The sequence below is a fragment of the Niabella aquatica genome, from assembly GCF_054779315.1.
This window is the reverse complement of the sequence record NZ_BAAGYM010000020.1, coordinates 1-115343: the sequence shown is the minus strand read 5'-3', so window position 1 is coordinate 115343 and position 115343 is coordinate 1. Positions and strand designations below refer to the sequence as shown.

97 protein-coding genes (1 of these 97 running past the window's edge) are annotated in these 115343 nt (G+C 42.4%); 64 read left to right on the top strand and 33 right to left on the bottom strand.

What is annotated here, in order from left to right; translation table 11 throughout:
* Positions 1–358, top strand: the 3' portion of a protein-coding gene (locus tag ACYVBM_RS15880) for an START-like domain-containing protein (protein WP_460686671.1). The gene continues 20 nt to the left of window position 1, outside the view; 358 of the gene's 378 nt are visible here — the last part of the coding sequence; the start codon falls outside the window, past its left edge; the stop codon is at positions 356–358.
* Positions 359–393: 35 nt separating this feature from the next.
* Here ACYVBM_RS15880 and ACYVBM_RS15875 read toward each other — a convergent pair whose 3' ends face one another.
* Entirely contained in the window at positions 394–1005 is a 612-nt protein-coding gene (locus ACYVBM_RS15875; protein ID WP_460686670.1) for a hypothetical protein, read from the bottom strand.
* Between the two features lie 25 nt (positions 1006–1030).
* Here ACYVBM_RS15875 and ACYVBM_RS15870 point away from each other — a divergent pair, with 25 nt between their 5' ends.
* From ACYVBM_RS15870 to metH, 23 genes are all read left to right on the top strand, one after another.
* Positions 1031–2818: an LptF/LptG family permease gene (locus ACYVBM_RS15870; RefSeq protein WP_460686669.1), complete on the top strand. Its 1788-nt coding sequence runs from the start codon at positions 1031–1033 to the stop codon at positions 2816–2818.
* Between the two features lie 28 nt (positions 2819–2846).
* Positions 2847–3851: a cation diffusion facilitator family transporter gene (locus tag ACYVBM_RS15865; protein WP_460686668.1), complete on the top strand. Its 1005-nt coding sequence runs from the start codon at positions 2847–2849 to the stop codon at positions 3849–3851.
* A gap of 22 nt (positions 3852–3873) precedes the next feature.
* Positions 3874–4281, top strand: coding sequence for an RrF2 family transcriptional regulator (locus tag ACYVBM_RS15860; protein ID WP_460686667.1), 408 nt, complete (start codon positions 3874–3876; stop codon positions 4279–4281).
* A 278-nt stretch (positions 4282–4559) separates the two neighbouring features.
* The gene (locus tag ACYVBM_RS15855; protein ID WP_460686666.1) at positions 4560–5195 is read left to right on the top strand and encodes a peroxiredoxin; all 636 of its coding nucleotides are present in this window, start codon (positions 4560–4562) and stop codon (positions 5193–5195) included.
* Between the two features lie 43 nt (positions 5196–5238).
* Positions 5239–5964, top strand: a complete 726-nt coding sequence (locus ACYVBM_RS15850) for a phosphoadenylyl-sulfate reductase (RefSeq protein WP_460686665.1) — start codon at positions 5239–5241, stop codon at positions 5962–5964.
* 42 nt (positions 5965–6006) lie between these two features.
* A complete protein-coding gene (gene cysD / locus ACYVBM_RS15845; RefSeq protein ID WP_460686664.1) occupies positions 6007–6915 on the top strand; it encodes a sulfate adenylyltransferase subunit CysD in 909 nt (302 codons plus the stop codon).
* A gap of 280 nt (positions 6916–7195) precedes the next feature.
* Positions 7196–7540: a four helix bundle protein gene (locus ACYVBM_RS15840; RefSeq protein WP_460686663.1), complete on the top strand. Its 345-nt coding sequence runs from the start codon at positions 7196–7198 to the stop codon at positions 7538–7540.
* Between the two features lie 61 nt (positions 7541–7601).
* A complete protein-coding gene (locus ACYVBM_RS15835; protein WP_460686662.1) occupies positions 7602–8843 on the top strand; it encodes a sulfate adenylyltransferase subunit 1 in 1242 nt (413 codons plus the stop codon).
* 37 nt (positions 8844–8880) lie between these two features.
* Positions 8881–9762, top strand: coding sequence for a uroporphyrinogen-III C-methyltransferase (gene cobA / locus ACYVBM_RS15830; RefSeq protein WP_460686661.1), 882 nt, complete (start codon positions 8881–8883; stop codon positions 9760–9762).
* Positions 9752–11464: a diflavin oxidoreductase gene (locus tag ACYVBM_RS15825; protein WP_460686660.1), complete on the top strand. Its 1713-nt coding sequence runs from the start codon at positions 9752–9754 to the stop codon at positions 11462–11464. Before cobA ends, ACYVBM_RS15825 begins: the two co-directional genes overlap by 11 nt.
* Before the next feature lie 99 nt (positions 11465–11563).
* Positions 11564–13231 carry an NADPH-dependent assimilatory sulfite reductase hemoprotein subunit gene (locus ACYVBM_RS15820; protein WP_460686659.1) on the top strand — a complete coding sequence of 556 codons (1668 nt, stop codon included), beginning with the start codon at positions 11564–11566 and terminating at the stop codon, positions 13229–13231.
* 60 nt (positions 13232–13291) lie between these two features.
* Positions 13292–14137 carry a serine O-acetyltransferase gene (locus ACYVBM_RS15815; RefSeq protein ID WP_460686658.1) on the top strand — a complete coding sequence of 282 codons (846 nt, stop codon included), beginning with the start codon at positions 13292–13294 and terminating at the stop codon, positions 14135–14137.
* Positions 14138–14253: 116 nt separating this feature from the next.
* On the top strand, positions 14254–15855 hold the full coding sequence (locus tag ACYVBM_RS15810) for a TSUP family transporter (RefSeq protein ID WP_460686657.1): 1602 nt from the start codon (positions 14254–14256) through the stop codon (positions 15853–15855).
* A 234-nt stretch (positions 15856–16089) separates the two neighbouring features.
* Positions 16090–16464: a hypothetical protein gene (locus ACYVBM_RS15805; protein ID WP_460686656.1), complete on the top strand. Its 375-nt coding sequence runs from the start codon at positions 16090–16092 to the stop codon at positions 16462–16464.
* Positions 16465–16723: 259 nt separating this feature from the next.
* Complete coding sequence (locus ACYVBM_RS15800; protein ID WP_460686655.1) at positions 16724–17806, top strand: efflux RND transporter periplasmic adaptor subunit; 1083 nt, start codon at positions 16724–16726, stop codon at positions 17804–17806.
* 19 nt (positions 17807–17825) lie between these two features.
* The gene (locus ACYVBM_RS15795; protein ID WP_460686654.1) at positions 17826–20993 is read left to right on the top strand and encodes an efflux RND transporter permease subunit; all 3168 of its coding nucleotides are present in this window, start codon (positions 17826–17828) and stop codon (positions 20991–20993) included.
* On the top strand, positions 20983–22416 hold the full coding sequence (locus tag ACYVBM_RS15790; RefSeq protein ID WP_460686653.1) for a TolC family protein: 1434 nt from the start codon (positions 20983–20985) through the stop codon (positions 22414–22416). Before ACYVBM_RS15795 ends, ACYVBM_RS15790 begins: the two co-directional genes overlap by 11 nt.
* Positions 22417–22933: 517 nt before the next feature.
* Complete coding sequence (locus ACYVBM_RS15785; RefSeq protein ID WP_460686652.1) at positions 22934–25504, top strand: TonB-dependent receptor; 2571 nt, start codon at positions 22934–22936, stop codon at positions 25502–25504.
* Between the two features lie 186 nt (positions 25505–25690).
* Positions 25691–26935 carry a 6-bladed beta-propeller gene (locus ACYVBM_RS15780; protein ID WP_460686651.1) on the top strand — a complete coding sequence of 415 codons (1245 nt, stop codon included), beginning with the start codon at positions 25691–25693 and terminating at the stop codon, positions 26933–26935.
* Positions 26935–29874, top strand: a complete 2940-nt coding sequence (locus ACYVBM_RS15775; protein WP_460686650.1) for an outer membrane beta-barrel protein — start codon at positions 26935–26937, stop codon at positions 29872–29874. The genes ACYVBM_RS15780 and ACYVBM_RS15775 overlap by 1 nt, the downstream gene beginning before the upstream one ends.
* Before the next feature lie 323 nt (positions 29875–30197).
* Positions 30198–31244 (top strand): homocysteine S-methyltransferase family protein, encoded by a 1047-nt coding sequence (locus ACYVBM_RS15770; protein ID WP_460686649.1) that lies wholly within the window; start codon positions 30198–30200, stop codon positions 31242–31244.
* A gap of 46 nt (positions 31245–31290) precedes the next feature.
* Positions 31291–31491, top strand: coding sequence for a GxxExxY protein (locus ACYVBM_RS15765; RefSeq protein ID WP_460686648.1), 201 nt, complete (start codon positions 31291–31293; stop codon positions 31489–31491).
* A gap of 54 nt (positions 31492–31545) precedes the next feature.
* Positions 31546–34317 carry a methionine synthase gene (gene metH / locus ACYVBM_RS15760; protein WP_460686647.1) on the top strand — a complete coding sequence of 924 codons (2772 nt, stop codon included), beginning with the start codon at positions 31546–31548 and terminating at the stop codon, positions 34315–34317.
* Positions 34318–34477: 160 nt separating this feature from the next.
* On the opposite strand, the gene ACYVBM_RS15755 is transcribed toward metH, so the two are convergent.
* The 6 genes from ACYVBM_RS15755 to ACYVBM_RS15730 all read right to left on the bottom strand — a co-directional run bounded on the left by ACYVBM_RS15755 (position 34478) and on the right by ACYVBM_RS15730 (position 40926).
* Positions 34478–34954 carry a YqgE/AlgH family protein gene (locus tag ACYVBM_RS15755; protein WP_460686646.1) on the bottom strand — a complete coding sequence of 159 codons (477 nt, stop codon included), beginning with the start codon at positions 34952–34954 and terminating at the stop codon, positions 34478–34480.
* A gap of 4 nt (positions 34955–34958) precedes the next feature.
* Positions 34959–35327 (bottom strand): septal ring lytic transglycosylase RlpA family protein, encoded by a 369-nt coding sequence (locus tag ACYVBM_RS15750; RefSeq protein WP_460686645.1) that lies wholly within the window; start codon positions 35325–35327, stop codon positions 34959–34961.
* Positions 35328–35462: 135 nt separating this feature from the next.
* A complete protein-coding gene (locus tag ACYVBM_RS15745; RefSeq protein ID WP_460686644.1) occupies positions 35463–36005 on the bottom strand; it encodes a hypothetical protein in 543 nt (180 codons plus the stop codon).
* A gap of 35 nt (positions 36006–36040) precedes the next feature.
* Positions 36041–37099 (bottom strand): hypothetical protein, encoded by a 1059-nt coding sequence (locus ACYVBM_RS15740; protein WP_460686643.1) that lies wholly within the window; start codon positions 37097–37099, stop codon positions 36041–36043.
* Between the two features lie 79 nt (positions 37100–37178).
* A complete protein-coding gene (locus tag ACYVBM_RS15735; protein ID WP_460686642.1) occupies positions 37179–37811 on the bottom strand; it encodes a response regulator in 633 nt (210 codons plus the stop codon).
* 61 nt (positions 37812–37872) lie between these two features.
* On the bottom strand, positions 37873–40926 hold the full coding sequence (locus ACYVBM_RS15730) for a ligand-binding sensor domain-containing protein (protein WP_460686641.1): 3054 nt from the start codon (positions 40924–40926) through the stop codon (positions 37873–37875).
* A 214-nt stretch (positions 40927–41140) separates the two neighbouring features.
* Between ACYVBM_RS15730 and ACYVBM_RS15725 the strand changes: the two genes are divergently transcribed.
* Complete coding sequence (locus tag ACYVBM_RS15725; RefSeq protein ID WP_460686640.1) at positions 41141–41398, top strand: SemiSWEET family sugar transporter; 258 nt, start codon at positions 41141–41143, stop codon at positions 41396–41398.
* A gap of 6 nt (positions 41399–41404) precedes the next feature.
* Here ACYVBM_RS15725 and ACYVBM_RS15720 read toward each other — a convergent pair whose 3' ends face one another.
* Positions 41405–43873, bottom strand: a complete 2469-nt coding sequence (locus ACYVBM_RS15720; protein WP_460686639.1) for a DUF5686 and carboxypeptidase-like regulatory domain-containing protein — start codon at positions 43871–43873, stop codon at positions 41405–41407.
* Between the two features lie 94 nt (positions 43874–43967).
* Here ACYVBM_RS15720 and ACYVBM_RS15715 point away from each other — a divergent pair, with 94 nt between their 5' ends.
* The 3 genes from ACYVBM_RS15715 (at position 43968) to purH (ending at position 48520) form a co-directional block, all read left to right on the top strand.
* Complete coding sequence (locus ACYVBM_RS15715; protein ID WP_460686638.1) at positions 43968–44612, top strand: MBL fold metallo-hydrolase; 645 nt, start codon at positions 43968–43970, stop codon at positions 44610–44612.
* Positions 44613–44864: 252 nt separating this feature from the next.
* Positions 44865–46940, top strand: a complete 2076-nt coding sequence (locus ACYVBM_RS15710) for a ComEC/Rec2 family competence protein (RefSeq protein ID WP_460686637.1) — start codon at positions 44865–44867, stop codon at positions 46938–46940.
* Between the two features lie 29 nt (positions 46941–46969).
* Positions 46970–48520 (top strand): bifunctional phosphoribosylaminoimidazolecarboxamide formyltransferase/IMP cyclohydrolase, encoded by a 1551-nt coding sequence (gene purH / locus ACYVBM_RS15705; RefSeq protein ID WP_460686636.1) that lies wholly within the window; start codon positions 46970–46972, stop codon positions 48518–48520.
* A gap of 202 nt (positions 48521–48722) precedes the next feature.
* On the opposite strand, the gene ACYVBM_RS15700 is transcribed toward purH, so the two are convergent.
* Positions 48723–49217 carry a GNAT family N-acetyltransferase gene (locus ACYVBM_RS15700; RefSeq protein WP_460686635.1) on the bottom strand — a complete coding sequence of 165 codons (495 nt, stop codon included), beginning with the start codon at positions 49215–49217 and terminating at the stop codon, positions 48723–48725.
* Positions 49218–49379: 162 nt separating this feature from the next.
* Between ACYVBM_RS15700 and ACYVBM_RS15695 the strand changes: the two genes are divergently transcribed.
* The 5 genes from ACYVBM_RS15695 to ACYVBM_RS15675 all read left to right on the top strand — a co-directional run bounded on the left by ACYVBM_RS15695 (position 49380) and on the right by ACYVBM_RS15675 (position 54340).
* Positions 49380–49607 (top strand): UPF0175 family protein, encoded by a 228-nt coding sequence (locus ACYVBM_RS15695; protein ID WP_460686634.1) that lies wholly within the window; start codon positions 49380–49382, stop codon positions 49605–49607.
* 267 nt (positions 49608–49874) lie between these two features.
* On the top strand, positions 49875–50069 hold the full coding sequence (locus ACYVBM_RS15690; RefSeq protein WP_460686633.1) for a DUF3368 domain-containing protein: 195 nt from the start codon (positions 49875–49877) through the stop codon (positions 50067–50069).
* Between the two features lie 386 nt (positions 50070–50455).
* Positions 50456–51430, top strand: a complete 975-nt coding sequence (locus ACYVBM_RS15685; protein ID WP_460686632.1) for a ribonucleotide-diphosphate reductase subunit beta — start codon at positions 50456–50458, stop codon at positions 51428–51430.
* Between the two features lie 100 nt (positions 51431–51530).
* Positions 51531–53216 carry a ribonucleoside-diphosphate reductase subunit alpha gene (locus tag ACYVBM_RS15680; RefSeq protein WP_460686631.1) on the top strand — a complete coding sequence of 562 codons (1686 nt, stop codon included), beginning with the start codon at positions 51531–51533 and terminating at the stop codon, positions 53214–53216.
* Between the two features lie 74 nt (positions 53217–53290).
* A complete protein-coding gene (locus ACYVBM_RS15675; RefSeq protein ID WP_460686630.1) occupies positions 53291–54340 on the top strand; it encodes an AlbA family DNA-binding domain-containing protein in 1050 nt (349 codons plus the stop codon).
* Positions 54341–54358: 18 nt separating this feature from the next.
* On the opposite strand, the gene ACYVBM_RS15670 is transcribed toward ACYVBM_RS15675, so the two are convergent.
* The 5 genes from ACYVBM_RS15670 to ACYVBM_RS15650 all read right to left on the bottom strand — a co-directional run bounded on the left by ACYVBM_RS15670 (position 54359) and on the right by ACYVBM_RS15650 (position 58785).
* Positions 54359–54751 (bottom strand): PIN domain-containing protein, encoded by a 393-nt coding sequence (locus ACYVBM_RS15670; RefSeq protein WP_460686629.1) that lies wholly within the window; start codon positions 54749–54751, stop codon positions 54359–54361.
* Positions 54738–54977, bottom strand: a complete 240-nt coding sequence (locus tag ACYVBM_RS15665) for a hypothetical protein (protein ID WP_460686628.1) — start codon at positions 54975–54977, stop codon at positions 54738–54740. The genes ACYVBM_RS15670 and ACYVBM_RS15665 overlap by 14 nt, the downstream gene beginning before the upstream one ends.
* Positions 54978–55816: 839 nt before the next feature.
* Positions 55817–57136, bottom strand: a complete 1320-nt coding sequence (locus tag ACYVBM_RS15660; protein ID WP_460686627.1) for a gluconate:H+ symporter — start codon at positions 57134–57136, stop codon at positions 55817–55819.
* Between the two features lie 21 nt (positions 57137–57157).
* Positions 57158–57661 (bottom strand): gluconokinase, encoded by a 504-nt coding sequence (locus ACYVBM_RS15655; protein WP_460686626.1) that lies wholly within the window; start codon positions 57659–57661, stop codon positions 57158–57160.
* A gap of 527 nt (positions 57662–58188) precedes the next feature.
* Positions 58189–58785: an RNA polymerase sigma factor gene (locus tag ACYVBM_RS15650; protein ID WP_460686625.1), complete on the bottom strand. Its 597-nt coding sequence runs from the start codon at positions 58783–58785 to the stop codon at positions 58189–58191.
* Positions 58786–59203: 418 nt separating this feature from the next.
* Between ACYVBM_RS15650 and ACYVBM_RS15645 the strand changes: the two genes are divergently transcribed.
* The 3 genes from ACYVBM_RS15645 (at position 59204) to ACYVBM_RS15635 (ending at position 62224) form a co-directional block, all read left to right on the top strand.
* Entirely contained in the window at positions 59204–59452 is a 249-nt protein-coding gene (locus ACYVBM_RS15645; protein ID WP_460686624.1) for a hypothetical protein, read from the top strand.
* Between the two features lie 177 nt (positions 59453–59629).
* A complete protein-coding gene (locus ACYVBM_RS15640) occupies positions 59630–61276 on the top strand; it encodes an SdrD B-like domain-containing protein (RefSeq protein WP_460686623.1) in 1647 nt (548 codons plus the stop codon).
* Positions 61277–61480: 204 nt separating this feature from the next.
* Positions 61481–62224 carry a YoaK family protein gene (locus ACYVBM_RS15635; protein WP_460686622.1) on the top strand — a complete coding sequence of 248 codons (744 nt, stop codon included), beginning with the start codon at positions 61481–61483 and terminating at the stop codon, positions 62222–62224.
* 77 nt (positions 62225–62301) lie between these two features.
* Here ACYVBM_RS15635 and ACYVBM_RS15630 read toward each other — a convergent pair whose 3' ends face one another.
* A complete protein-coding gene (locus tag ACYVBM_RS15630) occupies positions 62302–64074 on the bottom strand; it encodes an ABC transporter ATP-binding protein (protein ID WP_460686621.1) in 1773 nt (590 codons plus the stop codon).
* A gap of 36 nt (positions 64075–64110) precedes the next feature.
* Complete coding sequence (locus ACYVBM_RS15625; RefSeq protein WP_460686620.1) at positions 64111–66300, bottom strand: hypothetical protein; 2190 nt, start codon at positions 66298–66300, stop codon at positions 64111–64113.
* Positions 66301–66770: 470 nt separating this feature from the next.
* Here ACYVBM_RS15625 and ffh point away from each other — a divergent pair, with 470 nt between their 5' ends.
* On the top strand, positions 66771–68114 hold the full coding sequence (gene ffh / locus ACYVBM_RS15620) for a signal recognition particle protein (protein WP_460686619.1): 1344 nt from the start codon (positions 66771–66773) through the stop codon (positions 68112–68114).
* A 339-nt stretch (positions 68115–68453) separates the two neighbouring features.
* Here the strand turns inward: ffh and ACYVBM_RS15615 are convergent, their stop codons facing one another.
* The gene (locus ACYVBM_RS15615; protein WP_460686618.1) at positions 68454–69170 is read right to left on the bottom strand and encodes a DNA alkylation repair protein; all 717 of its coding nucleotides are present in this window, start codon (positions 69168–69170) and stop codon (positions 68454–68456) included.
* A gap of 153 nt (positions 69171–69323) precedes the next feature.
* Here ACYVBM_RS15615 and rlmN point away from each other — a divergent pair, with 153 nt between their 5' ends.
* Positions 69324–70367, top strand: a complete 1044-nt coding sequence (gene rlmN, locus ACYVBM_RS15610; RefSeq protein WP_460686617.1) for a dual-specificity RNA methyltransferase RlmN — start codon at positions 69324–69326, stop codon at positions 70365–70367.
* 241 nt (positions 70368–70608) lie between these two features.
* Here rlmN and ACYVBM_RS15605 read toward each other — a convergent pair whose 3' ends face one another.
* A complete protein-coding gene (locus ACYVBM_RS15605) occupies positions 70609–71655 on the bottom strand; it encodes a sensor histidine kinase (RefSeq protein WP_460686616.1) in 1047 nt (348 codons plus the stop codon).
* A gap of 105 nt (positions 71656–71760) precedes the next feature.
* A complete protein-coding gene (locus ACYVBM_RS15600) occupies positions 71761–72435 on the bottom strand; it encodes a response regulator (RefSeq protein ID WP_460686615.1) in 675 nt (224 codons plus the stop codon).
* A gap of 198 nt (positions 72436–72633) precedes the next feature.
* On the opposite strand from ACYVBM_RS15600, the gene ACYVBM_RS15595 reads away from it, so the two are divergent.
* Positions 72634–74898, top strand: a complete 2265-nt coding sequence (locus ACYVBM_RS15595) for a hypothetical protein (RefSeq protein ID WP_460686614.1) — start codon at positions 72634–72636, stop codon at positions 74896–74898.
* A gap of 155 nt (positions 74899–75053) precedes the next feature.
* Here ACYVBM_RS15595 and ACYVBM_RS15590 read toward each other — a convergent pair whose 3' ends face one another.
* The 4 genes from ACYVBM_RS15590 to ACYVBM_RS15575 form a co-directional block, all read right to left on the bottom strand.
* Positions 75054–76031 (bottom strand): transglutaminase family protein, encoded by a 978-nt coding sequence (locus ACYVBM_RS15590; RefSeq protein ID WP_460686613.1) that lies wholly within the window; start codon positions 76029–76031, stop codon positions 75054–75056.
* Positions 76032–76096: 65 nt separating this feature from the next.
* Complete coding sequence (locus ACYVBM_RS15585) at positions 76097–77032, bottom strand: alpha-E domain-containing protein (RefSeq protein ID WP_460686612.1); 936 nt, start codon at positions 77030–77032, stop codon at positions 76097–76099.
* 64 nt (positions 77033–77096) lie between these two features.
* Positions 77097–78539, bottom strand: coding sequence for a circularly permuted type 2 ATP-grasp protein (locus ACYVBM_RS15580; RefSeq protein ID WP_460686611.1), 1443 nt, complete (start codon positions 78537–78539; stop codon positions 77097–77099).
* A gap of 539 nt (positions 78540–79078) precedes the next feature.
* Positions 79079–79255: a hypothetical protein gene (locus ACYVBM_RS15575; protein ID WP_460686610.1), complete on the bottom strand. Its 177-nt coding sequence runs from the start codon at positions 79253–79255 to the stop codon at positions 79079–79081.
* Positions 79256–79268: 13 nt separating this feature from the next.
* Here ACYVBM_RS15575 and ACYVBM_RS15570 point away from each other — a divergent pair, with 13 nt between their 5' ends.
* Positions 79269–80570, top strand: coding sequence for a phenylacetate--CoA ligase family protein (locus ACYVBM_RS15570; protein WP_460686609.1), 1302 nt, complete (start codon positions 79269–79271; stop codon positions 80568–80570).
* On the opposite strand, the gene ACYVBM_RS15565 is transcribed toward ACYVBM_RS15570, so the two are convergent.
* Entirely contained in the window at positions 80567–81025 is a 459-nt protein-coding gene (locus tag ACYVBM_RS15565; RefSeq protein ID WP_460686608.1) for a hypothetical protein, read from the bottom strand. The genes ACYVBM_RS15570 and ACYVBM_RS15565 overlap by 4 nt on opposite strands.
* 171 nt (positions 81026–81196) lie before the next feature.
* Here ACYVBM_RS15565 and ACYVBM_RS15560 point away from each other — a divergent pair, with 171 nt between their 5' ends.
* From ACYVBM_RS15560 to ACYVBM_RS15550, 3 genes are read left to right on the top strand one after another with little or no spacing between them, the layout of a single operon-like run.
* On the top strand, positions 81197–83239 hold the full coding sequence (locus ACYVBM_RS15560; protein WP_460686607.1) for a TonB-dependent receptor plug domain-containing protein: 2043 nt from the start codon (positions 81197–81199) through the stop codon (positions 83237–83239).
* 18 nt (positions 83240–83257) lie between these two features.
* Positions 83258–84358, top strand: coding sequence for an HmuY family protein (locus ACYVBM_RS15555; protein WP_460686606.1), 1101 nt, complete (start codon positions 83258–83260; stop codon positions 84356–84358).
* 31 nt (positions 84359–84389) lie between these two features.
* A complete protein-coding gene (locus ACYVBM_RS15550; RefSeq protein WP_460686605.1) occupies positions 84390–85292 on the top strand; it encodes a DUF6607 family protein in 903 nt (300 codons plus the stop codon).
* A gap of 140 nt (positions 85293–85432) precedes the next feature.
* On the opposite strand, the gene ACYVBM_RS15545 is transcribed toward ACYVBM_RS15550, so the two are convergent.
* Complete coding sequence (locus ACYVBM_RS15545) at positions 85433–85639, bottom strand: glycoside hydrolase family 78 protein (protein WP_460686763.1); 207 nt, start codon at positions 85637–85639, stop codon at positions 85433–85435.
* A 258-nt stretch (positions 85640–85897) separates the two neighbouring features.
* Here ACYVBM_RS15545 and ileS point away from each other — a divergent pair, with 258 nt between their 5' ends.
* From ileS to ACYVBM_RS15530, 3 genes are all read left to right on the top strand, one after another.
* Positions 85898–89353: an isoleucine--tRNA ligase gene (gene ileS / locus ACYVBM_RS15540; protein ID WP_460686604.1), complete on the top strand. Its 3456-nt coding sequence runs from the start codon at positions 85898–85900 to the stop codon at positions 89351–89353.
* A gap of 5 nt (positions 89354–89358) precedes the next feature.
* Positions 89359–90285: a TraR/DksA family transcriptional regulator gene (locus tag ACYVBM_RS15535; RefSeq protein WP_460686603.1), complete on the top strand. Its 927-nt coding sequence runs from the start codon at positions 89359–89361 to the stop codon at positions 90283–90285.
* Positions 90286–90436: 151 nt separating this feature from the next.
* The gene (locus ACYVBM_RS15530; RefSeq protein WP_460686602.1) at positions 90437–90907 is read left to right on the top strand and encodes a YcxB family protein; all 471 of its coding nucleotides are present in this window, start codon (positions 90437–90439) and stop codon (positions 90905–90907) included.
* Positions 90908–90917: 10 nt separating this feature from the next.
* Here the strand turns inward: ACYVBM_RS15530 and ACYVBM_RS15525 are convergent, their stop codons facing one another.
* Positions 90918–91343 carry a GNAT family N-acetyltransferase gene (locus ACYVBM_RS15525; protein WP_460686601.1) on the bottom strand — a complete coding sequence of 142 codons (426 nt, stop codon included), beginning with the start codon at positions 91341–91343 and terminating at the stop codon, positions 90918–90920.
* A 175-nt stretch (positions 91344–91518) separates the two neighbouring features.
* Here ACYVBM_RS15525 and ACYVBM_RS15520 point away from each other — a divergent pair, with 175 nt between their 5' ends.
* From ACYVBM_RS15520 to ACYVBM_RS15495, 6 genes are all read left to right on the top strand, one after another.
* The gene (locus ACYVBM_RS15520) at positions 91519–91755 is read left to right on the top strand and encodes an acyl carrier protein (RefSeq protein ID WP_114792255.1); all 237 of its coding nucleotides are present in this window, start codon (positions 91519–91521) and stop codon (positions 91753–91755) included.
* Positions 91756–91880: 125 nt separating this feature from the next.
* Positions 91881–93131, top strand: a complete 1251-nt coding sequence (fabF, locus tag ACYVBM_RS15515) for a beta-ketoacyl-ACP synthase II (protein ID WP_460686600.1) — start codon at positions 91881–91883, stop codon at positions 93129–93131.
* 3 nt (positions 93132–93134) lie between these two features.
* Positions 93135–93860: a ribonuclease III gene (gene rnc / locus ACYVBM_RS15510; protein WP_460686599.1), complete on the top strand. Its 726-nt coding sequence runs from the start codon at positions 93135–93137 to the stop codon at positions 93858–93860.
* Positions 93861–93933: 73 nt separating this feature from the next.
* A complete protein-coding gene (locus ACYVBM_RS15505; RefSeq protein ID WP_460686598.1) occupies positions 93934–95100 on the top strand; it encodes a cysteine desulfurase family protein in 1167 nt (388 codons plus the stop codon).
* A gap of 137 nt (positions 95101–95237) precedes the next feature.
* Positions 95238–96602, top strand: a complete 1365-nt coding sequence (locus ACYVBM_RS15500; RefSeq protein ID WP_460686597.1) for a dipeptidase — start codon at positions 95238–95240, stop codon at positions 96600–96602.
* A 269-nt stretch (positions 96603–96871) separates the two neighbouring features.
* The gene (locus ACYVBM_RS15495; protein ID WP_460686596.1) at positions 96872–97249 is read left to right on the top strand and encodes a GxxExxY protein; all 378 of its coding nucleotides are present in this window, start codon (positions 96872–96874) and stop codon (positions 97247–97249) included.
* Between the two features lie 125 nt (positions 97250–97374).
* Here the strand turns inward: ACYVBM_RS15495 and ACYVBM_RS15490 are convergent, their stop codons facing one another.
* The 4 genes from ACYVBM_RS15490 to ACYVBM_RS15475 are packed head-to-tail and all read right to left on the bottom strand — an operon-like array spanning position 97375 to position 104303.
* Positions 97375–98514, bottom strand: coding sequence for a cytochrome-c peroxidase (locus ACYVBM_RS15490; RefSeq protein ID WP_460686595.1), 1140 nt, complete (start codon positions 98512–98514; stop codon positions 97375–97377).
* Between the two features lie 4 nt (positions 98515–98518).
* A complete protein-coding gene (locus ACYVBM_RS15485) occupies positions 98519–100168 on the bottom strand; it encodes a DUF6850 family outer membrane beta-barrel protein (protein ID WP_460686594.1) in 1650 nt (549 codons plus the stop codon).
* Positions 100169–100173: 5 nt separating this feature from the next.
* Positions 100174–101490, bottom strand: a complete 1317-nt coding sequence (locus tag ACYVBM_RS15480) for a DUF4876 domain-containing protein (protein ID WP_460686593.1) — start codon at positions 101488–101490, stop codon at positions 100174–100176.
* 23 nt (positions 101491–101513) lie between these two features.
* Positions 101514–104303 (bottom strand): TonB-dependent receptor plug domain-containing protein, encoded by a 2790-nt coding sequence (locus ACYVBM_RS15475; RefSeq protein ID WP_460686592.1) that lies wholly within the window; start codon positions 104301–104303, stop codon positions 101514–101516.
* 120 nt (positions 104304–104423) lie between these two features.
* On the opposite strand from ACYVBM_RS15475, the gene ACYVBM_RS15470 reads away from it, so the two are divergent.
* From ACYVBM_RS15470 to ACYVBM_RS15445, 6 genes are all read left to right on the top strand, one after another.
* Positions 104424–104555, top strand: a complete 132-nt coding sequence (locus ACYVBM_RS15470) for a hypothetical protein (RefSeq protein ID WP_460686591.1) — start codon at positions 104424–104426, stop codon at positions 104553–104555.
* A complete protein-coding gene (locus ACYVBM_RS15465; RefSeq protein ID WP_460686590.1) occupies positions 104555–104944 on the top strand; it encodes an RNA-binding S4 domain-containing protein in 390 nt (129 codons plus the stop codon). The genes ACYVBM_RS15470 and ACYVBM_RS15465 overlap by 1 nt, the downstream gene beginning before the upstream one ends.
* A gap of 16 nt (positions 104945–104960) precedes the next feature.
* Complete coding sequence (locus ACYVBM_RS15460; protein ID WP_460686589.1) at positions 104961–105164, top strand: hypothetical protein; 204 nt, start codon at positions 104961–104963, stop codon at positions 105162–105164.
* A 293-nt stretch (positions 105165–105457) separates the two neighbouring features.
* Entirely contained in the window at positions 105458–106135 is a 678-nt protein-coding gene (trmD, locus tag ACYVBM_RS15455; protein WP_460686588.1) for a tRNA (guanosine(37)-N1)-methyltransferase TrmD, read from the top strand.
* 101 nt (positions 106136–106236) lie between these two features.
* Positions 106237–107496: a PAS domain-containing sensor histidine kinase gene (locus ACYVBM_RS15450; protein ID WP_460686587.1), complete on the top strand. Its 1260-nt coding sequence runs from the start codon at positions 106237–106239 to the stop codon at positions 107494–107496.
* 14 nt (positions 107497–107510) lie between these two features.
* Positions 107511–108584 carry a response regulator gene (locus ACYVBM_RS15445; protein WP_460686586.1) on the top strand — a complete coding sequence of 358 codons (1074 nt, stop codon included), beginning with the start codon at positions 107511–107513 and terminating at the stop codon, positions 108582–108584.
* A gap of 9 nt (positions 108585–108593) precedes the next feature.
* Here the strand turns inward: ACYVBM_RS15445 and ACYVBM_RS15440 are convergent, their stop codons facing one another.
* Together ACYVBM_RS15440 and ACYVBM_RS15435 are read right to left on the bottom strand one after the other, a co-directional pair.
* The gene (locus tag ACYVBM_RS15440; protein WP_460686585.1) at positions 108594–108944 is read right to left on the bottom strand and encodes a hypothetical protein; all 351 of its coding nucleotides are present in this window, start codon (positions 108942–108944) and stop codon (positions 108594–108596) included.
* 106 nt (positions 108945–109050) lie between these two features.
* Positions 109051–109815 (bottom strand): DUF4846 domain-containing protein, encoded by a 765-nt coding sequence (locus tag ACYVBM_RS15435; protein ID WP_460686584.1) that lies wholly within the window; start codon positions 109813–109815, stop codon positions 109051–109053.
* 91 nt (positions 109816–109906) lie between these two features.
* Between ACYVBM_RS15435 and ACYVBM_RS15430 the strand changes: the two genes are divergently transcribed.
* The 5 genes from ACYVBM_RS15430 to ACYVBM_RS15410 all read left to right on the top strand — a co-directional run bounded on the left by ACYVBM_RS15430 (position 109907) and on the right by ACYVBM_RS15410 (position 113840).
* Positions 109907–110404, top strand: coding sequence for a deoxycytidylate deaminase (locus ACYVBM_RS15430; RefSeq protein WP_460686583.1), 498 nt, complete (start codon positions 109907–109909; stop codon positions 110402–110404).
* A 414-nt stretch (positions 110405–110818) separates the two neighbouring features.
* Positions 110819–111274 (top strand): low molecular weight protein-tyrosine-phosphatase, encoded by a 456-nt coding sequence (locus tag ACYVBM_RS15425; protein WP_460686582.1) that lies wholly within the window; start codon positions 110819–110821, stop codon positions 111272–111274.
* A 75-nt stretch (positions 111275–111349) separates the two neighbouring features.
* Positions 111350–112714 carry a histidine--tRNA ligase gene (gene hisS / locus ACYVBM_RS15420; RefSeq protein ID WP_460686581.1) on the top strand — a complete coding sequence of 455 codons (1365 nt, stop codon included), beginning with the start codon at positions 111350–111352 and terminating at the stop codon, positions 112712–112714.
* Between the two features lie 225 nt (positions 112715–112939).
* Positions 112940–113512, top strand: a complete 573-nt coding sequence (locus ACYVBM_RS15415; RefSeq protein WP_460686580.1) for an RNA polymerase sigma factor — start codon at positions 112940–112942, stop codon at positions 113510–113512.
* Between the two features lie 10 nt (positions 113513–113522).
* Positions 113523–113840 (top strand): hypothetical protein, encoded by a 318-nt coding sequence (locus tag ACYVBM_RS15410; RefSeq protein WP_460686579.1) that lies wholly within the window; start codon positions 113523–113525, stop codon positions 113838–113840.
* A 159-nt stretch (positions 113841–113999) separates the two neighbouring features.
* On the opposite strand, the gene rpiA is transcribed toward ACYVBM_RS15410, so the two are convergent.
* Positions 114000–114674 (bottom strand): ribose-5-phosphate isomerase RpiA, encoded by a 675-nt coding sequence (rpiA, locus tag ACYVBM_RS15405; RefSeq protein ID WP_460686578.1) that lies wholly within the window; start codon positions 114672–114674, stop codon positions 114000–114002.
* A gap of 298 nt (positions 114675–114972) precedes the next feature.
* Between rpiA and ACYVBM_RS15400 the strand changes: the two genes are divergently transcribed.
* A partial coding sequence (locus tag ACYVBM_RS15400; RefSeq protein ID WP_460686577.1) for a glycoside hydrolase family 97 N-terminal domain-containing protein occupies positions 114973–115343 on the top strand: 371 nt, incomplete at its 3' end.

The window sequence follows — 115343 nt, the reverse complement described above, 5'->3', positions numbered from 1 at the left end:
CCTGGAGTACCCCGTTCGCTGCTCCCCTACTATATTGTATGAGTTTTTAGCTACCTCTAACGGGTTGGGTGAGTGGTTTGCCGAGCATGTTGATGAACGTGACGGTAAGTTCTATTTTGGCTGGAACGGAAGTTATGAAGAGGCTGAAGTGCTGGACCAGGAAGAAGAAAAGTTTATCCGTTTTCATTGGGAAGGTGCGCCCGGTAATGAATATTTTGAGTTCAGGATAGATAAATCGGAAATAACTAACCAAACCATCCTGGTAATTACTGATTTTGCTGAGAAAAAAGACATTAAGGATCAGAGTCAGCTTTGGGATTATCAGGTAAAGGACCTGTTTCACCGCCTGGGCAACTAAGCGCTAAACGCATAAAGGGTCATAATATGATTCTTTTATGTATTTGCTTTGAGAATTTTTATTAAAAACCGGAACTGTTCCATCAGGATCTCAATGGCATTCTCAATATTATTAATATCTGTACAGGCGGCAATTTTTACAAAAGGCGCTTCTGCCAGCATTTTCTCAAATTCTTTTTGCGAGAGGGTATGAACAGGTATATAAGATGTGCTGGTAACATCATGTACCCACTCATCTCCGCCGCAGCATATATACAGGTTGTTCCGGCTCAGGAAGGTGAACGCTGCAGCTAATTTTGTTGTTGCCCATTGCTGCCATTTACCCGATACATGCAGCGTGGTGCTGAAAAACCGCCCCCACCAGAACATAGTGCGTATAGCAAAAATATGATGACGCACAAAACAACGCGGGTTGTCCAATACCAGCCACGGCAGTCCCAGGTAGTTTTCTCCCCGTGATATTTTTCCGCCCGGGATTAAGAGCTCTGCCGGTAATGTAGCGGGTGCAAGCACCGATAATTGCTCTGTATACAGCATTTCAAAAGCGGTTTTAATGTGCTGAATGATTTCATTCTTTGTTAAAATCCATGCTGCATTGGTAACAAGCTTTATATGCTGCGGCGAAAGATGTATTTTTGCTGATTGCATGCGGTAAAGATATACTATTACGAAGGTGAAGAAATTAGATAAACTAATCATAAAAGCTTTTATTGGGCCATTTGTGGCCACTTTTTTCATTACCCTGTTTGTACTGATCATGCAGTTTTTCTGGCTGTGGATAGATGATTTTGTAGGCAAGGGATTAGATGCAGGTACTATTTTAAAGTTTATCTGGTACCAAAGCGCCGTATTGATCCCGCTGGCATTACCGCTTTCGGTGCTGCTATCCTCGCTTATGACATTTGGTAACCTGGGCGAAAGCTTTGAACTGGTCGCTATTAAATCAGCCGGCATTTCTTTAATGCGGTTTATGAGGCCTTTGTTTGTAGTAGCAGGTTTCATCAGCCTGGGAGCGTTTCTTTTTTCAAACTATGTAATACCGGTAGCCAATCTTAAATCGCGTACTTTACTGGCTGATATTGTATTGGCCAAGCCAGCTTTTGCCATAAAAGAGGGCGTATTTTTTGACGGCATAGATAAGTTTGCCATTAAAATTGGTAAAAAGGAACCTAATGATAGCGTTATCAGGGACATCATTGTATATCAGGACGGTGGTAGCAGCCTGCAGGATAATTTTTTGATTGCCAGGGATGGGGTGATGAAGCCATCTGCTGATAAGCGTTTTCTGGATATTGTATTTAAGAATGGATGGCAATACCAGGAGCGTGGGAACAAGGGCGATTCTGTAACGGATTATATAAGGCTGGGCTTTAAGGAATATAAAATGCAGATGGACATCAGCTCGTTCCAGTTTAAAAAATCTGACGACAGCGCTAATGTAAATAATGAGAAGATGTACAATATGCGTCAGCTCGATGTGGCCATCGACTCAATGTCCAGGTTCAATAAAGAAATATCGAAGAATTTTGAAAGCAACATGTTTGTCAACCTTGCGATTTTAAACTACAGGGATAGTATAACAAAAGGGATCACCATTCCTGATTCCATCCTCAACTTTCAGGGCAATATTGTGGCGTATATGGGTGTTAAAAAGGCAAAGGATTCGGTTCAGGCAAAAGCAGATTCTGTAAAGCTGAAAGCCCGGGCCGACTCTATAAGGCGGCAGGTGAGAAAAGACTCGGTCCTGCTAAAAGCCCGGACAGATGCCGCCAGGAAAAAGGCCAGAAGAGATTCGCTGAAGCAGGCACGTAATAAACCGGTATTTTATATTGATACTTTAAGCAGTATGAAAGCCCTGGCAGGCAGGGATTCTACTACCCGCTCAGTGAGGGACACGGCTAAAACACCCGCAGACAGTATTAAAAAAGACAGTACTAAAAAAGCGGCTGTGCCGGTAAAAAAGATTAAAAAAGATCCAAATAGTTTTGACGCGCTTATCCCGGATAGTGCAAGGCAAATGGTAAGAGACCGGGCCTTGAATAGCCTGGAAGGTGTGGCCAGCAATCTTGAGATGAATGCCGGCAATATCCTGGAGCAGGAAAAAACCCTTCAGAAGTATAAGATAGAATGGCATAAAAAAATAGCACTCGCAATGGCCTGTATGGTGTTATTTATGATAGGTGCTCCTTTGGGTTCTATTATACGAAAAGGCGGCCTTGGAACACCTATGATATTTGCTATTATCTTTTTTATGGTTTTCTATTTTGTGTCCACGCGTGGAGAAAAGCTGGCTAAGGAAATGGAGATGAGCGCTTTCTCAGGTTTATGGCTTTCTACTTTTGTATTAGTACCTATAGGTGTTTTTCTTATTTATAAAGCCATGCACGACTCGAACCTGTTTAACAAGGAATTTTATACGAGGCTTAAACGCAGGATATTAAAACGCCTAAGAAAAAGTTAGCCGGCGCTAAATACTTAATAATAAGATAATGCAATCAATATCTCCCCAGGCTCAGAACCTAAAAGTTCAGAAGTGGGTCGCGCTGGTGTCGGCTGTTTTATTGGCCGTAAAATTTATTGCCTACTTCTATACTTCCTCGGTCGCCATCTTAACAGATGCAATGGAAAGCATTGTAAATGTTATTGCCGGCCTTGTGGGTTTGTACAGCCTGTATGTAGCAGCGCAGCCGCGTGATTTTAACCACCCTTACGGGCATGGAAAAGCCGAGTTCCTGTCGGCAGCTATTGAAGGCGTATTGATAGGTCTGGCAGGCATTTTTATTTTATACGAAGCCATACAAAAGCTCATTGTTCCGGAGGGAGTTAAAAAAATTGACCTGGGAATTATGCTGATAGCAGCTACAGCCATTATCAACTATGCGATGGGGTGGATATGTGTGGCCTATGGCCGGCGAAATAAATCGCTGGCCCTGCAGGCAAGCGGCAAACATCTGCAAACCGATACTTACTCTACCCTTGCAGTAATCATCGGGCTGGTATTGCTGCACTTTACCAACCTTGGCTGGCTCGATTCTGCCGTGGCCATCCTGCTTTCGCTGTTTATTTTGTATACTTCCTACAATATCACCCGGCAATCGATTGCTGGGATTATGGATGAAGCGGATGAAAAGCTGCTGACAGATATGGTAGCCCTGGTAAACACACACCGGCGCCATAACTGGGTAGACCTGCACAACCTCCGGGTGATACAGTTCGGAGGTATTTTGCATGTGGATGCGCATTTGACAGTGCCCTGGTATTTCACGGTAAAGGAAGCGCACGTGGAAGTGGATATCTTATCCGATCTCATCAGGAACAAATACGGCCAGTCGCTGGAGCTGTTCATCCATTCGGATGATTGCATTGCCGGCCCCCAATGCCCCATTTGCATAAAGTCCGATTGTACTGTAAGAAAGCAGGCTTTTGACAAAAAAATCGAGTGGACACTCGAAAATGTAGTGAAAAATAAAAAGCATAATACTCAAAATAGTTGAGTAACTTTGTAGACTGGTTGTTATGCTTACGAAAAAATCTCAATACGCGTTTAAGGCACTTACCTATTTGGCCGAAAAGCAAAAGGATGGGCCTGTACTGATCTCGGAAATTTCAGAAAAGAAGAAGATACCGTTAAAGTTCCTGGAAAATATTTTGCTGGAATTGAAAAAAGCCGATATCCTGGATAGTAAAAAAGGTAAAGGTGGCGGCTACTTTTTTAAAGTAGATCCGGCATCGGTTCAAATGACCCGGATCATCCGATTGATTGATGGCCCTATTGCCATGCTGCCATGTGTAAGCCTTAATTTTTACGAACGATGTAATAATTGCGACGAAAAGCATTGTGGCCTGCACGATGTAATGAAGCAGGTGCGTGATGCTACTTTAGCGATACTTGAAAACAGGACACTGGCGGATTTAAAAGATTAACGGGCGTACCGCAAAGTGCTGCAATAGCAACAAGCGCTACCGGAATACCATTATTTCGTTTTAGCACTATGGATGTCTTACCTCCAAGGCTTAGCTCCTTATTATCAGAGAATAACAGGTTTACCCGGTAAAGCAGATTTACAGGAAGAGGGGTTTAAAAAAATCCATAAGTCTATTAAAAAAATATACTATCTTGCGGGCCCGATTTTTTTTGGGCTAATAGTCTACTTGCTTGGTAGGTTTTAGAATTTGATTTTTTAACGTATAAAATTTTAAACATGTCATTAAGATTAGGCGATATCGCACCCGATTTTACGGCGCAATCCACCGAAGGTGAAGTTAAACTTCACGAGTTTTTAGGAGATGGCTGGGGAATATTATTCTCTCACCCTGCTGATTATACACCTGTTTGTACTACAGAGTTAGGTAAAACGGCTTTGTTGAAAGAGGAATTTGCAAAACGCAATACCAAAGTACTGGCTGTTAGCGTAGATCCACTGGATAGTCATTTGGGCTGGAAAAATGATATTAATGAAACACAGAGTTGTTCTGTTGAGTTTCCCATCCTGGCAGACCCCAACAGGGAAATCGCTACATTATATGATATGATCCACCCCAATGCTTCTGAAAAAGCTACCGTGCGTTCATTATTCATCATAGGTCCTGATAAAAAGATCAAACTAATCATTACTTACCCCGCTTCTACCGGCAGAAATTTCAATGAAGTGCTTCGTGTATTAGATTCTTTACAGCTAACCGCTTACGAAAGCGTAGCTACGCCGGCCGATTGGCAGCATGGTGAAGATGTGATCGTAGTACCTTCTATTTCTACCGAAGATGCCATCAAAAAATTCCCTAAAGGTGTAAAAGAGGTAAAACCTTATCTGCGTTATACACCGCAACCTAATTTATAGTTCATAGCATCTGGTTCATAGTTCATTGATAACAGGATGAACTATGAACCATGAACTATTTGCATTACAGATGTTTACGGAACAACAAATACTCGATCTCGAAAACGCATCGCTGGAAGAAGCCCTTACTTCTGTAATACAGGCTTTTCCGGAAGGAGTGGTATTTTCTACATCGCTCGGTCAGGAAGACCAGGTGCTTACACATGTAATTGCCCGTAATAACCTTCCTGTAAAAATTTTTACGCTTGATACAGGGCGTCTTTTTTACGAGCATTATGATTTACTCGAGAAAACCAATGCACGTTACAAAACCAACATACAGGTGTATTTTCCTGAAGCGGATGATGTTGAAAGGTTTGTAAATGAAAAAGGGGTAAATGCTTTTTACGAATCGGTGGAGAACCGTAAAGAGTGCTGCTTTATAAGGAAGGTGAAACCACTGAACCGGGCATTGCAAGGTGCAAAGGTGTGGATAACGGGGTTACGTGCAGAGCAATCAGATAACCGCAAGGAAATGAGCATACTGGAATGGGATGAGGCCCGCCAGCTATACAAATTCAATCCGCTTATTCACTGGTCTTATGACCAGATGATCGGTTTTATAAAAGACAATAATGTACCCTACAACCCCTTGCATGACAAGGGTTTTGTCAGTATTGGCTGTGCGCCCTGTACCCGTGCTATTGAGCCGGGTGAAGATGCACGTGCCGGCCGCTGGTGGTGGGAAGTATCGCATAAGGAGTGCGGGCTCCATGTAAATAAAGCGTAAGACAAAATACTTTAACCTTATGCGTTTAGCATTCAGCATACAATGAAACAATACGAATTAGATTATTTAGAGCAATTAGAGGCAGAAGGAATTTTTATTATGCGCGAAGTAGCGGCGCAGTTTGAAAAGCCTGCTTTACTTTTTAGCGGGGGAAAAGATTCTATCACGCTGGTGCAACTGGCTAAAAAGGCATTTGCCCCGGGTAAAATTCCTTTTCCTTTGGTTCATATAGATACCGGCCACAATTTTCCTGAAGCGCTGGCGTACCGCGATAACCTGGCTAAAGAACTGGGAGCAGAGCTGATCGTTCGGAAAGTAGAAGATACCATCCGTGAAAAAAAACTGACAGAACCGAAAGGAAAATTTGCCAGCCGCAACTGGCTGCAAACACATACGCTGCTTGATACCATTGAAGAATTTAAGTTCGACGCCTGCATTGGCGGTGCCCGCAGGGATGAGGAAAAAGCGCGCGCCAAAGAAAGAATTTTTTCTGTACGCGATGAATTCGGGCAATGGGATCCTAAGCTACAAAGGCCCGAGCTTTGGAATATATACAATGGCCGCATTCATAAAGGCGAAAATGTGCGGGTGTTCCCCATCAGCAACTGGACAGAGCTGGATGTATGGAGCTATATCAAAAAAGAAAATGTTCAGTTACCATCTATATACTTTGCGCACGACCGTGATGTGCTGGTGCACGAGGGGCAGCTAATAGCTGTTTCAGATTTTATAACAATAGAGGAAGGCGATGTGATTGTGAATAAGCGCGTACGTTACCGCACTGTTGGCGATATGACCTGTACGGCTGCGGTTGAGTCTGCTGCAATTACTTTAGATGAAGTGGTGAATGAAATTATGGCTACACGTATTTCTGAACGTGGTGAAACCCGTATCGACGACCGGGTAACAGAAGCAGCCATGGAAGACAGGAAAAAAGGGGGGTATTTTTAGTTGATAAGTTGAAAGGTTGATAAGTTAATAGGGAAAAGTTCAGAAATGGAAAAAAAGATATAGAAAACGAATTAAAGAAAAGCATTTGCTTGAAGCGGATATTTCAGAAAGGCTTAAAAAAATTGCAGGAAGTTTACCGCTGCCCGATGATTTTGATGATAAGCAAGTTTTGAGTGAGTATTACTCAAAGAAATATAAGTCATGAGATGTAGCGTTACAGAAGAATGCGCAATATCCCCTTTTCAACTTTTAAACATGTTAACTTATAAAACCCAGGAAAATGGCTTATCAGAGTTTTGAGGATTTGGAAGTTTGGAAAAGAGCCAGAATTGTGAAGAAGGAAGTATCAGCTCTTGTTAAAAGCTTTCCCGAAGAAGAAAAATTTCGACTAACCGATCAATTAAAACGGAGCACGAGATCGGTAGGTACTCAAATATCAGAAGGGCATGGCAGGCAAACTTATCCCGATAGAATAAGATTTTGCGTTATAGCAAGAGGTTCTTTAAGCGAAACATTGAATCATTTGATTGATGCACTTGACGAGGAATATATAACAGAAGATCAACTAAATTATTTCAGAAATAAAATAACAGAGGTTGTTAAACGGGTACATCTCATATCTTGAACGGAAATTGAAAGAGCGATGACCTTGTCAACCTTTCAACGTATAAACTTTTTAACTTAAAATGGACATTTTACGTTTTATAACAGCAGGCAGTGTGGATGATGGTAAAAGCACGTTGATCGGCCGTTTGCTGTACGACAGCAAGAGCATTCTGGTAGATCAGCTGGAAGCATTGGAAAAGCAATCTAAAAATAAAAATGCCGATGGTATTGACCTGGCTTTGCTAACAGACGGGCTGCGGGCCGAACGGGAACAGGGCATTACTATTGATGTAGCGTATCGCTATTTCAATACTCCTAAAAGAAAGTTTATTATAGCCGACGCCCCGGGCCATGTGCAGTACACCCGCAATATGATCACGGGGGCCTCTAATTCAAGCCTCATCATTATTTTAATTGATGCGCGTGCCGGCGTTATTGAACAAACACGCCGCCATTCTATCATTGCGTCTTTATTAAAGATGCCGCACGTGGTAGTGGCTATCAATAAAATGGACCTGGCAGATTTTTCTGAAGCCCGTTACAATGAAATAAAAGCGGACTACGAAAAAGTAGCTGCCCAGCTGGGCTTAAGCAATGTTACCTATATCCCTATTGCAGCCTTACATGGCGACAATATTGTAGCGCCTTCTGCAAACATGCCATGGTACACCGGCAGTCCTTTGCTGCAGTTCCTGGAAGAAGTAGAAGTGTCAGATGACATCAATCATACCGACCCCCGTTTCCAGGTGCAATATGTTATCCGTCCGCAAACCAAAGAATTACATGATTACAGGGGCTATGCCGGGCAGGTAGTAAGTGGTGTGTATAAAAAGGGCGATAAGATAACCGTACTGCCCGCAGGCATTGAAACCACGCTTTCTAAAATAGAAATCGCCGGGGAAGAGGTGGAAGAAGCTTTTGCACCACAGGCCGTGGTATTACATCTGGCAGATGACATCGATATCAGCCGCGGCGACACTTTCGTTCGCAGCGATAACCAGCCAAAAATAGAAAGCGAAATAGAAGTGCTGCTTTGCTGGCTGGATAATAAACCACTGGTGCAGGGCAATAAATACTTTCTGCAGCACAAAGGCAAATTATTAAGAACAATCATAAAAGAAATAGCATATAAGCTGGATGTAAATACGCTGGAGCATACAGCAATTATCGATAATGTAAAGCTGAATGAAGTGGTAAAAGCAAAGATAAAAACAGCCCAGCCACTGGTTTACGATCCGTTCGATAAAATAAGCGATTACGGCAACGCAATATTGGTTGATGAAACCAGCAACAGCACAGTGGCCGCGGTATTGTTATCCTGATGGTTGATGGAACATTACTGATTATGAAAACTATAAAATGATCATTCCTCATTATACAAAAAATATTTCTGATCAAGGTCCCACGGGAGCGGGTTTGGTAATAATAGCTGCTGCAGGTCCCGGCGATCCTGACCTGATAACAGTGAAAGCTGCCAATGCTTTGAGGGAAGCAGATGTAGTGCTGATAGACCGCCTGGTAAGTGAAGTGATCCTGCACCGTTATGTTGCACCAAGCGCCGAGATCGTGCGTGTGGGAAAAGAATGTAAAAGCAATGTTTCCACACCGCAGCAGGTCATCAACCAGCTGATTGTAAAATACGCTTTGCAGGGGAAAAGGGTGGTTCGCTTAAAAGGCGGTGATGTTTCTCTCTTTTCTAATGTTTTAGATGAGCTGCAAACGTTGATCGAGAATAAGATTCCTTACGAGATCATACCTGGCGTAACAGCCGCTTTAGGTGCTGCTGCTTATGCGGGAATGCCTTTAACAGCGCGTGGCTATGCAACTTCTGTCCGGTTTTTAACTTATTATAAGTCTGATGTGGTAACCGATGCCCATTGGCAGGAACTTGCCGGAACCAACGATACGCTGGTGTTTTATATGTCTTCTTCCACTTTGCCTGATGTGGTACAAAAGCTGATACAATTTGGTATAAGCAAAGAAGTGCATTTAGCGGTGGCAGAACAGGCAACTACCTGTTATCAGCGTATTCACGAATGTAATATTTATGATTATGAGGCCCGGCTGGCAGGTAAAGCATTTTCTTCTCCGTCGCTGGTTATTATTGGGAAAGTAGTAACGCTGCACCGGCAGTTCAAATGGCTGAAAAACAGCGATCATGAAGAGCAATACTTTACATCAGTAGGAGCGGGTATTCAAAATATAAACGAACTTAATAAACCAATAAAGCATGTTATCTGAAGATAAGCTGCAAAAGATAAAAGAATTTACAACCACACTTTCTCGCGAAGAGCTCATTTGGCTGAATGGCTATATTGCAGGCCAGGCCGGTGCGCTGCAGGGGGCTGTTCCTGCAGGCGCAGTACCTGCTGCCATCAATAAAAAAATTACGCTTGTTTACGGCACTGAAACGGGTAATTCTAAAAAACTGGCTACACAACTGGCCGGTATCGCCAAGAAAAAAGGCATTACCGTAAAACTGGCCGGGCTTGATCAGTACCGGTTTACCGATCTCCCGAAAGAAGAGTATTTTTTTGTGGTGATCAGTACACAGGGTGAGGGAGAGCCTCCGATCCTGGCAAAAAAATTCTACGATCACATCCATGAAGCGCACGTAGATCTAAAGAAAATGAAATTTGGCGTGCTGGCTTTAGGCGATACGTCTTATGCCCAGTTCTGTAAAACAGGGGAAGACGTGGATGCAAGGCTGGAAGCTTTGGGCGCGCACCGCATTTTGCCGCTCAAGAGATGTGATGTAGACTATGAGGAAGATGCTTTGCACTGGATTGACAATGTTGCCGCTGCCTTGCAAACCAATGTAGGGAGCGTGCCCGCTATTTCCCGTGCCGCTGCTGTTGAGGATAAAAAACCTGCCGGCAAAAAGCACTATAAGGGAACCGTTGTCACAAGCATCAATTTGAACGATCGTGGCAGCAATAAAGAAACCTATCACATAGAGATCAGTACCGATGAGGACCTGGACTATTTACCCGGCGATGCATTGGGTATCATACCTCCTAACTGCGATGCCGCAGTGCAGGAGATTCTGCAGCTTACCGGTATTAATGCAAATAAAGAAATACAAACCGCTAAAATAACGGCATCTGTAGAGGAGCTTTTAAAGAAGCATTTGAATATTCTTTACCCGCTTAAGTCAACCATAAAACAATATGGGGCTATTGCAGGTCATACCATACCCGAAGAATTGAGGCTAAGCCTGCCGGATCTTTTAAAGAAGTACCCGGTTAAGGATGCCGTTATGTTTGAGGAGGTATTAAAAATATTAACGGCACAGGCGCCAAGGATGTATTCTATCTCGTCCTCTCCCGCGAGCCACGGCTTAAATGAAATTCATATCACGGTTAGTAAAGATGAATTTTATGTAGCGGATGAAAAACGTACCGGTGTTTGCAGTGAATATTTCTCAACATTGCCCCTGGATACAGAATTTGAATTCTTTATCCAAAAGCAAAAACATTTTAGGTTACCCACGCAGGAAAAAGACGTGATTATGATTGGCCCCGGAACCGGTATTGCTCCTTTTCGCTCGTTCATTGCCGAAAGGGATGCTTCGGGCGCAAGCGGGCGCAACTGGCTGTTCTTTGGCGAACAGCATTTTGTTACCGACTTTTTATACCAGACCGAATTGCAGGATTATCTGCAAACAGGGGCACTGGTCAATTTGGATCTCGCCTTTTCCCGCGATCAGCAAGAGAAAATATATGTGCAGCACCGGATGAAGGAGAAGGGTGCCGAACTGTATGACTGGCTGCAAAATGGCGCGTATATGTATATCAGCGGTAAGCGCGAGCCTACCAGTAAAGACGTGGAAAAAACACTGGTAGAAATATTTAAAGAGCACGGCAATAAATCGGAAGAAGAAGCGGAAAAATATTTGCACCAGCTGGTGGAAGAAGGGCGTTGGGAAAAAGATGTATATTAAGAAAAGTTAACAGGTTAATAGGTTGAAAAGTTGAGAGGGAAAACTGTACAATTCCTTGTCAACTTATCAACTTTTAAACATATCAACATTAAGAAATAAATGAGCGAACTACCTAATTTATCATCAACAGAAAAAATTAAAATTGCCAGCAATGGCCTGCGGGGTACTTTAAAAGAGAGCTTGCTGGATAACTATACCGGCGCTGTACGGGAAGACGATACCAGCCTGACCAAGTTTCATGGTATGTACCAGCAGGATGATCGGGACCGCCGTGAGGAGCGGAGTACGAAAAAGCTGGAATGGCTGTATTCTTTTATGCTTCGCCTGCGCCTGCCCGGCGGATTATTAAAACCCCAACAATGGCTTACACTGCACCATGTAGCGGGCGAGCATACAACAGGAGTGATCAAAATTACCACCCGGCAAACCATACAGCTACATGGTGTTTTAAAGTCGCACATAAAGCCTACCATGCAATCGTTTAATCTTGCCGGATTAGATTCAATTGCAACCTGTGGTGATGTGAACCGTAATGTATGCTGTACCTCCAATCCTGCAGAGTCACCGGTATATGACGAAGTATTTCAGTACGCCGCTAAAATAAGCGAAATGGCTAAGCCTAAAACCCGTGCCTGGTACGAGATATGGCTGGATGAAGAAAGACTGAGCGGGAAAACAGAAGAAGATCCGCTGTATAAGGATAAATACCTGCCGCGCAAGCTGAAAGTAGGAATCGCTATTCCGCCTAATAATGATGTGGATATTTTAATAAACGATGTAGTATTAATAGCCATCATTGAAAATGATCAGCTGCTTGGATTTAATATAGGCGCTGGCGGTGGCCTGGGAAGTACGCATGGCAATCCTAATACTTATGCGCGCTTGGCATCGGTGATGGGTTTTGTTGAAAACGATGAGCAGAAAATACTAAAAGCGGTCTATGAGATCATTACGGTACAAAGGGATTTTGGGAACCGCAGTGACAGAAAGCAGGCACGCTTAAAATATACCATTGATAAGCTGGGAATAGATAAATACCGCGAGGAAGTGGAAAAGCGCTGCGGTTTTAAACTGGAGCCGGCAAGGCCATTTGAATTTACGGAGCGGCAGGACCGGTATGGCTGGCTGCAGGATTATAAAGGCAACTGGCATTATACGGTGTTTGTAGAGAATGGCCGGGTGTTGGACGATGAGCACATAAGGCTTAAAGAAGGCCTGTATAAAATTGCAGAGCTAGAGAAATGCAATTTCCATTTTACGAGCAACCAGAACGTAATTCTGTCTGATATTAAAAACGAGGATAAGCCTGCTGTAGAAGCGTTGCTGAACGAATATGGCATTATAGCGCATACCGAAAACGCAGGTGCTTTACGGAAAAATGCAATTGCCTGCGTGGCGTTTAATACCTGTGGCCTGGCGCTGGCAGAAGCACAGCGTTACCTGCCCACGCTCATTTCAAAAATAGAGCCATTGCTGGAGAAGCATCATATGCAGGATGATGATATCGTGTTGCGCATGACAGGCTGCCCCAATGGCTGTGGCCGATCTCCCAACGCAGAAATAGGTTTTGTGGGCACTGCCTATGGAAGATATAACCTGCATATTGGCGGCGACCGGTTAGGGTTAAGATTAAACACAAAATATAAGGACAGCCTTGACGAAGGGCAGATACTGGAAACGCTGGATGAATTATTTGGTGTATACCAGCAGGAAAAAAAGGAGAATGAAACCTTCGGCGATTTTTCCTATCGCAAATGGATTTTATAAATGCTAACTCGCTCTCCTCTCTTTAGAGAGGGGCTGGGGGTGAGGCTCAACTATTAAATAATGAGCAATAAAACTTTTATCAAATTATTACTGCAAAACAATGCTAAGCTGGGTAACCTGCCCGATAAAGATCTTGCACACCAGTTTATTGATGATGTGTTCCGTTTCTTATTCATTCCTAAAACAGGCGTGAACCAAAAGGAAAGCGATTTGGAGAAGGGATTGTATGCATTAAAAAGCCACCTGGCCACTTTAATATATGATGTGGTAAATGATGGTGCAAAGTCTCAGGTCGCTGCAGATAGCTTCTTTGAAGCGCTGCCCGATGTGTATGTAGCTTTGCAAAAGGATGCCGCAGCATTTATTGCTAACGATCCCGCGGCGCTGAATATCAGCGAGGTGTTGCAGGCTTACCCCGGCTTTTATGCTATTGCGGTATATCGTATATCCAACCAGTTATGGAAGCAGGGCATACGCAACCTGCCCAGGATTTTTACAGAATATGCGCATAGTAAAACCGGTGTGGATATTCATCCAGGGGCTACTATAGGCGGTAACTTTTTTGTAGATCATGGAACGGGGGTAGTTATTGGCGAAACCACCATTATTGGTAATAATGTGAAAGTGTACCAGGGTGTAACAATCGGTGCTTTAAATTCTGCAAAGAGCAAAAAAAATGCCCGGCGCCACCCTGTTATTGAAGATAATGTGATTCTTTATTCCGGGGCTACCATTGTTGGCGGGGAAACTATAATCGGGCGTGACAGTATCATTGGAGGTAACGCATGGGTTACTTTTAGTGTACCGGAAAACTCGCTGGTGTATAACAAAAGTGAGGTAGCTGATAAAGCCAGCTTTTCGCATAAAGATTCGGTAAATAAAATTTTAAAAGCGTCAAAGAAATAGTTTTATGATATCAGCTGCAGATCCTGCTATCATCAATCTTGCATCGCGCGCTTTTATTTACAGCGTAGATATCATCAGTTATACTCATATACCCAACAGGGTACTCCGTACATCAATTGAACAATGATACCCAATATACAGGTGCTGCTTTCTCTCTACCACCAGAGAGGCAACCACAGGATGCGGGTAATAACCTGTTCCCCGTTTTTGTAAAGCTGGAGCAACTGAAGCTGCTGATCATAGGCGGGGGGAATATTGGTCTTGAAAAATTGCAGGCGGTTATTAATAATGCACCGGCAACGCAAATAAAACTGGTAGCGATTGAAATAAGCGATGCTGTTAAAGCCTTTGCCGCCTCTTATCCGAATATTGCTTTGGAGCAAAGGGCTTATCAAAAAGAGGATATAGCCAATGCAAACCTGGTCATTGCTGCTGTAAATGATTTAAAGGTAGCAGAGGAAGTAAAACAAGACGCCGAGGCTTGTGAGAAATTAGTGAACGTGGCGGATAAGCCCGAGTTTTGCGATTTCTATTTAGGATCAGTTGTAAAAAAAGGGAATTTAAAAATCGCCATTTCCACAAACGGCAAATCTCCCACTATCGCCAAACGCTTAAAGGAACTGCTCAATGAAACAATCCCCGAAGATATCGACACGCTGCTGAACAATATGCAGGCCTTGCGTAACCGGCTTTCCGGCGACATGGAGCACAAAGTAAAAGTGCTGAATAATGTTACGCGCACTATGGTGGAGAAACCTGATGAAGCTTTAAAAGAGTTTGAAACGGGTAATGAGTCTTCCGCTGAAATCGTTGACTCTGCTGATGTTGTAGCCAAAGCGCAAAAAAGTGCTAACTGGTATTTAATTATTTTAGGCATTGTGTTACTGGTAGGATTAAGTATATATGCTTTGTATGCCTTTGGCCTGGTAAATGATATTCTGTACGCCCTGAATAAAGACCATCACCTGTTTTACTGGATGCTGCTAACTGGCTTCCTGGCAGAGATTGTTGCCGGTTCTATGGGAATGGGATATGGTGTAATTTGCACCACTATCCTGTTAATGTTAAATGTGGCGCCTCCTGTTGTAAGCGCCAGCATCCATTCTGCAGAATCTTTTACAACGGCTGCAGGCAGCATCAGCCATTATAAGCTGGGTAATGTAAATAAAAAGCTGATCAAGGTTCTGGCATTGCCTGCTGTTATTGGCGCTGTTATCGGCGCTTTATTGCTTACTTATGTAGGCGAGCGCTATGCAAAGATCACCAAGCCATTTATAGCTGCCTATACATTGTACCTGGGTGTGAGGATTTTGATGAATGTATTTAAGAAGAAGAATCATACAAAGATCAAAAGGAAGAAAACAAATATTCCGCTGTTAGGCTTTGTGGGTGGGTTTATTGATTCTTTCGGCGGAGGCGGATGGGGACCCCTGGTAACAGGCACGTTTATTAAAAACGGCAGAACGCCGCGATATGTTGTAGGGAGCTCTACCGTTGCAAAGTTCATACTCACTATAACAAGTGCTGTTACTTTCATATTCACTATTGGCATCCAGCATTGGAATATTGTGGCCGGGCTTTTAATAGGGGGCATTATAACGGCCCCGTTCTCGGCCATGCTCACATCAAAGCTTCCCGTAAAAAAGATGTTTTTTCTTGTAGGTGTTCTGGTAATTGCTATGAGCATTATAACTATTTATAAAGCGCTTTTTTTATAGGAAATTCCAGCCGGCGCCTGTATAGAATATAATTGCGCTCTTGTAAAACCTGTTAATCGATTTTACATCTACTTTTATAAAGGCGGTATCAAAATATTTACTTGGTGCATTTTACTTTCAGCTTTTATATAGTAAGGGTCTCTCAGTATAAAAAATTTAACCATTTTTTTACTTTCTGCTTAGGCGGGATCAATCTGATCTTTATTTACTTTTGATACTGCAATCAATTTTTCAATGAGGGTAGCTGTTTTTATTCTTTGCCTCTTTTCACTGCTGGTTACATCAGGCGCAAGCGGCTGCAGCAAAATACATACAGGCAATGTAAAGTTTGCTGCCTCAACCAGGTATGAAGTTTCCAGTTCCTGCTTTTCCCGGTTTGTTACAGAGCATATTACCACCAGTAGTATTATTTCTGCTGTTGGAGAGCAGGAAGAAGACGACAGTCATGATGATACCGCGAAGGTACCTGTTACTACTGTAAATAACTGCTTACTATCTGCCTGGTACTGCAGTGATTCTTGTTCTTTACACAACAGGGATGTTTTTCGCCGCTGCCAGTTTAAGTTAACCTGTAAAGCATATATACACCTGCGGGCCTTGCGCATATAGCGTTTTCCGGATATGGTTTTATCCCGGGCCGCTCATCGCAGAATGATTAAATAAATTACTGCCGTGATTTATTTCATAGCCAGTAACCAGGCTATCCAATATTTTAACTGATAATTTTTCCCTTTTGCAGGATCTTTCCATCCTGCAAAGTTTAATAAGCCGGAAGGCTATTACGATGTACGGCTCATACAGGCGCCGGCGGCAAATCGTTGATTCTACCGGCAATGATCATACTATTAAAATTACAAAAAAGTAACTGATGAAAATTGTTGTAATGCTTGCAGGCTTTTTAGCCTTGCTAAGCCAAACCAGCTGCAAATCTAAAGCAGAAGAAAAAGAAGCAGAAGTAAGATACATTGTAACAAGCCCGTTACAGGCAGATACTTCCGTTAGTAAAGAATATGTATCGCAAATAAGATCGGTACGTAATATAGAAGTAAGGGCGCAGGAAAAAGGTTTTCTGCAAAAAATTTATGTAGATGAAGGGCAGTATGTTAAGGCCGGGCAGCTGATGTTTCGTATTATGCCACAGGTGTACGAAGCCGAACTATTGAAAGCCCGCGCCGAAGCAAATGCTGCCGAAATAGAACTTGAAAATGCAAAAATGCTGGCAGATAAAAACATCGTATCAAAGAATGAGCAGCGGCTGGCCCAGGCAAAGCTCGACGAGGCAAGAGCAGAAATGAGGCTGGCCCAGGTAAACTTATCTTTTACAGAAATAAGGGCACCTTTTAGCGGTACTATCAATCGCATCCCGTTAAAGTTGGGAAGTCTTATTGATGAAGGTGCACTGCTTACCAATCTCTCTGATAACAGCGAGGTGTTTGCGTATTTCAACGTATCGGAGCCAGAGTACTTAAATTACCAGGCTAACCGTAAAAAGAACGGGTTGCAAATGGTGGATCTGATCCTTGCAAACGGAGAACCGCTGGGAGTACCTGGCAAAATAGAAACGGTCGAAAGCGAATTCAACAATGAAACAGGCAATATTGCATTCCGGGCAAGATTTTCTAATCCAGAAGGCTTATTAAAGAACGGAGAAACCGGCAAAGTAAAAATGACGGTTCCATTAAAAAATGCGCTGCTTATTCCTCAAAAAGCTACTTACGAGCTGCAGGACAGGATCTATGTTTTTGTGGTCGATAAAAACAATATCGTTAAATCGCGCAACATTACCATTGACGCAGAAATGCCCGATGTGTATGTAGTAAGCACCGGCTTATCGGCCGGGGATAAGATATTGCTGGAAGGTGTGCAAACGGCAAAAGAAGATCAGAAAATACAGTACGATTATAAGCAGCCGGGCGAAGTAATGAGAAGCTTGAAATTAAAGGCAGAGTAAATTATTAAAAGAAAATTCTATGTTTGGAACATTCATAAAAAGGCCCGTTCTTTCCATTGTTATATCACTCATTATTGTTTTTCTAGGAATACTGGCATTAACCGGGCTGCCCGTAACGCAATTCCCTTCTGTATCTCCGCCCAAAGTAAACATCACTGCAGAATATCCCGGGGCTAATAACGAGCTGTTGATTAAATCAGTGGTCATTCCGCTCGAAAGGGCGCTGAACGGGGTGCCCGGCATGAAGTACATAGCTTCTGATGCAGGTAACGATGGCGAAGCCACGATACAGGTAGTGTTTAACCTGGGTACCGATCCTAACCAGGCATCATTGAATGTGCAAAACCGGGTGGCAGCTGTAACCAACAAATTGCCTCCGCTGGTAATACGCGAAGGTGTAAAGATCAGCCGTGAGGAATCGAATATGCTGATGTACATTAACCTTTATACAAAGGATACTTCGATGGGTGAAAACTTTTTGTACAACTATGCCGACATCAATTTGCTGGCCGAATTAAAACGGGTAGATGGTGTAGGCTTTGCTGATATTTTAGGGAACCGCGAGTACGCTATGCGTATATGGTTAAAGCCCGACAGGATGCTGGCGTATAAGATATCGGCCGATGAAGTGATGGAGGCATTGAATGAGCAAAGCCTCGAAGCCTCGCCTGGCAAAACAGGCGAAAGTTCGGGCAAAAGATCGCAGTCATTCGAATATGTATTAAAGTACCCCGGCAGGTTTAGCACAAAAGACGGATATGAAAATATTGTGGTAAGATCCAGTCCCGAAGGAGCGCTGCTTCGCTTAAAAGATGTGGCCGATATAGAGTTTGGAAGCTCTATGTACGACCTGTATTCTCATCTTAATGGAAAGCCATCGGCAGCTATTGTTTTAAAGCAGTCTTACGGAAGCAACGCCAGCCAGGTAATTGCAGATGTAAAAGCAAAAATGAAAGAGCTGAAGGAGAACTTTCCCAAAGGCATGGACTACGAAATAAGCTATGATGTATCCAGGTTTTTAGATGCTTCAATTGAAAAAGTAATTCATACTCTGGTGGAAGCATTCATTTTGGTGGGAATTGTAGTATTTGTTTTTTTAGGTGATTGGCGCTCTACAATCATCCCTATTATTGCAGTACCTGTATCGTTAATCGGCACATTTGTGTTCATGCAATTCTTTGGTATAACGCTTAATCTGATTACATTATTTGCGCTGGTGCTGGCTATTGGTGTGGTGGTGGATGATGCAATAGTGGTGATAGAAGCGGTACATGCCAAAATGGAAAAGAGTAATATATCGCCATTGAAGGCCACGCAACAGGCTATGAAGGAAATAAGCGGGGCTATTGTTGCCATTACGTTTTTAATGGCATCGGTGTTTATACCCGTTGCATTCATGTCAGGACCGGTAGGTATTTTTTACAGGCAGTTCTCTATTACAATGGCTACGGGCATCATTCTATCCGGGCTTGTAGCCCTTACACTTACGCCTGCGCTTTGCGCTATCATACTTAAAAATCATCATGGAAAGCACACCAGGAAAACGATTATTGACCTGTTTATCGATGGTTTCAATAAGCGGTTCAATCTTTTATCCAACAGGTATATGCGGCTTCTGAATAAAGTGATAAGCCGGCGCGTTATTACTTTTGGTTTGCTGATCGTTTTTTGTGTGGGCATATGGCTGTTCAGCGGCAGTGTTCCCTCAGGCTTTATACCCAACGAAGACCAGGGAATGATCTATGCTATTATACTAACGCCTCCCGGCTCATCGCTCGAAAGAACCAATGAAGTGTCGGAAAGGCTGCAGCAGCTGGCAGGGCATATAGATGGGGTATCATCGGTATCGTCACTTGCCGGTTACGAAGTGCTTACAGAGGGTACAGGCTCCAACTCCGGTACCTGTTTAATCAACCTAAAAGACTGGAAGGAACGTAAGCATTCTGCCCTCGAAATTATAAAAGAGCTCGAAGAAAGAGCTAAAAATATTCCCGGTGCTGCCATCGAATTTTTTCAGCCGCCGGCTGTACCGGGGTATGGCGCTGCGGGAGGATTTGAGCTGCGCCTGCTGGATAAAGCCGGCAGCGGCGATTATAAGCTGATGGAAAAAGTAAGCAGAGATTTTGTAAAAGAGCTTAACAAACATAAAGAGCTATCCTCGGTATTTACATTTTACAGTGCCAGTTTCCCGCAGTATATGTTAAGAATTGACAACGATCTGGCACAGCAAAAAGGGGTTACTATCGATAACGCAATGAATACACTTTCCACTTTAATAGGCAGTAATTATGAAACCAGCTTTATCCGGTTCGACAGGCAGTATAAAGTGATTGTACAGGCCTTGCCGCAATACAGGGCATTGCCTGACGATATTTTAAAGTTATACGTAAAAAATAACCGGGATGAAATGGTGCCATTTTCCGCTTTTATGAAGATGGAAAAAGTATATGGCCTTTCGGAAATAACAAGGCACAATATGTACAATGCATCAGAAATAAGTGGTGCTGCGGCGCCGGGATACAGCAGCGGTGAAGCTATTGCAACAATTAACGAAGTAGCTAAAAAAACGCTGCCACGGGGCTTTGGTATAGATTGGGCAGGCATTTCAAAGGATGAAGTATCGCGCGGTAACGAAGCTGTTTACATTTTTCTTATTTGCCTTGGCTTTGTGTATTTAATTCTTTCTGCCCAGTATGAAAGCTTTATTCTTCCGCTTGCGGTGATACTCTCTTTGCCTGCCGGTATTTTTGGCGCTTTTCTTTTCTTGCAATTATTCGGACTGGAAAACAATATCTATGCCCAGATAGCAATGGTAATGCTGATCGGATTGCTGGGAAAAAATGCAGTATTGATAGTAGAGTTTGCTGCGCAAAAACACAGCACCGGTATTTCTGTTTTAAGCTCGGCCATGGAGGCTGCCAAGATTAGGTTCAGACCTATCTTAATGACATCATTTGCTTTTATTGCCGGGTTAATACCTCTCGTATTTGCAACGGGCCCTGGTAAAATAGGCAACAGAACTATTGGCGCTGCGGCTGCGGGTGGAATGATAATAGGAACCTTATGCGGTGTTGTGCTGATACCCGGGTTGTATTATGTTTTTGGCTCAATAGCCGCCAGGCGCAAACTGATAAAAATAGAAGATGAGAATCCTTTAACAGAAGAAATTGAGCATCATGATAAATAACAAACGTTATCAATGGACGGGGATCATTGCAGCCTTCATCCTATACACAGGATGTGGTATCCCGAATGTGGTTCGGAAAACAGAGAATAAGGCCGTGCCGCAGGTATATAACAGCTATACAGATACAGCGAACACAGCGCTGGTAAGCTGGCGCGATTTTTTTACCGATCCTAACCTGGTGAACCTGATTGATACAGCATTAAAAAATAACCAGGAGTTAAACATCGTATTACAGGAAATTGAAATAGCCCGCAACGAGGTAAAGGCTAAAAAGGGCGAGCTATTGCCTGCAGTAAATTACAGGGCAGGTATAGGTGTAGATAAGGCCGGGCGATATACCAGCCAGGGCGCGGGCGATGCGTCTACCGATATTACTCCCGGTAAAAAAGTACCTGATTATTTAGGAGACTTTAGTATTGGCCTGAATGCGAACTGGGAGGTTGACATCTGGAACAGGTTGCATAACGCAAGGGATGCAGAAATAGAAAGATACCTTGCCACAGTAGAAGGGAAAAATTTTGTGTACACCAACCTGATCGCCGAAGTAGCTAACAGCTACTACGAGCTGCTATCGCTCGATTATCAATGGAATATTGTAAAACAAAATATAGCATTGCAGAAGAATGCGCTGGAAATTGTGAAAATACAGAAGCAGGCAGCCAGAACTAACGAACTGGCAGTACAAAAATTTGAAGCAGAGGTGAAAAGCACCGAAAGCCGGGAGTACGAAATTCGGCAGAATATTCAGGAAACAGAAAACAGGATCAATTTTTTACTGGCCAGGTACCCGGCGCCAATCATACGTACCCACACCGATTTTATGAACCTTTCGTTGTCGCCTGTAAGTGTAGGTATACCATCGCAGTTGCTGGCGAACAGGCCCGATATAAGGCAGGCTGAGCTGGAACTTGCTGCATCTAAGCTGGATGTAAAAGTGGCCCGGGCGCAGTTCTATCCTTCCTTCGATATATCGGCTATTATAGGTTTCCAGGCTTTTAATCCCGGGTACCTGGTCAGGTTTCCCGAATCAGTTGTAACCTCGCTGGTGGGTGACCTTGCGGGCCCCCTAATTAATAAAAATGCCATCAAAGCGCAATACCTGACGGCCAATGCAAAACAGCTGCAGGCCGTGTACAGCTATGAACGTTCTATATTGAACGGGTATATCGAAGTGGCTAATCAGCTTTCAAATATCAGCAATCTGCAAAAGGCATATGATAAAAAAATAACGCAGGTAGCTGCCTTAACCCGATCGATAGAAGTTTCAAATGATTTATTTAAAGCAGCAAGAGCTGATTACCTGGAGGTATTAATGACCCAGCGTGATGCGCTGGAAGCCAAGCTGGATTTAGTGGAAACGAAGAAAAACCAGCTTTGCGGTGTAGTAAACATATATAAGAGCCTGGGAGGTGGCTGGCAATAGATTTGCCGTACTGACCCAAAAGTAATGTCAGCCTGATATTACAGTGCGCTTGTCGGGCTGCTACCAACAGCTGGCGGTACACATGTCTTATTGTACGTCATGCCGGATGGTTATCGGGAGCAATACGCTAATCAAGCAGCCTTTGGTGCCAGACCCTGCGCCGCTTTCAACAGTATACTATGGTAAGCATTCGTTGCGGCAATCCTTCTTACTGCCGCCTATTTTGGTATCAAAGGAAGGTAATTGTGTCATTTGGAAAAACTTGTAAAATAATACTCTACTTTTTTTGTGGACTAATTGTCTTGTTCTATATTTGCGATCTGATTTAAAATTTATGTACACAAAAAATCATTACTGTTCGTGTTGTTGCTGTAATACATAACCGGTGCTATTCTGCATGGGTAACCGAAGCGCTTTTTTTTTAACTAATTAGTCTATAATGTTTATAGACTAATGGGTTTTCTATTGCTACTAATCAAAAATCTTTATCAATCACATCTCGTTAAAATACTGAATAATGAATAAAAAACGTTCCTATCAGTCAATGCTTATCCTGCTTATCCTTCACTTTTTTCCTGCTTTTTTATATGCACAACTTGTGGGTCGTGTGGTAAATGAAAGCAATGATGCCTTAGCCGGGGCCAGTGTAATAATCAAAGGCACTACACAGGGCAGCAGCACCGATGCAACGGGTATTTTTACATTATCGCCTGTTCCGGGCATTCCTTTTACTCTTACTGTTTCTTCGGTGAATTATGCAACCAGGAATGTAGTAGTGAGAAACACCGATGATACGCTTCTCATAAAACTGCAGGTGCTCTATCACACCGATACGGTAGTAATCACTTCCCGCAGAAGACGGGAACTTTCGCAGGATGTACCTATCGCCGTATCTGTAATAGGTGGCAGCCAGATAGCAGAGGCAGGAGCTTTTAATGTGAACCGTGTTAAAGAGCTGGTGCCATCGCTTCAGCTCTATACCTCAAATCCCAGAAATACAGGCATTAATATACGGGGACTGGGTTCTCCCTTTGGTTTAACCAATGATGGTCTTGATCCTGGTGTGGGTTATTATGTAGATGGCGTTTACTATGCAAGGCCCGCTGCGGCAACCCTTGATTTTATTGATATTGAAAGATTCGAGGTGTTAAGAGGCCCGCAGGGCACCTTATTTGGCAAAAACACAACCGCTGGTGCTATTAACATTACAACACGCAAGCCATCTTTTGTTCCTGGCGGTACGCTCGAAGTAAGTTATGGCAATTATGGCTATATACAGGCCAAAGCATCTGTAACCGGACCGCTTACACAAAAACTGGCTGCGCGCGTATCCTTTTCCGGAACGCAGCGCGATGGGGTTATAAAAAATATCCGTACCGATAAATATACCAATGATATCAACAACCTGGGTTTAAGAACACAGTTGCTGTATAATGTTTCAGATAATACGCAGGTTACACTTTCTGGTGATTATAATAAGCAGAAGCCCGATGGATATGCACAGGTGGTTGCAGGCGTGGTTACCACGAAGAGGCCTGCGTACCGGCAGTTCAATGCCATTATTGCCGACCTGAATTATACCTTGCCAAGCACTAATGCTTTTGACAGGATCATAGACCACGATACACCGTGGAATTCGGGTAATGAAATTGGTGGAGTTTCTTTGAACTTCGACAGTAAAATCGGCCCGGGTACGCTTACCGCCACTTCTGCCTACCGGTACTGGATCTGGGAACCTTCCAACGACAGGGATTTTACAGGTTTGCAGGCCCTCGCAAAATCCCAGAATCCGGCAAAGCATAAAAATTTCTCACAGGAAATAAGGTATGCCGGTGATATCAGCGACAGGTTAAGTGGTGTGATCGGTGTTTATTATATCGGGCAGGAGGTAAAAGTTACCGGTACCGAAGAGTCTGGAAAAGATCAGTGGCGCTTTTCACAAAGCTCTGCCAGTGAGTTATGGAAAACGCCCGGCCTTTTTGAAGGTTATGGAATAAGAACCAATTCTTCCATAAGATCCAAAAGCGCTGCATTATTCGCCAATGCAGACTGGGAGGTTTTTAACCATTTTCATATACAACCGGGCGTACGGTTAAACTACGATGAAAAAGTGGTTGTTTATGATCGCGTTGCTTACGGGGGCCTGGAAACCACCGACCCTGCATTAGTAGCATTAAAAAAAGGTGTTTACAGCAGCCAGTTTTATAACGCAGATGCTTATGAAAGAAATGCAACTTATCATATAACATTAGCTTACCGGCCCTCAAGAAAAATAAATACCTATGGTACATTCTCTACAAGCTACAAACCTGTGGGAGTAAACGTGGCGGGCCTGCCAACGGTTAACGGAGCTCCGGCAACAGACCTTGCTGTAATAAGGCCCGAGTATACCAAACATTATGAGCTGGGTATAAAAACCACTTTAACCGAAGATCTTACGTTCAATTTGTCTTTATTCAATGATGACATTAAAGATTATCAAACTAATGTACAATCTGCGGAGCTTGGTGTGAACCGTGGCTATATTGCCAATGCCGATAAGGTAAGGGTAAGAGGTGCTGAAGCAGAAGCCAATTACCGGCTGAACCATCATTTTAATTTTTACGGCGCACTTAGCTATACCGAAGGGAAATATATAAAGTTCGCAAATGCACCCTTACCCCTGGAAGAAACCGGCAATACCGTAGATGGTGTACAGGTAGCATTTAAAGATATTTCCGGTGGCGATTTGCCGGGCATTTCTAAATGGGCGGGTTCAGCAGGTGGTGAATATTCAACTCCTTCCTCGTTATTTGGCAGGGCTAACCGGTTTTTTATAGCGGCTGACCTTTTTGCCCGATCGGGATTTTCCTCAAGCCCTTCACCATCTGCATACCTGAATGTGGCAGGTTATGGATTGCTTAATGCAAGACTGGGTTTTAAAGCTGCGAAAGGTTTCTCAGCATTTATATGGGGGCGTAACCTTTTAGATAAAAATTACTACGAGCAATTATTACCTGCAGGTGGTAATGCCGGTCATTATGCCGGCGTGCTTGGAGATCCGCGCACTTTTGGTATAACGCTTAGCTATTCATTTAATGGTAAATAATAACAGACGTGTAAGATCTTAAAAGGTTTAATAGCGCTGTCATAAATTTTGGCAATCAATAAAAGACCTGCTGTTTTTACAGCGGGTCTTTTACGTTTTATAGCGGATATGTAGAAAAATACGATGATACAGACGTTTTTCTTAAATTTTTTGCAGGAAAATACTTTTTAAAGCGTCAAAGGGTTTATGAGAAAATGGGTAACGATCTTTTGCTTTATGGTGCACTACACTGCTTCCGCTCAGGATAGCCGGGATCTGTATTTTCAGCCTGCCTATGCTACAGGTGCGCCTGCGTCAAAGATATTTGAGGAGATAAATTATATACCCCTGCAAACTACAAAAAAAAGCATTTTCGGAAGGATCAGGCAACTGCTGGTATCTGATGAATATTTTATTATCTGGGATGCCGATACCAACTTTATATATTTCTTTGATAAGAAGGGAAAGTTTGTAAAGAAATACAGGCCACCGAATTGTACCGTCAAGACTATTCAGTTAGATAAAGGCAGAAATGCCCTGTTTATTTCAGGAAGTAATAAAAACTTCAGCTTTTCGCCTGCCGAAGTTGAGAAAATGATGGAAGACCCTACCAACAGGTCATTTGCCAGGTTTACCTGGTCGGCCTGGTACGATCTGTCCGATATTCATAAAGAGAAAATACAGCGGCTCAAAGATTTCAGCCTGGCATTGGTATCACCCACAATCTTCAATAACTGGTGGGCATATAGCTACGTTTTTGCTAACAGGAAGTTTAATGATAATACAGGCTATGAACTGAAAGTATATGATGGCGAGAAAAATATCCGCGAAGATTTTTCCTATAACAAAAGGAGCGAAGCTTTTTACTACAAGCCGGAGCAGGTGTCTTTCTTTCCAACCAGTGATAAGGAGCGCCTGTTATTTACACGGCCTTACAATTATAGTATTTACCAGTTAACAAAAGATAGCGTGTCTTTACTGTACACGTTGATTTTGCCACTTGAAAATTCTTTGCCCAAGGCTTTTTTTACGCATCCTTTCCGTTCAAAGAATGACCTGGATCTATACCGCACGCAAAACGGAAGTTTTGTGTGGAAGCTTGACTATGTTTACAGGATGCAGCATTACCTGTTCTTTTCGCTGGATTATAACAAGAGCCCACGGGAACGGAATTTTATGTTTGACGAAGCTACCCGCCGCTTCTATAATACCGGTAAAATAAATACGGACAGCGCGAACGCTTATCTGCCGCTGCTGCAGGCAGGCATTCAATATGCAGACGACAGCTACCTGTATAGCAGCGCTTCTTCTTCTTCTATGTTTCAATCTAACGAAAATAATAAACCAAGAGATCCCCAATACACACCTGTGATAAAACAATATTTTGAAAAAGGTACCCGTACTGATAATCCGGTTATCATTCAGCTGAAACTTAAAAACAAAATTGGATAATGCGGATACTCATCGCTGTGCTGATTGCAATAATACCCTCATTATTATCTGCTCAAAAAGATACCATCCGCTATAATAAAGGGAGTATTACCGGTATCGTGAAGGACTCTGCAGATGATTATGCGTTGCAATCTGTAACCATTACATTGTACAAAAAATCAGACTCTACGTTATTGAATTATTACATAACAGGCGAAGACGGTACTTTTGGCTTTTCTGATATTCCTTTTTTTACACCCGTAAATGTCAACTTTTCCTTTACAGGGTATAATCCTTTTTCTAAGACCATCACTCTCGACACACTTGCTCCCCATTATAATTTTAAAACACTCTTTATGTCTAAAGCACAGGGAGTGATGGATGAAGTAGTAATAAAAGCCGTTGTGCCTGTTACGATGAATGGTGATACGCTTGAGATCAATCCGGCGGCATTTAAGCTGGATTCCAATGCGGTGGTGGAGGATATGTTACGGCGGGTGCCTGGTGTAACAATGTGGGGTGACGGCACTATTACCGTTAACGGGAAAACGGTAAACAACGTATATGTGGATGGGAAGCCGTTTTTTGGCAGCGACCCTGCATTGGCCACACAAAACCTGCCTAAGAATGCCATTGAAAAAATTCAGGTGTACCGGGAAACAGATTACTCTAAGGATAATATAGATGATAATCCGGCCGACTCTTTACTGACGATGAATATCCGGTTGAGGGAGGATAAAAAGTTCGGGTATTTTGGTAAAGCCGGTGCCGGCATTGGTACCGACAGGCGGTACGAGGCAGATGTCTCGGGATTGGGATATAACAAAAAGTTCCGGGGAGGCGTTGCGGCCAGTATGAACAACATTAATAAAACAGCCAGCCTGCAGGAAATGTTCCGGCAGGGTTCTTACCGAAACTATAATCCCAGTAACAGGTATGTGGCCAATTTCGGAAGCTCCGGTGTAAATAAAGTAATGTTTATTGGAGGTAATATGCAGTATGATTTTTCTGAGAGCAATAACAGCCGGTTTAATAACCAGCTAAGGGTTAACTATGATGTCAGGAATACCGATAACTATGTTTCCTCTACAACCGATTCAAGAAACAGTGTCACAGACAGGATTCTGCTGCAGGATTCAGAGCAGGAAACCAGTTCGGCAAATAACAGCCATAGTGGCGGTATAAGTTATAACAAACGGGATCAGGACAAAGATTTTTCGGTGAATGCCAATATGAACTCCTCGAATAATACCAGGTCTTCTAATAGTTTTTCTACCAAAACGGTCGAGGGAGGAAACCCGTTAAGTGAAAGTTCCAACAGGTCATCCACCCAAAGTAAAAACAATAGTATGAGCTTTTCCACTTCTTTCAGAAATAAAGATGATGATGAAAGAAACCTCAAAGGCTTTGGTCTCAACTATAATCTTTCATACAATAACAGCGAAAGTAAAAGTAATGCTATCACTGATTTTATTTCTTATGAAGATGAAAGCCAGAACCAGCATTTCAACCGGTTGAACAGTAATGAATCGTCAGGCTTTAGTAATAACCTGGGAATGAATTATAATGCCCTGAAGCGTTTACTGTTTGGTAACTTTAGTTTATGGAACATCAACCTGGTGCTGAATAATAACGTGAGTGTAACACGGTCTGATGCTAATATAAAGGTGAGCGATTATGACTCTTTAACCGGAGCTTATATAAGAAACGATTCCCTGACACATAATAACAGGGTAACAAGAATAGAAGACCGGCCTTCATTAAGGTTGTCGAAAAATTTTTCAAAGCGTTTGTCAGACAGATTTAACCGGTATATTAATATTACAGCTAATATGCAGGGACAGTTTTTATCAGAAAAAAATGAATCAAGTTTTGATTTCCGCAATATGGACAGATCGTTTAACTTCTTTACTCCTTCGGTTTCTGTAAGTTATAATTATGAAAAGTTTAGCCGTTACAATATTGAAATGAACGTAGCGGGAAACAGGTCGCCTTCTATTCCTTCTGTAGATCAGCTAAGGCCTATTATAGATACCAGCGTGAACGCCTATAATATTAATTTGGGAAATGCTAACCTGCAGCCTTCTGTTACCAGCGCGCTTAACTTCAACTTCAATTACAGGCGTCAGCAACCTGCTAAAAAAGCAGATTATAACTTCGGTATTTCTGCAAGTGTGAGCGATGTAAATGATGCTATTGTGGACAGCAGCTTTTATGACAGGCTAAGCGGCAGGCGTACTACCTACCTGATCAATATGAATGGCAGGCGCATTTATAACGCAGGCTTTAATTCGGGATTGTCTTTCAAGATGAAAAACAACAAAGTATTACAGTTCAATTATTCACTCAGCCTGTCAAATACCACCTCTCCCAACTTTGTGGATGCTATTTATACGGTAACCAGGGCTAATAATATTAATAATAACCTGGGCGTATTTTATACGTTGGGCGATTTCGGAACTGTACAGGTATCGCAAAGCATTAATACGAATAGCAGCACTCAAAGCGGGGGAAGCCTTAAATCATTAAAAGCTGTTAACTATATCACCCAGGGTAATCTGAATATAAACCCTGCAAGAGATCTTACCATTAGCAATACCTTTAATTATGTAACCAATAATACAACCGGGCAGTCATCGGCATTATGGAATGCTTTTGCTACCTACAGGTTCCTGAAAACAAAACAGGCTGAAGTAAAGCTTTCCGCTATGGATATTTTGAAGCAGAATAAGAATATCTCCACTTCTGCCAGTATCAATAACCTCAGCACTACGGTATCCAACGGCCTGCAACAGTTTTTTATGGTTACTTTGTCGTATTACCCGCGCAGGTTTGGCGGTGGAAGGCAGGTTCGGGGCGGTGGAAAAGGTGAAGGGGGAGAGCGTCGCTCCGAAGGTAAATTTGAAAGAAGATCGGCTGGTGGCAGTGGAAACTTTGGTGGAGGCATGCGTAATCGCTAACCCGGAAAGCCCGTTTTACAAGTAATAGAGAAATATATCAGTTAGTAGATTGAAAAACAGATCATTTTAGTATTTAATACTACGAAATAACATCTTAGTAGTAACTTGTTCTATAAATTGAGATTTAACCGAAACATTTAACTTTTGTGCTAAATTCGCGCCTGGCAGGCGGATTTGTTTATTGTTCATCCTGCGTCATTAAAATAGAACTAATAAACGGAATGAGCATTCTTTCATGTTCCCCACGTTTATTATAACATTTAGCGAAGCCGTATCAAAAATAAATTTCACTTATTTGATACGTCTTTCCAAAAAGGATCACTATGAGTTCAATCAGACAATTATTAAGCAAACGCATTTTAGTGCTGGATGGTGCTATGGGCACCATGATCCAGCGGTATAAGCTTACTGAGGAAGATTACAGGGGAGTGCGCTTTAAGGATTGGCATACAGATGTAAAAGGGAATAACGATCTTTTAAGCATTACCCGGCCTGATGTTATTAGAGCTATTCATAAAGAATACCTGAATGCCGGGTCTGATATTATCGAAACCAATACTTTCAGCAGCACATCTATAGCCCAGGCAGATTATGATATGCAGGAGCTGGCGTATGAACTAAACATTGCATCAGTACAATGCGCGCGTGAGGCTATTGATGAATTTATAAACGATATGCCCGGTCTGAACGAAAATCAGAAATCAGAAATCAGAAACCAGAAATTCATAGCGGGTGCTATCGGGCCGCTGAATAAGACATTAAGCCTTTCGCCCGATGTAAATAATCCTGGTTACCGTGCCGTAACCTTTGATGAAGTGGTAGCGGCCTATACAGAACAGATGCGCGGACTAATAGATGCCGGAGCAGATATACTTTTGATCGAAACTATTTTTGACACACTTAATGCCAAGGCGGCCATTTTTGCTGCCAAGAAATACTTCCGCGAACATCCGGGTACAGAACGCGATATCATGATCAGCGGCACTATTACCGATGCTTCCGGGCGAACGCTAAGCGGTCAAACGCTGGAAGCTTTTTATATTTCCGTATCCCATGCCAATCCTTTAAGCATTGGCCTGAACTGTGCGCTTGGAGCAAAAGATATGCGTGCCCACGTGGAAGAGCTTTCCCAGATCGCTTCCTGCTACGTATCGGCTTACCCTAATGCCGGCCTGCCGAATGCAATGGGAGAGTACGATGAGCAGCCGTCAGAAACGGCCGCTTTTCTGGATGATTGGGCAAAGCAGGGTTTTGTAAATATTGTAGGAGGTTGTTGCGGTACTACCCCCGATCATATAAGAGAAATTGCAAGAGCGGTAAAAGGTGTTGCGCCACGGACTTTACCATTGGAAGAAGCAGTCAATTCATAACTTTAAATTACAGAGTACAACAGGGTTGCACGAAGTTAAATGAGCGTTGAGCAGGTTAAAATTGGATATTGATCATCAGGTTGATTTATTTATAGAACAAGAAGTAATTGTAGAAATAAAAACTGTAGAAGCATTGAACGATGTGCATACTGGCCAGGTAGTAACATATTTAAAGCTATCCGGATGCAAAGCGGGGTTGTTTCTTAATTTTTATACAAGTAATTTGAAAAATGGGATTAAAAGATGAATGCTCTAACGCTGTGAAAAAACTTAGTGCATCTCCGTGGTAAAATAAAAGAACATGTCAGTTATCAAACCTTATCTCCGACTTTCAGGTTTAGAGCCGTTAATTGTACGGCCCGAAACGAATTTTATCAATATAGGTGAAAGAACCAATGTAACGGGTTCCAAAAAATTTGCACGCCTTATCCGCGAGAATAAATATGAAGAAGCGTTAAGTGTAGCCCGCCAGCAGGTAGAGAATGGCGCCCAGGTCATCGATATCAATATGGACGATGCCTTGCTGGATGGAGTGCAGGCCATGACTACATTTGTCAACCTGCTTCAAAGCGAACCGGATATTTGTAAAGTGCCGTTGATGATCGACTCATCAAAATTTGAGATCATTGAAGCCGGGTTGAAATGTGTGCAGGGAAAATGTATTGTGAACTCTATCTCTTTAAAAGAAGGAGAAGAAAAGTTTATTGAGCAGGCAATAATCTGCCAGGGCTACGGGGCTGCGGTAATTGTAATGGCTTTTGATGAAAAAGGCCAGGCTGATACCGAAGATAGAAAAGTGGAAATATGCCATCGTGCGTATAAAGTACTAACAGAGCAGGTAGGGTTTAAAGGACAGGACATTATCTTCGACCCCAACATTTTTGCCATCGCTACAGGACTTGAGGAGCATAATAATTATGGGGTAGATTTCATTAATGCCACCCGCCGTATTAAGCAGCTGATGCCTTTGGCTGGTATAAGCGGCGGGGTGAGTAATCTTTCTTTTTCCTTTAGAGGTAACGAGCCGGTGCGTGAGGCCATGCACTCCGTGTTCCTGTATTATGCTATTAAAGCAGGGATGAATATGGGTATCGTAAATGCCGGTCAGCTGGTGGTTTACGATGAAATAGAGCCGCAGCTAAGAGATTTATGTGAAGATGTGATCCTGAACAGAAATAATGAAAACAATGAAGCTACGGAAAAGCTGCTCGCTTTTGCTGAAACTGTAAAATCGGAAGGTAAGGTTCAGAAAAAAGATGATACCTGGAGGCAGGCCCCTGTTGAGGAAAGGTTGAAACATGCGCTGGTAAACGGTATTACAGAATACATTGATGAAGACACCGAAGAGGCCAGGTTAAAATATTCCCGTCCCCTTGAAGTAATTGAAGGTCCCTTAATGGCAGGTATGGATGTAGTAGGAGATCTTTTTGGTGCGGGAAAAATGTTTTTACCCCAGGTGGTAAAAAGTGCCCGGGTGATGAAAAAGTCCGTGGCATGGCTATTCCCTTTTATTGAACAGGAAAAGCTGGACAATCCTGCCGCAGCAACCGGGGGCGCCGGTAAAGTACTTATGGCCACTGTAAAAGGCGATGTGCACGATATCGGCAAAAATATCGTAGGCGTTGTGCTGGGCTGTAATGGCTATGATGTAATTGACCTGGGCGTAATGGTTCCTGCCGATAAGATCCTGGATACAGCGGAAAAGGAGGAAGTGGATATTATCGGGTTAAGCGGGTTGATCACCCCATCACTGGATGAAATGGTACATGTAGCGCGTGAAATGAAACGCCGCAATATGAAACAGCCTTTGCTGATTGGCGGTGCTACCACTTCGCGCATGCACACCGCAGTAAAAATTGCGCCACAGTACAATAATGGAGTGTTGCACGTATTGGATGCATCCAGAAGCGTAACAGCGGTGAGCACGTTGCTGGGAAAAGAGAAAGAGGTGTTGCTGAAAAAAACCGATACGGAGTACGAAAGCCTGCGCCAGCAGTTTGCCAATAAAAATAAAAAAGAACTGATCCCTTATCAGGATGCGATAGCGAATAAAGAAGAGCTCGATTGGGAGCATTATATACCCACGAAGCCTGCTGTTGAAGGAGTGACTGTTTTTAAGGATTTTGATTTAGGTGAAATAGCTAAATATTTAGACTGGAGTCCGTTTTTTATAGCCTGGGAAATGCCCGGCAGGTATCCGGAAGTGCTTAGTGATGATAAGTTTGGTGAAGAGGCAAGAAAGCTTTTAGCTGACGCAGAGAAAATGGTAGCCACCATTGTTGCCGAAAAATGGTTTAAGGCGGATGGCGTGGTTGGTTTTTGGCCGGCTAACAGCAATAATGCAGATACTATTACGGTATATACTGTTGAAGGAGAAGTACGGCTGGAAAGCCTGCGTCAGCAATCCAAGAAAGCAGCCGGACATTACAATTTTTCGCTGGCTGATTTTGTGAGGCCGGTCGCATCCGGCCCATCCGGAGAAGAGGAGTTAGATGCTTTAAACGACCCGCAAAGCGTAAAGGATATTGCCGACATAAGTGCTCCCTCCGGGGGGCAGGAGGCTGGCACAGATTATATAGGAGCCTTTGCAGTTACTATTCATGGGGCTATGGATAAAGTGAAACAGTTTGCTGAAGAGCTTGATGATTATAACAAAATATTGGTACAGGTTTTAGGAGATCGTTTTGTAGAAGCTTTTGCAGAATGTTTACACGAGAAAACCCGTAAAGAACTGTGGGGTTATGCAAAAGATGAAGATCTTACCAACAAAGATCTGATCTGGGAAAAATACCAGGGTATCCGCCCTGCACCTGGTTACCCTGCCTGCCCCGATCATACCGAAAAAGTAAAGCTGTTTAACATGCTGCAGGTAACAGAGAACATTGGTATAACACTTACCGAAAGCCTGGCTATGGATCCGCCGGCTTCTGTTTGCGGCTGGTATTTTGCACATCCTCAAAGCCATTATTTTGGTTTGGGAAAAATAAACCGCGACCAGCTGGAAAATTACGCAGCACGCAAAGGAATGAGTGTGGAAGAGGCTGAGAAATGGTTAAGTCCGGTTTTGCAGTAAGGATATAATGTAAAAGTCATTTTAAAAAGGTTTCAGCGGCGTATACGGTTCAATGAATGTCGGATTGTCATTTTTAAGAGCAGTTACTGTTGAACATTTGTTATATGAGATCTTTCTATTAGCCCAACACTATTTTTACAATCTTTTATTGTCAGGCGTATTATTCAGGCCGGCGAAAGGTATGGGCGAAAATACTATCCTCGTTACAATCGCTCACCATCCAGCTTCTTTCCTCAATTTCCGCTTCAAGCTCTCCCTTATCCCAGCCGCAGTAGCCAATGAATATTTTGATATCTGATGTAGTAAGTGTTTTACTGTTGATATGTGCCACAGCCTTTTTAAAATCTCCTCCGTAGTATATATGCTCAGTAACCCGAACGCCACCAGGTATAAGATCAGCGCGTTTATGAATAAAATAAAGATGGTCCTTATCCACCGGGCCTCCTTCAGATAATGGAAAAGCAGGACTGCTGCTGAATTCCACCAGCTCATTCAGGGCCTTGTCAAAAATTTTGTTAATTACAAAACCTAAAGCACCGTCTTTGTTATGTTCAACAATAAGAATAACCGATTCCTGGAAAACGGCATCCTCCATTGAAGGAGCGCTGACAAGTATTTTACCTGATAGATCATCCATAAGATTATCGTTGAGGCTTTTTATATTTTATTGCTACTTTCACTACCCCGGCATTCACCATATCCAGCCGTCTGGCTGCTTTTTTGGTGAGATCAATGATCCGGCCTTCTACAAAAGGCCCCCTGTCATTGATACGTACTTTTACTTTTTTGCCATTAGACAGGTTAGTGACTTTTACTTTGGTACCAAAGGGTAAGGTTTTGTGGGCTGCCGTCATCCTGTTTTGCCGGAATACAGAACCGTTGGCTGTTTTCCGGCCAATAAATTTATCTGCGTAAAACGAAGCGCTGCCCGATTCAACGATCTTTTTGCTGCAGCCGTGAAGTAAAAAGACGGACATTATTATAACGATACTTAAAAATCTGATCTTCATGTTTGATAATCCTGATTGACGCTTGTCAAAAATATAAGATTAGGATTAAACTTGTACATAAAAAACAAAACCCCCTAAAGGGAGTTCTGAATGATGTATTCCGAGCATTAGCAGTGTCGGGAGCAATAAATATTTTTAAAACTTACCTGAAAATTTCCCGTTACTTAAAGTTATGTTGGTATTGCTGGTTTGATTGATACAATATGCATCAAAGGTTCCTTCTATTTCAGAGTCGGTTAGTTTCGTAATATTGAAGTTGCCTGTACTTGAAGCATAAGACTCCTGGTTGCTACCTGCATTAGAGATGCCAATACTTAATACAGCTCCTGTATTTGCCGAGCTGCTGCTTTCAAACTTGCCGCTGATGGTGCCGGTATGATTTAAAGGTACGTGTATAGCCAGTTGCGCTGTACCTATTTGTGTGCCGTTTGTTTGAATGGCGGTAATGGTTATCTGCGTGCGGTTCACAGTATTTGATTTATTGGCGAAAGCCCCCGCAACAGTGTTGGATTTAAACTCATTTTTACCTCCAAACGATTTGTTGGTTGAGAACTGAATGGATGCTTTCCCAACGCCAGTGTCACTTCCGGAGCTTCCTTTTTTGCAGGAAGTAAAACTAAATGCAGTTAGAATAGCTGCAGCCGTCAGGCATCTTAAAGAAGCTTTGATTTTGATCATGGTATTTTTTTTAATTTGAAGAGAGAAGTATTGTATTATTTAATTTCTTTTAAAAATTCGGCGGTATGATATTCAATAAATTTTTTACCTGCCATATAAGCGCCTTCGGTATATTTTTTTTCATCTACGGGAATCACTGTGGTGTTTTTAGATACTACATTATCTGGATTATACCAGGTGCCGTAGGTGGTAGCAACCCCTACAAAATCCCTGCGGCTACCGGCAAAGCTCTGAAGCTTTTTGTCTTCGATAACGCCTTCTATATCAAGTGGGCTTTTGAGCCCCCCGATATAGCTACTGTTTACACCAAGGCCTGTCGGCACTTTTCCATGGTAAAAGCCGGCCTGGCTGGTGGCAGCCACTGCTTTGTTTTGGCCTTTCAGCTTTAATTTTGCGTCGCTTTTCATAATAATGGCTTCTGTATCCGCAAGCCTGAGCGAAGTTTTCACCTTTATGTTAGCTCCGGCAAGATCTAAAGCATCTTTATCTTTTACAAAAAGTATGAACAGGTCCACATCTGCAATGATAGCGTCGTTTAACTGGTTAGACAGTTTCCCGTATATGGTGTTTGTATTGCCCAGGAACCCGCCCGATTTTTCTTTACCTGACGCAGAGATATTTTTTACATAGTATTCAAAGCCCGTAGGTGTGGTAGCTAGTGTACCCGGGAACTGCGCTTCGTTAATCTTACCACCTGTTACTTTGGTATAACCGCTGTAAGTGCCGGTTTTCCCGGCTTCTTCGGCAGGTACAATCTCGAGTCCTTTTGCTTTTAGCATGGAGGTGAAATCCCCGAACAGCCTGTCGGTAACTTCCTGGATACCGGCTTCGGTAATATTTTCCAACCCCACAGATAAAGAAGCCAGCGCATCTCCTTTATATCCTCCGCCCAGCATGCGTCCTCCTTGCTTAAAATCTTCTTTTTCATTATATACCTGGTAGTTTACCGTAAAGGATGCGATGTATATACGATTGGCGTTTTTTACTTTATTCAGTCCGTAAGACTGGTCTTTGGGTTTAAAATCCCCAAGGGTTTGTGCAACACAATTAGCAGCAGTAAAAGCTATTAAAAAAAAGGGCGCTACAAATTTCATATATGTAAAAATTATTTCCATAAAATTAACCGGAAGATATATGGCGGCAAATGTGAAAAAAGTAGTAGGTAGTATAGCGCTAGTTGTTAAACTTTGAGATGGCTTCTGAACGGCTTTTTACCTGGAGCTTTTCGTAAATATTCCTGATATGTGTACGTACGGTTTCAATGCTGATGAATAGCTGAACGGCAATTTCCTTATATCTGAATCCCTTGGTAAGCAGTGATAATATTTCGTTTTCCCTGCGTGATAAAATTTCTGAATAGGTTTTCTCGGTTCTGCTGGCGGCAAAGTCCATTACAACCAATCTTGCGATCTGGCTGCTCATAGGCGAACCGCCGTTATGAATATCCTGTATGGCTTCAACAAGCTTTTTAGGATCTGTATTCTTCAGGATATAACCTGTTGCACCGGCCTTTAAAGCGTTAAAAGCATTTTCTGCATCGTCATAGCTGGTTAAAGCCATGCATTGCATGGCAGGATGGATCACTTTGAGTTTTGCTACTACATCAATACCTGATATACCTGGCAGGTTAATGTCGAAAAGCAACACATCGACCGGTTTTTTTTCCAGGTATCCTAAAGCGGTTTCCCCATCTTCAAAAGCATCTGCCACGTCCAGCTCTTCCTGCATATATAATAAAGCAAGCAGGGAAGTCCGTATGATTTCCTCGTCCTCAATTAATGCGATTTTAATTTTAGAAGCAGGCATAATATTTAAAATATAAAGTTAAACACCCTGAATGTTTATACTTTAAGTAAAAAAGTAGTATTTAAATGCTGATACCATAGCTCACTTCTGTACCGGTACCTTTACTGGTGGTCAGCCGAAGGCTCCCGTTAATACTCTCCATGCGGGCCTTAATATTACCGAGCCCGTTGCGTTTACCGTTTTTAGGGTGTATGATGCTATCTGCATCAAAACCTTTTCCATTGTCTTTTAAGGAAAATACAATCTGCCGGTCATCTGCAAAAAGCGAAAAAGTGATTTTTGTAGCCTCTGCATATTTTAAAGCGTTATTAAGCGCTTCTTTTGTTACCAGCATTAATTGCTGGCGGTGCCGGTGCCCCAGTGATATATCGGGGATGATTGCCGGAAAATTAAATGCCACTTCTATAGATAATGGTTCAGTGGTTTCAGAAATATATTCATTCAGGTAAGCTGCGAGGTTTCCTAATGTATCGTTATGGGGGTTTAATGTCCATATAATCTCCCCCATTTTATCTGCCAGCCCACGTGATGTAGCGCTTATTTCATTGATTATTTTACTACCACCCTCCTGCGTCCCGGAATTTTTACCCAGTTCGGAAAGCAGGGCGATTTTACTGAGGCCGGTTCCTAACTCATCGTGCATATCTCTTGAAATACGCAGCCGTTCATTGTTAACAGCGAGCTGCTTTTCTATAATGCGCCGTTGCTTTTCCAACCTTCTTTTTAAATAGTATTTGAAACCTGATAATACAAGACCAGACAATAATACTATTGCAATAATTTTGAACCACCAGGTACGCCAGAAAGGAGGGGTAATAGTAATGGTAAGAAGTGGTTGGGAGGCAGACCATATGCCTTCACTGTTCGCTGATTTTATTTCAAAGATATACCTGCCGGGTGGGATTTTACTATACCTGGCTTCGGGAATATTGTAAGCGGTGATCCACCTGTCCTCATAACCTTTTAAGCGGTACAGGTACTGGTTTACATTAGGCGCCGTGTAATCTAACGTTGCAAATTTTATAAAGATATTGTTGTCGTCATAATTAAGCTTTATCTTTTTAAGGAAGTTGATGGCTGTATCGGTTTTAAATGGTTTTTCATTAATGAGCAGATCTGTTATATACGACCTGGACACAAAGGTCCTTTTAAAAAATTTTCGCTCATCAAACCAGTTAATACCGGTAACGCCCCCAAAGAAAATAGTATGGCCATCCTTAAAATAGGCCCCTGTATTGAATTCATTGGATTGTAACCCGTGCTGTATGCCATATTGCTCCACTTCACTTACCGTTATTGCCGTATCTTTTTTCAGGGTCACCTTGTTCAGGCCTTTGTTGGTGCTGATCCAGAACCTGTGATCATCTTCAGGGACGATCGCGTAAATGAAATCATTACTTAAGCCGTCTTTTTCATCAATAACCTGTAGCGCGTCAGAACTATCCCGCTTAATAATAATCCCAACATTAGTAGCATACCAAAATGCCTTCCTTAAATTATCTCTGCGTACCTGTTTAATGGTTAAGCCATTAAGGCCCTGTTCTATAATACGGGCATTATTTGTTTCATCTACACGCACCGTTAAATATCCTTTTCCTTCACCTTTGCCGACGATGATATCCCCATTGTCCTTCACAAAAAGGCTTTGTATATCATCTTCAAATTGCTTATTAATAAGGCCCAGGTCTGTTACCGATAGCTTCCCGTTAGCCTCATCTATAATATAGGTGCTTTGGAAGGTGCCTGCCATATATTTATGGGGGCTTATCTGGGCAAAACATTGAAGAATGTTTTGGGATTTGCCTTTTCGCATATATGCTATACGGGTACTGGTCGTAAACTTTGCGTTATCAATGTCTGTTATACCTATTTCGTCGCCTATGTTCATCCATACCCGTCCTTTATCATCTTCTTTTATAAAATAGATGCCATGAAAGGCAATACCGGGCGTTTTTGCCGGATCGAAAATTAATTGATGCTCCCCGCTAAATCGGTTGATCCTGTATAGTCCCCTGGAATACGTGCCCACATATATTTCCCCGTTTTTATGATAGATGCTTTTTACCATAAGCAGCGAACTTTCTCTGTTTGCAATAGCTTCAGCGGGAAACGCGTTAAAAAGATTGGGCTTTAGGTTTAAAATGCTTATCCCTCCTCCTTCTGTACCTAACCAAAGATTGTTTACATGATCGATAACAGAAGTATAGATGAGGTTGGAGGAAAGACTTAAAGGATCGTTTTCAATATTTGTATAGTGATGAAAGGTTCCGCTGGCACTATCGATAAGCACAACGCCTCGATCGGGCGCTAGCGCAATAATGCTGCCTTTTGAAGCCGCGGTTTTGCCAAGAGGAGTCAGTTGCCTGTGAAATCTTTTATCATTAGGTGTTTTATAAGCGGCTGTTACTTGGCCGGTAGACAGGTTAAACTCCCGGATCTCATTTTCTAAAGCAAAAAGGATACTTGAATTATTATATACAATGGGTGCTGACAATTTTTTGCTGCCTGTGCTTAAAAGAAAATCAACTGCTTTGCTTTTAATATGATATGTATACAAGCCATTGTCTTTCTGGAAAAGAAGATAAAGATCTGATGGATCAGGAGTGTATATTCCAAAAACATTAGATATATCTATTCTCTTAGCGGCGGATGTGTTTACATTAATGATAACGATGCTGCCTGGTATGCTAACAATGATCTCGTTTTTAAAAAGCCCCAGGATCCTGCCTTCCAGGTCGCGGCCTATTTTTCTTATCACAGAGAAGGTTTCAGTAACAAGGTTCATCTTTACAATCTGCCCGTCTACGATCATCCATAAGTTTTGCTGGTGATCCTGAATGATTTTCCCATTTATTATTTTCCCCGGAAACCGTTTGGCCGTTTTGTCGCGAAAGCTTTCCCTGTGTTTTTTTATTTGCCTGCCATCGTACCTGTTCAGCCCATCACCGGTACCTATCCATATAAACCCCTGCTCGTCCTGGAAAATTTCTCTTACTGAATTTTGGCTGAGGCCGTCATTTACACCCAGGCGCCTAAAGTTTTGATCATTCTGGCAAAATGATACAGAAGCGGCGGCACAGGTGAATAAAAACAGCAATGGTTTAAAAATGCTCATAAACAACAACAGGCTTACTGTCAAATATAAAACTAATAGCAATTGAATATCTGTAATACACCTATATAATTAGTAAACGGCTATCATCCTGATAATTATCGGGAAATATTATACAGGATACCAACAGGGCTGCCAGTATGGTGTAAATAATCCTTTGGTTTCGTATTGCCTGCCATAAATTTGTGTGATATATTAACAGCATTAAAACAGAACAATGAATGCCGTCGAAATGTTAGGCTATACAGCAGGCGCTCTTACAACGCTTACTTTTTTGCCCCAGGTAATTAAAACAGTTAAAGAAAAATCAGCAAAAGATGTATCGCTGAATATGTTTTTGATTGCCGCGGCTAACCAGGTTTTATGGATTATTTATGGTGCATTACAACAGGATAAGGTAATTATTCTCACAAACGTGCTGATACTGGTGCTGTCTCTGACAATGATTTTTTTAAAATTGAAATTCGGCAGGTGATCGGTATTAAAAATTAAAACGCAGGCTGCCGAATATACCAAAGCTTTTGCTATTGGGAATTGATGGTTTTTCAGGTAAAGCCCGCCATATCAGATCTATTCTTAATACACGAAAAATATTATCTATTCCCGTACCTAATTCAAGATAAGTTTTTCCGTCCAGCGAAAGGAAATGGCTCCCGGGTTTAAAGTTGAGGGCTTTGTTGGCATCAGATAATGAACCCCACAATGCTTTTACGGTATAGAACTGTCTGAACTTTAGCCGGGGCGCTATCTTAAATATGCCGTTACCGATATTATGCTCGTAATTAATACCGGCAAACCGGTCATGCACGTATTGATACCGTAACATTGTATTAAAAGCATATTTATTATAATAGTAGAGCTCATTTCCCGGAGCTACATCTAAAAAGGTATAGGGAAGGGTGCCAAAGGTTTTCCCCGCGTAAACCTGGAAGCTGATATTGCCGAAAGGCGGAGTTTTGATATAATCCGATACGGCAAATAAAAGCTTGGAGTAATTATACCGGCTGTTAAGGATACCTGAAATACCTTTGGTATAACTGGCTTCTGCAATAGGATAGGGGCTGCCCAGGCTGGCCCTGTAGAAAGTGTTTTCAATAAACTTTTCCAGGAAGGCAAAGCGCAGCCTTACCGAAAACTCTGTAGAAGTGAATCGCTTCATGTCTGTTCTGAACGAGTCTGCAGGTAACAGGTTGGCAAGCGGCGTATAGGATTTATTACTTATGGTAGCCTTTACTGAGAAACCAACAGGCAGCTCATTAAAGAACTCAAAGCTGCTTTCTTCAAGATTGATGAATTTCATCGGAACACCAGGCTTGCGTATAGCAAAAGAGAAGATGTTATCTGATGATATTTCGCCGTAATACCGCTGTCCGAAATCAAGATCATTTTTATAGGTAAGCGACCAGTACTGCCGGGGATCCTTTTTAGGCAGGTAAAACAGCTCTGCCATACCTTTCATTTTCTGATCGGTAAAACCATAAGCCAGGTAAGAATGGTACATGAACTTCTTATTAAAATGCTTATTGCTGGCTACATCGAACCTTGTTCTGAAGCCCTCCCATGCATTTCCCGAAAACCAGTTGTAGGCAGAACCTAAACGCACATTACCTACATCAAAATAGCCAGAGCCTGCAAACTCCAGCTGTTTGGTAAGTTTTTGGTATACCGGTGCATTTATAATTGTGTCAATCATTTTAATAATATTCTTTTCGGTTTTACTTAGCTCTTCATGTCTTGCTCCATCCCAATAGGCATTGTCCTTTTCCTGGGCCTTAGGTAACGTAATGACCTCTTCCTGTGTTTTATTCAGCATTAGTCTTTTTACAACCGAGCTGTCATTTACTACAATATTCCTGTATGTGCTTGTTTTTCGCCCAATGATACCTGGCGTTTTATTGCCCACGGGCGCCACATCTACTACAAGTTTTTCACGGCTAACAAACCAGTTGCTATCTGGCAGTCTGGTATACTCCTGTATATAACTAAGCCGTTCCATAAAATTGATATCAGCGCTTTTGTCCAGCGAAAGGTTCATTTTTTGGATAGCATAGCTGCCGGAATGTACCCAGCAGTCACCTTCAAAGGTGTTCATCCCTTTTCGCCTGGGCCGGAAAATAAGATGGAAATATCTCTCTCCGCCCAGGTACTGTGTATCGGCAATTGTGTATTTATAATAAAAATCGCCATTGTCGCTCACCGGGCTCACAAACTCTTTATTAAATACGTTAATAAAATTGTTGTACACATTAATTACCTGGTCCATGCCTCCCAGGAACTTTACCATACTTTCATTCTTGACACCATTGGTGTTGGCGCCTATGATCTCTTCCCGGCGTTTGAGTGGTTTTTTCTGGTAATAATAGTTGCTTATGGCTTCTGTAAGATACGCCGGTAAAATATGGATGCCTTCGGAGCTGTCTACATTTTGATTAATAAGTTCATGAATGGGCCTGAGCGGCCTGATTCTGGTTATTTTTTGAAGGCTCCTGAAATTTTTGAGATCTACCTCCAGTTTGTTGTAAAGTTCATAGGAAAAATTATTGAACTTATAGCGGTTATTTTCGGGCTTATGCGCTACTATTTTTTTCCAGAGCCAAAGGCCTTTATCAATTTTTGATTTTACAATGACAATATCTCCCATCGCTCTTTCCATAGGAATAATAACATCCAATGCGCTTTTATCATTTTCCAGTTTCAAAAAAAAGGTTTCGTAACCCACATAGCTGATGGTTACTGTGTCAGAAGGCCAGTAGTTTACCGAAAAAGCAAAGCGGCCGGCCGAGTCGGTAATGGTACCTATGTTTGTATTCTTAAAAGTAACGGTAGCAAAGGGAATCGCTTCCTCATTATAGGCGTCTGTCACTAAGCCCCTTAATGTTTTTTGAGGGAAAGCTACCAACCCCGATACCAGGAAAGCCAGCAGAAAGAAGATCTTCAAAGGACGGTTCATCGAACGCAAATCTACGATTGTTTTGATTTGCAAGAGGTCATCGGCACAGTATTAGTTGCAACTGTTACATTTGCATATAAAAAATTTTACAGCAATGCTTTTGGTGCAGAAATTTACATTCAATCCTATTCAGGAAAATACATATGTCCTTTACGCCGAAAATGGCGATTGTTGCATTATAGACCCCGGATGTTATTTTGAAGATGAACGCGAAGCGCTGCGCCGGTTCATCGAATCAAAAAAGCTCAGACCGGTTTATTTATTGAATACACATTGCCATTTGGATCATGTTTTTGGTAACAAATTTGTGAGTGAAACCTGGAGATTGCCGCTATATCTGCATGAAGCTGAAAAGGCGGTTTTGAGTTTTGCACCCAAATCTGCCGAAATGTATGGGTTGCCCTTTGATCATTACGAAGGAGCAATGAACCAGCTAACCCCAGGAGACATTATTAAAATAGGAACCGGTAAATTAAAAATTTTATTTACGCCAGGGCATTCTCCGGGGAGCGTAAGCTTTTACAACGGGAATGATGGTTATGTGATTAGTGGCGACGTGTTGTTTAGCGGCAGCATTGGAAGAACAGATCTGCCGGGTGGAAATTTTGAGGTACTAAAACAGTCTATCAAAACAGAATTGTATACTTTGCCGGATAGCACGAACGTTTACCCCGGTCATGGTGGAGGAACCAGTATCGGCTTTGAAAAGAAGAACAATCCTTTCGTGAGAGAAGATTAAGCGTGTATATCGCTTTAAACAGTGTTTATACCAGGTTATGCGAGCACTGAGCTTTTTGAAAGTACCGGTATGTCCCTTCAGGCGGATGCGCAGCGTATAATGAATACTTTGTTGCTTGGCCTTAAGCCTCAATGTAAGATACGTTTGTGCTGTTTTATGCCCGCAGTGGCTCGGATGATTGATTTTTTGCCTTAACTTAGTTATGCTATAACCTGGTTGTGTAACCTATAAATACCAAGTTTCGGGAATATCATGTTCTTAAGGTGTAATCCTGTAATAAGATTGTTGCTGCCTTTTTGTGCGGGCATTCTCATTCAATGGTATGTGCAGCCCCCATCTTTCATCAGCATATACGCTTTTACCTGTTGCATTATTATTTACATATTTATGAGAAGATGGAGCGATTTCAGTAAGCTGAAATACGCTGCATTACAGGGGGGTGTACTTATACTGGCTGCTATTGCCTGTGGCATGTGGCTCGCCTATAATAAAGATGTGCGCCACAAAAGAAGCTGGTTGGGTAATATCTGCCACCAGGAACAAGTACTTATTGCCACAGTGAAAGAGCCGCTGGTTGCTAAAGATAAAACTTATAAAACAGAGGCTTCCGTTACTTGTGCTATAAATAGTAGGGGAAAGCGGCCTTTATCGGGTAATATAATCATCTACTTTAAAAAAGACAGCAGCGTCCAAAATCTTAAAGCCGGGGTTCAGCTACTTCTTAAAAAACCTTTACAGCAGATACGGAACACCGGTAATCCGGGTAGCTTCGATTTTCGGCGATACGCCTTGTTTAACGGTATTACACACCAGGTGTATTTAACTGAAAGGGACTATACCATACTGCCCCGGAAAAACATTGCAATGTGGGAAAAGCTACTGCTGAAAACCAGGGAATATGTTTTAAGTACCATCCAAAATAATATCAAAGGGAAAAAAGAGCAGGGACTGGCCGAAGCCATGCTAATAGGCTATAGGGGTGATTTGGATAAAAGCCTTTTACGATCATATACAAATACAGGTGTTGTGCATGTGATTGCCGTATCGGGTATGCACCTTAGCTTACTTTACTGGCTCATCAATTTGTTGTTACACTCCCTGCTGCAAAAGCGATCAGGCAGGTGGCTCCATACGGCACTGGTATTGGTTATTTTATGGGGCTTTTCGTTTATAGCCGGCGGGGCGGCATCAGTAGTGCGGGCGGCAGTAATGTTCAGCTTTATTACCATTGGTAAGCAAATCAACAGGAGCGCCTCTATATATAACATCCTGGCTGCCTCCGCATTTTGCCAGCTGGTTTATGATCCTTACTGGCTTTGGGATGTAGGTTTCCAATTGTCATATATTGCTGTATTGAGTATTGTTATTTTTTATAAACCAGTGTACAGTTGGCTCTATATCAAAAATACAATGCTCGATAAAGTATGGCAGCTGGCCGCCGTAAGCATAGCTGCACAAGTATTGACCACTCCGTTGTGTATGTACTATTTTAACCAGTTCCCCGTTTATTTTTTATTGGCCAATATGGTAGTGGTACCTGTGTCTGCCCTTGTGCTGATAGGAACGCTGATGCTCGTTATAGTGGCACCTGTAAAAATACTCGCTGCATTTACCGGCGCGCTGCTGAATGCTGTGATCTGGTGGTTGAATACTTTTATAGAACGTATGGAAACCTTTCCTTTTGCTTTATGGGAGGGCCTGCAAATAAATATACTTCAGGTCATATTGCTGCTGATGATTATTTCAGGGCTGGGTTTTTGGCTGATGGAAAAATATAAAGCCGGTTTATGGGTTGCTCTCACGGGGCTGTTAATGTTTTGTTCCATAAGGTCGTATTCTTTTGTCATAGCCGGGAAGCAGCAAAAACTGATAGTATATAATGCCAGTAATTATGCAGCCGCAGATCTTATCTCGGGCAGGCAATATTTCTATATTGGCTCTGAAGAATTGGCAGCAAACGAAATGCTATCGGGTTATGTATTGAAACCTTCCCGCACTTTACACCGGGTGACCGGAGCCGGTAGCAGGCTAGCTGGGTATAAAAACGGGAACGCCATTCTCTTTAGAAATAAGAAGCTCTTTTTTATTAACAGTAATTTTAAAAATGCAGGACATCAAAATAAGCTGGATACAGATGTGGTTATACTATCAGGTAATCCGAGGCTGTATATATCAGATCTTTTGGCCTTGATAAATCCGCGACAAATAGTAATAGACGGGTCTGTGCCTGCTGCGAAAGCCCGTTACTGGGTAAAAGATTGCGATTCTTTAAAAATTCCCTGCCATAATGTAGGCACCGAAGGGGCTTTTGTAATGAACTTTGATTAGCTTACTTTTGCGGCTCATTTTCATCAGCTATGAACAAGAAAATACAATCAGCACTCATTTCGGTTTTTTATAAAGATGGCCTGGAGCCTATTGTAAAAGAACTGGCGCGCCTCGGTATTACTATTTATTCTACCGGCGGTACCCAAAAGTTTATTGAAGACCTGGGCATTACCGTGGTTCCGGTAGAAAACCTTACTACTTATCCTTCTATCCTGGGCGGGCGTGTGAAAACCCTGCACCCTTCAGTATTTGGTGGTATTTTAGGCAGAAGAGACCTGGAAACCGATATGCAGGAGATGCAGCAGTATAAAATTCCCGAAATAGATTTAGTAATTGTAGATCTATATCCTTTTGAGGAAACAGTTGCAGCTACTACCGATGAAAAATCAATTATTGAAAAAATAGATATTGGCGGCCCTTCTATGATCCGTGCTGCGGCTAAAAACTTTAAGGATGTGCTGGTGGTAGCTGCAAAAAAAGAGTATGCATCGGTTACAGCACTGCTGCAGTCACAAAATGGAGAAACCACGCTTGAACAGCGGCGCTCTTTTGCTGCAAAAGCTTTTGAAATTGTGGGTCATTATGATGTGGCCATTGCTCAATATTTCAATACCACCAATGCAGATGTGGAATATTTCTTCCATTCCGAAACGCATCCGAAAATTATGCGTTATGGCGAAAACCCGCATCAGCAGGGTATTTTCTACGGCAATCTGGAACACATATTTAACCAGCTGAATGGTAAGGAACTTTCCTACAACAACCTGGTGGATGTAGATGCCGCGGTGCAGCTGATCCAGGAATTCTCCGAAGGGACCTCTCCTTCGGAAAAGAAAGAGGGTGAAGTTGTTTTTGCGATCATCAAGCATACCAATGTGTGTGGTGTGGCATCGCGTAAAACGATTGCTGATGCCTGGGGCGCGGCGCTTTTGGGCGATCCCGAAAGTGCCTTTGGAGGAGTATTGGTTACAAATGGCACCGTTGATGAAACTACCGCAAACGCTATTAATGAATTGTTTTTTGAAGTACTGATTGCTCCTGCTTTTGATGAAGGGGCATTGGGTATCCTGAAAAGTAAAAAGAACAGGATATTGCTGCAGCTTAAATCTTTTCCGAAAGAAAAAAATCAGTTTGCGTCTGTATTGAACGGTGTATTGGTACAGGCCAACGATGAAGGTAACTATGCAGAATGGACAGAAAGCGGCGGACGTGAAACTACCCCGGCGGAAAAGGAAGACCTGGTATTTGCCAATATAATCTGCAAGCATTTAAAATCTAACGCCATTGCTTTAGTAAAAGGAAAGCAGCTGGTAGGTAAAGGTTGTGGGCAAACCAGCCGCATCGATTCTTTGCGTCATGCTATTGAAAAAGCCGGCCAGTTTGATTTCGACCTGAAAGGTGCGGTTTTGGCCAGCGATGCTTTCTTCCCTTTTGATGATTGTGTGAGGATGAGCCACGCTGCAGGCATTGAGGCCTTTATCCAGCCCGGGGGCTCTATCCGTGATAAAGATTCCATCGAATACTGCAAGCAAAATGGCCTGGCGATGGTGCTTACGGGCCTCAGGCATTTCAGGCATTAATGTTCCGGGAGGGGAATAACTTTTTTTCAGGCGAGTCTATGGAGGGCTCGCCGTTTTTATTTCGAATAGTTGGGTTTCTGCTTGCAGGACTCGACGTCCTGGTTAATGCTGACTTCATACCTACGCGCATGCCCCATCTTGAGCGTCAGCTAAATGACCAGCGCCAGGTACCTTCCACGAGACCGGCTGGAAAATAAATGGTTCAAATCATTCCATGCTCAGATAACTCCTTCACCATCCACACATTGCATGAAGTGTGGCCCGACTGTCCCAGCGGGCGATCGATAGCTGTATAACCCTGTTTTTCATAAATACGGATGGCTGCAGCAAACTGCGGCAGGCTTTCAAGATACAATTGCGTATACCCCATTTCGACAGCCGATTGTGTGCACTGTTCCATCAAAGCTCGGCCAACACCCAGCCCGCGCGCTTCTTTACTTAAATAAAATTTTACCAGCTCGGCACAACCATCCGGCAGGCCTTTGGTGGGATAAATACCGCAGCTGCCCACCAGCCTGCCATGCACGTCGGCCACCCATAAAACCGATTTCGGGTTTTTAAACAATCCAAACAGGTCATCAGTAGTTGGATCAGTATACACTGTACCTTGCCGGGACGCATCGTGCTCTTCAAAAACACGCCGTATAACAGCCGCCAAAACGGTGTTGTCGGTCTCCTGTATTTTTCTTATTGTCATATTTTGGAAGCTGCAATTTAATATATTAGGATAATTATGCCTTTTTGTTGTTTATTCTTTTCTTGTGCAAACACCCCTGCCTGTACATTCCTGTTACTTCACTTCATCTCTTGTAATTATTTTAAATATTTTTTCTTTAATTTAATACTTAATTTTGTATGAATGAATACAATAACACTGCATATACCTGATAGCTTTGAACTTGATGAAAAAACAACCCTACGTTTTTTAGCAGCTAAATTATATGAATCAGGTAAACTTTCATTGGGACAAGCCGCGGAGATGGCAGGTTTGTCTAAATCTACTTTTGCCGAACTACTCGCAGACTTCAATGTTCCTTTCATTAACTATCAATTTGAAGATGTTCTAACCGATGCAGCAAGAATATAGTACTGTTATTGCGGACACCAGTTGTTTTATCTTGTTAGACACAATTAATATGTTGCCTGTTCTTCAAAAAATATTTGGGGCAATCGCCACAACTCCTGAAGTAGCAGCTGAGTATGGTAAACCACTGCCTCCCTGGATAAATATAAATATAAGAAAAGTGCAAGATCCAACTTTCAAAAAGCAATTGCTTCAGAAGTAGATAAAGGAGAAGCGAGTGCCATTTCATTGGCAATAGAATTACAGCCTTCGCTTTTGATTATTGATGATATGAAGGGCAGAAAACTTGCCAGCCGTCTTAGTCTCAATTTTACTGGCACACTGGGAGTACTCTTAAAAGCCAAACAAAAAGGCATTATCTTACATTTGCGTCCTATTTTCGAAAAGATACAATCCACTAATTTTCGAATCGCCCCCAAACTCTATGTTGCAATACTCCAAGAAGTCGGAGAATGGGTAGCATGAGAAATATTCGGATTAAGTTCATTTTATCCACCATTTTTTGCACAGGCCCCTGTAAGCCGCATGGCACCTGCACATTAAAAAATCCAACCAAAGTTTCTCACATCCTGTGTATAACAACTTTAGAAAATCTGTTTTTTATACGATTAATTTGTAGGCACGTTTGGGGGGCGGTGCTTAACAATTCCTTAAACGCTAAAGAGAGAAAGATACAGTGTGATGGGGCAAAAGCCAATGAGAAGGGACCCGAATCTGATTTTTTAAACAATATATTTTTATAAAAAGAGAGGCTGAAAGGCCTGGTAGCCAGTAATAAGACCGTGTATGGCTAATGGTATTTCGTCGCTCTTAAATTTTGAAAATAGCTGGAAGGCTTAAACTTTTTTAGTATGGGAATATTTGATAAACGCGTAAACTACAAACCTTTCGAGTATCCGGAGGTATTGCAATTTACCAGCGCCATCAACAAATCGTTCTGGGTACATTCCGAAGTGGATTTCACTGCCGATACGCAGGATTTTCATTCGCACCTGACCCCGGCAGAGCGGAACGCTGTAAAGCGCGCCCTGCTGGCTATTGCACAGATCGAAGTGGCTGTAAAATCTTTCTGGGGCAATTTATATAACCACCTGCCCAAACCCGAGCTGAATGGGTTAGGCAGCACCTTTGCCGAATGCGAATTCCGCCACAGCGAAGCTTACTCGAGGCTGGTGGAAGTGCTGGGCTACAATGACGAATTTGAAAAGCTGATCGAAGTGCCGGTTATCAAACAGCGTATTGAGTATTTGTCGAATGTTTTAAAGAACACTAAATCAAACGATAAGCAGGAGTACAGCATGGCGCTCATCCTGTTCACTATCTTAATTGAGAATGTATCCCTGTTCAGCCAGTTTGCCATCATCCTTTCTTTTACCCGCTTTAAGGGATGGATGAAGAATGTAAGCAACATCATTGCCTGGACATCGGTAGACGAGCAGATACATGCCAACGCCGGTATTTACCTGATCAATAAAATAAAAGAAGAATACCCCGAAGTGCTGAACGAAGAAACCCTTTCTCGCATTACGGATATGGTGAAGGAATCTATCGAAATTGAGGAGCAGATACTGGACTGGATATTTGAAGAAGGCGATGTGGATATTTTAAATAAAAAAGACCTGAGCAACTTTATCAAATTCCGCGTGGACGAAAGCCTGAATAAAATTGGCCTGCCTTCCCAGTATTTTATCAGCGCCGAGCAGTATCGCCCGATGCGCTGGTTTGAAGAAGAGGTATTTGCCAACAGCCTGGACGACTTTTTCGCAAAACGCCCGGTGGATTATACCAAGCACGATAAGAGCATTACGGCGGATGATCTCTTTTAGCTGGCAGAGAACAGTTCTCAGCTATAACCGTCAACAATGAACTCCGAAACAATACAGCCCCTAAACAATAATTACTAAAACCTGTTAAAAACTTAGAAATATGGAAGTAATGGACCCAATGATACAAAAGAACCCGGTTACGGAGAAAATGTGGTGGAAAAACGATGAAAGCGAACAGATACTGAATCGCGGTTATTTATTGAAAGGCGAATCGGTAGAAGGTGCTATTGAACGCGTGTGCGCTGCAGCTGCGCAACGCCTGTATAAGCCGGAGCTGAAAGAAGCGTTCATGGAAATGGTAGAGCGTGGCTGGATGAGCCTTAGCTCTCCTATCTGGGCCAATATGGGCACCGAAAGAGGCCTGCCTATTTCCTGCTTTAATGTGCACGTGCCAGACCATATTGAAGGCATTACCCACAAGCTGGGCGAGGTAATTATGCAAACCAAAATCGGTGGCGGCACCTCTGCTTACTTTGGCGACCTGCGCGGCCGCGGCAGCTCGGTTACCGACAATGGTAAGAGCAGCGGTGCGGTAAGCTTTATGCGCCTGTTCGATACCGCGATGGATACTATTTCCCAGGGCGGTGTGCGCCGGGGAGCATTTGCTGCTTACCTGGATATCGACCACCCGGATATTGAAGAGTTTCTGCAGATCAAAAATATCGGGCACCCTATTCAAAACCTGTTCTTTGGTGTCTGCGTACCCGATTACTGGATGCAGGACATGATTGAAGGCGATAAGCAAAAACGCGATATATGGGCTAAATTGCTGGAAAGCCGCCAGCAAAAAGGGTTACCTTATATTTTCTTTACCGATAATGTAAACCGCAACAAACCACAGGTATATAAGGATCAGAACTACATGATCAATGCAAGTAATCTTTGCTCAGAGATCATGCTGCCTTCTACCAACGATGAATCGTTCATTTGCTGCTTATCATCTATGAACCTTGAGTTGTATGATGAGTGGAAAGATACCGATGCAGTGCGTTTGGCCATCTTCTTCCTGGATGCAGTATTGCAGGAGTTTATTAATAAAACAGAAGGTAACCATTACCTGGCAAGTGCCAATAAATTCGCCAAACGTCACCGTGCTTTAGGCCTGGGCGTATTGGGTTGGCATTCGTACCTGCAGCGCAATATGATTCCGTTTGAAGGTTTAAGAGCGAAACAACTGACTTCTAAAATATTTGCCGATATTAAGGAAAAGGCCGACAAAGCCACTATCGACCTGGCCCGTATTTACGGCGAGCCAGAAGTATTGAAAGGCTACGGCCGCCGCAATACCACTACTTTGGCTATTGCGCCCACTACTTCCTCTTCGGCTATATTGGGACAAACCTCTCCGGGTATTGAGCCATTCAGCAGCAATTATTATAAAGCGGGTTTGGCCAAAGGAAACTTTATGCGCCAGAACAAATACCTGAAGCAATTGCTGGAGCACAAAGGCATTGATAATGAAGATACCTGGCGCAACATTATGCTGAACCACGGCAGCGTGCAAAACGTTCCTGAATTAACTAAGGAAGAGAAAGATGTATTTAAAACCTTTAAAGAAATAAGCCAGTTAGAAATTATACAGCAGGCCGCCATTCGCCAGCAGTATGTAGACCAGGCGCAGAGCCTGAACCTGAACATACCCAGCAACCTGCCGGTGAAGGATGTAAACAAGCTGATGATTGAAGCATGGCAGCTGGGTGTAAAAACCCTGTACTACCAGCGTAGCCAGAGCGTGAGTAAAGAACTGGTAACGAGTTTGGTTACCTGTGTGAGCTGCGAAGCGTAAAGAACAACAAACATATTGAACCCGGATCATTGCAAAGTGGTTCGGGTTTTTTTATTAAATGAAAATATATATCAGTGACCACAGAAATATTTGAAGAATTGCTGAAACAACCTGAATCAGCAATTCTTGATTTCAAGAAAGTTCAATATGATTTCGACAATGACTCAGACAGTCGAAAGCTTTCTAATTTTATTAAAGACGTGATTGCCTTTTCTAATACAGTTAGAACGGAGGCCGCTTATATTGTAATAGGTGTAAAGGATAAAGGAAATGGTGAAAAAGAATTGTTTGGTCTGGATCGTGTCATTGATGACTCAATTTTTCAAGAGAAAATAAAAGATAAAGTTTATCCTATACCTTCTTTTTTGTATTTCCCATTTGTATACAATGGATTGATATTTGGAATAATTAAATTCCCTATTACCAAATATTCACAACCGATTAGCTCCACAGTCAAACTCAAAGGACTAGAGCCCGGTAAATTTTATTTTAGAAGAGGGTCTATGAATTCAGAAGCCTTAGGTAATGAATGTGTGAACATGTATAAATGGTTTGAAAGCTTGCCAGGATTCGAAGGACGGCAGCCTTTAGATGAGGAAGTCTTTTCCATAATTAATGAAACAACAAAAAAAGAGATTTCACTTTCAACCTGCGTGTCTGAAGCCTTAAAAGTTTCTAGAAAATATGATCTAATAGATTTGGAGACATTCTGTAAAAATGAACTTGCTGGGTGGAATGGCAAGCAATCAAGTGAAGATATTCGCTGTCAATATTCTTATAGGGTAATTGAAATTCTTTACACCTCAGGGGATCTACAAATGCCTGAATATTCTTCTTGGGATTCTTCGAGGATGATGGAGGAAATGCGAAAAATAGAAGGGATATATTCCGCTAAAATGTTTTTTAATCATCCTTTGATGGAGATAGAGGAAATTCTTGAAAGATTATCGCAGCCAAGACAAGCGCTGTTCACATTTGTATTGCCAAATGATAATTTTCCTAAAGCTCAAAACCTTGAGAAGCTAAAAATATCTGGTTACGCAAGCAGGGATGACATTGGAAATTTATATAAAAATATCAGGCAAAAATTTATTGATAGTCTTATAAGTTGCCAACGGAAATAGTGAGCCAAAATAGTTGACTTACCAAGCCTCTATTTTAAGCTTTTCTATTTCGCTAAAGTGTTTGTCCTTTGTCACTAAAACAAGGTTATGCTGCATTGCGGTAGCCGCAATCCAGATATCATTAGTTGGAATAGGCTTTCCTTTTTTATAAAGATTAGCAACAATAATTCCATTGTGTTCGGCTGTTGCAGTGTCAATGGATAATATGGTACATAGCTCAAAAAATGCATTCAATTTCTTAAGATGCTTAGCTTTATTTCGTACCCGGTTAATACCTACTAAAAGCTCACCTGCTATAACAGAAGAAATAAAAATTTCGGGCAGATCGTTTAAGTTGCCTGCAATGGTTTTATTACCCTCAAAAATGTCGATAATAATATTGGTGTCCAGCAAATATTTACTTCCAGTCATCAGGATGTATTGTTTCGCTGGTTTCGGCAATTACGTTTCTCATAGTATTTGCTTCTTTTTTGCTTAGGAAGCCTACAAAATCAGAGATGCCTGATTGTGTTTTTTTATGAAGTATTTTTGTTCTGGCACTTTTCAATACAGCCTCCAAAGCCTTTAAAGTATCTTCATTATCCACTTTTAGCACTTCTTCAATTACCGATATTTTTCTTGTATCTGTAGTATACATAACAGCATTTTTAATGCTATTCAAATTTACATTAATTTCAGAAAACTTTTGCAAAGTCCTTTTTATTTAGTCATTTCGACCGAGCGTAACATGGTGGAGCGAGCGGAGAAATCTCGTCGTATAAGATCCCTCCGCTCCGCTGCGTTATGGTCGGGATGACGGTATTCCGTTATCACCCTGAGCGTTAAAGGGATTGATGATAGAATCCACACGCTGACAGGAAACCTTATCAGGCGTAAGCAAATATTCATAGTTCATTTGCCAAGTAGACCGTTCAATAGTTATTCCCTCGCCAATCGCCCTGGCAACCGATTGGCGGTGCCCTTTCCTGCCTGCCGGCAAGGCAGGTTTGCTCCACTTTTTTGGGCAAGCAAAAAACGTGGAAAAAAATAAAGATCATTTAATCTACAATTAGATCCCTCCGCTCCACTGCGTTATGGTCGGGATGACGGTATTCCGTTATCACCCTGAGCGTTAAAGGGATTGATGATAGAATCCACACGCTGACAGGAAACCTTATCAGGCGTAAGCAAATATTAATGGCTCATTTGCCAGGCAAACCGTTCAATAGTTATTCCCCTGCCAATCGCCCTGGCAACCCCTGCCCGTCCGGTCAGCGGGGATTGGCGGTACCCTTTTGGGGGCAAACAAAAAACATGGAAAGAAAAATTATTTAAAATTGCTGAAGCATTGAGGATGGAAGTTTGCGAGCTGCTGGTAACGGGGAAGATGAGTTAAAACCATTAAGAAGTTCCTTCTCAGCTGTGTCTTCCAAAAAGGACCCGGCGTTATATTGCTCCAGGTTTCCTGTATAGGGCCAGGAGAGAAAGTAAAGACATCTATACCAGCGCGCTCAGCAGCAGCACGCCCGCCAGGCCGGCCACACCTATAACAGATTCCATCACGGTCCAGGTTTTAAAAGTATCGGGCAGGCTTAACCCCAGGTATTCTTTGAACATCCAGAAGCCGGTATCGTTTACATGCGAGCACATCAGGCTGCCGGCTCCTATGGATAGTACCATCAGCTCGGGACTTACATGCATGGTTGCCACCAGCGGCTGCACTATGCCCGCTGCGGTTAGCCCGGCTACGGTAGCCGATCCCAGCGCAATTCTTAACACGGTTGCTACCAGCCAGCCCAGCAACAGGGGCGGCATAGAACTGCCGGTAAAATAAGCCGCAATAGCATCGCCGGTGCCGCTTTCTACCAGCACCTGCTTCAACGCTCCGCCTGCAGCAGTTATAAAAATAATGGAAGCAATGGCATTCAGGGCCAGGCCCGATTTACTCATTAAATCACTTACTTTTACCTTTCGCATTACTCCCAAAAATAATAAGGCCATTATCACGGCTATCACCAGCGACATACCGGGATCGCCGATAAAAACAAGCAAATCTTTCAAAGCGCCATCTGCCGGTTTTACTATTTGCAGCGTTAATGTAGATACCACCAGCAGCAGTACTGGAAATAAAGCAATCAGCAGGCTGATCATAAAACCGGGCCTGGCCTTTGCCGGATCTTCTTCACTAAACAATTCTTTAGGCGGCCTGGCTTTTATCTTCTTTATTGTTTCCGGGAAAAGCAGCCCGGCTAATATTAGAACCGGAATTGCAATTGTCAGTCCGTACAACAGCGTAAGGCCCATGTTGGCACTAAAAATATGGGCTATAACAGCCGGCCCAGGGTGAGGAGGCAGAAAGCCGTGGGTGATGGAAAGCGGCGCTGCCATGGCTATGCCCAAGTACACAACCGGTAATCCGGTTTTATGGGCCACAGCAAATACCAAAGGGATCAGCACTACAAAACCGGCATTGTAAAATAACGCAAGGCCCACACAAAAGCTGGTGATACAAATGGCCAATTTGGCTCTTTTTGCGCCAAAGATCTTCAGTAATTGATCACTTATTTGCCTGGTAGCGCCGGTTTCGGTTAAAATGCTGCCCAGCATTACACCAAAGCCCAGCACTGTAATAACCGACCCCAGTATATCTCCCACTCCTTTTGAAATAGCGGCCACTACCTGCGGAGCCGCCATGCCATTGCTAAATCCTATAAATAAAGCGGTAAGGATAAGCGCTGTAAAAGCATTCAGCCTTGCAGCCGATACCAGCAGCAGGAGCAGTACAATTCCAATGACAAGTATTACAACCGGCGACATGCAATATTTCGTTTTAAAAAATTAATCAAGGACCTGTAAGGCGGTAACAGCAGTTTGTTCAGCGCCGTCCAATACGGAAACGGTAACAACATCTTTCTCGTCTGCACCGGGCTCTTCCAGTGTATCGAACTGGCTTTTTAACAAATTCAGCGGCATAAAATGACTGGTGCGGGCAGCCATTTGTCGGTACACTTTTTCGTAAGAAGCCTTTAAAAATACGAAGGAGATATTTTGGATTCCCGCTCTTAAAGTATCCCTGTATTTTCTTTTTAAGGCAGAACAGGCGATTACGCAAGTGTTGCCGCCGGCAGCGATCGTACCTGCAGTTTGAATAATCTGCTTCAACCAGCCCTTTCTGTCTTCATCGTTCAGCGGCAAACCCGATTGCATTTTTTGGATATTGGCCTGCGGGTGCAGGTCGTCTCCATCCATAAAAACAAAACCTTTTACATTGGCAATTATCTTTCCAGTAGTTGTTTTACCGCTTCCCGAAACACCCATCACAATAATAACCTTTGAGTGCATAAAATAGTATTTTGTTTTACACCTGGTCTTCAAACCCAGGTGCTTTCGTTATTTGATTCATTTTTAGCCGGGTTGCAAGGCATTCCCCCTCGCAAATGGTTCTTCAGGCGCTCTATAAAAATGCTGCCGATCCTATTTCAATACTAATGTGCAACGTATCTGTAAGCGGTATAAAAATACTTAATTTAAAGCGGTACATCTCCAATAAGTTCATATTACTCCAGGTTGCTAAGTAAAGGCATGCAAGGTTACATTAAATATTATCGTTCAAAAAAAGCACATGCAGATGACGTTCTTCTTTAACGGTATAATGAAAACCATTTTCCCCTCAGTTAACCGCGCATTCTTCAGTATGATTTTTAAACCGGATAGGATTTTTTCCGGGAAGGGTGACGTTGTGCCCCATTAATTCTTTATGCACCGAGAAATTGACAATATTTCTCGGGCATTGTCTCTTATATTTTTCCGATGTATTGACAGATGATTTTCCCGGCGCTCCGCTGAATGTTTTGCAGGTTGCTTTCGCATCATATCTTCATTGTTAAAACAACCTTACCCACATCTGCTTTCCTTTTTTTCCTGGTCAGTGATTTTAGAAAGTAAATACTGTCATTGAGCTGTTTTGCTATACGCTGGCTGGAAACATTATAATGCAGCGCTATTGCTTTACAGGAAAGGCCACGGCGGAAATAAAGCGTAACAATATTTCTTTTTTTGGGTGGTAAAAGTGAGAGCGCCTTATACAACAGGTGGAGCTGTTCTTTATCGTTGTTGTATAATTTGTTTTCAGAAAATTTATCGGCAAAGGCTTCGTCTATATCATTGCGGTAAACCAGTCTTTCTTTTATCTGCTTTTGGCGGTAGGAAAGGCAGCCTTGTTTTAAGTGAAGCTGTAGCACACAGTATAAATGCGCCGGGCACCGGATCAGGTGTCTCAGGTTCCAGGTATTAATAAAGGCGTCATGCACAATTTCTTCAATAGCAGCGCCGTTCTTAATATAACGCCGCGCAAAACGGGATAGCGGTGAACAATAAGAATTATAGAAAAAGGTAAAGCCTTCTTCTTTGCCCATTTTAAAGTACCGGAAATGGGTATGCGCATTAAGATCAGGTTCTGTAAACATTAAACATTAAGCATTTGCTTTTGCGGGTAAAAGCGCTGTAACGGTGGGTTAAATAACACGAACATCGCAGGAGCTACTATGCTGCCAGGCCGGGTTGCTTTTTATATAGTTCGTAAGTCTTAAGTAACATTAGCTCTGAGAACTTTTCAGAAAACAGAAATGCAGCTCTTCTTTGGCCGGCGCCGTTGCTAAACAGGACTTTTAGGGTAGCGGGCATATATAGAAACAGCCTTGGCCCTGTAATTAACTACCGGAAGAAAAGATATATTATTTCGTGTCTTACTATTCATGCCGAATGTAGCGCTAGGTAAGCCCTTAGGCGAATGGCCTGATTTTATTAGAAATTATCTTACTAAAATATAGTTTTGGTCGAATTAGACCAAATATTTTTTAAGGTGTTTGCCAACTTTAATTTGAAATGGCAAACGAGGAAGTATTAAGAATAAGGAAAGAGTTCGGGGCTTATTTAAAAAAGCATCGTGAAGAAATTCTGAAGGAAAGAAATCTGCTTGCCTTTTCCTATAATTCAGAACTGGATAACAGCAAACTTGGTAAGATCGAAAAAGGGGAGGTCGATATTCAGTTCAGTACTTTAATTGAAATCGCCAGAACGTACAGGTTACCTTCAAAAGCGATCTTTGGTTTTAAATGCATCATCACAGAGTAGCGCATACGCATACGCAACAGGAGTTCTCCCATTCATAACTCATTCATTCCACCACTAAACCTCAGATGGCTTCCGGGGTTTAATGAGCTGCTCATGTTTTTAAAGCGAAAAGTATATCAAATAATAAAAAAATATTATGTTTGCGGTATTTGATTAATTAAATATGGAAATTCACGTATGGCCAAACAAAACTTTTTTATTGCCCTGTTTAGTTTGTTTTTTTTACAAAACATTTTAGCGCAGCGAATAACAGGTATATATACGGATTTTAACTATCAAAACAATGGCTACTGGTATGCAAATGGCTCTTTAGATGAAAGTTCCAGCCAGCCTGCTACATCGGACCAGCCGAGCAATAGCCATCACCTGCTGGCTTTTACATGGAATGGAATTACCTATACTACAGGTGTAAATGATGGCTTGCTCGATAGCAAAATAGCAAGTAATGGTTTTACGAAAAAGTCGTTCAGGGCTTTCCCGGTGGCCTCTTTACCTTCGCCGGTCAGCAGCACTTATGTGGGTGTTGGTTATAATTACGGTGGTGCCGGCGACGTGGTTCTGGCAAATAATAGCATGGAGTATTACCTTACGGATGGTATAAGGGGGTTCGATTTGGGCACTGGGATCTATAATCTGCCTAAAACAGGCGGTACATCCGGTAATCAGCCCAGTAAATACACTATAGCAAAAATAGAAACAGCTGATTATACCCAACCCGTTGTGGTTATTTCACAAATGGGCCAGCCCGGCGGACCCGCCGCTGAAGACGTATTCTACTTTGTGAATGAACACGGAGCAGTAGTTGGAAGTAAAAAATCTGTAAAGTTTTCTGATATAAAGGGCGTGGGATGGGGCTATTTTAAATTTTATACCATTAATGCTAACGGACTCAACTATACTACTAGTCCAAGTGGTTCGCGCGTGTTACGCTTTATCGCCTATTCGCTGGCAGATTTTGGTATAAACGCCTCCAATATAGGCCAGATAAAACAGTTCTGGCAGGAGCTTTCCGGCAGCAGCGACCAGGCGTTTATAGGATCTTATAACACGGAGACGATGGAAATAGCCCAATCGGTAAGCGGGTATATTTATAAAGACGGAGCTACAACACCTAACAGCCCGGGCTACCAGGGTGCTGTTGTTAAACTGTTTAAAGCGGACGGAACTACACAAGTAGCCGTAAGCACTACCAACGCAGCAGGATATTATTTGTTTGGAGATATTCCTAAAGGAAATTATATCATAAGGGTGACGGTTCCCGGTGGACAAAAAATTGAAACAGCATCCGATAGTAATAATGATACCGATATACCGATCGTTGTTGATGAGGAGCCGGTTACGAATACTTTCTTCTCCATAAATCAGGTGCTGCCCGTAGATTTTGGTTCGATCTTCGCTAAAGTATCCGGGGGAAGACTTTTGATAGATTGGTCTACGCTAAGCGAAACAGGTAACAGCCATTTTGAAATTGAATTTTCGAACAATGGTAAAGCATTTGTAAAGATCGGAACAGTAAATAGTAAAGCAAAGGACGGTAATTCTGATGTTTCTATAAATTACCGTTTTGCTGCCGGACCAGATAGTGCAACAGGTTTATTGGGTCTTTCTCTTCTCTCTATTGCTTTGATAGCACTGTTCATTAGCAGGAAAAATAAAATGTTATATGTAACAGCTATATTAGTCGGAATGAACCTTATAGGTGCCTCCTGCTCTAAAAACAACATGGATATGGAGGCTGATAGCAATGGTTTTATCCGCATAAAACAAGTGGATAAAGATGGCACTTATCAATACAGTAAAGTGATAAAAGTGATAAAAGAGTAGTCTTTCACTATACCTGCTCTTACTTTTTCAGTATGCAGCAGCCACTGCTATGCAATCAGTGAAATTCCGGTTTGGTTCACGGCATTTCTTTTTAACAGGTGCGCTATGCGGTATTCAGGTTGTCTTCAAAGTTAGATATTTACAGAACGATCCATAGTTAGTTGTACTTTTGTGCCTGCTGCATGAAGAAATTGGCAATTCAAAATGTTTAGACACAGCGGTAAAACCAGAACATTAAGTCATAATAAGAAAATCGCTTCTTTGTTATCTTTTGTAGCAGGGCTCGTAAATGTAGCCGGCTTTATATCTGTGCAGCGGCTTACTACAAATGTAACGGGTCATTTTGCATTTTTTGTGGATGAGATTTTTAAACTCCAGTTTGCAGAAAGTATCGTTTATTTCTTTTTTATCTTCTTTTTCTTTTTAGGGGCTTTTGTTTCCAGTTTATTGGTGGAAACCATGATGAGAAGAAACGACCGGTTTATTTATATCATCCCGGGGGTTTTAGAGAGTGCCATCCTGCTTATGGTAGCATTTTTCGGGAATAAGCTGGTGATAAACAATGCCAACCTCATTGCATACAGCCTGCTTTTTGCAATGGGGCTGCAAAATTCACTGGTAACAAGAATTTCAGATGCGATGGTGCGGACAACGCATTTAACAGGGCTTTTTACAGACCTGGGTATTGAACTATCGCAATTATTTTTTTACAAAAGGAAAGAGCAAAAAGAGCGGCTCATTTCAACCATCAGGCTCAGGTGGAGAATTATTTCATTTTTCTTTTTGGGAGGAATAGCCGGTGGCATATTATACACCTACCTGGACTTTTACTCCTTAAGTATTGCTGCTATGATACTTTTGATGGGATTGTATTATGATGGCGTAAAACACAAATTGATCAAGTGGAAACGGCGGCATGATACGAAAGAAGGACGCATAACCAGTTGAGGGATGACAGCGTCTGTTATCCGATAATATGGGTAGATAATTATTCATTTTATCCGGTGTAAGTTATTCAGCAAACGCTATGTAGCTATTTCTTTTTCAAATTGCATTTGATGAAGCCTGGCATAAAAACCGCCTTTGGCGAGCAGCTCAGCATGTGTTCCGGTTTCCACCAGCGTACCCTTGTCCAGTACCAGTATTTTATCTGCTTTCCGGATGGTGCTGAGGCGATGCGCTATAACGATGGAAGTGCGGCCCTGTATCAGCTTATCGGTAGCTTTTTGTATCAGCAGTTCACTTTCCGTATCAATAGAGGAAGTAGCTTCGTCTAACACCAGAATGGAGGGATTGTACAGTAATGCACGTATAAAGGACAGCAGTTGCCTTTGCCCCAGCGATAAAGTGGCTCCCCTTTCTTTTACATTATAGTCATAGCCGCCGGGCAGGCACATGATGAAATCGTGCATGTCGATCATTTTGGCGGCTGCAATTACCTGCTCCCTCGTAATGTCAGGGTTGTGTAAGGTGACGTTATCCATAATGGAACCCGAAAAAAGAAATACATCCTGTAATACTACCCCTATATTTGCGCGCAGGTAATCCGGCGATAATTTTTTAATATCAGTACCGTCTATCTCAATTGCTCCTTTTTGAATATTGTAGAAACGGTTAATAAGGCTGATGATAGTGGTTTTGCCGCTCCCCGTATGGCCCACAATAGCCACGGTTTGCCCGGGTTCAATTTCAAATCCTACCTCTTTCAAAACCCAATGCTCATCCACATAAGCAAAGCTCACGTTCTTAAAATCTATTTGTCCTTTAACACGTTGCGCCGGTTGAATATAGCCTCCTTGCGGGACTTTTTCCTCATCTTCATTGTCTAACACCGTAAACACCCGGTCGCTGGCAATAACGCCCATTTGTACCACGTTGAACTTATCAGCAATCATTCTTAACGGCCGGAACAGTAAATTAAGGCAGAGGATGAAAGATACAATAACCCCCTGCTGGCTTTGCTGAAGGTGAAGCGTTTCTTTAGCTGCAAACCAGACTACCAGGCCAATGGACAGTGCCAGCACAATTTCTATTACCGGAAAAAAAATAGAATATGCAAAAATTGCATTGATATTGGCATTGCGATGCTGCTTGTTAATGGCTTTGAATTTGTTGAATTCGTTCCTTTCTGCTGCAAAAGCCTGTACCACATTCATGCCCGACAGGTGCTCCTGTGCGTAAGCATTTAAAGCAGCTACTGCATTCCTTACTTTAAAAAAAGATTTATTGATGCTTTCTTTAAAATAATAAGTGGCAATGATCATGATAGGAAAGGGGATGAGCGCTATAAGCGTAAGCTGCCAGTCTACCCAAAACATATAGGCCAATACACAAATGATAGAAAGCAGATCCGCAATGATGGGTATTAGACCATCGGAAAAGATTTCGTTGATGGATTCTATATCATTAATCGAGCGGGTAGTTAATGTTCCGATAGGGGTTCTGTCGAACTGGCGTAAGTTAAGCCCCAGTATTTTTTTGTAAACAGCTACACGAATATCTTTTACCACGGCCTGCCCCAGCCATGCTGTTATATAGGAAAACGCAAAGCGCATGACTGTTTCTATTAAAATAATACCGATCTGTATAACGGTAATATATACCACCATTCTCGGCAGGGAGTGCGTGATGTATTTATCTACCGTTAGCTGAATAAGTAAAGGCCGTACAGGGGTAAGCGCCGCCAAAAGTAGCGACAGACCCACTGACCAGTAAAATTTAGTTTTATACGGCGCCGCATATTGAAAGATGCGCCGCAATTTAGAAACATCAAAAAATGCTTTTTTTCCCTGCTGCATGAAGGTGCAAGATATAAAAATACTTAGAGCCCTGGGTTATATATCTTCCTCGCCCGTTTCCCTTTTATAGGCTTTAATGAACAGGGCACCCAGGTTTTTATAGGGAGGAATGTAATCTTCCATACCTGTAATATTGGCCGCTGCCCTGAACTCTTTCCAGAAAGGGATCCAGTCTACGTCCTTACGCTGGCGCAGATTTTCTAAAAAGATACGGATAAAGGGCAGATTGATATCGCGGTAGCCGGTTTGCTTGGATGATATAATATGGGCATCGCTTGATTTTTTAAGAATGGAGTCTATCAGAAAAAAACCTCCGCAGGAACCCATAAACACTACACGGGAGGTAGGTGTAATATAGCTTACACTGGTTGGAGCGTGATAACTGTGTCCCCGGTGAAAAGTAATGGTAGGAGATAGATTGTTTTTCTCAAAATATTCCTGCATGGCATTTTGGGCTATAAAGTCCTCGTCGGGCGTATTAGCCAGGGGCCTGTTGGCATATACATATACAGGTACGCCGGAAGTTGTTTTGGCAACAACAAATTTGCTGTTGCTTTGGTCTACCTTCCATTTAGGATCATTATTAAACGTACGCACAAAAATGTCGAAGTCCATCATGCCATCTTCATCACCATAAAAAAACATCTGGGAAATGATCTCCCCTTTCTCATTAGTAAAGTTGTTAAAGGGAATATTATAAACCGGGGGAATGCCCAGCTCTTTTGTGAGGTTAATATTTTTAGCGGGATCTGCGGATAAAAACAGCTTATCAAGAATATTATAAATAGCAATACCTCGCTTATTACCTGCCTGCAGGTTTCTCTGGTAATTGTTTTTTACATTGATCAGCATTTGCCTGGCCAGGTCCGGTAAGGTTTCATACAGGCTTGCATAGGAGTCGGCAACGTCCACTCCATCCTCCAGCCCCTTTGATTTTTCAAGGCCGTTTACAAAAGCGGTCATCAGGTTCGTGGCTTCCTCTTTGTTTTTAAATGTGGTAAAAAAGGTTTTTAACGTATTATACCCTGCTGCCTGCCGTATAAATTTCCTGTAATGGTCGAATGATACGCTTAACAGCAATGAATCGCCCCGGTTATTGATCTTGCTCATCATTAACGGGAAAACGCCCGAAGTGTAGCTACTGGTATAAATTAACCCGTCAGAAAGTACCGCCAGATAGTAGAGCTCCTGTGCAGTTAAGGGCTGAAGGCATTTGAACCTTACAGCGTTCGGCGATTCATGTAAAGCATTTATTTCGTTAATAAATTCATCATTACCCTTTTTTTGCAGCCTGTTCGTCAGCTCATTAAATCCAATAGCCATATCACCGCTTAAAGCCCGCTGGGCATAATCCATTTGTGTTTTTACCAGCAGGCGATAGTATTTTACACGGTCATCTTTAGCCACATCCAGCTCAGCCATTGTTATTTTTCCTTTCACCAGGTTGTCTAAAAAAGGAAAATAAATCTGCCCGCTTTTTATTTCAGACAGGCTTACAACGGTTTTTACAAAATCATCATTCTTAATGCTTCTTATTTTATAGCCAAGCGCATTACCGGCCTGTGCGTAAGAGTAGAGTTGCTCGGGGTATTGGCGCCCGATAGCTCTGATCAAACTGTCAGCATGTTTAGAGCCGGTGTACTTAGTTAGGGCATAAAACGTTTTGTTGGGATATTGTTGTGCATATTTCAGCAGCACCACATCTTTCATCTCGTTAAACCCGGGATTTTCTTCAAATACCCTGGGCAGGGTTGCCGTATAAACGATATCGTAAGGGAAATGCTGCAGGTAAGGAACAATAGACTCTTTAGCCGTATTCACTTCTATCAGCTTTTTATAAAGCGAAAATATTTGCGCGAAATGTGTAGGATTGACTTCTCTTTTAAGCCATCCGGTACGCATATGCCTCAATATATCAGTAAGCCCTACCAGGTAACCCGGCTTTAGTCTTTGTTCAATCTTGGCATCGCTTTCAATCAGGTGCCTGATAGCATCTACCTGGTTATTGATAGCTGCGGTTGCCAGGCGGCCCGCATCAGGGTTGTTCACTAAAGTAAATTCATCATCCTGTTTGCCATCGCTGCCCAGCAACAGTTTTTTTTCTTTATTAATATTATCATGAAAAAGCTGCCGGTTGATGGGAATGGTTACACCATCGCCCTGTGCCCATAAAAAAATTGTCCATACCGTAAAAAAACCCGTTGAAAATAAAGCCTTTCCTGTCATAAACTATAAATTGATCCTGCCCGCAAAGGTAGCCTGATATATAACGTAAAAAAGTTAAAAGATGTTCTGCCGGCAGAGATGGTTGCGCCGGTTTTGCAGGCCTAAAGAAATTTGTAGAATTTTATCCACAAACTCCTCCTGTACCCTATACCGACATGCGGCAGGAACAAATAGTGCTAAGCCCGTATTATCTGGTGCTGTTTGAACTAAAAAAAACATCCGGCCTGTACGCATCCGTGCATTTGTGGCCTATTATATTTGTATTGCTGTATTTTTAAAATCATCCTGCCGCTTAGAACACCGGAATTCATGCCGTACCCATCCTGCAGCGTATAAAGACCTGAATCTGCCAGATTCAATTTGGGCCTCGGCCCGAGGTTTTTTGTGGCGTATATGCCATCTTCCGCATTTATATTACCTTCGCACCTCTAAATCAGGACAAAAAATATTAATTAAGTACTGTTTCAAATATGTTCAATAACCTACAGGATAAATTAGACAGCGCCTTTAAAAACCTTAAAGGACAGGGAAGGATCACCGAGCTTAACGTAGCGGCTACCGTAAAAGAAATACGCCGCGCATTGGTAGATGCTGATGTGAATTATAAAATAGCCAAAGAGTTTACAGATAAGATAAAAGATAAAGCCGTTGGCGAAAAGGTAATTAATGCCATCAGTCCCGGACAACTGATGGTAAAAATTGTAAAAGATGAGCTTACCGAGCTGATGGGAGGAGCAGAAGCTCCTTTGAATGCCAAAGGGAACCCCGCTGTAATTTTGATTGCAGGGTTACAGGGTAGTGGTAAAACTACTTTCAGCGGCAAGCTGGCCTATTATCTTAAAAACAAAAAAGGGTTAAATCCTTTACTCGTGGCTGCAGATATTTATCGGCCCGCGGCGATGGAGCAATTACGGGTATTAGGCGAACAGACAGGCGTGGAAGTGCATATAGAGCCTGACAACAAAGACGCAGTAAGCATAGCACAGGCGGCTGTGGCCAGTGCCAAAAGCAAAAACAAAAATGTAGTTATTATAGATACTGCCGGGCGCCTGGCTATTGATGAGCAGATGATGACGGAGGTAGCCAATATCAAAAATGCCGTAAACCCGCAGGAGATACTTTTTGTGGTAGATAGCATGACCGGACAGGATGCGGTGAACACAGCCAAAGCTTTTAATGAAAGGCTTGATTTCAGCGGGGTGGTACTTACCAAATTAGACGGCGATACCCGGGGCGGGGCGGCCATTTCCATCAAATACACGGTAAATAAGCCTATAAAATTCGTGAGCAATGGTGAAAAGATGGATGCGCTGGATGTGTTTTACCCCGAGAGGATGGCTCAGCGTATTTTGGGTATGGGCGATATTACCTCCCTGGTAGAACGCGCTCAGCAGCAGTTTGACGAGGAGCAGGCTAAAAAAATTGAAAGCAAGATCCGCAAAAACAAATTTGATTTTGCAGATTTTAAGGCCCAGCTGGAAATGATCAAGAAAATGGGCAATATGAAAGACCTGTTAGGGATGATACCCGGCGTAGGCAAACAGATCAAAGACTTAGACATCAGCGACGACAGCTTTAAAGGAATAGAAGCAATGATTGACTCTATGACGCCTGAAGAGCGTGCCAACCCCGACCTGATCAATGGCAGCCGCCGCAAGCGTATTGCTTTGGGCTGCGGTAAAGACGTTACTGAAGTGAACGCTTTTATGAAGCAGTTTGAGCAGATGCGCGATATGATGAAGAATATGAACAAAATGGGGGCTTTTGGCAAAATGATGCCAGGCGGTCTGGGAGGTATGAAAAAGCCTTTCTAACTTTCAATAATTTTTTTTTGCTTCTTGCTCTGGTTAATGGGTGTAAACCCCTAACTGGCGGGGCGACTGAATATTTGCTGTTTGCCGGATAAGCAGATCCCGTGGATCTTTGAGCAATGCATCCTTTTAAAATAACAACGCGCAATATTCTTTAAACCCATAATAGAGTACTACATTTTGCCATTAAAAGTATAGCATAGATGCAGCCATTTATAATCTTCCTCAAAGTCCAGCGAATTGCCTGTTTAAAAGCAGGTTGACTTTTTCGTTCATTGGAACAGGTTTTTAGTATTGGATAACAATTTTCGTACTGTGGTTTGCAGTACCATAACGGAGTTGTTATCTTAACATTGCTTCTTTTCTCCACTCATCTGGCATTTTTTCTATCGCATACCGTAAAGCAGTACGTGGCATTACCGTTTTTTTAGATAATACATAGTTCAATACTTCTTTGGGATAAGCCTGGCTGGCAGCCTTCAGCATCCACCCATAACCCTTTTGTATCATATCGTCTTTATCGGCGATAAGGATATCTGCTATTTCAAAGATCTCTTTCAGGAACATTCCTTTTCGGGCCGGTATAATCAAGGTTACTGCTGCGGCCCGCTTCACCCACCGTTGCGGCGATCGTGCCCATTTCTTTAATTCATTGATGTGCCCGGGATACATCATTACGAATGATCCTATCGTATGGTTGCACAGGGTATCACAGTCGGCCCAGCTATTAACGTAGTCTTTTACCCAATGTTCAAAGATTTTAAAGTCAGCGACTTCATATTTTGAGTGCTGGGCTGCTGATAATATACAGGCAACGAGGGCTTCTTCAAAATATCGTGAAGCCCAAAGCTCTTCACAAATGATTAAAATTTCCTGTTTGTTTACTGGCTTCAGCTGCTTATAAAATTCTTTTGCAATTTTGTTGATTTCATTGGCTTTGATGCCATAAGCTAAAGGTTTTTCTCCTTCTTTGAAAAATCGGGTTGATGTCTCAAGCACCTTTATATCTGCCCTGCTTTTTAAAACCCGTCGGATTTTTAAAGATATTTTTTCTTCCATTGTTTGTACATGCTAATACTGTTTGTAAAAATAACGCTTCTCAGGCCGTTATGTATTTGGTTTTGGCATACGATAAAGGTAGAGCACGTAAAGTAATAGCAAAAGCGTTAAACTTTTAAACCTATTCCCTTAAACCTTGTTTATCTTTGCGGCATGGGCGCAGGAAAACAGAATATCAGGCATCTGACTCTCGCAGAGCTGGAGGAGTACTTTTTATCTATCGGGGAAAAAAAATTCAGGGCAAAGCAGGTGTATGAATGGCTTTGGATAAAGCCGGTACAGGGCTTTGATGCCATGACCAACATCAGTAAAGATCTGCGTGAAAAATTAAGCCGGCGCTTTTCATTTCCTGCTATTACTGTAGATACCACCCAACATTCGGAAGATGGTACTATTAAATCGAGGTTCAGAACAATAGAGGGCCACTTAACAGAGGGGGTGCTTATTCCAACCGAGGAGCGTAAAACGGCCTGTGTAAGTTCGCAGATCGGATGCAGCCTGAGCTGCAAGTTTTGTGCTACCGGTTACCTGGAACGTAAGCGCAATCTGGAGTTTGACGAAATATTTGACGAGGTGGCGCTGATCAATAAACAATCCCTGGAAGTATACGATAAAAAGCTTACCAATATTGTTTTTATGGGTATGGGCGAGCCTTTGCTGAACTATAAGAATGTGCTGAAAGCCATAGAACGTATCACTTCCCCTGAAGGGCTGGCTATGAGTCCCCGCCGTATTACGGTTTCTACTGCAGGTGTGGCCAAAATGATCCGGCAGCTGGGAGATGATAAAGTAAAGTTTAAGCTGGCTTTGTCACTTCATGCAGCTACCGATAAAAAGCGGCATGAGATTATGCCGATCAACGACAGTAATAATATTAAATCCCTGGTTGATGCGCTGAACTATTTTTACAAGCAGACCAAAAACGAAATTACTTTTGAATACATCCTGTTCAATAATTTTAATGATTCGCTGGAAGATGCCGATGAGCTGATCAAGGTTTACAGGCAGGTTCCTGCTGATCTTATTAACCTGATAGAATATAACCCTATTGATTTTGCCAGGTTTACCAAACCTTCCGAAGAAAAAGTAGATGCGTTTATACAATATCTGGAGAAAAATAAAGTAAACGTGCGCCTGCGCCGCAGCCGGGGCAAAGATATTGACGCCGCATGCGGTCAACTGGCTAATAAGGGATAATTGGTTGAACAAGGTTGACCGTTGGCAGAAAAAAGACCGGAAGTCAGAATACCGGAATCTGATTTTGACTACTCAATATGCATCAATCATCAATTTCCAAATAAAGCAGGGCCCTGAAAAGGATTATTGAATATTAAGCATTGAACATTAACTTCTTATACAGGTGGCAGTATGTGTAGCCTCACCAGTTCACTGTATATGAATCCTGTCCATTATCCATCTGTCTGCTATGACCTTCCCCTTAATCCTTCTTAGCCCTTAATGTAAAACCTGCGCTGGTACCTACATCCTGCGTACTTCTTATGTGGATGGTTTGACCATGTGCCTCAATGATATGCTTACAGATAGCCAGTCCGAGGCCGCTGCCTGAGGCATCCATCCTGCGGCCTGTGTCTGTACGGTAAAAGCGCTCGAATATACGGGGGAGGAATTTCGGATCAATACCCACGCCGTCATCGCTTATTTCAATTAAGATCCTTTTATCATCGGTACGGTAAATTCCTGCTTTAATAGTACCATTGGGCCTGCCGTATTTAATAGCATTTTCAAAAAGATTCAGCACCACCTGCCGTATCTTTTCCTTGTCTGCATGTACTGCAATCGGTGCTTCACAACCTTTTTTTACGCTGAAACTGATATTTTTAGGTTCTGCTTTTATAGAAATGCTTTCAAAGCTGTCTTTCAGCAGGTCCTGGATCACAAAATTAGTTTTTACCAGTACCAGCTCTCCCCGCTCGAGGCTTGAAATTTCATCCAGATCGTTCAGCAAATTGGTGAGTCGGGCAATGTTTTTGGAGGTTTTTTTCAGGAATTTTCTTCTTAGCTCCGGGTCTTCAGGATCATTCTGCAACAAGGTATCTACATAGCTCTGAATAGTGAATATAGGAGTTTTGAACTCATGCGAGAGGTTCTGCAAAAATTCTCTCCTGAATTGTTCATTGGCTTTTAACTGTTCCACCTGCTTCTGGTTTTCCTGCGCCCAGGCTTCCACATCCTCGGTCACTTCATTAATGCTTTTTTTGGGCAGGATATATTTATAATAGGTCTCTTCTCTTTTGGTGGCTTTGGTTTGATAAATGAATTTATAAATAAGTTTTATTTTACGATAGATGAAGTTGTCCAGCACAAAAAATATTAGAATATATCCTCCCAGCAGCAATACCAGGAATGCCACTACACTAAACAGCCATCTTCTGTCAACAATGTACAGCAAAAGGCTCACCGGCACTGCCAAAGCCAATGCTGTATAAAAAGACAATTGCCTGGGGGATAAGTTCTTAGGGTTCATGAATGGAAAGATACAAAAATTGCGAAAATGATCTGTGACTCGCTGCCGGCCCTGAATTCCGGCTTCAGCACAGCAGTACATTCGCTGCCGGAGTATATTTTTATATTAAATCTCAAATTTATAGCCAACGCCTTTTACAGTGGTAATGCAATCCATATCCAGCTTCTGCCTTATTTTCCGGATATGCACATCTATAGTTCGGTCACCCACAATAACATCATTGCCCCATATAGCGTTTAAGATTTCATTTCTTAAAAATACGCGTCCGGGCTTAAGCGCCAGCAGGTACAGCAGTTCGAATTCCTTTTTTGCCAGCACGATGTCTTTACCATCTACCTGTACCAAAAACCTCTCAGGATCAATAGTGATGTTTCCCACTTTTATGGCTGTGGAATTTTCTTTCTGTACCCTTCTTAAAAGGGCCGCCACCCTGCTCAGCAAAACTTTTGGACTAACGGGTTTGCTTACATAATCATCGGCCCCGGTTTCCAGGCCCCTCACCTGTGTTATTTCATCATTCAGGGCCGTTAAAAACATAATAAGCGTATCCTTAAAGGCTGTTTGCCCGCGCAAAACCTGGCATACCTGTACCCCGGTTTTTTCAGGCATCATCATATCGAGTATTATTAAATGAGGTTTATGCTGATATGCTTTGTCAATTGCTTCATCTCCATCTTTAGCCGTAATGACCTCATATCCTTCCTTTTCAAGATTATAGGACAGGATTTCCAAAATATCAGGCTCATCATCCGCAATTAAAATTTTATAACCTTTTTCCATTAATAATAATTTAAAGCAAACGTAACAGTAATTTGTTTTATATTAAAAAAAGAGGGCAGCGGTTAGGTATACTTAATGTAAAATTAATATTATGCTATATAAAAACATCGGGGCAGGTATGCTAAAACCGGCTTAATTATTGCTTATTATATGCGTATTTTAAAACTCTTACATTTTGTTATTATCTTTTAATATACCATGAAATTTTTTTATAAAAGTAACCTGAAAAAACTCATTCCTTTTTTGGCTTTGCTGCTTTTTACAATGAACGCAGATGCCCAAAGAAGAAAAAAGAAAAGGCAGAAAGAAGTTCCCGCTGTAGTAGTGGTAGACACGGTACCTGCCTATACTATTGCTATCAACAGGCAGATCATGCATGAGAAGGTAGAAAAAGAACAGGCTGCTTTGCTTTCTGTTGATGGTAAAGCAGACCGGTACCTGGTAATTTCTTCCGATGCGCAGCTCAACGATGCTGTTACCGATGCCGCTACCAAAAGGGTAGACTGGCTACAGTATGAAATTGAAACCAGCCCAACGATCGATCAAAGACTTAAAGCCAATTACCTTAATGGTCTGGCTACCATATTGCGCTATGTAAAGATCTACAGTCGCGGCAGCCAGTCGGCAGTGCACTATTTACCCCAGATTATTGCTACCTATAAGCAATTGATCGAGGCCAACACCCAAAACAGGTCGATAGCGGGTATTATACAGCCCCTTCCTTATGATATTGCTAACGCAGCTTTGCAACCTGAAGTATTTAAAGATAATGTAGGGTACAACCAGGTACGTGACATGATGCTGCTGAAACTTGCTGAAAGATATCCTGAAAAAACTTTTGCAGCGCTGAAAGCCTACCCGGAAGCAGCGGTGGCCGACAGCCTTATCAGGAACATAGGCCATCAATACCCCCACCTGATATATGACTATGCCCAGGCAAATAATAAATTGAGTTACAAAATACAGAATATAGAAGACGATCCGCTTATTGTAACGGTAGTGTCCATGGCACGCAATCCTAATAAAAGCGGGCAGTTTTATTTTCCCTTTCTTGATAATATCGTAAAGGGAAAAATAACAATGGATGATATTGACAAGGCAAAGAATGATCCCGTTAAATACTTCAGGCTGTTGGTACAAACCCAGATAGATTATACGGCACGTGCAATTAATGGCGATACTGCCATGGAATATAAAAGCCTGTTGAAAAAACTGGAGCAGAAAGCCAAAGATGAGTTTGTGGCAAAGATCAATGGGCTGCATGAAATGTCAGATGCAGTAAGGTTCCGTTGCCTGCAGCCATTAAACGCTGAAGAACTTTATTACGTGGGTGTATTGACTAACGGGCTTATTTATACCAGCAGCTATACGGCAGGAGTGTACCCGCTGATGATGCGCAAGGCAGGCAATAAAGGTGATGAATTACTGAAAAAGCTACACTTTGATCATTACCGTAAGTTTTTAAGCCAGGCGGCATCTTACAATACCCTGAAGAACTTTTTGGGCAGCTTTTCCAATACGGCTGATGCGAACGATCTTATGAAAGCTTTTGTTACGGGGCTGGAGAAAAGCGACGGGCTGGAAGATGGGGTGGATGTGGCAGATTCCTATGCAAGTATTGCCGAAACCCTGCCGGAACTTGCAAAAGAGATGCTGGTGAACGTAAAAGCCAACCTTGACAGGAATCGCAGCGATGATAATAAAAAAGGTATAGCCATTTATGACATTCTCTACAGCCTGTTCCTGTCTGCCGATTCTGCAAATCATATTGACCTGACCAGTAAGCTGGACATTCCGCCTGTATACAATATACCCTTTTCTTCGCTTACCAATGAAAAGGGAGAAGTGATTTCCCAGGTGTTTTTTTATGGAGACCGGGACGGCCGTAATATTTTCAATGGTTTCCTGAATATGTTTGGTGGAGGTAACTGGAAAATTGACGGAAGCAATAAGCAATGGGTAGTTATAAAATCTGCAAAAGGACAACCTGTTTCTATTTATGCTAACCGCCCCCTGGACGAAAATAAAGGGCTGGATGATAAGGCCCAACAGGCGCTGAACGCATACCTCGACGAAAATAACCTGCACCCCACTGTTACCATACACCGCGGGCACAGCTATTATGCAGAAGCTACTATCGGCTATATGGCACCTACCTCCAAAATCGTTTTCATGGGGTCTTGCGGTGGATTTAATCTTATCGACTCTATTCTTAGGAAGTCCGAAGATGCTCACATCATCGCTTCCAAGCAAATAGGGAGAACTGCCATTAACAAACCTTTTTTCCATTTATTAACAGAGAAGCTGAGAACAGGGAAAGATATTGAATGGATTCCTTTCTGGAAAGAATTCAAAGGCCGTGCAAACGTAGCCGGATTTGAAGATTATATCCCGCCTTATAAAAACCTTGGTGCTATTTTCATTAAAGCATATAAAAAGGAAACAGGTGAAACAGATGTGTAAGCGCGCTCTTGACTCATCGTGTCGGGCTCTGCCATCATCCCTCAAAGGAGCATACAGAATTGCCGGGTAAGAAAGAGTAAGCGAGTAAACAGCCGTGAATATGCAGCAAATTTGTTTATCTCCTCTTAACGCCTGATCTTTTCGTAAATACCGGGCTATTGCTGTTGTTGCTGCATTTGTTCCATATAGAACCTGTAGGAGTTTTTGTTCTCCTTTGAAGCATGAGGTGTATTTCCTGCTTTGTAACCAAATACCGGGTTGTCGTTCATTGCTTCAATCGGGGCAACATCTTTGTTATCGATGGATACTGACACCTCAAGGATATGATCTGATGAACCTTTATACGTACCTTTTACAGGAGTGCAATCGGAAAAACTTCTTCCAACTGCTAATCTTATGTGCCTGTCGCCTGCAATGCAGTTATTAGTAGGGTCAAGCCCCAGCCAGCCATAATCTGGCAGGTATGCCTCTACCCACGCATGCGTAGCGCCTTCTCCTCTGTACTCGTGGTTCTTAGGGCAAATATAACCGCTCACATATCGCGCCGGAATATTAATACGTCTTAAAATCAAAAGCAAAAAATGAGCAAAATCCTGGCATACGCCTGCCTTTAATTTCCATATTTCATCAACGCTGGTCTCTATATTGGTAATGCCTTTCGTATATTCAAAATTTTTAAAAATATACTCCGAAAAGGAACTGGCGTTTTCAAAAGGCGTTTTATTGATATCATAGAGTGAAGTGATAAAAGCGGCTACTCCTTCGCTGTTTTCCAGATGTTCCTGTTGCAGGAAATCAATATAGGGAAACAATCCGCAAACTGTTTGCAATGTTTCCCATTGTACGGATGCCGGGTTTTCATTTTCAGGAGGCCGCACTTCGTTTGTAATGACTGTTGCTTCAGAAGTGATCAATAACTCTGTGTGTGGTTCTACAATAGAGAATACCCCTACTTTATTGCCAAAATAATCGGTGAAGATTGCTACTGTAGGATGTTTTGTAATGGCTATTTTATGGCTCATCACATTTTGCGTCGCATCTTCTATCGGGTATAGCATGATCTGGTTGGTGCATTCTACCGCAGGGCTGCTATAAGAGTAGCGTGTAATATGTTTGATATTAAATGAAGGCATAATGGGTATAAGATAGTTTTAATGGTTTATTATTATTATGCTAAGCGCAGCGCTTTTACAACCGCTTAATTATATCCAAAATAATGTTGATTGAATGCAATAGCAATGCTATGCAAATCAGTACGGGTGTGTTTTAGCAAATTTCCGATACTTTCCCCGTTCTTTAAATCGCAGGTGCTGTATTTCAGATTGTTAAGCGCTTTGCCAATTAAAAAATCCAGATGTTCATAGCTTTCCGGAATACTTTGCGCGTACAATCGCTTAAAATAACGGCTGATATGCGACATACAATATAATATGGCATGCACAAAATCCTCATCGTATAAAATCTGTTTCATTATGGTATCGGGCTCTACCAGCCCGCGTGAAGATTTAAGGTAAGCTTCATAGCCCGACAAAGAATACAATAAATATCTTAACGAAGGTATGGCCAGTTCATCTCCCAGGGAATAGCCTATTTCTTTAAGCTTAATATCCGAAACATCGGTGGTTATTATGGCGCGTTCTACATAACGTCCCACATTTAAAAAATTATAGGCTTCTCCTCTCGACATTGTAATGTTAATTGTACCGTACAAAAACAAACTGTGTTTGATTAAAGCATCCAGTGCTGTTATCGGGTCTCCGTATTTAATGATATGCTCAATACCCGGTTCACGAATCAACAGGTAGTATGCATTAAGGTTATGCCACATTTCCTTGGTAATGTGATCCTGTACTGCTTTTGCATTTTCCCGCAATCGTGTAATATTATTAATCAGCGATGCGTCATTATCCTTATTCAGCATGACATACTCCAGTACGGAACGTGAATTATACTGGATAGTTTCAATTTCATGAGGCTCCAGGTAGCCATATGTTTGTAATACCGTTTTCCAGTTATACTGCTTCATTTCATCCTGTGATGCCACATAATTGGTTCGTAATACTCTAAGCAGGCCATTGGTTCTTTCCATATAACGAGCCAGCCAAAACACCGATTCTGCTACACGACTTAACATATATTTATTTGAATTTCAGGTTTCAAGTTCCTGGTTCAGGTTCCAGGCACTTATTTTTTACATTTCAATCTCCCAGTACCCAGGTGTCCTTGCTTCCCCCGCCCTGCGATGAGTTCACCACGAGGGAGCCCTCTCTTAATGCCACTCTGGTTAACCCTCCGGGTACAATATCTATCCCATCGGGGCCGTATAATGCAAATGGCCGCAGATCCACACGGCGCGGCTGCAGTTTTCCTCCAATATAACAGGGCGAAGAAGAAAGATTGATGATAGGCTGTGCTATAAAATTACGGGGATCTTCCAGGATGGCCTTCTTATATTCCTCCATCTCCTGTTCCGTTGCTTTATTACCCATGAGCATACCATAGCCGCCCGATTCATTGGTTTTTTTGATAACCATACGGTTCATATTAGCAAACACCATCGACCTGTTTTCCGGTACATCCAATTCGTACGTAGGTACATTATTTAGTATCGGAGCTTCGTTTAAATAGTAGCGGATCATTTCCGGAACATATGCATACACCGCCTTATCATCTGCCACGCCGTTGCCCATTGCGTTTACAATGGCGACGTTTCCTTTGCGGTAAGCCCAGTAAATTCCCGGCACTCCCAGAATACTGTCCGGTCTGAAGGTGAGCGGGTCTATAAAATCATCATCCACGCGGCGGTAGATTACATCCACCTTTTGCAGACCGCTGGTCGTTTTCATATATACATGATGGTTCTCTACTACAAGATCGCGGCCTTCTACCAGTTCAATACCCATAAGACGGGCTAAAGTGGTATGTTCGAAATAAGCCGAATTATATACGCCGGGCGTTAGCAGCACAACAGTAGGATTACTGCTTTGCCTGTTGGCCAGGCCCAGCAAATTTTTATGTAACAGGGACGGGTATTCAATTACACGCTGTACGTTATTACGTGGGATAAGGTCGGGGAAGATCCTGAAAGTGATACTCCTGTTTTCCAGCATGTATGAAACACCGGATGGGGTTCTGAGATTATCCTCCAGCACATAAAAACTGCCATCTGCATCCCTGATAAGATCAATGCCGGCGATATGGGAATAGATGTCGAAAGGAACGTTTATATTCATCATTTCCCTTAAGAACAGCGGGCAGGAATAAATAAGTTTTGCCGGAACAATACCATCTTTAATAATAAACTGCTGGTGATATACATCTTTTAAGAAGATATTAAGCGCTTTAAGACGCTGCTTTATGCCGGCTTCTATAATCGCCCATTCTTTGGCTTGTATAATGCGGGGAATGATATCAAAAGGAAATATCTTTTCTACCCCTTCATTATCGCTGTACACTGTAAAAGTAATGCCCTGCGTCATGAAGAGCTTTTTAGCGAGCTCATCCTTATTGCTTAGTTCATCCGATGTGAATCCCTCTATCGTTTTAACCAGCTGATGATAGCTTTCCCGCACCCCATCCTGGCTCATTAGCTCGTCCCAGATATCAGGCTGAGTATCATAAGCATCTAAAAGTCCCGTCATAGGCAATACTTATTTTGATTTAAAAATAAATATATATAAAATAAAATTAAAAATGAATATACATACCCATTGTTTTTTCTATATAAAAAAATATTATTATAAATTATATATAAGTTATTCCGTGATTTATTATGCATCCTATTTAATAAATAAATGAGAAAGGTATGGTTTATTAATATTGAAAAAGTAGTTATTCAATATATCAATAAGTTATATAACAAAAAAATATTTGTACACTTATTTTTTTGTACAGAGGCTAGCTTTAATTTTCCAGGCTTTACCCTGCAATTGCGGTATTAATTGATGATTTTTAACCAGAAATTTGGTTTTTTTAAGATATAATATCAATTTTATGCCTGATTTTTTAACTGTATTAAAAATACCTGAAGATTAGATTTATGCATTCAGCTACAACAATTCATGTCTCCCCGCAATTATTAAGGATCGTAAAAAAGAAAAAGAACAGGAAAAAGAAAGAAAAAATACTCAACCTGCTTTATTGGGATTATTATGCCCTGAGGTTTTTATCCTGAACTGTTTTAGACCATTATTTCCGCTGCAACTAAAATGTACGAAGGTTCTGCCTGCGGCACATTACCGGGACCAGCGCGTAGTATTTTTGTTGAATCTTTGCTATAAGCATTTGCCTGTATCCTGGCCTGGCCCTCTTGGGCAGCCTGCCAGTCAGCGCCGGTTTTATGAACGAAAAATTTCATGTACGTTTGATCTATGAACGAACTACCATCTATTGCTTTTAAAAAGGCATCTGTGATCAGGCAATACCAGGAAAAAAAGCTGGAGGATCTGCTTCTCTATCTCAATGCGCATTCCGGTTACTATAAAGCGCTGTTTGCCGGGAAGGCTATTGATCCGGGGGAAATCAGAACAATAGGAGACCTGGTAAAAATACCTCCAACAGAAAAAGAGCATCTCCAACTGCGTAACCGGGACTTTTTATGTGTACCGGAAAACAAGATCATTGAATATACCGCCACTTCAGGTACCGTGGGCAGCCCGGTAACTATTGCCCTTACAGAAAATGACCTGCAAAGGCTGGCATATAACGAATACAGCTCTTTTGTTTGTGCCAACGGTACCTCGGAAGATATATTTCAGCTGATGCTTACCCTGGACCGGCAATTTATGGCAGGAATGGCCTATTACAGCGGCATCCGTAAGCTGGGCGCCGGCGTGGTTCGCGTGGGGCCGGGTGTTCCTTCCCTGCAATGGGAAACCATCGACAGGCTGAAGCCAACCGCCATTGTTGCAGTGCCTTCATTTATTATCAAGCTTATACAATATGCACAAGACAACGGGATTGATATTAACCGGTCTTCGGTAAAGAAGGCCGTGTGTATTGGCGAAAACATCCGGAGCGAAAACCTGGAACCTAATATCCTGGCCCAAAAAATAACGGATAAATGGAATATCCGGCTGTTCTCTACTTATGCTTCTACAGAAATGCAGACAGCATTTACCGAATGTGAAGCAGGCAGGGGCGGCCATTTAAATCCTGAGCTGTTAATTGTTGAATTGCTCGGCGATGACGGGCTTCCTGTTCCTGATGGGGAACCCGGCGAAGTAACGATTACCACCCTGGGTGTGGAAGGAATGCCATTACTAAGATATAAAACCGGGGATATCTGCAAAGCTTATACCGAACCGTGCAGCTGCGGCCGGCATACCCTGCGCCTGTCTCCTGTGATCGGCCGGAAAAAGCAGATGATAAAATATAAAGGTACCACTTTATTTGCCCCTGCGCTGTTTGAGATCATGCACAGGATTGACGCAATAAAAGAATATGTGGTAGAGGTTTATAGTAATGAAATAGGCACGGATGAAGTGCTGCTATACATTGTGCCTGCAGACAACCTGGAAGAAACCCAAAACAAAATAAAGGCCTATTTACAGGCGCGGTTGCGTGTAACACCACATATTAAATATATAGAGCCGGAAGTCATGCAAAAGCTGCAGTTTCCTGACGGCGTAAGAAAGCCGGTAAAATTTGTGGATCGCAGAAAAGCAAACTAATAGGAATAGGTTAAGGTTTTATAATAACCTGCTGACCCTGAAATATTCACTGAAATCTTATTGGTATTCTTTTGTCTTATCGGGTAGAGATCAAAGCTATAAGTTCCGGAGCCCGGCATCGCACAATCCGAACCATACTGAAGCGCAATTTTTAGAAGGTGCTGGGGTGGATAAACTGCCGCTACAGAAGGCGCATGTAGTACTTTAATAGCGGGGCCTGCGCAGGCGCTGCTAAGGCCCAGCGTTACTGTAAGGCAATCTCCGGTTATAGAAGCATGGGTAATGATAAACGCATCTGTAGGAGCCGTGTCAAAGTTAGATGCGTTGGCCTGAACCGCTTCTCCGCAAGGCGCGCTTACTCTATCTTCAGGTACTGCCTCTACCGGCGAGGCTCGTTTGCATGAAAAACTAAAAATAATAATAAATAATAAGGCCGATAAATAAGTCAGTCTCATAAATGGTCATTTTATCTGATAACGAAAAATACACTCCATACGCAACACTATAATAAAAATTGCCATAAAAAAGTAAAAAATTCCCGATCTCGCAAATGCTTTTTCCCGATCTAATAAATCATTGCGGGCAATTAAACAGAGTTTTGCACCTCTATCTATCAAAAAATGTGCATGAAAGCGACGCCGTGTAAACTTATACTTGTATCTGCTACTATATTGGGCGCTACCCTGCAATTATCAGCGCAAAACGATACATCGGCTGTGCTGGAAGCGGTAACGGTTACTACGGGGCAATACAGGTCCCAGTCTTTAAAAAAATCTGTCTATAAAGTAAAAGTAATTACTGCCGAACAGATAAAGGCCAAAGCGGCGCTGAATATGACACAGGTACTGAACACCGAATTAGGCTTCCGTTTCAGCAACGATAATACGCTGGGGGTTAGCGATGTGCAATTGATGGGCATGAGTGGTCGCAGCATTAAAATCTTATTGGATGGTGTTCCGGTTGCTGACCGCAATGATACCCGCGAAAGCCTGAACCAGGTAGACCTGCAAACTGTAGAACGGATAGAAATAGTAGAAGGGCCTATGAGCGTTATGTATGGCTCGGATGCTTTGGCCGGTGTGATCAATATTATTACTAAAAAAGCAAATGGCACCCGTTTCAGCGTGGGTGCGCGCGTGCAGGAAGAAACAGCAGGGGATGAATATAGTTTTTTAGGCAATAAAGGCCTGCACCTGCAATCGGTAAACGCGGCTTATGCACAGCGTTCGTTTTTTGTAAATGGCGGTTTTACCCATAATGATTTCAGGGGCTTTGGCGGTGAATACGGCAGAGGCAAAACCTGGAAGCCCAAAGAGCAATATTTAGGAAACATCACTTTAGGCCATCGTGGTGAAAAAAATACGGTGTATTACCGGCTGGATGGGCTGGATGAAACCATTACCTCTAAAGGTGCCATTAATATGGACACTTATAAAGCTTTCGACCAGCGCTATATTACCCGCCGCTGGATGCACCAGGTACAGGACGACTGGCAGGTCAGCTCCAAATTTCATTTAAATACATCAGCATCCTATACCGATTACAGTCGCCGTACGCGAAGCACCAGGCATGATTTTACCACAAACGCCGATGAATTGACTACCGGCGCAGGCGAGCAGGATACAGCCGTATTCACTACACTGTTTTTCAGAACACAGGCACACTATATGTTCAATGAAAAAATTTCTTTTCAGCCGGGCCTTGAGTTCAACCGCAATGCCGCGTCCGGCGCAAGAATTGAAGGTTCGCCGGTAATTAATGACTTTGCTTTTTTCGCATCTGCTGAATGGAAACCGGTTAGCATTATTAATATCCGTCCGGGATTCAGGCTGATAAAAAATTCCCTGTACGATGCGCCGCCCATCGTTCCCGCGCTCAATACAAAGATCAGGTTGTCGGATGATATAGATTTAAGGTTATCGTATGCAAAAGGTTATCGCGCTCCGGCGTTAAGAGAGCTCTATTTCGATTTTATTGATGCTAATCATACCATATTAGGCAATAAAGATCTGAAAGCGGAAACTTCAAACAGCTTCAACGGATCGCTAAGCTGGAGCTATAATAACAATGATATAAAAGCCATGAGCACATTAAGCGGTTTTTATAATGTGTTTAACGACCTCATAGATTACGCGCTGGATCCTGCTGATAACACCACTACAAAGCTGTTCAATGTGTCGAAATTTAAAACTACCGGCGTTTCTTTTGAGCAGGGTTTTATGTATAGACAGTTACAATTAAATGTAGGCGCTTTATTTATAGGCCGCTATAATGATCTAACCAATGAAGAAGGGCTGAGCAGGGAAGTTCCCCGGTTCAACTGGTCACCGGAAGTGAACGCCACTGTTTATTACAACATCAGCAAAATAAAAACCAACCTGGCTTTACTATACAAATACTCCGGTGCCAGGAAAACGTACCAGATGGTGAATGGCAGCACTTCTGATGTAGAGCTCAGAGGCCTCAACAGTTTTAGCTGGGCCGATTTTTCTATTTCCAAAACACTGTTCAATACGGTTACGCTTCAGGCAGGGGTCAAAAATATTTTCGATATAAACAGTATCAATAACACGGCCGCCAGCGGCGGTGCGCACAGTACCGGCGGGCCTGCACCCATCAGCTATGGTCGCTCCTACTTTTTAGGTATCGCTTATCAATTTTTTAAATAGTAAATAAACAATAGCAACATGAAAAAAATCTTATTTATTTCGATAGCCGCAGCCACGCTGGCATCCTGCAGCAAGGATAAAGACCCGGTAATTGTTGTGCCGCCGTCGAATGGAAGTACAATGACATTGAATGGTGTGTCTTCAGCTAACGAATCAGGAGCATCTGCAAAAAATTCAGTATATGTTGATTTCAGTACTGATAATCAAACAGCAGTTTTAAGAGAAAGCTGGGACTTGGCATTTTATTGTGGAAATGAGTTTCGTGTATTTTTAAACAACACAAGAAGCACAGGCGCCAAGGTACTTGATAAAACTGACCTTGCTGCTGTTGGTACTGCTGATACATTAGGCCTTACCCTTGCTGTGAGCCAAGTTGCTCCCCGGAATACACATTTTACTTTCTTTGATAATTTATCTGGCGCAGTCAATGAAACTCTTATACCAGAAATACCGGCAACAGCGGCAAGTAGTAAGATAATAATAGTGAATCGTGGCAATGGGGGTGGTATTCCATCACTACCATGGATTAAGGCTAAAATTACAAGAAATAGTTCTGGTTACACTATTCAATATGGAACGATCAATGCTACTACTTTTCAAACTGTCAATATTTCAAAAGATAATAATTATCATCGTAAGTTGTTCTCTTTTGATAATGGTGTAATAGCAAACGGGGAACCAGAGAAGAATAACTGGGATATAGTTTGGAGCTATTCTTTGTTTAGAACAGATTTTAATAATCCCGAAACAGGAAAAACAGAGCTGGTTCCGTATAATTTCTCAGATCTGATTGCAGTTAATTCTCTATCCAATGTACAGGTAAAAGAATTGATCTATGGCGATGCAACAATTGCAACAGATGCTTATTCAAAATTCAATAAAGATAGTGTGGCTAAATACAGCCTTGTGGCTGATCGTTGGTCTATAGGAAGTAACTGGAGACTTACAGTTGCCTCAGGCGGCGAACCCGCTGGTGTGCGGAAAAACAGATTTTATGTTGTTAAAGACGCAGATGGGAACTATTATAAACTGCAATGTTTAGCGATGGGCGCCGGCACTCCTCCTCCAGATGGTGGCACACGCGGTAAACCTCAAATCAAATACGAACTAATCAAGTAATTTTAAATACAATCTCAAACTATCAAAAGAAATGAAAAAGATTTTTAGCATAGCTATTGCCGCTGCACTATCCGCAACCGCAACAGCCCAAACCGGCAAAGAAAATATAGACAGGCTCTGCGGCTGCTTTGAAGTAACTTTCAAGTACGCCGAAACTTTTTCGCCTGATAAGGATTATAAGTTTCATGACAGGGAAAAAATTCAGGGAGCTACCGAACTGGCGCTGCCCATTATCAATACCAACAAAAGAGTGGTGATCCAGCACCTGCTGGTGGTGGGTAATGGCATGGTGGTAAAGCACTGGCGTGAAGACTGGACCTACGAGAATCCCGTGCAGTGGAACTATAAGGGAGACAAAGTATGGGAAAAAGTAACCCTGAACAAGAACGATGTAAAAGGCAAATGGTCGCAATCCGTTTGGGAGGTTACCGATGCGCCGCGCTACCAGGGCGCTGCTCCCTGGCAGTTGGTGAACGGTCATACCATATGGGAAAATACGGCCGATGCCCCGCTTCCCCGCAGGGAATATAGCCAGCGCTCCGATTATAATATCCTGAACCGCACCAACAGGCTGGTGATTAAAAACGATGGCTACGATCATGTTCAGGACAATAAAAAAGTGCTTCGGGCTGATGGCACCGACAAGGTAATTGCAGAAGAAAAAGGCCTGAACCTTTATGAAAAAGCCGATGCGTCTGATTGTGAGCCGGCTGCAAAATACTGGGAAGAACATAAAGGCTTCTGGACAGCCGTGCAGCAGGAATGGGATAAAGTGCTGGCAGCAAAATCAACCATTAAGCTGGTTGAAAAAGTAGGTGATGAAGACCTGATGACTAAATTGTTTGAACTTGCCGACGAATGGAAAGCTAAAACGCTTACAGCCGCTAATGTAAATACTACGCTGGCAGATATTTTAGCTAAACATATTCAATAGCATGTTTAAATCTTTAAGGTTCCAAAACCTTACAGGTTTATTGTTGTGGATTTTTCTAATAGTGGATATATACGCCGCGCCATTTCTGGCGTGGCTTTTTTCTGTGCCCGGGTCCATTAGTCAATAAACCCTTTGTTATTTTAAATATCGCAAATAGTATATATGGGGGCCTTACCGTCAAAATACACGAGCTGACGGTTACCTGTTTGCTTTTCGCTGTTCCATACATCCGGCTTACCGGTCAATAACAGTTTTTTATCAGAAGCCACCAAAACCCGGTAAGCAGTTGGGGTTGCTGCGCCTGGTAATGCCAATTGCCAGCAGAACCTGGGTTTGGGCACGTTTATTCCCAGGGAAAGCCCAGTACTCGCACATAAGGCTGGTAATTTATTTGCGCAACGTTATTGAAACTGGCAATTACCCGCATTGCCAGAACCGTAAAAGAAAAAACAGGCCTTGAAAAAAAGGACCGATTCATAAACAAAGAAAAATGTATGCAGCTATTGCAGTAAGATAGCCCTTTTATGATATTTTATATGCGTAAACGGGGTCTACAGCATAAAAGGCCTATATTCCTTACCTTTGCACTCATTTTTTAGTGAAATATGAGTGCAAAATACCAGGAGTTTTCGGGTTTGAATTTACCCGCAATAGAGAAAGAAATTCTACAAAAATGGACTGAAGAAAAGGCTTTTGAGAAAAGCATTTCTTTAAGAGAGGGCGCTACGCCGTTTGTTTTTTATGAAGGGCCGCCCAGTGCCAATGGAATGCCCGGCATTCACCACGTGATTTCCCGTACACTTAAAGACCTCGTTTGCCGTTATAAAACTATGCAGGGCTTCCAGGTAAAACGTAAAGGTGGCTGGGATACACATGGGTTGCCTGTAGAACTGGGTGTAGAGAAAGAATTAGGCATTACTAAAGAGGATATAGGGAAAAAAATCACTGTTGAAGAATATAACCAGAAATGCCGCGAAGCTGTATTGCGTTTTAAAGGTCAGTGGGATGACCTTACCCGAAAAATGGGTTATTGGGTAGACCTGAACGACCCTTATATCACTTTTAAAAATGAATACATTGAAACGCTTTGGTATTTGCTGAAGCAATTATTCCATAAAGGGCTGCTTTATAAAAGTGTAAGCATTCAGCCTTACTCTCCCGCAGCAGGTACCGGATTGAGTTCGCACGAGCTGAACCAACCGGGCACTTACAAGGATGTGAAGGATACCAGCGCTACGGTATTATTCCGCCTTCAACAAGGTGGAGATAATGCAGATCATACCACCGCAAAAAAGATCTTCGAGGCCATCGGACATTCACAACTCCCTCTCTCGGAGGATGGGGAGGCTTTTCTTATGGCGTGGACAACCACACCCTGGACGCTGCCTTCCAATCTTGGGCTGACTGTTGGACCGAACATTGAATATAGCCTTGTAAGATCTTTTAACCCCTATACGCACGAGCTGCAAAATGTAATGATAGCCACTGCGCTGTTGCACAAATATTTTAAAGCAGAAGGCAAGGACGGAGATTTAGCTGCATATCAAAAAGAAGACAAAGTGATTCCATGGAAAGTACTGGCGGCTTTCATGGGTAAAGACCTGGAAGGATTAAGATATGAACAGCTAATGCCTTTTGAAGCCAATAGTGTGGTTTCCGTTCAGGCGCTTACTCCCGGTGCGGATCCGTTTAAAATAGTAACTGGCGATTTTGTTACCACTGAAGATGGTACCGGTATTGTGCATACGGCACCTGCATTTGGTGCGGATGACTATAAGGCAGGACAAAAAAACAACCTGGGCATTGTTACCCTGGTAGATCGTGAAGGGAAGTTTATAGATGGAACCGGCGAATACAGTGGCCGTTATGTAAAAAATTATAAAGATGATCCGGCGTATATAGATGTAAATGTAGACATAGCGGTAGATCTGAAGCTGAAAGGCCGCGCTTTTAAAGTAGAAAAATATGAGCATAGTTACCCGCATTGCTGGCGTACCGATAAGCCCATCCTTTATTATCCGCTCGATGCCTGGTTTATCAGAACTACAGCGTTGCGCGAAAAAATGGTGGAGCTGAATAAAACCATTCACTGGAAACCCAAATCCACCGGTGAAGGCCGTTTTGGTAACTGGCTGGAAAATATGGTAGACTGGAACCTGAGCCGCAGCCGTTTTTGGGGTACACCGCTGCCTGTATGGAGCACAGCAGATGGTGAAGAAAGAAAATGTATCGGTTCTGTAGAAGAGCTAAACACAGAAATTAGAAAAGCGGCAGAAGCATTGGGTGGTGATACCAATAAAAAATTCATTGCCGAAGGGGTGCAGGATCTTCACAAACCTTATGTAGATGAAATTATATTGGTAAGCGATAACGGTAAAATCATGCGCCGCGAACCGGACCTTATCGACGTTTGGTTCGACAGTGGCGCCATGCCATATGCACAATGGGGTTTAGATTATAAAAAACTGGAAGCAGGTGATCCGCAGCCTTTCAACCAGCCTTTCGAAAGTAATTTTCCTGCCGATTTTATTTGTGAAGGTGTAGACCAAACCCGCGGATGGTTTTATACGCTTCATGCTATAGCATCGTTATTATACGAAAACGTAGCCTTTAAAACCGTAGTAAGCAACGGACTGGTGCTGGATAAGAACGGTAACAAAATGAGCAAACGCCTGGGTAATGTAGTAGACCCATTTGATACTATTGAAAAATTCGGCGCCGATGCTACCCGCTGGTATCTTATCACCAATGCTTCTCCCTGGGATAATCTTAAATTCGATATTGACGGTATCAAAGAAGTACAGCGCAAATTTTTTGGCACACTCTATAATACCTACCAGTTTTTTGCCCTGTATGCTAATGTGGATGGCTTCGCATTTAAAGAGCCTTATATGCCCATGAGCGAAAGGCCCGAAATCGACCGCTGGATCATATCATCCCTCCATTCTCTGGTAAAAAATGTTACCATGGCAATGGATAATTATGAACCCACCCAGGCTGGCAGGCTCATAGAAGATTTTGTAGACGAGCACCTGAGTAACTGGTATGTGCGTCTTTGCCGCCGCCGTTTCTGGAAACCTGCCCGCCGTAATGTAAATGCACCGGCAGGCGGAGATGAATATGAAGCAGATAAAGTTTCGGCATACCAAACGCTGTATGAGTGCCTGGAAACCATCTGCTGCCTGATGGCTCCTGTTGCTCCTTTCTTTAGTGACGCTGTATATCAGAATCTCAATAAAGTTACCGGCCTTCACAGCGTAGAGTCCGTACACCATGTGCTCTTTCCAAAAGCGGATGAAGCGCTTATCGATAGCTCTTTAGAAGAAAGAATGCAGTTGGCGCAAGATGCCAGTTCGCTCATCCTTTCTTTAAGAAAGAAGGTGAATATTAAAGTGCGTCAGCCATTGCAAAGAGTATTGATACCGGTACTGAACCCGGCCATGAAAGAGCAATTGCAAGAGGTGGAAACGCTGATCAAATCTGAAGTAAACGTAAAAGAAATATCCTATTTATTTGAAACAGAAGGGTTTATTAAAAAGAAGATCAAGCCCAACTTCGTTGCGCTGGGTAAAAAGCTGGGGCCGAAAATGAAAGCGGTTTCCGCTGCGCTGGCAGAGTTCACACAGGAGGATATCAGCCGGTTAGAGCGTGAAGGAAGCTACCCGCTTACTATTGCCGGTGAAGTAATTACTATTAGTCCGGGAGAAACAGAGATCATAAGTGAAGATATCCCCGGCTGGACAGTGGCCTCGAAAGGAGCGCTTACCGTTGCGCTTGATATTACCGTAACACCCGAATTACAGCAGGAAGGGGATGCCCGCGAATTTGTAAACCGGATCCAGAAAATAAGAAAGGACAGTGGATTTGAACTTACAGATAAAATAAATATAGTAATTGACACAAATGAGACACTAAAAAACTCATTGACTGCCTATAAAGATTATATTTGCGCGGAAACTTTAGCAGAAAATTTATATTTTCAGCCTATAACAGATGGTAATGGTATAGAAATTGATATAAATGAACACACTTTACTAACGATTGTATCTAAAAAAGGGTAAAATACATGGCTACAAGAAAAAGTGCACCGGCTAAAAAAGCAGCGCCGGCTAAGAAGCAAACTAAACCCGCTGTTAAAGCAGTCAAGGCGGCTCCTAAACCTGCGCGTTCCGCAAGCGTGAAAGCTGTGCCTGCTAAAGCAGCTTCCAAAGCTGCGGCTGTCGCAGGTAAAAAAGCGGCGCCGGCTAAATCTGCACGCCCGTCAGGTGGAAAAGTGGCTCTTAAAACAGCGCCTAAAAAAACATTGCGCCCGTCAGGTGGAGCTGTGCCTGCTAAAACAGCTAAACAACCTGCTCCTGCCGCAGCTGGTAAAAAGACTGCTGCCGCTAAAACTGCCGCAGCACCTAAAAAGAAAGCTGTGCCAGCCAAAACAGCAGAAAAAGCCGCTCCCTCCGCACCTGCTAAAGCCGAAAAAAAGGCTGCCCCCAAAGCAGCACCCCCTAAAAAAGAACAATCTTTAAAGACGCCGGTATTGCCCAAACTTTCTACCAAAAGCGCAGTAAAGTATCAGCCGGATTTTACAAAAAGTATATTAGACACCCCTAAAAACGAACAAGTGAAAGCAGTAGTAAGATATTCAGACAGTGATTTACAGGAGTTTAAAGAAATTATCCTGAGAAAGTTAGATGCCGCTAAAAAAGAACTGGCATACCTGCAGGGATTAATTACCCGTCGTGATGAAGGGGGTGATATGGACGAAGGCCGCTATATGACAATGGAGGATGGAAGCGTGAGTATGGAACGTGAGCAGCTAAGCCAGCTGGCCAGCCGGCAGATCACTTTTATTGATCACCTGGAAAAAGCTTTAATGCGTGTAGAAAATAAATCTTATGGTATTTGCCGGGTTACCGGTAATCTTATTGATAAAGCACGTTTGCGCGCAGTTCCCCATGCCACGTTAAGCATGGAGGCTAAAACAACAATGAACAAATAAATCCTGTGCCGCCCGGCAGCTAATAAATAAGTAAAGCGAAGCGGAATAAAACACTGCTTCGCTTTTATTATCTGCGCTCTTCCTGCACCGGCTGTATCATTTCAACGCGGGAACATAAATAATAGTACACAATGGCACATCGTACATTAAAATGACTATATCATTCAGCTATAACAAAAAGCAGGTAATACAGGCACTACGTTATCATTTTATCTCTAAAACAGAATTAAAGATAATGATCATCCTGGTAAATGCCTTTGCGATCCTGTCGTTAATATTATACTCTATGAGAAAGATCACTCCTGTGGCCTTTCTTACATATTCTTTTTTGTGGATTATATTAATGGTTACCGTATGGTTTATTTTGCCTGTAGTAGTGTACAATCGCTCCCATACGTTCAGACACCGGTTTTCTCTGCACTTTAATGAGAATGATTTTACGCTTGAGCATGAGCAGGGAAAAAGAAGCTGGCCTTACAGCGCCTTGCAGAATTTTAAAGAAACACCTCATTTCTTTCACCTGTATTTTGATACAAGATCTTTTTTGTTAGTGCCTAAAGATGCTTTTAAGGACCTGGAAGATATGCAGCGTGTGCGCGAGCTGCTAAAGCGCAGAAGATAGAAGGAGGTCGCTAAATACGTTTTTTCATCAGTACATGCGCTATTGAAAGCTTTTCAAATTCATCACCGCTGATGGCGTACCCCAGTCTTTCATAAAACCCGGCAGAAGAGGAGCGGGCATGCATGGCAATTTCTTTATAGCCAATATCCCTTGCAATAGTTTCGGCAAACTCCATTAGCGCACGGCCTATTCCCTTTCCCTGTAACTGGTTCCGTACGGCCATTTGTCTTAACAGCACGTTGTCTTCGTTTCTGACCAGCATACAGCAGCCCAGCATTTTTTCATCTTCAAAAGCTCCGATCAGTATATGCTCTTCATCAGCCTCAATATCCACCGCTTCGAGTACCATACCTAAGGGTTTGCGCAGGATATCGTTGCGCAGATCTACCATTTGCTGATACTCCTTGGTACCGTAATCTATAATTTTTAAGGCCATTGCGGTTTAAGTTCTCACATGATTTTGATAAAACGGTGCGGCGTAAAATAATAAATTTTATTGGATTAAAATTAATAAATTTATTGCTGATAACATTTTTACATTTTTTTTTGTTTCTTGTGCTTATTTAGTCAAAAGCTCTATTTTTGCACTCAACAAACAAAAACAATCAGATATGTCAGACATTGCATCAAGAGTAAAAAAAATCATCGTTGACAAATTAGGTGTTGACGAGGCAGAAGTAACCACCGAAGCATCTTTTACCAATGATTTGGGCGCGGATTCTCTGGATACCGTTGAGTTGATTATGGAATTTGAAAAAGAATTCAATATTTCTATCCCTGATGAGCAGGCTGAAACGATTACCACAGTTGGTCAGGCTGTATCATACCTGGAAGAGCACGCTAAGTAATAATTTTAAACAAATGCTTCAATTGCCGGATAGAACAACTGGCAAAAAATTAGCGAATTTATATCCGCCTTTGAAGTGGTTACCCATACAAAGGCGGTTTTTATTAACGAAGAGCCTCACAGCTTATGGAATTAAAAAGGGTTGTTATAACCGGTATGGGTGCTTTGACACCGTTGGGCAATTCAGTAGAAGACTATTGGAACGGCCTGATCAATGGTGTGTCGGGCGCAGCTCCTATCACCATATTTGATGCATCAAAGTTCAGGACCAGGTTTGCCTGTGAAGTAAAAAACTTTGAGCCTACTAATTTTCTTGACAGGAAAGAAGCGCGTAAAATAGACCGGTTCTCTCAATTTGCCCTGGTAGCCAGCGATCAGGCTATGACTGATGCGGGGCTTAACCGGGAGAATATAAATCCCGACAGGACTGGCGTGGTACTGGGTAGCGGTATTGGAGGGCTTACCACATTTCAGCAGGAAGTAATGGAATTTGCCAAAGGTGATGGTACGCCGCGCTTTAACCCCTTTTTTATACCTAAAATGATCCTTGATATTGCCGCAGGGCAGGTAAGCATGAGGCATAACCTGCGAGGCCCTAACTACGCTGTTACAAGCGCCTGTGCCAGCAGCACGAATGCGATGATCGACGCTTTAAATCTGCTGCGGTTAGGAAAAGCGGATATTATGGTAGCAGGAGGCAGTGAAGCGGTAATCAGCGAAGCAGGTGTCGGAGGATTTAATGCGATGAAAGCCATGAGCGAGCGCAATGATGATCCTGCTACAGCCAGCAGGCCTTATGACAAAGATCGTGACGGGTTTGTAATAGGAGAAGCTGCCGGTATCTTGATATTTGAAGAATTAGAGCATGCCAAAGCCCGGGGTGCTAAAATTTACTGTGAAGTGGTAGGCGGGGGCGCAAGCGCTGATGCTTATCATATAACGGCTCCCCATCCGCAGGGCCTGGGCGCTAAAAATGTAATGCTGGCCGCATTAAATGATGCGGGGCTGAGTGTAACAGATGTTGATTATATTAATACACATGGCACATCCACGCCTTTGGGAGATATTGCGGAAACAAAAGCTATTTTGGATGTTTTTGGAGAGCAGGCTTATAAACTTAATATAAGCTCTACCAAAAGCATGACAGGACATTGCCTGGGCGCTGCGGGCGTAATAGAAGCAATAGCCTGTATCAAGAGTGTGATACATGATATAGTTCCCCCTACCATCAATCACTTTACTGATGATCCGGAGCTAGACCCGAAATTGAATTTTACTTTCAACAAAGCCCAAAAACGTGTGGTAAATGTTGCTTTAAGCAATACCTTTGGTTTTGGAGGGCATAATGCCTGCGTAATTGTAAAGAAATACACATAATTTGTGGGGTTCATCAGGGACTTATTTGCCAGTAATACCGACGCTTCTTTAAAAAAGGAGCTGAAAAATATATTGGGTTTTGCGCCCGATAATTTTGATCTCTATAAAACTGCACTTACCCACCGCTCTGTTAGTGAGGGAGTAGATGAAAATAACGAACGGCTTGAATACCTGGGAGATGCTATCCTGAGCGCTATAACAGCCGACTATCTGTTCCGGCGTTATCCTTATCACGGAGAAGGCTTTCTTACTGAAATGAGAAGCAAGATGGTAAACCGCCAGCAACTGAACGAAGTGGCGGTAAAAATGGGCCTGAAAAAGATCACCAGGTTCAATAAACAGGATAACTGTTTAAAAACCAGTCATATTTTTGGTAATACACTGGAAGCCCTGGTAGGAGCCATTTACCTGGATTATGGTTACAAGCGTACCTCACGTTGGGTACAGGATTATATTATAACGCCACACATGTTTATGGATGAGCTGGAAGTGCTGGAGATCAACCATAAAAATAAACTGTATGGCTGGGCCAATAAAAACGGCAAAACGCTTGAATTTATTACGCTTGATGAGCGGATAGAAAACGGGCGCCGCTTGTTTACCGTAGCGGCGGTAGTAGATGGCGAAACCATTGCTCAGGGCACTGCCTTTAATAAAAAAGATGCTTCGCAAATAGCTGCCAATACTGCTGTTGATTTATTAGGTTCGAATGGAGATCTCCTGCAATAACCAGCACACCGTACAACTGCAAAATACTCCTTTTCCCCATCCGGAATTCATGCGTATTTTTTACCTTTAATCAATGCCGGCAAATACCCCTGTTTATATGGATTACAGCGCCACCACCCCCTGCGATGAACGGGTGGTAGTGGACATGTTACCTTATTTTACCACCTATTTTGGCAATGCATCAAGTCGCGTACATAGTTTTGGCTGGAGGGCAGCTGCAGCCGTAGAGCAGGCACGCGAAAGAGTAGCTGTGCTGGTGAATGCACGGCCGGGAGAACTTATTTTTACTTCCGGTGCTACAGAGGCCTGTAACCTGGCACTGAGAGGTGTTTTTGAACGGTATGCTGTAAAAGGAAATCATATTATCACAACGGCTACTGAACATAAAGCTGTTTTAGATACCTGTAAGGCGCTTGAGAAAAAAGGGGCCATAATTACCTTTCTGAAAGTAGATAAAAACGGTCTTACAAACCTGGCAGAACTGTCTGCCGCCATAAGACCCACCACGATTTTGGTGAGTGTGATGTTTGCAAATAACGAAACCGGCGTTATACAGCCCGTAAAAGAAATAGGTGCTATTTGCAAACAGCGCCAGGTATTGTTTTTTTGTGATGCCACCCAGGCCGCAGGTAAAATACCTGTGGATGTGAATGATACAGGTATGGATTTAATGAGCATCAGCTCTCATAAAATGTGTGGCCCTAAAGGAGTGGGAGCGCTGTATATCAGGAGCCGGAATCCGCGCGTAACACTTACGCCCCAGATAACAGGCGGAGCTCAGGAAAAAAATATTAGAAGTGGTACATTGAATGTGCCGGCTATCGTGGGCTTTGGCAGGGCCTGCAGCATATGCTTCGAAGAAATGAAAAATGAATCGGTCAGGCTTAGCCTGTTATACAACAAACTAAAAGAGGGCTTATTGAATATACCTGGAACGCATTTAAACGGGCATGCCAGCCAGCGCCTGCCGAATATGCTGAATATCTCTTTTGAGGGGCTGAATAGTGGCATGCTTTTATCGGCATTGAATAAAGAGATCGCCCTGTCTTCCGGTTCCGCCTGTACCAGTGGCAGTCTCGATCCTTCGTATGTACTAACCGCTATGGGTACAAGTTCCGATCTTGCCAAAGCAGCGCTGCGATTTAGTATCGGAAGATTTACAACCGAGGAAGAGATTGACTTTACGATAAAAGAAGTAACAGCAAAAGTAACCGGCCTGAGAGCCCATGAGCTAATGTGATAATAGTAAATAGGGCGCAGGTTTTACCATACTTCACTAATCCTCTTTCTTTTCAACAAAACAACCAACCTCAACTTTCGTCTTCCCGTTTCCGACTTAAATCATTTTTCTATTACCTTCGTTCAAAACAAATATTTATGAGCCAGGTTTGGAAAGAGTACCAGGAACAAAACAAGGAAAGATTTCTAAATGAGATGATGGACCTGCTTCGTATTCCGTCAGTAAGCGCTAAAAGCGAGCATAAGGATGATATGCTGAAGTGTGCAGAAGCTGTAAAAGCTTCTTTATTAGCCAGTGGTTGCGATAAAGCGGAAGTAATGGATACAGGCGGCCATCCGGTAGTATATGGAGAAAAAATCATCGATCCGGAAAAGCATACTGTATTGGTATATGGGCATTATGATGTGCAGCCGGTAGAACCGCTGGAGCTTTGGAAAACCCCGCCATTCGAACCTACGATTATCGATGATAAAGTATTTGCACGTGGCAGTGCCGACGATAAAGGCCAGTTTTATATGCACGTAAAGGCCCTGGAAACAATGGTAAAGACCAATACCATGAGCACCAATATTAAGTTCATTATAGAAGGCGAAGAGGAAGTAGGATCTCCTAACCTGGGGAGGTTTGTAGCAGCGAACAAAGATCTATTGAAAGCGGATGTGATTTTGATCAGCGACAGTTCTTTATTGAGTATGGAAAATCCGTCGCTGGATACCGGTGTGCGGGGATTGAGCTATATTGAGGTAGAAGTTACTGCTGCTGCACGCGACCTGCACAGCGGCACTTATGGCGGCGCGGTAGCCAATCCGGTGGTTGTACTGTCAAAAATGATCGCCAGCTGTCATGATGAAAACAATCATATCACCATTCCCGGTTTTTATGATGATGTTCAAACGCTTTCTGATGAAGAAAGGGCATTGATCAACCAGGCGCCTTTTGATGAGCAGGAGTACAAAGACGAAATCGGCATTAAAGAATTATGGGGTGAAAAAGGGTATACCACTTATGAGCGTACCGGCATCAGGCCTACATTAGAATTGAACGGTATTTGGGGCGGCTACACCGGTGAAGGGGCGAAGACCGTACTGCCGGCCAAAGCAACAGCCAAGATCTCCGCGCGGTTGGTACCCAATCAGTCCAGCGAAAAGATCACAAAGCTATTATTAGATCATTTCAGGAAAATTGCACCTTCCTGTGTAACGGTAAATGCATTTGAGCATCATGGCGGCGAGCCTTACGGTACGCCTATCGACAGTAAAGGTTACCAGGCAGCCAGCAAAGCGCTGGAAACTACTTTTGGTAAAATACCCATACCCGTTAAAGGCGGCGGCAGTATTCCCATCTGTCATACCCTGGAAAGTGAGTTAGGCACAAAGATCATTTTTATGGGCTTTGGTCTGGATAACGATGGCCTGCACAGCCCTAACGAGAAATATAATATTGAAAACTATTATAAGGGAATAGAAACCATACCTTACTTCCATAAATACTTCTCGGAATAGAAGTGCGCCACGAATACACGAATCATTCTTTTATACGTGCATTCGTGGCATTTTTTGTTAACCTGTCATTAAAATACCGCTATATGAATACACCTGTCATCTTTAAAGATGAAAGCTATGAAATCATCGGCGCCTGCATGGAAGTGCATAACAATCTGGGAATAGGTTGCAATATAACCGAATTGTATTATAAATATAAATAGGCCCTGGAAGCACGGATAGAAGTGCAGAAAGTATTTGTGCATTCGTGGCTAATACAAACACCACCTATGGCTGACACCATAATTTTAAAAGAAGAAAGCTATGAAATCATCGGCGCTTGCATGGAAGTGCATAATAACCTGGGAATGGGCTTTGCGGAAATTGTTTACAAAGATGCGTTGGAATACGAATTTATAAAGCGACGTATTCTTTTTGAGAGAGAGAAGCAGTACAAGGTTCGATATAAGGATATTATCCTGCCTCATTTATTCTATGCCGATTTTGTGGTTTTCGACAGCATTATACTTGAAGTGAAGTGCGTGTCAGAATTTACTAGTGAATTCACAGCTCAATGTCTTAATTATCTTCAAGTATCAGGTAACCAATTGGCTTTACTGGTAAACTTTGGAGCGTTGAGACTGCAGTATAAACGAGTTGTATTATAATAGGCCACGAATGCACCAATAGAATATTCAGTATAGATATTCCTGGTCTACTTTAACCGGGATTACAAAATCGCAGATCAGCTATAATAGAATAAATAAAAAGCATTCGTGCATTCGTGGCTTTTTTATTTCGGAATCTCCGGCCTGCGCATCCGGTAAGGCGTGCCGGTTAAGGTATTTAAGAACGCTACCAGCTGCTTTTTTTCTTCAGGCGTCAGGTTAAGCGGCTTTAGCAACGGATCTGTGACAGGAAACATCGGGTCATTCTTTTGTTCCTCTGTTTTTGGTTTTTGTGGCATGCCACTGTTGTACATATTTACCACACCTTCTAGGTTATCGAAGAGCCCGTTATGCATCCAGGGACGGGTTCTTTCCAACTCCCGCAAAGAAGGTGTTCTGAACTTGCCTACGTCCTCTTTATTCTTTGTTACATTATAGCGGCCCAGGTCTTCATATTTTCTTTTATAATAAGTAAGACCTATGTTGTGGAAAGACGTATCTGTTAGAAAAGGGCCACTGTGGCAGTTCATACAGCGGGCTTTGGTACGGAATAAATGCAGGCCGGCAATTTCATCATCGTTAAACTGTTTATAATCGCCGCTTATAAATTTATCGAAGCGTGTACCGCGGCTTTTAATGATTTTCTGAAAGGCTGTAAGCGCTTGTGCTACCTTATCAAAATCTATATCCGGGCTACCATAAGCTTTTTCAAATAATGGTTGGTAGCCTTTTATTTTAGCAAGCTTTTCACCGAGGGTAGACACATCCATGTTCATTTCGTGATGGGCGCTTAGCGGCTCCACCATTTGAGATTCAAAATCTTTTGCTCTACCGTCCCAAAATAATTTGGGATAGATATATACGTTCAGCAGGCTCTGTGTATTTCGGTTGCCCTGTAAGTGATCGTTACCTAATGCAATCACCCTTCCGTCCTGCCATGCCAGGTCGGGATCATGGCAGCTGCTGCAGGATATCTGGTTGGAGCCCGACAGTTTGGGGTCGAAGAACAGGAACATGCCCAGGCGTGTTACAGGGTCGTTATCAGACTTTGACCAGGAGGTATCGTCTTTAGGTATGACGGCCATTTCGGTCCATATAGCGCCGGAGTCGATAGCCGGTTTGGGCCATTGACCGATAGGACGGCTGTATAAGCTTCTTAAAGAATCACTATAGTTTTTAAATACCTGTGCGGAATAATTAGTGTATGAAAAAGACATCATACATAATATAATGATCACTCCTATAGCCAGATAAATTTTACGCATGAGGTTACAAAAATATTTTAAATCCTATAGAAATGCTGAACTGATTTTCATTGCCTGTAGCGGATTGGTATAACGCCTGATCGATATCACTGTTTTTTACCTTCTGCAGATAATTCAGGTCTAAGCTAAAGGAAGAACCTGCTATGCGCAGCAGGCGGGGCGTATAATATACGATACCTGACCGGCCGGTGAAGAAAGAAGAACCACGAAAATCATATTCAGGGTAAGCAATGTTTTGGGTAAATACGTTTACCTGTGTTGGGGGTACAGATAAATCGTTTTTGAATGGTAATATTAAACCAGGTGTAATTAATATTTTGATTTGCTGATTGGCTGCATGAATGTATCGTGCAGCATAAAGAGAAACATTGGCTGTGGTATTTTCATAAAAATGCGAGGCTAAAAAATCTTTTTTGATACAATGATTCGCTCCCGCGTTAAAGCCAAGCTCTGTCTTTATCGTATTATCCTTTTTAAAGGAAAGTAAATATTGTAAGATAGCATTGTGCTCATCAAATAAATAGTTGGCACCGGTTGGAGAAGACATCAGCATACCGGTTCCTTCGTTTATAATGCCGTTGAAAGATAGCTGATGTATCCTCTTAATATTGTCATTGTAAATAAGCGCATCCAGCTTTTGAGTAACCAGCTCATACTTACTGTGTATACTTTTCTTTATAGGATTGTCAATGTTGCTTGTCTGGCTTGTAAGTGTAAAATTTTCCCTTGCGGCTAACGCATTACTGTAGTTGGCTTTTATATGCCACCCCGCGAGTTTTGTTGACAGGTTGATACCCCAGCTATCTATTTTGTCTTTGGACTGCGAATAGGCCTCAGCGCTTGCATATTGTGCAGTGTAACCATACCCGTTGTTAAGGTACAATCTCCTGTCAGGATAAAGCTGGCTTGTAGAAAACATCCTGTTTTTATATTTTATATCATAATTGCCGTCTTTCTTACCCAGACTGTAAGCAGCCCCTATAACAGTATGCCCGGATTGATAGGATAGCCCTGGTGTATATTCAAGATGAAATAATTTATTATCGGGTCTTGGGTCTACCGAACCGGTGGACCAGTGATAGTCATAGTTTAATAAAGAAGTGAAATATAGTTTTTTTAGTATAGGATAGCTGGTACCTGCCTCGAAATTTATATTTTGTCTTTCGTATTTTCCGGCTTTTAAAGCAAAGTGAGTGAAAGGTTCTCCGTTTTGCAAGGTGCCGCCCAGGTTATTGGCCAGGCTGTCGTCCCAGGTTTTATCAAAGTAGAACTTACCCATGATTTTAGCTTTGCCAATTGTGATAAAGCCCTCTGTATAAAAAGAAGCTGCATCCGTTTTAAATGCAGTTGTTGGCAGTTTGAAATGCCTTTTGTAATTATTGTATTGCAATTGCAGCATGGCCGCCTGTCGTGTAGTATCGGCAATCAGTTGTGTGATGCTGCTTTGTGCAAAATGCAATTTGTCCGCGTTGAACTTATACAGATATAAACTATCACTTTTTTGCCTTTTGCTTCGCTCCGCCTGCAATGCTTTGTAGAACTCAGGACTGATGGCAGACAGAGTATCCTCTAAAGTGTGTACCTGTGCATAGCCTTTTGCCATGCACAGGTACACGAGTATCAGAGAAAAAAATATTTTATTAAAATAAGACATGAATACTACTTCACAAAGGAAGCATCTGTTTTAGAAGGATCAGCTTTTGTTTTTGTTTCAAAATCGTTGGCAGAGTTATTCGTGTCTTGTAAAATTCTTCTGCCTTCAACGGTTTTAACCGTTTTTCGGATCAGAGATTGAAAAGAATATTCCCCACCTGTAACGAATGTACCTGCTGCGTCAAGTCCAATAGGTAATCGTTTAGGAATTCTATCGGTTTCCAATACAGTAATCAACTCTACTGCATCCAAAATATCAACAGATATGGGTACCTGTAATCCTGGTTTACCTGCTCCAGGCATATTATACTTTGGCATTTCTGCTATATTCTTACCCGGTGCTTTAAATATTATAAAATCGTCTCTGCCTTTTGTATCCATTGCCCAATCTTTCCCTGCTCCGATTAATATTTTAACATTTGGAACATTCGGATTATCTATGTCCCATCCAAATGGCTTCGATGCATTCAGGTATTCTATAAAATTTGTTTCAAAGTCTGCGTTACTCAAATTTATTGTTAAGTTAGCATCAACAGATTCACCAATTACTTTACCATCATTCCCAGTGTACGGTTTTGTATGGTCTAACGCTGTTTGCGCTATAATAAAACTTTTTCCGGGGGCTAACGGATGCTCTTTTCCGTTACCAGGGATCATGAATAATTGCTGAAAGTATAGATAATCTTTATTGGCATCACCAATACCTGATGGCATCCTCTCCACAGCTTTTGTCCAATCATAAGGCGTACCTCCCGCGGATACTTTGGTATTACTGCTCTGGGTAGTACCAATGTATAAGCTATCCATATAAATAATCTGATTGGAATTATTGTATATTTCTACAAACTGATCTCTAAGATTTGCGCCTTCCGTTTTATGCGATCCCGCATAATAGATCTGCTTAAATACCAGATCACCAATTTTACCGGTTTGTAATAAAAGCCTGATATTAGTATTGGCGTTTATTGCCTGGGTTTCAGTAGCGTTATAAGCTGCATTATTACCAATAGTTACATTAGTAGTGTTATAAAACTCTTCGGCAGTATAATTTTTTGCCGCCGATACTGTATAATTACCGGGCGTTATGCTGGCAAATACTGCTATGCCTTCATTATTGGTATTAGCCGTATTTTCCTGCCCGCTTACCAGGTTGGTCAGTTTAACAGGGATATTAGCCTTGGAAAGACCTAATGCGCTATCCTCTGCAGAATAGGCCACCTGTACGGTTAGTGATACTGCCTGTACCGTATCAACGTCGGACTTTCGGCACCCGAACAGTACGGCAATCAATAAAATAGTGAGTAATAAGAACTGTTGTTTCATTTGTGTTTATGTTTATTTGTGTTTTAAAATTGTAAACTTGCTCCAATAGTAATGCTCACAGGTTTGTAATTATATAGCGACACTGTAGTGCCGCCATTACTGTTGGATATTTTATACGACTTTGGCTTCATGTTCAATACGTTGAAAGCGCTTACCGACAATCGTATATTTTTCCTTATTTCTTTGGCTACCCGCATATTAAAAGTCCAGAACCCTTTTGATGGGGTAAGTGTTCTTTCCGCATCCTCCTCTTTAAAACCTCTCCATAGATACGCCAGAGACTCACTTCTTGCCTCTTCACTGGTGAGTTTAACTTCTGTAAAATCATTTCGCGTATAAGCGATAGGATAAATATTCTTTTCTTTCCATCGCTGTTGTAATAGCGGCTCATAATCCGCAACAACACTTACTATAAAGCCAATGGGCGGAATATGTGTATTGGATGAGATATTGATAATGGAATTGCGGGAAACACGCTGTGCGCTGGTATATTTTACATATACAATACCTTTTTGCTGCGGTGCTTCAGAAGCGACTTCGGTAGTAGTTAAATTGCCACCAGTGTATTTACTTACAGTATAGCCGCCTCTTACCGCAAAAGAAGTGGAAAGCACGGGAATGAATTTTGTTTGAAAAGAAAACTGCAAACCGTAATCAACAGAGTTCAGGCCATTGTTCATTCTTGTTCTTTTTAAATCCCAGGCCATTGCGTAACTGCCGGTAGGGTAATAAGAAATAGTGCTGTCTGTATTTACATTATAGCCATACAAAGGCACTGTAGTTGGAATATACTCTCCATAAGTATTAAAACCGTTCCTGTTTTTTTTATAATAAGCGAAAACAGACCCGCTTCCTATTTTAGCATTGCTGTAGTTAATACCCTGTTCAAACTGGTAAGTGACCGCGTTTTTTAAATTCCTGTTCTCTGCCAATACTTTCTGCGTATAAACCAGGTATAAGCTGCTTTTAGTATAACCCGTATATAAATTCAGCAATGGAATATCAAAGAAAGTGGGCGCCGGGTATAAATGCGCCAGCGATGGGGACTTGAACGAAATACCGTAAGAGCTGCTCAGGCTCCAGTTTTTATGAATATAATAATTAAACGACAGGCGGGGTTGCGGATTACCCCTGCCGTTTTGCATATTAAACCTGAACCCGGCACCCAGGTTATATCTTTTTGCAAAAAGCTTCCCTTTGATATTATCCTGGAAATAAAAGGCAAAATTATTTTCAAAGCCAACGCTATCCTTATAGCTAAAAGGACGCTCATTCTGGCTGGCCTGGTTTACCCAGCGGGGCCGGTTAGGATCAACTATATTACCCAACCCTTTATTGCCCGAACTGTTAAAAGCTATACCAAAAGATAAAAGATGTTGTACACCCCAGGCAGAAAGCGGCCTGGATTGCATATCGGCGTTCATACTGTAGGAAATAGGTTTGCCATCTATTTCTTCAACGGCGAGGTAATTACCCGGGATAAAATAACCCTCATATACACCCGTGGTATCTTTATAACCAATACCTTTAGGTGCACCGTTCATCAGGTACTGTACATAGGAATATTGTTCTCCTATAGAATAATTTAAAATAACCGAAGCGTTATCTATCCATTTTTTATTGATGTCGAAATTGATGCTGTTGCTCAAACGGAGATTACGTCTTTTTGAATAGCTACTTTTTTCTGTATCATCATCAGGATCGGCTTTAATATCATCAAGATTACTTTCGGCATTGATACTAAAAGAGTTTCTTATGTTCCTGGTTAACTGTTTCGTCCATTTAATATGGGCGTTAATATTATCATAGCTTTTTACTTTATCCCTTGGGTCATTATTGCTGTTGGTATAACCCACTCCAAAATTTAATGCCCCGGCCTTTTTACCCATATCAAATCCCTTCGATAAAGAAAAACTGCTGCTGCCGCCGTTAATATTTGTATTAAAACTGTAGGGCGTTTTTCCGGCTTTGGTAGTAATTAAAATAGCGCCATTGGTGAAATCTCCGTAGCGGGCGGTACCAATACCCTGTATCACTTCAATACTGGCAATATTGGACATGGGAATATCTCTTAAATCGAATCCGTTATAAGTAACATCGCTCGTAGATCCGTTCTGAATATTTAAAAGAGAACCGCCCAGTCCTCTCGAAGAGAGCCCCCTCGACTGCATATTGGTTTCGTTGCTGATACGTACCCCGTCAATAAAAATAGCTATCCCAAAAGAATTGTTCCTGGCATCAGCATCTGCTGCACTGGTCCTTAAAGTAATGGTTTGCGGAGTCTGTAAATCCGGTGCTTCCGTTTTTCGGCCAGGTAATGCATTTAGAACGTCCATCAGCGAGAAGGCTTGCAACTGGCGGATAGCCTCTTCATCAAAAACAACGGAGGATGCAGAATTCTGGTTTTTTACAACACCAGAAACTACAACATCACTAAGTGTGAGGCTCAGGTTTTGTAATACTATTTTCAGTATAAAATGATAGTTGTCCCGTTTTACAACTATGGTTTCTGTTGCTTTATTTACAAATGATGCCTGCAACTGAATGCTGTCGTAATTAAGAAAATCTGCCAAAAACTCAAATTCTCCTTTGATATTGGTATTGCGGGAAGCTATTTCAATATTGTCGGCACTTAGTTTCACAGTGGCAAATTGTATGGGTTTTCCCTGGGCGTCTTCCACCACACCACGTAACACGCTGGCATGCTGCCCCAATACTATTTGCCCCCCAAGCAAAAAGATCAGAAAAAATAAGCTGTAGCGAAAGATAAGTTTAACGTTTTCGAGCACCTCAATAAAAATGATAACGTGCAAAAGTAGACTGCGCTTTAACCAACTTATTTACGAAATGCGGAAAATTTTAACTTTTTATAATCACCCTATTGTAAATGCTCAGAGAGAAGTTTGGTTGAATTCATTTTGTAACTTTACCTGATGAACAGATCAGAAACATTTCAAAAAAGCCTGTTCTGGCGTGTGAACCCCGGGGAGCTGCATTGGAAAAAGGACAGCCGTTTGACAAAACTGACCGGACTTGATATAATAAGCGATGATAAACTAAGCTAATGGCAGATACAGAAAAACTTCGTCTCGACAAATATTTGTGGTCTATACGCCTGTTCAAAACCCGGCGGCTGGCTACCGATGCCTGTAACGATAATAAAGTGAAATATCAGGATGAGCCTGCCAAGCCCGGCAAAAATGTACATTTAGGTGATGTTTATGATGTCAGGACCGAAGGCCGAAAATGGTGTATAAAAGTTACCGGCCTGCTGCATACCCGTGTAAAATATGAAGAAGCGATCAAAAACTATGTTGATTTAACTCCGCCTGAGGAGCTCGAAAAGGCCAAAGTGCAGGCGGCAGCATTTTTTAGTGGTAAACGCCTCAGCAAAATTGGCCGCCCTACCAAAAAAGAGCGGCGCGATCTGGACGATTTTATGGAAGGGGAATAAACCGTAACTTTATAATATGAAGATATTATTAGAAATACCAGACGAAAAGGCTCCGGCTCTGATGGAAGTACTCAACGATATTTCTTATGTGAAAACCACGGTTCCTTCCGGGCAGAAAAAATGGAGCAAGAAACTAAGGCAGGCTGTGGAGGAAGTGAAATTAGTTCAAGCCGGCAAGCTAAAAGCCCGTCCGGCAAGAGAGCTTTCAGATGAGCTTTAGCATTAGTACTATACCAGAGTTTGACAAGCAGATAAAGCGATTGGCCAAAAAATTTCCTTCGCTTAAGGAAGCGTATAGTAAATGCTTACCTCTTTGGTGGAAAATCCCATTCAAGGTACGTTTACCTGTTTTCCATTTACGATAAATCAGAAAGCGAAAGCATCAGCGCTAAGCAAATTAATGAACTACTAAAGATGTTATCTTGAACAGCCATCTGCTCAACCTATGAATATTTCACTGAAAGATCAGGTTGTACATCGTAAATCGTACATCATACATCATACATTTGCCCAATGCATATCGATATCCTTACCGTCCTTCCCGAATTACTGGCCAGCCCTTTTGAGCACAGCATCATGAAGCGTGCGCAGGAGAAAGGCCTGCTTACCGTACAGCTGCACCACCTGCGAAAATGGGCTGTAAACGAATATGGACAGGTAGATGATTACCAGTATGGCGGCGGCGCAGGAATGGTAATGATGTGCGAACCGCTGGCCAATGCTATTGAAGCGCTTTCGAAAGAGAAAGCGTACGATGAGATCATTTACCTGACCCCTGATGGCCAAACATTGAATCAGAAAATCGCCAACTCACTTTCGCTAAAGGGAAACCTGCTTATGATTTGTGGCCATTACAAAGGTATTGATGAGCGCATCCGCCAAAAATATATAACACTTGAAATTTCCATAGGAGATTATGTATTGAGTGGCGGTGAGCTGGCCGCGGCAGTTCTGACAGATGCTATCGGAAGGCTTTTGCCCGGTGTGCTGGGCGATGAAACATCAGCGCTTACGGATTCTTTCCAGGATAACTTATTGGCACCCCCGGTTTATACACGCCCCGTTAACTGGAATGGTATGAAAGTGCCCGAAGCGCTCATGAGCGGCGACCATAAAAAGATTGAAGACTGGAGGTATGAGCAGTCATTGCAGCGTACAAAAGAAAGAAGGCCGGATCTGTTGGAAGATTAAAAAAGCTAAGCGGCAATAATGCACTTAAAACGCTGAAAAGAAAGGGTTTTTTGTTGATATCACGCTATTTTTGTAGTTTAAGAAAACTGTTTTAGCTATAAATGAACGTTCAGGAAACAAACTATACGCCGGGCCAGTCAAATATGTTCGAAGCATTGTTCAGTCATGCCACTATAGGGATTGTAGTAACAAACATGCAGGGACTGATCATCAATTTCAATAAGCAGGCAGAAAAGGATTTTGGATATATAAGAGAGGAGGTGATGTATAAGCCAATGGAAATACTTTTGCCTCAATCAATAAAGGAACATCATAAAAGTTACCGTAATGGATTTTATAAAAATCCCGGGCCAAGAGCTATGGGGGCAGGAAGAGATTTATACGCCCAAAGAAAAGATGGCAGCGTTTTTCCCGTTGAGGTCAGCCTGAGCAATTATACGTTGGAAGGTGAATTATTTGTAATAGCTTTTGTAATTAATATTACTGTACGCAAGGAGCACGAGCAAATTGTGCTGGAGCAGAAAAAAGAACTGGAAAAAGTTACCAGGGAAATCAAACAAATGAATGTATCGCTGGAAAAGAAAATAGACGATCGTACCAAAATGCTGCGCGAAACCTTATCTGCGCTGGAACATTCCAAGCTAGAGCTGAGCGATGCCTTAAAGGAGGAGAAGGACCTGGGCGATATGAAATCAAAATTTGTATCCATGGCTTCTCATGAGTTTAAAACGCCGTTAAGCACTATACTATCCTCCTCATTTTTACTGGAGAAGTATAATGATTTAAATGAGCCCGCCAAGCGGATCAAGCATATTAACCGTATCAAACATGCGGTGAATGATATGAAAATGATACTGGACGATTTCCTTTCTTCCGATAAGCTGGATGAGGGGATCGTGCAAACCAAGCCTATACATATCAGCGCCGAAAAATGCTTTGAAGAGCTGGGCGATGTGGTGCAGGAGATGGCAGCACACCGGAAAGAAGGGCAAACCATTGAAACCAATTACCAGGGAACCGGTATCATTTTCGTGGATGAGCGGTTGCTGAAAAATATCTGTATCAACCTGCTCTCTAACGCAATAAAATTTTCTCCGGAGTATGGTATAATTAAAATTAGTTGCACGATTAATCCATCAGAGGTCGTACTTTCGATAAAGGACAATGGCATTGGTATTTCGGAGGAAGACCAGAAGCATCTGTTTGAAAGGTTCTTCCGCGCTCAGAATGCAGTGAATATACAGGGAACGGGACTGGGCCTGAACATTGTGGTGAGATATGTTCAGCTCATGAACGGAAGCATAGAATTTGAAAGCAATTTAGACAACGGTTCTGTTTTTACGGTCCGCATTCCACAATAAATTTAAACCGCGAGATGAAAAAAATTTTGGTAATTGAAGATAACGATGAAGTAAGGGATAACATTGCAGAGATCCTGGAACTTTCCAACTATGATGTTATAACAGCACCAAATGGAAAAGTAGGAACAGAAATGGCCATAGAGCAAATACCCGACCTGATTATTTGCGATATCATGATGCCGGTGCTGGATGGCTATGGAGTGGTGTACCTGCTCAATCAACACCCCAAAACCAATAGTATCCCGTTTATTTTCCTCACCGCTAAATCAGAAAAATCTGATTTCAGGAAAGGAATGGAGCTGGGCGCAGATGATTATATTACCAAGCCGTTTGAAGGAGTAGAGCTTTTGAAAGCAGTAGAAATGAGGCTGAATAAAGCCGAAACCGTAAAGCAGCAACTGGCGGCCACCACTAATAATCCTGATGGGGACCAGCTAAGCGACTTTTTAGATAATGTAAAAAGCGTAAGTCATATTCCTTTGCTTTCAGACGAGCGGGAAGTGTATAGCTATAAGAAAAAGCAGCAGATATATGCCGAAGATCAAAGGCCGAAAGCGGTTTACTACATCAAGAGCGGCAAAGTAAAAACTTTCAAGTCGAACGACGATGGTAAAGAGCTGATCACGAATATTTTAGGGAAAGGCGATTTTCTCGGCTATACTTATGTACTGGAGAATATTGTATATAAAGAAAATGCAGAAGTTCTGGAAGATGCCGAAATTATGACCATTCCTAAAGACGATTTCCTGGTGCTGATGTCGGCCGATATGCAGGTGGCCAAACAGTTTATAAGCCTCATCACGCACAATGTGTTGGAAAAAGAAGAAAGCCTTTTAAATATAGCGTATAATTCACTCCGGAAAAAAGTAGCGTTCCAGCTGATTGTGATGTTTGAGAAGTTCAGGAGCGAATCGGACGATACCAAAGAGATACGGCTATCGAGAGACAACCTGGCGCAGGCAACCGGTATCGCAACCGAATCCCTGATAAGGACCTTGTCCGATTTTAAGGCCGAAAAGCTGATCGATATAAAGGGCGGAAGTATTATGATCCTAAACGAAAGCAAGCTCCGCAACCTTCCTTATTAGGAGCAGGCCTCAGGCTGTGCTGGAAATTTCTTCGCCGGCTTTGTTTTGTTGTTGCAGGGTCCAGCTATCAGTTAAAAAAGTTTCTACCCATACATTACCGCTTTTCCTGAAAACTTCGGTTCGTAAACCCAGGGCAGCAAAGCTATTGCCCAGCTCGGCTACGGTAATATCGCCGTTGATATCTACAATCCCTTCCTTTAATAATCCAACGAACTTATGGGTAACAGGCATATGTTTTTTGTGCAGTATTTCATAGCCGTTCCACATTCTGTAAAGCTCAATTTTCAGAAACGGGTAACAAGATGAAAAATAATGCTTCACATCCTCAGGCCGGGTGCTCTCCGTTATATATAATTCCATTTTAGCCAAGATGGTGTAAAACTATCTGTATCGGCTATGATTAGTTATGACTAAACTCAAATCAAAAAATGATTGTTATCACCCGGGTCATGTAAGCTATTACGACTTACCATGATCTTAATTGCGTACTTAAAAATACCCATTCCGGTGTTACAATTTCGGCTGCTGCATTAACCTCGAACCAGGGGCTGCCAGGTATTGCAGGATTTTTTACAATATGTATGTCCTGGGCAGGCATATAGCTTTGGGCCAGCATATACACGGTATTGCCGTTTTTATTTTTTGCAACATCTGCTACAATCATGGCGTGACCGGGAAAACCGCCTTTGATCAATACATCGCCGGGCTTCATATTTTTTAAAGATGCCGGCTTCAGTTGTTTTTCTAAAGAAGCGGTACCACACATACCAAATACGCGCTCCAGGTATTGAGGGAAATAGGAGCGGTCTGCGCCGCCTTTCCAGCGATATAGCCTCCCCGAATTGTCGCTGAACACGATCTCTGAAAATCGCTTTTGGTTAAAAAGATATTCAGCGCGCAGCCGTATCACCGCATCAGCGCATTGTTGCAGGTCTTTTTTACCAACAGGTATATTTGTAACTGCATATTGTGCATGCTGGTTGGGCTTGGGCTTGCCATTATACAAATACACGGTATTGTTTTTTTTAAGCTCAATATTTCTAAGCCAATGGCCAAAAGATCCGGCTCCGCTGTTTATACGCACAAATCCTTCGGGAGCAGGTATAGAGCCAATAGTAGGAAGAACCGGTACCGCAGGTAAAGGATGGTTAAAAGAAAGCCGGTTGGTACGGCTTTCAGTAGAGCCACATCCACCATAAGCGACCAAAACCAGCAACAACGCTCTTCGCATACCACTTTTTATAATTGAGATGCGATTTTATTTTTATTCCATATATGAAACGTTACGATACTTTTGTATGATACATCTTAAAAGGGCTGAAATGGGTAAAAGAGAAAGTTATATAAGCTGGGACGAGTATTTTATGGGTGTGGCGCTGCTTTCGGGTAAACGCAGCAAAGATCCCTCCACTCAGGTCGGAGCGTGCATAGTAAACCCCCAAAATAAAATTGTTGGCGTAGGTTACAACGGGTTGCCCATTGGTTGCAGTGATGATGAATTCCCCTGGCAGAAACAGGGCAGTTTCCTGGAAACCAAGTATCCTTACGTCTGCCATGCAGAATTAAATGCCATACTGAACAATATCGGTATCAGCCTGCAGGGATGTAAAATATATACGGCTCTTTTTCCCTGTAACGAATGTACCAAAGCCATTATACAGGCAGGTATCTGCGAGGTGATTTACCTGTCTGATAAATATGCTGAGGAAAACAGTTTTGTAGCTTCACGGAAAATGCTTGAAAAGGCAGGTGTTAGTATGAGACGTGTAGCAACAAACATCGGCAATATTGCTTTATCATTTAATGAAAATGAGGTATAGAAAAAATAGACGACCCGTCGGTCGTCGGACCGAATTCCACACAGGATTTATTGGACTATAAACGGTGAGTCTTTTGGATGCTTCAACACACCGCGTTATGCGGCTGAATGGATGTATTATTGTAACGCTTAATGGTATAAATATAGAAATTGTTTAAACTTTTTCTAAAAAAAGGCATTCTGTGTTCTGATGAAAGATACATCTTCGGAAATCGGCTTCGGGCAAGCTAAGCCTGACGTTTTCTTTATGCTCATTTTTGAAAAATTTAAACAATTTCATTCATAGAACACATTCATTCATCAGTTGAAAGAGCTGCGTAGCAGCGAAGTATTTAAAAAATAAGCTGAATCCGCCGCTCTGGCCCTTTGCCGGATTCCCCGGCCCAAAATCTGAAATGCACTTATCTTTGCGCCCATGAATATTTTGATGGTATGCCTGGGAAATATTTGCCGGAGCCCGCTGGCGGAGGGTATTTTGCAGCATAAGATACAAGAGGCAGGACTGGATTGGAAAGTGGATAGCGCCGGAACCAATGGCTATCATGTAGGTGAAGCGCCGCACCGGCTTTCGCAAAAAGTGGCCAGAGCTAGAGGGCTGGACATCAGCGGGCAATGCGCCCGCCGCTTTGTAGCCGCAGATTTTGATCGTTTCGATAAAATATACGCAATGGCAGATGATGTGATAGACGAAATGAAAGGGATTGCCAGGGAAAAATTCGACCCTTCCAAGGTAGATTTGCTCATGAACGAAGTTTATCCTGGTAAAAACAGGGATGTGCCAGATCCCTGGTATGGCCCGGAGCCCGGCTATCATGACGTGTATGATATGATCGACAAAGCGTGTGATGCGATTATTGATAAATATAAATAGAATCATAGGCAATAGTTCATGGTTCATAGAAAAGCATGCCATGAACTATGAACTATCAACCATGAACTCAAAATAATGAAACCAACTATACCACAGGGAACACGTGATTTTGGCCCCGAAGTAGTGCGTAAGCGCAGCTATATATTTAATACTATAAGAACTGTTTTTGAATTGTATGGTTTTCAGCCGCTGGAAACACCGGCCATGGAGAACCTGGAAACCCTGATGGGTAAATATGGGGAAGAGGGGGATAAGCTTATTTTTAAGATCCTCAATAATGGCCTGGACAATGAGGCTAAACTGGAAAGGACCAAAGCAGGATTTGAAAGAATTATGGAAGGGAAATCCAGTAAAGATATCACGGAACGTGCCCTGCGTTATGACCTTACTATTCCTTTTGCGCGCTATGTGGCTATGAACTACCAGCAATTGCCCATGCCTTTTAAACGTTACCAGATGCAGCCGGTATGGCGGGCCGACAGGCCGCAGAAAGGTCGCTACCGCGAGTTTTATCAATGCGATGCAGATGTGGTAGGAAGTAATTCTTTGCTGAACGAGCTGGAGCTGGTGCATATTTATGCCACGGTTTTTCACAAGCTGCATATTCCTGTAGAAATTAGGATCAACAACCGTAAGATATTGGCCGCTTTGGCTGATATATGTGGCGGCGCGGAAAAGCTTACCGATATTACCATTGCTATTGATAAGCTGGATAAAATCGGGATGGAGAAAGTAAAGGAAGAGCTGCGGGGCCGGGGCCTGCATGAGGCCCAGATACAAACCATTGAATCCTTTTTAAATATTACGGGAGACAATGAAGAAAAGCTGGCTCAGTTGAAAACCATTTTTGCCGGCAACGAAACCGGCTTAAAAGGTGTAGAAGAGCTTGATTACCTCGTAGGGAACTGTCAACAGTCAACAGTCAATAGTCAACTGTCCCTGGATGTGACCCTCGCTCGCGGACTGAATTACTATACCGGGACTATTTTTGAAGTAAAAGCCGCTGGTGTGCAGATCGGCAGCATTGGTGGTGGTGGCCGCTATGACGACCTTACCGGCTTGTTTGGCGTGCCGGGCGTGCCGGGTGTAGGCATTTCGTTTGGAGTGGACAGGATCTATGACGTAATGAGCGAACTGGATCTTTTTCCTCGGGAAACAGCTGCCGGTACAAAGATCCTGTTCTTTAACCTGGGAGAGGCCGAAGCTGCTAAAGCAATGGAGCTGGCACAGCAATTAAGAAGTAAAAATATCAGCTGCGAAGTTTTTCATGAACATGCTAAATTCGACAGGCAATTTAAATATGCTGAAAAGAAAGCTATTGCCTATGTGGCTATTTTGGGCAGCAGGGAGTTGGAGCAGGGTATAACGAATATTAAAAACCTTGCCAGCGGGGAGCAGCGGCAGATTGCATTTGATGAGCTTTTAAACCTGAATTTGTAACATCTGGTTTGACCTTCAGTAGTCTGAAAATGAATTTATTGCGATTCTTTAGCAGGCTCAGCTTTAAATGCCGCAATATAAATGAGGGGATAGCCGCACCGATAAACCGGGCGCGGTAATGAATACACCATATATGCTGAAGCCGGTAGAATAATTATTGTCTTCCTAAAATAGAGTTCCAACAATTTAAAGTAATTTCCTGCTTCCATCGTTTCCCCTATTATAATGAGCGATGGTATAGCAATAATGGCCGATGACAGAGAGCAAAATATTGTAGATACTGTAAGGGATTACAGTAAGCGGCTTTTTGGCTTTATCCGGGGCAAAGTGAGTACTGACGCTGATGCGGAAGATATTCTGCAGGACGTGTGGTACCAGTTTACAAATGTATCTTCCACACAAACCATTGAAGAAGTAAGCGGCTGGCTGTTTAGAGTGGCCCGCAATAAGATCACCGATAAATACCGTAAGAAAAAACCGGAGCTGATAGAGGATTACCGGTACGAGAATGAAGACGGCGAAGTTCAGTTCAGGGAAATGCTGCTGGCTATAAAAGACAATCCTGAGCTGGAAGATTTTAAGGATCTTTTCTGGGAGGAACTGTTCCTGGCCTTGGATGAACTGCCTGAAGCGCAGCGGGAAGTGTTCATATTGAACGAAATGGAAGACGTAACATTGCAGCAGATCGCCGATAAAAAAGGGGAGAGCATTAAAACCATCATCAGCCGCAAACGTTATGCCGTACTGCATTTGCGCAAAAGATTACAGTACCTGTACAACGAATTGATAACTTATTAAAATAGTTTATATGATGAATGACAAAAGAAGATCAGGCCCACCAAAATTTGCTATTGCACTATGCGCCGTTGCGGCTATTTTTGGATTTGGGGCTATTGTGATGTTATTGTGGAACGCTATATTGCCCGAAGTGCTGCATGTATCTGCAGTTACCTACTGGCAGGCCTTAGGAATTTTGATACTAAGCAAAATATTATTTGGTGGTTTTGCAGGGGGCCGCAGGAAATACGGTGGCCCTTCCAGCAATTTTCGGGAAAAATTCAGGAATATGACCGATGAGGAAAAAGAAAAGTTTAAGGAAGCCTGGAAAAACCGGTGCGGGAGATAAGGCTGTGTGTGCCTGAAATAAGGGACATTTTTACAATATTCAACTTTCAATACACAATGATCAGGTTTCAATTATGTCTGAAACAAATACCCAATAAATATTGAACATTGATCGTTGAATATGGAATATCGATCATTTAAAATTTAATATTCAATTATTTTAGGAAAACGTGATCAGCTCTCCATTTTTGCTCATAATTACCTTGTGTGCCATACCTATGAATAACCCATGCTCTACCACTCCCACTATATTGTTCAGCTGCTGATCAAGAGCAGCAGGATCTTCTATTAGACCGAAATCAGCATCAATAATGTAATTGCCCTGGTCGGTAATATATGTTGCACCATCTTTTTTTCGTACAACGCCGGTACCGCCAATGGCCTGCAGGCAGCGTAATACATAGCTATAGGCCATCGGTATTACTTCTACCGGTACCTTAAACCTACCTAACAGGTGCACCATCTTGGAGCTGTCGGTAATAATAATTTGCTTTTGAGTGATGGAGGCTACAATTTTTTCCCGTAGCAGGGCGCCGCCGCCACCTTTTATCAGCTCCAGGTGGGAAGTAAATTCATCAGCACCATCGATCGTGATATCAATAGAGTCGATCGTATTCATATCTACCATGGGGATGCCCAGCTCCATACACATTTGTTTGGTGTGTTCTGATGTAGGAACCGTTTGCAGCTTCATGCCCTGTTTCACCATTTCTGCAACGGCCTGTATGGCATAATAAGCGGTTGAACCCGTTCCCAGGCCCACTGTCATCCCATCCTTAATTTCTTTAACGGCTTCAAGCGCCGCCATTTTCTTTTCAGTATTTGAAATATCCATTTTCATTTTTTATAAAGTCATCATGCCGGTTATATAATGGCAGCAATGACATAACCGGGTAAAAATAATCAGTTCAGGTAAGTAATACCGAAAGCTATATAACATTTTTATTGGGAGGCTCAAAAAATTAATTGTGTACTTGATACACAATAACTATTTTTGAGGTTTATAAATGTTGCTTGCTACCTGATCTGTCAGTCGGTTCCTTAATAGTACAGCATTAGTTTATACAGGTATTTTTAAAAAATATATTATGAAAAATCTGGCGGTTCTATTAATTATGTGTATAACAGTATGTATGACTCATGCTCAGCAGTTAAAATCTCCTGATGGTAATTTCCTCATGAATTTTTCGTTACAGCAGGATGGCTCACCCGCTTACGCGTTAAATTATAAAGGGAAGCCGGTTATTAAGAAAAGCAGGCTGGGACTTGAATTGCTGGACAATTCTGTAAAGCAGGAGTTTAATACGGAAATACAAAAGAGTAATGCTGCTACCAGGAGCGGTATTTCCCTGTACAACAATTTTGAGCTGGCAGACCAGCAAACGGCTGCATTTGACGAGACCTGGCAGCCTGTTTGGGGTGAAACCAAAAATATCCGTAACCATTACAACGAGCTGGCGGTTACTTTGAAGCAAAAAGTTTCCAACCGTCAGATGGTTATCCG

Coding starts and splice junctions, on each gene's coding strand:
- ACYVBM_RS15580 (WP_460686611.1), bottom strand. CDS start 78,539: ATGACGGGACTTTTAGATGCTTATGATACTCAGCCTGATATCTGGGAC.
- ACYVBM_RS15790 (WP_460686653.1), top strand. CDS start 20,983: ATGATAAATAACAAACGTTATCAATGGACGGGGATCATTGCAGCCTTC.
- cysD (WP_460686664.1), top strand. CDS start 6,007: ATGAAACAATACGAATTAGATTATTTAGAGCAATTAGAGGCAGAAGGA.
- ACYVBM_RS15720 (WP_460686639.1), bottom strand. CDS start 43,873: ATGAACCGTCCTTTGAAGATCTTCTTTCTGCTGGCTTTCCTGGTATCG.
- cobA (WP_460686661.1), top strand. CDS start 8,881: ATGATCATTCCTCATTATACAAAAAATATTTCTGATCAAGGTCCCACG.
- ACYVBM_RS15485 (WP_460686594.1), bottom strand. CDS start 100,168: ATGTCTTATTTTAATAAAATATTTTTTTCTCTGATACTCGTGTACCTG.
- ACYVBM_RS15670 (WP_460686629.1), bottom strand. CDS start 54,751: ATGACTGGAAGTAAATATTTGCTGGACACCAATATTATTATCGACATT.
- ACYVBM_RS15505 (WP_460686598.1), top strand. CDS start 93,934: ATGCCGGCAAATACCCCTGTTTATATGGATTACAGCGCCACCACCCCC.
- ffh (WP_460686619.1), top strand. CDS start 66,771: ATGTTCAATAACCTACAGGATAAATTAGACAGCGCCTTTAAAAACCTT.
- ACYVBM_RS15430 (WP_460686583.1), top strand. CDS start 109,907: ATGGGTAAAAGAGAAAGTTATATAAGCTGGGACGAGTATTTTATGGGT.
- purH (WP_460686636.1), top strand. CDS start 46,970: ATGAACAAGAAAATACAATCAGCACTCATTTCGGTTTTTTATAAAGAT.
- ACYVBM_RS15560 (WP_460686607.1), top strand. CDS start 81,197: ATGAAAGCGACGCCGTGTAAACTTATACTTGTATCTGCTACTATATTG.
- ACYVBM_RS15660 (WP_460686627.1), bottom strand. CDS start 57,136: ATGTCGCCGGTTGTAATACTTGTCATTGGAATTGTACTGCTCCTGCTG.
- ACYVBM_RS15415 (WP_460686580.1), top strand. CDS start 112,940: ATGAGCGATGGTATAGCAATAATGGCCGATGACAGAGAGCAAAATATT.
- ACYVBM_RS15805 (WP_460686656.1), top strand. CDS start 16,090: ATGAGGGTAGCTGTTTTTATTCTTTGCCTCTTTTCACTGCTGGTTACA.
- ACYVBM_RS15815 (WP_460686658.1), top strand. CDS start 13,292: ATGAGCAATAAAACTTTTATCAAATTATTACTGCAAAACAATGCTAAG.
- ACYVBM_RS15500 (WP_460686597.1), top strand. CDS start 95,238: ATGAGCCAGGTTTGGAAAGAGTACCAGGAACAAAACAAGGAAAGATTT.
- ACYVBM_RS15635 (WP_460686622.1), top strand. CDS start 61,481: ATGTTTAGACACAGCGGTAAAACCAGAACATTAAGTCATAATAAGAAA.
- trmD (WP_460686588.1), top strand. CDS start 105,458: ATGCATATCGATATCCTTACCGTCCTTCCCGAATTACTGGCCAGCCCT.
- ACYVBM_RS15875 (WP_460686670.1), bottom strand. CDS start 1,005: ATGCAATCAGCAAAAATACATCTTTCGCCGCAGCATATAAAGCTTGTT.
- ACYVBM_RS15695 (WP_460686634.1), top strand. CDS start 49,380: ATGAATACAATAACACTGCATATACCTGATAGCTTTGAACTTGATGAA.
- rpiA (WP_460686578.1), bottom strand. CDS start 114,674: ATGGATATTTCAAATACTGAAAAGAAAATGGCGGCGCTTGAAGCCGTT.
- ACYVBM_RS15680 (WP_460686631.1), top strand. CDS start 51,531: ATGGAAGTAATGGACCCAATGATACAAAAGAACCCGGTTACGGAGAAA.
- ACYVBM_RS15410 (WP_460686579.1), top strand. CDS start 113,523: ATGATGAATGACAAAAGAAGATCAGGCCCACCAAAATTTGCTATTGCA.
- ACYVBM_RS15460 (WP_460686589.1), top strand. CDS start 104,961: ATGAAGATATTATTAGAAATACCAGACGAAAAGGCTCCGGCTCTGATG.
- ACYVBM_RS15665 (WP_460686628.1), bottom strand. CDS start 54,977: ATGTATACTACAGATACAAGAAAAATATCGGTAATTGAAGAAGTGCTA.
- ACYVBM_RS15820 (WP_460686659.1), top strand. CDS start 11,564: ATGAGCGAACTACCTAATTTATCATCAACAGAAAAAATTAAAATTGCC.
- ACYVBM_RS15785 (WP_460686652.1), top strand. CDS start 22,934: ATGAATAAAAAACGTTCCTATCAGTCAATGCTTATCCTGCTTATCCTT.
- ACYVBM_RS15690 (WP_460686633.1), top strand. CDS start 49,875: ATGAAGGGCAGAAAACTTGCCAGCCGTCTTAGTCTCAATTTTACTGGC.
- ACYVBM_RS15575 (WP_460686610.1), bottom strand. CDS start 79,255: ATGAAATTTTTCGTTCATAAAACCGGCGCTGACTGGCAGGCTGCCCAA.
- ACYVBM_RS15625 (WP_460686620.1), bottom strand. CDS start 66,300: ATGACAGGAAAGGCTTTATTTTCAACGGGTTTTTTTACGGTATGGACA.
- ACYVBM_RS15440 (WP_460686585.1), bottom strand. CDS start 108,944: ATGGAATTATATATAACGGAGAGCACCCGGCCTGAGGATGTGAAGCAT.
- ACYVBM_RS15605 (WP_460686616.1), bottom strand. CDS start 71,655: ATGAACCCTAAGAACTTATCCCCCAGGCAATTGTCTTTTTATACAGCA.
- ACYVBM_RS15775 (WP_460686650.1), top strand. CDS start 26,935: ATGCGGATACTCATCGCTGTGCTGATTGCAATAATACCCTCATTATTA.
- ACYVBM_RS15600 (WP_460686615.1), bottom strand. CDS start 72,435: ATGGAAAAAGGTTATAAAATTTTAATTGCGGATGATGAGCCTGATATT.
- ACYVBM_RS15570 (WP_460686609.1), top strand. CDS start 79,269: ATGAACGAACTACCATCTATTGCTTTTAAAAAGGCATCTGTGATCAGG.
- ACYVBM_RS15855 (WP_460686666.1), top strand. CDS start 4,560: ATGTCATTAAGATTAGGCGATATCGCACCCGATTTTACGGCGCAATCC.
- ACYVBM_RS15530 (WP_460686602.1), top strand. CDS start 90,437: ATGACTATATCATTCAGCTATAACAAAAAGCAGGTAATACAGGCACTA.
- ACYVBM_RS15490 (WP_460686595.1), bottom strand. CDS start 98,514: ATGCGTAAAATTTATCTGGCTATAGGAGTGATCATTATATTATGTATG.
- ACYVBM_RS15850 (WP_460686665.1), top strand. CDS start 5,239: ATGAACCATGAACTATTTGCATTACAGATGTTTACGGAACAACAAATA.
- ACYVBM_RS15425 (WP_460686582.1), top strand. CDS start 110,819: ATGAATATTTTGATGGTATGCCTGGGAAATATTTGCCGGAGCCCGCTG.
- ACYVBM_RS15710 (WP_460686637.1), top strand. CDS start 44,865: ATGTTCTTAAGGTGTAATCCTGTAATAAGATTGTTGCTGCCTTTTTGT.
- ACYVBM_RS15630 (WP_460686621.1), bottom strand. CDS start 64,074: ATGCAGCAGGGAAAAAAAGCATTTTTTGATGTTTCTAAATTGCGGCGC.
- ACYVBM_RS15595 (WP_460686614.1), top strand. CDS start 72,634: ATGAAATTTTTTTATAAAAGTAACCTGAAAAAACTCATTCCTTTTTTG.
- hisS (WP_460686581.1), top strand. CDS start 111,350: ATGAAACCAACTATACCACAGGGAACACGTGATTTTGGCCCCGAAGTA.
- ACYVBM_RS15640 (WP_460686623.1), top strand. CDS start 59,630: ATGGCCAAACAAAACTTTTTTATTGCCCTGTTTAGTTTGTTTTTTTTA.
- ACYVBM_RS15615 (WP_460686618.1), bottom strand. CDS start 69,170: ATGGAAGAAAAAATATCTTTAAAAATCCGACGGGTTTTAAAAAGCAGG.
- metH (WP_460686647.1), top strand. CDS start 31,546: ATGTCAGTTATCAAACCTTATCTCCGACTTTCAGGTTTAGAGCCGTTA.
- ACYVBM_RS15495 (WP_460686596.1), top strand. CDS start 96,872: ATGGCTGACACCATAATTTTAAAAGAAGAAAGCTATGAAATCATCGGC.
- ACYVBM_RS15650 (WP_460686625.1), bottom strand. CDS start 58,785: ATGTTTACAGAACCTGATCTTAATGCGCATACCCATTTCCGGTACTTT.
- ACYVBM_RS15740 (WP_460686643.1), bottom strand. CDS start 37,099: ATGAAATTTGTAGCGCCCTTTTTTTTAATAGCTTTTACTGCTGCTAAT.
- ACYVBM_RS15840 (WP_460686663.1), top strand. CDS start 7,196: ATGGCTTATCAGAGTTTTGAGGATTTGGAAGTTTGGAAAAGAGCCAGA.
- ACYVBM_RS15655 (WP_460686626.1), bottom strand. CDS start 57,661: ATGCACTCAAAGGTTATTATTGTGATGGGTGTTTCGGGAAGCGGTAAA.
- rlmN (WP_460686617.1), top strand. CDS start 69,324: ATGGGCGCAGGAAAACAGAATATCAGGCATCTGACTCTCGCAGAGCTG.
- ACYVBM_RS15730 (WP_460686641.1), bottom strand. CDS start 40,926: ATGAGCATTTTTAAACCATTGCTGTTTTTATTCACCTGTGCCGCCGCT.
- fabF (WP_460686600.1), top strand. CDS start 91,881: ATGGAATTAAAAAGGGTTGTTATAACCGGTATGGGTGCTTTGACACCG.
- ACYVBM_RS15735 (WP_460686642.1), bottom strand. CDS start 37,811: ATGCCTGCTTCTAAAATTAAAATCGCATTAATTGAGGACGAGGAAATC.
- ACYVBM_RS15800 (WP_460686655.1), top strand. CDS start 16,724: ATGAAAATTGTTGTAATGCTTGCAGGCTTTTTAGCCTTGCTAAGCCAA.
- ACYVBM_RS15860 (WP_460686667.1), top strand. CDS start 3,874: ATGCTTACGAAAAAATCTCAATACGCGTTTAAGGCACTTACCTATTTG.
- ACYVBM_RS15865 (WP_460686668.1), top strand. CDS start 2,847: ATGCAATCAATATCTCCCCAGGCTCAGAACCTAAAAGTTCAGAAGTGG.
- ACYVBM_RS15520 (WP_114792255.1), top strand. CDS start 91,519: ATGTCAGACATTGCATCAAGAGTAAAAAAAATCATCGTTGACAAATTA.
- ACYVBM_RS15585 (WP_460686612.1), bottom strand. CDS start 77,032: ATGTTAAGTCGTGTAGCAGAATCGGTGTTTTGGCTGGCTCGTTATATG.
- ACYVBM_RS15645 (WP_460686624.1), top strand. CDS start 59,204: ATGGCAAACGAGGAAGTATTAAGAATAAGGAAAGAGTTCGGGGCTTAT.
- ACYVBM_RS15555 (WP_460686606.1), top strand. CDS start 83,258: ATGAAAAAAATCTTATTTATTTCGATAGCCGCAGCCACGCTGGCATCC.
- ACYVBM_RS15435 (WP_460686584.1), bottom strand. CDS start 109,815: ATGCGAAGAGCGTTGTTGCTGGTTTTGGTCGCTTATGGTGGATGTGGC.
- ACYVBM_RS15565 (WP_460686608.1), bottom strand. CDS start 81,025: ATGAGACTGACTTATTTATCGGCCTTATTATTTATTATTATTTTTAGT.
- ACYVBM_RS15525 (WP_460686601.1), bottom strand. CDS start 91,343: ATGGCCTTAAAAATTATAGATTACGGTACCAAGGAGTATCAGCAAATG.
- ACYVBM_RS15835 (WP_460686662.1), top strand. CDS start 7,602: ATGGACATTTTACGTTTTATAACAGCAGGCAGTGTGGATGATGGTAAA.
- ACYVBM_RS15685 (WP_460686632.1), top strand. CDS start 50,456: ATGGGAATATTTGATAAACGCGTAAACTACAAACCTTTCGAGTATCCG.
- ACYVBM_RS15745 (WP_460686644.1), bottom strand. CDS start 36,005: ATGATCAAAATCAAAGCTTCTTTAAGATGCCTGACGGCTGCAGCTATT.
- ACYVBM_RS15825 (WP_460686660.1), top strand. CDS start 9,752: ATGTTATCTGAAGATAAGCTGCAAAAGATAAAAGAATTTACAACCACA.
- ACYVBM_RS15725 (WP_460686640.1), top strand. CDS start 41,141: ATGAATGCCGTCGAAATGTTAGGCTATACAGCAGGCGCTCTTACAACG.
- ACYVBM_RS15450 (WP_460686587.1), top strand. CDS start 106,237: ATGAACGTTCAGGAAACAAACTATACGCCGGGCCAGTCAAATATGTTC.
- ACYVBM_RS15795 (WP_460686654.1), top strand. CDS start 17,826: ATGTTTGGAACATTCATAAAAAGGCCCGTTCTTTCCATTGTTATATCA.
- ACYVBM_RS15535 (WP_460686603.1), top strand. CDS start 89,359: ATGGCTACAAGAAAAAGTGCACCGGCTAAAAAAGCAGCGCCGGCTAAG.
- ACYVBM_RS15780 (WP_460686651.1), top strand. CDS start 25,691: ATGAGAAAATGGGTAACGATCTTTTGCTTTATGGTGCACTACACTGCT.
- ACYVBM_RS15755 (WP_460686646.1), bottom strand. CDS start 34,954: ATGGATGATCTATCAGGTAAAATACTTGTCAGCGCTCCTTCAATGGAG.
- ACYVBM_RS15715 (WP_460686638.1), top strand. CDS start 43,968: ATGCTTTTGGTGCAGAAATTTACATTCAATCCTATTCAGGAAAATACA.
- ACYVBM_RS15480 (WP_460686593.1), bottom strand. CDS start 101,490: ATGAAACAACAGTTCTTATTACTCACTATTTTATTGATTGCCGTACTG.
- ACYVBM_RS15550 (WP_460686605.1), top strand. CDS start 84,390: ATGAAAAAGATTTTTAGCATAGCTATTGCCGCTGCACTATCCGCAACC.
- ACYVBM_RS15750 (WP_460686645.1), bottom strand. CDS start 35,327: ATGAAGATCAGATTTTTAAGTATCGTTATAATAATGTCCGTCTTTTTA.
- ACYVBM_RS15465 (WP_460686590.1), top strand. CDS start 104,555: ATGGCAGATACAGAAAAACTTCGTCTCGACAAATATTTGTGGTCTATA.
- ileS (WP_460686604.1), top strand. CDS start 85,898: ATGAGTGCAAAATACCAGGAGTTTTCGGGTTTGAATTTACCCGCAATA.
- ACYVBM_RS15445 (WP_460686586.1), top strand. CDS start 107,511: ATGAAAAAAATTTTGGTAATTGAAGATAACGATGAAGTAAGGGATAAC.
- ACYVBM_RS15470 (WP_460686591.1), top strand. CDS start 104,424: ATGAACAGATCAGAAACATTTCAAAAAAGCCTGTTCTGGCGTGTGAAC.
- ACYVBM_RS15700 (WP_460686635.1), bottom strand. CDS start 49,217: ATGACAATAAGAAAAATACAGGAGACCGACAACACCGTTTTGGCGGCT.
- ACYVBM_RS15770 (WP_460686649.1), top strand. CDS start 30,198: ATGAGTTCAATCAGACAATTATTAAGCAAACGCATTTTAGTGCTGGAT.
- ACYVBM_RS15590 (WP_460686613.1), bottom strand. CDS start 76,031: ATGCCTTCATTTAATATCAAACATATTACACGCTACTCTTATAGCAGC.